The sequence below is a fragment of the Vibrio sp. NFR genome, assembly GCF_027587095.1.
GTDB lineage: Bacteria > Pseudomonadota > Gammaproteobacteria > Enterobacterales > Vibrionaceae > Vibrio > Vibrio harveyi.
In genome coordinates this window covers 1-99,302 of sequence record NZ_JAPPTN010000016.1, presented here as the reverse complement: position 1 = coordinate 99,302, position 99,302 = coordinate 1, and the positions used below count along the sequence as shown (strand labels likewise).

Annotated in this window: 86 protein-coding genes, 1 tRNA gene and 1 riboswitch; of the genes, 34 read left to right on the top strand and 53 right to left on the bottom strand. The window is 45.4% G+C overall.

Annotated elements, in window-relative coordinates:
- Window positions 1-539 precede the first annotated feature (539 nt).
- The 7 genes from OH463_RS23110 to OH463_RS23080 form a co-directional block, all read right to left on the bottom strand.
- Window positions 540-1,790 (bottom strand): HD-GYP domain-containing protein, encoded by a 1,251-nt coding sequence (locus OH463_RS23110; RefSeq protein ID WP_009698789.1) that lies wholly within the window; start codon window positions 1,788-1,790, stop codon window positions 540-542.
- Between the two features lie 145 nt (window positions 1,791-1,935).
- Complete coding sequence (locus tag OH463_RS23105; protein WP_269992756.1) at window positions 1,936-2,934, bottom strand: LacI family DNA-binding transcriptional regulator; 999 nt, start codon at window positions 2,932-2,934, stop codon at window positions 1,936-1,938.
- 102 nt (window positions 2,935-3,036) lie between these two features.
- Window positions 3,037-3,792 carry a chitin disaccharide deacetylase gene (gene chbG / locus OH463_RS23100; protein WP_269992755.1) on the bottom strand — a complete coding sequence of 252 codons (756 nt, stop codon included), beginning with the start codon at window positions 3,790-3,792 and terminating at the stop codon, window positions 3,037-3,039.
- 17 nt (window positions 3,793-3,809) lie between these two features.
- The gene (locus OH463_RS23095) at window positions 3,810-5,132 is read right to left on the bottom strand and encodes a 6-phospho-beta-glucosidase (RefSeq protein ID WP_269992754.1); all 1,323 of its coding nucleotides are present in this window, start codon (window positions 5,130-5,132) and stop codon (window positions 3,810-3,812) included.
- Window positions 5,133-5,142: 10 nt separating this feature from the next.
- Entirely contained in the window at window positions 5,143-5,454 is a 312-nt protein-coding gene (locus OH463_RS23090) for a PTS lactose/cellobiose transporter subunit IIA (RefSeq protein WP_005448800.1), read from the bottom strand.
- A gap of 47 nt (window positions 5,455-5,501) precedes the next feature.
- Window positions 5,502-6,836, bottom strand: a complete 1,335-nt coding sequence (locus tag OH463_RS23085; RefSeq protein ID WP_029790579.1) for a PTS sugar transporter subunit IIC — start codon at window positions 6,834-6,836, stop codon at window positions 5,502-5,504.
- Window positions 6,837-6,924: 88 nt separating this feature from the next.
- Window positions 6,925-7,230 (bottom strand): PTS sugar transporter subunit IIB, encoded by a 306-nt coding sequence (locus OH463_RS23080; protein WP_005448803.1) that lies wholly within the window; start codon window positions 7,228-7,230, stop codon window positions 6,925-6,927.
- A gap of 404 nt (window positions 7,231-7,634) precedes the next feature.
- Here OH463_RS23080 and OH463_RS23075 point away from each other — a divergent pair, with 404 nt between their 5' ends.
- Window positions 7,635-8,084 (top strand): type III secretion system chaperone, encoded by a 450-nt coding sequence (locus OH463_RS23075; RefSeq protein ID WP_005448805.1) that lies wholly within the window; start codon window positions 7,635-7,637, stop codon window positions 8,082-8,084.
- A gap of 30 nt (window positions 8,085-8,114) precedes the next feature.
- Window positions 8,115-9,785: a hypothetical protein gene (locus OH463_RS23070; RefSeq protein WP_269992753.1), complete on the top strand. Its 1,671-nt coding sequence runs from the start codon at window positions 8,115-8,117 to the stop codon at window positions 9,783-9,785.
- Window positions 9,786-9,966: 181 nt separating this feature from the next.
- Here the strand turns inward: OH463_RS23070 and OH463_RS23065 are convergent.
- A tRNA-Leu gene (locus OH463_RS23065) sits at window positions 9,967-10,051 on the bottom strand.
- A gap of 176 nt (window positions 10,052-10,227) precedes the next feature.
- The gene (locus tag OH463_RS23060; protein WP_005448807.1) at window positions 10,228-10,893 is read right to left on the bottom strand and encodes an SDR family NAD(P)-dependent oxidoreductase; all 666 of its coding nucleotides are present in this window, start codon (window positions 10,891-10,893) and stop codon (window positions 10,228-10,230) included.
- A gap of 245 nt (window positions 10,894-11,138) precedes the next feature.
- Here OH463_RS23060 and OH463_RS23055 point away from each other — a divergent pair, with 245 nt between their 5' ends.
- Window positions 11,139-11,618, top strand: a complete 480-nt coding sequence (locus OH463_RS23055) for an RDD family protein (RefSeq protein WP_005448808.1) — start codon at window positions 11,139-11,141, stop codon at window positions 11,616-11,618.
- A gap of 73 nt (window positions 11,619-11,691) precedes the next feature.
- Here OH463_RS23055 and lptG read toward each other — a convergent pair whose 3' ends face one another.
- Together lptG and lptF are read right to left on the bottom strand one after the other, a co-directional pair.
- The gene (gene lptG, locus OH463_RS23050) at window positions 11,692-12,762 is read right to left on the bottom strand and encodes an LPS export ABC transporter permease LptG (RefSeq protein WP_005441983.1); all 1,071 of its coding nucleotides are present in this window, start codon (window positions 12,760-12,762) and stop codon (window positions 11,692-11,694) included.
- A 3-nt stretch (window positions 12,763-12,765) separates the two neighbouring features.
- Complete coding sequence (gene lptF / locus OH463_RS23045; protein WP_005448809.1) at window positions 12,766-13,866, bottom strand: LPS export ABC transporter permease LptF; 1,101 nt, start codon at window positions 13,864-13,866, stop codon at window positions 12,766-12,768.
- Between the two features lie 200 nt (window positions 13,867-14,066).
- On the opposite strand from lptF, the gene pepA reads away from it, so the two are divergent.
- From pepA to OH463_RS23020, 5 genes are all read left to right on the top strand, one after another.
- Window positions 14,067-15,575, top strand: coding sequence for a leucyl aminopeptidase (gene pepA, locus OH463_RS23040; RefSeq protein ID WP_005432840.1), 1,509 nt, complete (start codon window positions 14,067-14,069; stop codon window positions 15,573-15,575).
- Between the two features lie 115 nt (window positions 15,576-15,690).
- Window positions 15,691-16,140, top strand: a complete 450-nt coding sequence (locus tag OH463_RS23035; RefSeq protein WP_026000077.1) for a DNA polymerase III subunit chi — start codon at window positions 15,691-15,693, stop codon at window positions 16,138-16,140.
- Between the two features lie 94 nt (window positions 16,141-16,234).
- Window positions 16,235-19,093 (top strand): valine--tRNA ligase, encoded by a 2,859-nt coding sequence (locus tag OH463_RS23030; RefSeq protein WP_005432830.1) that lies wholly within the window; start codon window positions 16,235-16,237, stop codon window positions 19,091-19,093.
- A 226-nt stretch (window positions 19,094-19,319) separates the two neighbouring features.
- A complete protein-coding gene (locus tag OH463_RS23025; RefSeq protein ID WP_005432839.1) occupies window positions 19,320-19,718 on the top strand; it encodes a DUF2061 domain-containing protein in 399 nt (132 codons plus the stop codon).
- Between the two features lie 115 nt (window positions 19,719-19,833).
- On the top strand, window positions 19,834-20,739 hold the full coding sequence (locus tag OH463_RS23020) for a bifunctional helix-turn-helix transcriptional regulator/GNAT family N-acetyltransferase (RefSeq protein WP_079324343.1): 906 nt from the start codon (window positions 19,834-19,836) through the stop codon (window positions 20,737-20,739).
- Between the two features lie 17 nt (window positions 20,740-20,756).
- On the opposite strand, the gene OH463_RS23015 is transcribed toward OH463_RS23020, so the two are convergent.
- Both OH463_RS23015 and rraB read right to left on the bottom strand, forming a co-directional pair.
- Window positions 20,757-21,557 (bottom strand): glycosyl hydrolase 2 galactose-binding domain-containing protein, encoded by an 801-nt coding sequence (locus OH463_RS23015; RefSeq protein WP_269992752.1) that lies wholly within the window; start codon window positions 21,555-21,557, stop codon window positions 20,757-20,759.
- Between the two features lie 171 nt (window positions 21,558-21,728).
- Entirely contained in the window at window positions 21,729-22,145 is a 417-nt protein-coding gene (gene rraB, locus OH463_RS23010; RefSeq protein WP_005432867.1) for a ribonuclease E inhibitor RraB, read from the bottom strand.
- A 584-nt stretch (window positions 22,146-22,729) separates the two neighbouring features.
- Between rraB and arcA the strand changes: the two genes are divergently transcribed.
- The 6 genes from arcA to OH463_RS22985 all read left to right on the top strand — a co-directional run bounded on the left by arcA (window position 22,730) and on the right by OH463_RS22985 (window position 27,361).
- Window positions 22,730-23,950, top strand: a complete 1,221-nt coding sequence (arcA, locus tag OH463_RS23005; protein WP_005432859.1) for an arginine deiminase — start codon at window positions 22,730-22,732, stop codon at window positions 23,948-23,950.
- Window positions 23,951-24,107: 157 nt separating this feature from the next.
- Complete coding sequence (locus OH463_RS23000; protein ID WP_005432863.1) at window positions 24,108-25,112, top strand: ornithine carbamoyltransferase; 1,005 nt, start codon at window positions 24,108-24,110, stop codon at window positions 25,110-25,112.
- Between the two features lie 69 nt (window positions 25,113-25,181).
- Window positions 25,182-25,307 carry a hypothetical protein gene (locus OH463_RS26285; protein WP_005432831.1) on the top strand — a complete coding sequence of 42 codons (126 nt, stop codon included), beginning with the start codon at window positions 25,182-25,184 and terminating at the stop codon, window positions 25,305-25,307.
- Window positions 25,308-25,397: 90 nt separating this feature from the next.
- Complete coding sequence (gene pyrB, locus OH463_RS22995) at window positions 25,398-26,327, top strand: aspartate carbamoyltransferase (protein ID WP_005432845.1); 930 nt, start codon at window positions 25,398-25,400, stop codon at window positions 26,325-26,327.
- A gap of 17 nt (window positions 26,328-26,344) precedes the next feature.
- Window positions 26,345-26,806, top strand: a complete 462-nt coding sequence (gene pyrI / locus OH463_RS22990; RefSeq protein ID WP_005448817.1) for an aspartate carbamoyltransferase regulatory subunit — start codon at window positions 26,345-26,347, stop codon at window positions 26,804-26,806.
- 165 nt (window positions 26,807-26,971) lie between these two features.
- Window positions 26,972-27,361 carry a RidA family protein gene (locus tag OH463_RS22985; RefSeq protein ID WP_005432832.1) on the top strand — a complete coding sequence of 130 codons (390 nt, stop codon included), beginning with the start codon at window positions 26,972-26,974 and terminating at the stop codon, window positions 27,359-27,361.
- Window positions 27,362-27,445: 84 nt separating this feature from the next.
- Here the strand turns inward: OH463_RS22985 and OH463_RS22980 are convergent, their stop codons facing one another.
- The 8 genes from OH463_RS22980 to mlaF all read right to left on the bottom strand — a co-directional run bounded on the left by OH463_RS22980 (window position 27,446) and on the right by mlaF (window position 32,898).
- Entirely contained in the window at window positions 27,446-28,171 is a 726-nt protein-coding gene (locus OH463_RS22980) for a 1-acylglycerol-3-phosphate O-acyltransferase (protein WP_005444408.1), read from the bottom strand.
- 147 nt (window positions 28,172-28,318) lie between these two features.
- Window positions 28,319-29,584 (bottom strand): UDP-N-acetylglucosamine 1-carboxyvinyltransferase, encoded by a 1,266-nt coding sequence (gene murA, locus OH463_RS22975; protein ID WP_017187890.1) that lies wholly within the window; start codon window positions 29,582-29,584, stop codon window positions 28,319-28,321.
- Between the two features lie 9 nt (window positions 29,585-29,593).
- The gene (ibaG, locus tag OH463_RS22970) at window positions 29,594-29,848 is read right to left on the bottom strand and encodes a BolA family iron metabolism protein IbaG (protein WP_005432865.1); all 255 of its coding nucleotides are present in this window, start codon (window positions 29,846-29,848) and stop codon (window positions 29,594-29,596) included.
- Window positions 29,849-29,851: 3 nt separating this feature from the next.
- Window positions 29,852-30,172: an STAS domain-containing protein gene (locus OH463_RS22965; protein ID WP_005444403.1), complete on the bottom strand. Its 321-nt coding sequence runs from the start codon at window positions 30,170-30,172 to the stop codon at window positions 29,852-29,854.
- A complete protein-coding gene (gene mlaC / locus OH463_RS22960; protein ID WP_005444401.1) occupies window positions 30,172-30,810 on the bottom strand; it encodes a phospholipid-binding protein MlaC in 639 nt (212 codons plus the stop codon). The genes OH463_RS22965 and mlaC overlap by 1 nt, the downstream gene beginning before the upstream one ends.
- 3 nt (window positions 30,811-30,813) lie before the next feature.
- Window positions 30,814-31,311 carry an outer membrane lipid asymmetry maintenance protein MlaD gene (gene mlaD, locus OH463_RS22955; protein ID WP_005436386.1) on the bottom strand — a complete coding sequence of 166 codons (498 nt, stop codon included), beginning with the start codon at window positions 31,309-31,311 and terminating at the stop codon, window positions 30,814-30,816.
- Window positions 31,312-31,313: 2 nt separating this feature from the next.
- Window positions 31,314-32,105, bottom strand: coding sequence for a lipid asymmetry maintenance ABC transporter permease subunit MlaE (mlaE, locus tag OH463_RS22950; protein WP_005444399.1), 792 nt, complete (start codon window positions 32,103-32,105; stop codon window positions 31,314-31,316).
- Entirely contained in the window at window positions 32,095-32,898 is an 804-nt protein-coding gene (gene mlaF, locus OH463_RS22945; protein ID WP_005444397.1) for a phospholipid ABC transporter ATP-binding protein MlaF, read from the bottom strand. Before mlaF ends, mlaE begins: the two co-directional genes overlap by 11 nt.
- A gap of 399 nt (window positions 32,899-33,297) precedes the next feature.
- Here mlaF and OH463_RS22940 point away from each other — a divergent pair, with 399 nt between their 5' ends.
- From OH463_RS22940 to mgtE, 11 genes are all read left to right on the top strand, one after another.
- Complete coding sequence (locus OH463_RS22940; RefSeq protein WP_005444395.1) at window positions 33,298-34,263, top strand: calcium/sodium antiporter; 966 nt, start codon at window positions 33,298-33,300, stop codon at window positions 34,261-34,263.
- Between the two features lie 35 nt (window positions 34,264-34,298).
- The gene (gene kdsD / locus OH463_RS22935) at window positions 34,299-35,270 is read left to right on the top strand and encodes an arabinose-5-phosphate isomerase KdsD (RefSeq protein ID WP_269992751.1); all 972 of its coding nucleotides are present in this window, start codon (window positions 34,299-34,301) and stop codon (window positions 35,268-35,270) included.
- 90 nt (window positions 35,271-35,360) lie between these two features.
- The gene (lptC, locus tag OH463_RS22930; RefSeq protein WP_005444391.1) at window positions 35,361-35,924 is read left to right on the top strand and encodes an LPS export ABC transporter periplasmic protein LptC; all 564 of its coding nucleotides are present in this window, start codon (window positions 35,361-35,363) and stop codon (window positions 35,922-35,924) included.
- Entirely contained in the window at window positions 35,905-36,399 is a 495-nt protein-coding gene (gene lptA, locus OH463_RS22925) for a lipopolysaccharide transport periplasmic protein LptA (protein ID WP_005444389.1), read from the top strand. The genes lptC and lptA overlap by 20 nt, the downstream gene beginning before the upstream one ends.
- A 1-nt stretch (window position 36,400) precedes the next feature.
- Window positions 36,401-37,126: an LPS export ABC transporter ATP-binding protein gene (gene lptB, locus OH463_RS22920; RefSeq protein WP_005444387.1), complete on the top strand. Its 726-nt coding sequence runs from the start codon at window positions 36,401-36,403 to the stop codon at window positions 37,124-37,126.
- Window positions 37,127-37,176: 50 nt separating this feature from the next.
- The gene (locus tag OH463_RS22915) at window positions 37,177-38,643 is read left to right on the top strand and encodes an RNA polymerase factor sigma-54 (protein WP_005444386.1); all 1,467 of its coding nucleotides are present in this window, start codon (window positions 37,177-37,179) and stop codon (window positions 38,641-38,643) included.
- Window positions 38,644-38,667: 24 nt separating this feature from the next.
- A complete protein-coding gene (gene hpf, locus OH463_RS22910) occupies window positions 38,668-38,955 on the top strand; it encodes a ribosome hibernation promoting factor (protein ID WP_005444384.1) in 288 nt (95 codons plus the stop codon).
- A 2-nt stretch (window positions 38,956-38,957) separates the two neighbouring features.
- Window positions 38,958-39,404 (top strand): PTS IIA-like nitrogen regulatory protein PtsN, encoded by a 447-nt coding sequence (gene ptsN / locus OH463_RS22905; protein WP_005444382.1) that lies wholly within the window; start codon window positions 38,958-38,960, stop codon window positions 39,402-39,404.
- A gap of 14 nt (window positions 39,405-39,418) precedes the next feature.
- Window positions 39,419-40,282, top strand: a complete 864-nt coding sequence (rapZ, locus tag OH463_RS22900; protein WP_005444380.1) for an RNase adapter RapZ — start codon at window positions 39,419-39,421, stop codon at window positions 40,280-40,282.
- Window positions 40,283-40,284: 2 nt separating this feature from the next.
- Window positions 40,285-40,560 carry an HPr family phosphocarrier protein gene (locus OH463_RS22895; RefSeq protein ID WP_005442213.1) on the top strand — a complete coding sequence of 92 codons (276 nt, stop codon included), beginning with the start codon at window positions 40,285-40,287 and terminating at the stop codon, window positions 40,558-40,560.
- A 166-nt stretch (window positions 40,561-40,726) separates the two neighbouring features.
- Window positions 40,727-42,082: a magnesium transporter gene (gene mgtE, locus OH463_RS22890; protein WP_005444378.1), complete on the top strand. Its 1,356-nt coding sequence runs from the start codon at window positions 40,727-40,729 to the stop codon at window positions 42,080-42,082.
- Between the two features lie 83 nt (window positions 42,083-42,165).
- On the opposite strand, the gene pmbA is transcribed toward mgtE, so the two are convergent.
- Complete coding sequence (gene pmbA / locus OH463_RS22885) at window positions 42,166-43,509, bottom strand: metalloprotease PmbA (protein ID WP_005444376.1); 1,344 nt, start codon at window positions 43,507-43,509, stop codon at window positions 42,166-42,168.
- A 110-nt stretch (window positions 43,510-43,619) separates the two neighbouring features.
- Between pmbA and yjgA the strand changes: the two genes are divergently transcribed.
- Complete coding sequence (gene yjgA, locus OH463_RS22880; RefSeq protein ID WP_005444375.1) at window positions 43,620-44,144, top strand: ribosome biogenesis factor YjgA; 525 nt, start codon at window positions 43,620-43,622, stop codon at window positions 44,142-44,144.
- A 65-nt stretch (window positions 44,145-44,209) separates the two neighbouring features.
- Here the strand turns inward: yjgA and OH463_RS22875 are convergent, their stop codons facing one another.
- A complete protein-coding gene (locus tag OH463_RS22875; RefSeq protein WP_269992750.1) occupies window positions 44,210-45,172 on the bottom strand; it encodes a D-2-hydroxyacid dehydrogenase in 963 nt (320 codons plus the stop codon).
- Window positions 45,173-45,204: 32 nt separating this feature from the next.
- Window positions 45,205-45,957, bottom strand: a complete 753-nt coding sequence (gene rluA / locus OH463_RS22870; RefSeq protein WP_005444373.1) for a bifunctional tRNA pseudouridine(32) synthase/23S rRNA pseudouridine(746) synthase RluA — start codon at window positions 45,955-45,957, stop codon at window positions 45,205-45,207.
- A gap of 238 nt (window positions 45,958-46,195) precedes the next feature.
- Between rluA and OH463_RS22865 the strand changes: the two genes are divergently transcribed.
- Window positions 46,196-47,461: an NRAMP family divalent metal transporter gene (locus OH463_RS22865; RefSeq protein WP_269992749.1), complete on the top strand. Its 1,266-nt coding sequence runs from the start codon at window positions 46,196-46,198 to the stop codon at window positions 47,459-47,461.
- A 100-nt stretch (window positions 47,462-47,561) separates the two neighbouring features.
- Here the strand turns inward: OH463_RS22865 and rapA are convergent, their stop codons facing one another.
- A complete protein-coding gene (rapA, locus tag OH463_RS22860; protein ID WP_050935750.1) occupies window positions 47,562-50,471 on the bottom strand; it encodes an RNA polymerase-associated protein RapA in 2,910 nt (969 codons plus the stop codon).
- 536 nt (window positions 50,472-51,007) lie between these two features.
- Between rapA and OH463_RS22855 the strand changes: the two genes are divergently transcribed.
- Entirely contained in the window at window positions 51,008-52,384 is a 1,377-nt protein-coding gene (locus tag OH463_RS22855) for a PhoH family protein (RefSeq protein ID WP_005444370.1), read from the top strand.
- Between the two features lie 167 nt (window positions 52,385-52,551).
- Here OH463_RS22855 and tldD read toward each other — a convergent pair whose 3' ends face one another.
- The 26 genes from tldD to OH463_RS22725 form a co-directional block, all read right to left on the bottom strand.
- Window positions 52,552-53,997, bottom strand: a complete 1,446-nt coding sequence (gene tldD / locus OH463_RS22850; RefSeq protein ID WP_005444369.1) for a metalloprotease TldD — start codon at window positions 53,995-53,997, stop codon at window positions 52,552-52,554.
- An 11-nt stretch (window positions 53,998-54,008) separates the two neighbouring features.
- Window positions 54,009-54,830: a carbon-nitrogen hydrolase family protein gene (locus OH463_RS22845; protein WP_017187897.1), complete on the bottom strand. Its 822-nt coding sequence runs from the start codon at window positions 54,828-54,830 to the stop codon at window positions 54,009-54,011.
- 39 nt (window positions 54,831-54,869) lie between these two features.
- Entirely contained in the window at window positions 54,870-58,748 is a 3,879-nt protein-coding gene (locus OH463_RS22840) for a YhdP family protein (RefSeq protein WP_269992748.1), read from the bottom strand.
- 11 nt (window positions 58,749-58,759) lie between these two features.
- Window positions 58,760-60,229 carry a ribonuclease G gene (gene rng / locus OH463_RS22835; RefSeq protein WP_005444363.1) on the bottom strand — a complete coding sequence of 490 codons (1,470 nt, stop codon included), beginning with the start codon at window positions 60,227-60,229 and terminating at the stop codon, window positions 58,760-58,762.
- 18 nt (window positions 60,230-60,247) lie between these two features.
- Window positions 60,248-60,817 (bottom strand): Maf family protein, encoded by a 570-nt coding sequence (locus tag OH463_RS22830; protein ID WP_009703017.1) that lies wholly within the window; start codon window positions 60,815-60,817, stop codon window positions 60,248-60,250.
- A gap of 4 nt (window positions 60,818-60,821) precedes the next feature.
- The gene (mreD, locus tag OH463_RS22825; protein WP_005444359.1) at window positions 60,822-61,310 is read right to left on the bottom strand and encodes a rod shape-determining protein MreD; all 489 of its coding nucleotides are present in this window, start codon (window positions 61,308-61,310) and stop codon (window positions 60,822-60,824) included.
- A complete protein-coding gene (gene mreC, locus OH463_RS22820; protein ID WP_005444357.1) occupies window positions 61,300-62,190 on the bottom strand; it encodes a rod shape-determining protein MreC in 891 nt (296 codons plus the stop codon). The genes mreD and mreC overlap by 11 nt, the downstream gene beginning before the upstream one ends.
- Before the next feature lie 147 nt (window positions 62,191-62,337).
- Window positions 62,338-63,381, bottom strand: coding sequence for a rod shape-determining protein (locus OH463_RS22815; protein WP_005381144.1), 1,044 nt, complete (start codon window positions 63,379-63,381; stop codon window positions 62,338-62,340).
- Between the two features lie 152 nt (window positions 63,382-63,533).
- Complete coding sequence (locus OH463_RS22810) at window positions 63,534-67,841, bottom strand: DUF6701 domain-containing protein (protein WP_269992747.1); 4,308 nt, start codon at window positions 67,839-67,841, stop codon at window positions 63,534-63,536.
- Between the two features lie 8 nt (window positions 67,842-67,849).
- A complete protein-coding gene (locus tag OH463_RS22805) occupies window positions 67,850-68,293 on the bottom strand; it encodes an MSHA biogenesis protein MshP (protein ID WP_017187900.1) in 444 nt (147 codons plus the stop codon).
- Window positions 68,283-68,996: a PilW family protein gene (locus OH463_RS22800; protein ID WP_017187901.1), complete on the bottom strand. Its 714-nt coding sequence runs from the start codon at window positions 68,994-68,996 to the stop codon at window positions 68,283-68,285. The genes OH463_RS22805 and OH463_RS22800 overlap by 11 nt, the downstream gene beginning before the upstream one ends.
- Window positions 68,996-69,577, bottom strand: coding sequence for a prepilin-type N-terminal cleavage/methylation domain-containing protein (locus OH463_RS22795; protein ID WP_101961063.1), 582 nt, complete (start codon window positions 69,575-69,577; stop codon window positions 68,996-68,998). Before OH463_RS22795 ends, OH463_RS22800 begins: the two co-directional genes overlap by 1 nt.
- Window positions 69,574-70,122, bottom strand: coding sequence for a type II secretion system protein (locus tag OH463_RS22790; RefSeq protein ID WP_101961062.1), 549 nt, complete (start codon window positions 70,120-70,122; stop codon window positions 69,574-69,576). The genes OH463_RS22795 and OH463_RS22790 overlap by 4 nt, the downstream gene beginning before the upstream one ends.
- A gap of 119 nt (window positions 70,123-70,241) precedes the next feature.
- A complete protein-coding gene (locus OH463_RS22785; protein WP_005432800.1) occupies window positions 70,242-70,472 on the bottom strand; it encodes a type II secretion system protein in 231 nt (76 codons plus the stop codon).
- A gap of 73 nt (window positions 70,473-70,545) precedes the next feature.
- A complete protein-coding gene (locus OH463_RS22780; protein WP_017817383.1) occupies window positions 70,546-71,034 on the bottom strand; it encodes a type II secretion system protein in 489 nt (162 codons plus the stop codon).
- A 290-nt stretch (window positions 71,035-71,324) separates the two neighbouring features.
- A complete protein-coding gene (locus OH463_RS22775; protein ID WP_269992746.1) occupies window positions 71,325-71,786 on the bottom strand; it encodes an MSHA biogenesis protein MshF in 462 nt (153 codons plus the stop codon).
- 4 nt (window positions 71,787-71,790) lie between these two features.
- Window positions 71,791-73,014: a type II secretion system F family protein gene (locus OH463_RS22770; RefSeq protein ID WP_005444339.1), complete on the bottom strand. Its 1,224-nt coding sequence runs from the start codon at window positions 73,012-73,014 to the stop codon at window positions 71,791-71,793.
- 8 nt (window positions 73,015-73,022) lie between these two features.
- A complete protein-coding gene (locus OH463_RS22765; protein ID WP_005444338.1) occupies window positions 73,023-74,747 on the bottom strand; it encodes a GspE/PulE family protein in 1,725 nt (574 codons plus the stop codon).
- The gene (locus tag OH463_RS22760) at window positions 74,744-75,841 is read right to left on the bottom strand and encodes a tetratricopeptide repeat protein (RefSeq protein ID WP_017187906.1); all 1,098 of its coding nucleotides are present in this window, start codon (window positions 75,839-75,841) and stop codon (window positions 74,744-74,746) included. The genes OH463_RS22765 and OH463_RS22760 overlap by 4 nt, the downstream gene beginning before the upstream one ends.
- Window positions 75,826-76,671 carry an ExeA family protein gene (locus tag OH463_RS22755; RefSeq protein WP_017187907.1) on the bottom strand — a complete coding sequence of 282 codons (846 nt, stop codon included), beginning with the start codon at window positions 76,669-76,671 and terminating at the stop codon, window positions 75,826-75,828. Before OH463_RS22755 ends, OH463_RS22760 begins: the two co-directional genes overlap by 16 nt.
- A 45-nt stretch (window positions 76,672-76,716) precedes the next feature.
- A complete protein-coding gene (gene mshL / locus OH463_RS22750; protein ID WP_029789687.1) occupies window positions 76,717-78,360 on the bottom strand; it encodes a pilus (MSHA type) biogenesis protein MshL in 1,644 nt (547 codons plus the stop codon).
- A 20-nt stretch (window positions 78,361-78,380) separates the two neighbouring features.
- On the bottom strand, window positions 78,381-78,710 hold the full coding sequence (locus tag OH463_RS22745) for a hypothetical protein (RefSeq protein WP_009698822.1): 330 nt from the start codon (window positions 78,708-78,710) through the stop codon (window positions 78,381-78,383).
- Entirely contained in the window at window positions 78,703-79,353 is a 651-nt protein-coding gene (gspM, locus tag OH463_RS22740) for a type II secretion system protein GspM (RefSeq protein WP_005444327.1), read from the bottom strand. The genes OH463_RS22745 and gspM overlap by 8 nt, the downstream gene beginning before the upstream one ends.
- Window positions 79,350-80,798 (bottom strand): MSHA biogenesis protein MshI, encoded by a 1,449-nt coding sequence (locus OH463_RS22735; protein WP_005444325.1) that lies wholly within the window; start codon window positions 80,796-80,798, stop codon window positions 79,350-79,352. The genes gspM and OH463_RS22735 overlap by 4 nt, the downstream gene beginning before the upstream one ends.
- 11 nt (window positions 80,799-80,809) lie before the next feature.
- Window positions 80,810-82,819: an RNase E specificity factor CsrD gene (gene csrD / locus OH463_RS22730; RefSeq protein ID WP_009698823.1), complete on the bottom strand. Its 2,010-nt coding sequence runs from the start codon at window positions 82,817-82,819 to the stop codon at window positions 80,810-80,812.
- A gap of 251 nt (window positions 82,820-83,070) precedes the next feature.
- Complete coding sequence (locus tag OH463_RS22725; RefSeq protein ID WP_005444320.1) at window positions 83,071-83,610, bottom strand: single-stranded DNA-binding protein; 540 nt, start codon at window positions 83,608-83,610, stop codon at window positions 83,071-83,073.
- Window positions 83,611-83,904: 294 nt separating this feature from the next.
- Between OH463_RS22725 and OH463_RS22720 the strand changes: the two genes are divergently transcribed.
- From OH463_RS22720 to OH463_RS22705, 4 genes are all read left to right on the top strand, one after another.
- Entirely contained in the window at window positions 83,905-84,549 is a 645-nt protein-coding gene (locus OH463_RS22720; RefSeq protein ID WP_009698824.1) for a LuxR C-terminal-related transcriptional regulator, read from the top strand.
- Window positions 84,550-84,710: 161 nt separating this feature from the next.
- Window positions 84,711-85,583: a UTP--glucose-1-phosphate uridylyltransferase GalU gene (gene galU, locus OH463_RS22715; RefSeq protein WP_005444317.1), complete on the top strand. Its 873-nt coding sequence runs from the start codon at window positions 84,711-84,713 to the stop codon at window positions 85,581-85,583.
- Between the two features lie 137 nt (window positions 85,584-85,720).
- Window positions 85,721-88,543 (top strand): excinuclease ABC subunit UvrA, encoded by a 2,823-nt coding sequence (gene uvrA, locus OH463_RS22710; protein WP_009698825.1) that lies wholly within the window; start codon window positions 85,721-85,723, stop codon window positions 88,541-88,543.
- Window positions 88,544-88,610: 67 nt separating this feature from the next.
- Window positions 88,611-90,395 (top strand): PglL family O-oligosaccharyltransferase, encoded by a 1,785-nt coding sequence (locus OH463_RS22705; RefSeq protein WP_269992745.1) that lies wholly within the window; start codon window positions 88,611-88,613, stop codon window positions 90,393-90,395.
- Window positions 90,396-90,451: 56 nt separating this feature from the next.
- On the opposite strand, the gene OH463_RS22700 is transcribed toward OH463_RS22705, so the two are convergent.
- On the bottom strand, window positions 90,452-91,573 hold the full coding sequence (locus OH463_RS22700) for a pyridoxal-phosphate-dependent aminotransferase family protein (RefSeq protein ID WP_061065408.1): 1,122 nt from the start codon (window positions 91,571-91,573) through the stop codon (window positions 90,452-90,454).
- 223 nt (window positions 91,574-91,796) lie between these two features.
- Window positions 91,797-91,975, top strand: a riboswitch (Lysine riboswitch).
- A gap of 123 nt (window positions 91,976-92,098) precedes the next feature.
- On the opposite strand from OH463_RS22700, the gene lysC reads away from it, so the two are divergent.
- Window positions 92,099-93,451, top strand: coding sequence for a lysine-sensitive aspartokinase 3 (lysC, locus tag OH463_RS22695; RefSeq protein ID WP_005444309.1), 1,353 nt, complete (start codon window positions 92,099-92,101; stop codon window positions 93,449-93,451).
- A 67-nt stretch (window positions 93,452-93,518) separates the two neighbouring features.
- On the opposite strand, the gene metH is transcribed toward lysC, so the two are convergent.
- Entirely contained in the window at window positions 93,519-97,199 is a 3,681-nt protein-coding gene (gene metH / locus OH463_RS22690) for a methionine synthase (protein ID WP_269992744.1), read from the bottom strand.
- Between the two features lie 189 nt (window positions 97,200-97,388).
- Between metH and OH463_RS22685 the strand changes: the two genes are divergently transcribed.
- Entirely contained in the window at window positions 97,389-98,714 is a 1,326-nt protein-coding gene (locus OH463_RS22685) for a cation:proton antiporter (RefSeq protein WP_009698830.1), read from the top strand.
- Window positions 98,715-99,302 lie beyond the last annotated feature (588 nt).

The following is a 99,302-nucleotide window of genomic DNA, read 5'->3' as shown; positions in this document are numbered from 1 at the left end:
AGCGTTCAATCTGAGCCATGATCAAACTCTTCAATTTAAGACTTTGTTCGGCTCAATGAATACTGAACATTACATAAGTAATGTTTGAATTGACTGTGCTGAATCTTTCGATTCAATGGCCACTTCGTTTCATTGAAACCTAATTTGATACCGCTTTCCGTTAAGAAAGAAATACCTAATTGGATTATCATCAACGAGTGCCCACACAGATTGATAGGTCTATATTGTTAAAGAGCTTGCTTATCGAGAAGTTTTTCTCTCAAAGCGGAGGTGCATTCTAGCGAGATAATTGAGAGTGTCAAACACTTTTTTCAACTAATTTTTCGTAGAAGCTTTTCACCTCTCCGACCCTGCTGAAGCCTTGTGGCGCCTGCCGTGTCGATGGATGCGCATTATAGGGAGAAGATTTTCTTTGGCAATACTAAAAATGCATTTTTTCTAAAAAAACATGCCAAATGGATACTTTCCATCCAACCTTAAAATTACCCAGAAATAACACTCAGGATTTCTACAATTTACCCACAAAAAGCTGTGGATAACTACTCATCACTATCGAAGAAATAAGAAATGCGTGAACGTGGATTAAGGTATTCTTTGATTTTCTCCGGCAATTTAGACGGATGAATCGCATTAACTATCTTTATGTCCTTTGATGCAAGGTCAATGATTGGCGCTTGAGTTCTTGGAACTGCTGGGTCATAGACCAGTACATTTGGAAATAGTAAGTGGGACGCATTAACAGAGATAACCAATCCCACCATATTATTGGAGAGCTGAACCACTGTTCCCGGTGGGAACACCCCCATAAACTTAATAAGGATGTTGAGGTTCTCTTCTTTATATAAGTGTTTGCAATTCTTATAGAGGTGGGAAAGCGCCGTATATGGAATTTTTTGTTCAGCAGCAATCGAGGTGTGACATAAATTATCAAAAGCATTCGCAACGATAATCACTTGAGCGAGTTCATCAATCTCATCTCCCTTCAAACCTTCAGGATAGCCAGAGCCATCACGCAATTCATGATGTTGCGCTATCACTGTTTTTGCACTGTCAGGAAAGTCTTCAATTTGATTAGCCATATCCAAGCCATACTTAGTATGTAGCTTTAGATAATTGCTTTCTGGTTCAGTGAGTGGAACTTGCTTCCTTAATATAGCGGTTGGAATTTTGATTTTGCCCATATCATGGAACAAAGCAGCAAAAGAAAGCGCTTTAAGTTGCTCCGCTGAATACCCCTTCGCACGTCCAATCATCATCGCGATTACCGCAACATTAAGGGAGTGGAAGTAGATATCTTCAAACTCGTTTTTACCGTTCATTAAGTGCAGTGTCACATTGTCATCACACATTAACTTATCAACGATGTCATCGATCAGTTGTTGTGCCTCCCCTACTGCATCGACAGGGCGGTTGCGAATTTTGGTCATCACTGAACGCATTCTCGCAAGTGAACGCTCAAACTCTTTTTCACATTGAATGACACGGCGTCGATACGCGCTTAACTTTTCTATGCGTTTTTGCTTTTCTTTCCAAAGCTTTTGCGCTTCAAGATCTAATGTATTGTCTTGCGTTACTTCGACCTGAGGTTGATTTGCAGGTAAAGGAGACGCATCGCTTTGCTCGGGATTGAAATAAACGAACTTCACACCAAGATGACGAATCATCTCAACTTGTTCTTGGTCTTTGATTTTGAAGCTATTGAGTAGGAATGGGTGATCATTCCACTTTAGCGGAAGACGGATATGTAACCCGGGCTGAATACGATCCACTGTAAGTTTAATTGCTGCCACTTTTCCACTACTGATTCGGTTTTCCTGATAAGCCTATAATAGTAGTCAATTTTGTAAATGAATTCATCAATAAGGAGGATGTATCAAGCACCTCTGTGCATGTCGTCAACAAAGTTGCACTAACCAGGTCGATAAGAAAGGGAAACTAAGTAATTATTCGGTCGGCTTTGCGCAGCTTTAATTGCGCTTCAAATTCGGGTTGAGTCATCAATGGTTGCTCTTTTATTAAGCCTATCAACGTTTGCACCGCTACTCTGGCCATATCACTGATCGGGAAATGTACCGCTGACACAGTTGGGTACAAACTTTCACACAAATCCACACTGTCGAAGCTCACCAATGAGATTTGCTTCGGTACGGAGATACGATGCTCATGAAGAAACTGCATGGCACCCACGGTCATTTCTTCACTGCATGAGAACACTGCGGTCAAATCGGGATGCCTTCTATAAAGAGCAGCCATTGCATCGTACCCACTTTGACGACCGTAGTTGCCTTCTTCACACCAACTCTCATCGATGTCTATACCCGCCGTTTTCACTGCATCAATATAACCTCGCTTTCTCAACAAACTGTTTTGGCGTTGAGAGGGACCAGCGATGCAAACTATTTTTTGATGGCCACCAGCGATTAAATGCTCAACAGCAATTCGGCTCGCGTGATGATGGTTAAAGGTCACACAGCGTTCTTCAATGCCCTCGACATACCGATCGAGCAGTACAAATGGTGTTGGTAGTTTGGCAAGTTCTCTCAAATCATCATCAGAAAGATAACGACTATGGAGCACATAACCATCACAGCGCAAATCATTAAAACGCTGAATTGCCTCTCGCTCCCCTTCCGCTGAATGATGTCCTTGTGCCGTGATGAGGAACTTCTTGTGCGTATCCAACTCAGTCTGCACTTGTTCCATCATTTCACCAAAGAACCCACCCGTGTAGTACGTCACCAAAAGGCCAACCATATTACTAGAAGAGGTCGCGAGTGAACGCGCGATTGCACTAGGGCGATAGTTGAGCTCTGCCATCGCAGCTTCGACTTTCTTTCTCGTTTCTTCTCGGAACTTCCCTTCTCCATTAATGATACGAGAAACCGTTGAGCGATTTACTCCTGCGAGTTCGGCTACATCTTTAATCCTTGCCATAATGCTGCTTAATCCAACTTCCTGTTTTGTTAATCATGACTTAGCGAAAAGTGGCTGCCAGCAAATCGTAAGGTGTATAGGGGGCGATGCTGACAGCCTTAATCATACACTGGCGACTCCACTTGAAGAAACGAGAGCAGAGTAATCCGTGATTGCCATACCATGCTGAGCAAGTTCTTGTTTAAAAACGGGAGAAGTCAGGACTTGAAGTTCCACCTCTCTTTGTTGGGCGTAGCTACTTTTCGACAATAGAGATTGGTCCGCTTCCGCCGGGTGACACATCACTTCAACTACGTCATATTGAGCTTTCAAACTCAATAAATGCTTCATAATGCCTTCCAAACTAACCCCTTGATCATAGAACTCAGCAGTAAAGTAATACTTCACACTGTTCTCTATGTGGCACAAACCGCTACCACGCAAAGGTACTTTGTATTTCTGAGCAACCTTTCCAATCACCGGAAGCAGTTGTGGATGTGTATGCGCATGGTGGTGACTATCTAAATGACTTAGTGGTAGACCCAATTTAAGAAATGCTTCCACCTGGGCCACCGCTTCTTGATAGACCACCTCTTCTTCGAAATCTTGTATCTTCCATAGCTCATCATAACTAACAAACTGAGTTCGACCACGAGTAAGATTTGGATGTCCCGTTAAAGGAATACCGGTAGTAAAACGAAGGTGCACACCAACGTTCAAATTTGGGTTCTGCTTTGCTAAATCAAGCGCGTGCCGCTCTGCATCCATTCCCACCATCATTGTTGTAGACTGAACCACCCCCTGTTGATGGGCTTTGATAATTCCCTTGTTCACACCCGGAGTTAAACCGAAATCATCTGCGTTAAAGATCACTTTCATTGGTGCGGTTCCTTACTTTACAAAGTCGTCAATTTGAATTGAGGCAGATACGCGGCGTTTACTTCTAATATCTCATCCAAAATGGACTTAGCCCGTCCGATATCAGGAACAAGCGGATTATTGGTTAACGCCATTAACGCTTTTTCGTAGCTTCCTTCAACTGCAGCTTCAATAGCGAGCTGTTCATAAGCTTTGACCTGATGAAGTAGTCCTTTGATATTGCTAGACAGCTCACCAACTGCCAGCGGCTTCGCTCCCCAACTGCCGATCACTGCACTGCATTCAATCACCGCGCTATCCGGTAAGCCATTGATAGCACCATTGTTTAGCACGTTCACTACATGAATACTGTTACGATTGTTGTAAATTGCATCCACGAGATTCAACGACGCGTCAGAATAGTAAGCGCCTCCTCGCTCTTCCAATTCCTTTGGCTTGTGGTCTAAATTAGGATCTTGGTAAAGCTTAAATAATGCGCTTTCTGTTTCCATCACCTGCTCAGCACGTGTCCCTTGCTCTCCTGCACTCTGCTTTTCTTCCGCTAGCATCGCATCTGTTTGATAGAAATAACGATGATACGGACAAGGTATGGCTCCAAGCGCTTTAAGAAACGCAGGATCCCACGGCTCTTCCCATATATTTTTCATGCTGAAGTTGGCACCATCCCCAACTTTTTCCAGAACGGTTTGCGTAACGTCTTCTCCTTTCAACCAAGCCTTGAGCACCCAAACAAGATGGTTTAAACCAGCAAACTCAAGCTGAAGCTCTTTTGGCTCGCAATCCATCATTTCGGCAATCATCATCTCCATAGATACAGGAACGTTGCACAAACCTATACTTTTTACGTTGGAGTATTTACTGACCGCTTCTGATACCAAACCTGCAGGGTTAGTAAAGTTCAACATCCACGCGTGTGGAGAAAGTTCTTCAATGTCCTTACAGATATCGAGAATAACAGGAATAGTGCGCAGCGCTTTTGCAAAACCTCCGGGACCCGTGGTTTCCTGACCGATAACGTCATACTTGATTGGAATTCGCTCATCATTCGCTCGTGCCGTTAGTCCGCCAACGCGAAATTGAGTCATTACAAAATCTGCATCTTTTATCGCTTCACGACGATCAAAGCCGGCTTTGATTTCAATGTCAGCTCCTGCTTTATCAATCATCCGTTGTGCCAAGCCTTTGATGATCTCTAATTTCTTCGCACCTGATTCAATATCAACAAAGTGCATCTGTTTTACAGGCAAGAACTCCAAACGCTTAATTACCCCCTCAACAAGCTCTGGGGTATAACTGCTTCCACCACCTATAATGGCGAGTTTGATTGCATTTCTTGGCATCGTACCGTCCTTATCTCGCTGCTAACTGCTTGTTCAACGCAACGATTTCCACTGCCATTTCTTGCGCTAAGATGGTTGTCATTAAGTGGTCTTGTGCGTGTACCATAACAAGAGTCATTGGCACTTTGCCCTCCCCCTGATCTTCTTCAATCAATTGGGTTTGAATCAGATGCGCTTTGTTAATGCACTCTTTTGCTTGAGAAAGCTTTTCCTCTGCGGCGGTAAAATCTTTCTCTCTCGATAGACGCAACGCTTCGTAGCTCAAACTCCTGGCTTCACCTGCATTACAGATAATTTCCATTACGACTAGTTCTTGTTCCATTTCTTCTCTCCGGAAATGAAGGCTGCCAAGCGACAGCCAAATCATGATTAAGCTGTCACGCCCTCGCCTGATGGCTGTTCAGCGTCTTTACTTTCTTTGCTCGTAGGTAACTCTTGTTCCATAACCTGCTTTTCAAACATCTTGAAGAACGGCAGATAAATGAAGAGATCAAGAATCAGAAGCCCAATCACCAACAGCACAGGTGAGAATGTCCAACCGCTCCCCCACGAGGCACCAATTAACGCCGGAGTCGTCCATGGCGTGGTCGCAACCCCCATACCAACAAAGCCGAGTTGTACTGCAAAGTAAGCAATGGTTGCGTTAACGATTGGTGCAAACACAAATGGAATGAATAGAATTGGGTTCATTACGACTGGGCTACCAAAAATCACAGGTTCATTAATTTGGAAAAAACCAGGTACCGCACTCATGCGACCAATACTCTTTAGGTGAGCAGAGCGGCTAAATGACATCAACATAACAAGGGCAAGCGTTGCGCCCGAACCACCAATAAAGATGTAGAAATCCCAGAATGGTTGAGTGAATACGTTTGGAATTGGTTGACCCGCGACAAACGCATCAATGTTGGCACTGATGTTAGTTAGGAAGATTGGAGACAATAAACCAACCACAATTGCGGCACCATGAATACCAGCAAACCAAAGTAGCTGACACACAAGCAATGCACCGATGATTGCTGGTAAGGTGTTGGAAGCACTGATCAATGGCTTAAACATCGCCATCACTGCATCAGGGATCAACATGTCATATTGGGTTTGAACAAAGATACTTAATGGGTACAGTGTTAGAAATACAGCCAGTACCGGAAGAAGAACTTCGAAAGAGCGAGCAATCGCAGGTGGTACTTGTTCTGGCATGCGGATAGTAATGTTGTGTTTTTTCATGAAGCGGTATAGCTCAACAGCAAAGAAGGCGCACATTACCGCTGTAAAGATCCCGGTCCCCCCCATATGTTTCATAGCAAGCGCTCCGTCTTTTGCAGGTGCAGCTACCAGCAAAAAACACATCAAAGACAATACGGCGCTGGTGATACCGTCCATCTTGTACGCTTTCGCCAAACTATAGGCGACGCCAAGCGAGACAAATATGGTCATGATGCCCATCGACATATTGAAGGGCATCATAATGGTATCGAAATGCGTGGTCGCAAAATCCAACCAAATTCGTCCTAGTGCAAACGTCGTGTCTTCAGCAAATGGTGGGAAAGCAAAAATTAAGATAAAACTACCAACAATAATAAACGGCATTGCCACAATAAATCCGTCTCTCATTGCTCTGACATGAGGCTGATTACCTACTTTCGCTGCAATTGGGGCTATATGTTTTTCGACTATTCCTATAATCGCATCATAGAGCTTCATAGAATCCATCCTTATTTTCAGACAAAAGAATCCCACACCAAATATTGATATTTAGTGGCAACTCTTATTTCTATTTAAAATTATTGAATTAGTTAATAAGTTCTAAAGCTTGCTGGAGTACTTCTTCTCCTTTCATCATCCCGTAGGCTTGTGGAGAGATTGCATCAATATTCTTACCATGTTCCTGTGCTGTTTTGCGCAACTCCTCTAACTGAAATCGCACTTGCGGACCTAACAGACAGACATCGTACTCTTTAATTGCCTCATCAAACGCATTAACTGACAGTGCATCAATCTTACACTCAAGCCCTTGCTTTTCAGCAGCTTGTTCCATTTTCTTCACTAGCATACTGGTCGACATTCCAGCACTGCAGCATAAGAGGATCTTTTTCATAGCCTTGCTCCCATTGTGTAAATTTCGAACTACAAAAACTGTAGCAAAAATAACCAACACAAAAAAGCGCAACCGGTTGCACTGAGTATGAACAAGATCTCACTTTCAATATAAAACAAAGGAGTAATTACATAAAAATAGGAATTAGACAGGAAAAGACAAAGCTAAGTATATATTTACAATTTTCATATTTATTCAATTAAAACATTAAATTAAAAACAAGAAATTTATTATCAACCTCGCTATTTAGAAGCATAAAAACCATGATAATAATCATTTGAATTTCATGTCATTAACTATTTAATCCTCTTAGTAACCTAAAACATCACAACCGTCATTGACAGATTTCTCGACACAGCTCTTATACATTGCCATCAACTAAATAAACCATTGAGACTGCTGACGTGAGCACATTAATTGAGCAATTATTTCAAGAATTAGTTACAGACCTAGGCATCGACACACTCCAGCCCAACGAAGACGGGCATTGTACTTTGATGGTTGATGAAACTCTTTTACTAGACATCGAGTTGGACCCTAAACGTGAACGGCTGATCCTGACATCGCTAGTAGGACCATTAAGTTCCCAACAAGGCATAAAACAATTATCAAGCTTAATGCAGTTCAATAAAGCCTTATATAAAGAACTCAATATGTCTCTAAGCCTTGAAACTCACACAGCGAGTATCGTTTTGACATACAGCGTGGATGCTGGTCTTTGTACTGTGTTTGACCTAGAAAGCGCACTGTCGTGTTTCATCAGTCAAACAGAGAAATGCCGTCATTTGCTAGAGAGTACCCAAGAGGACTCGCCCCCTAAAAATAGCATGCTCAATACTGCTATCTGCGTTTAATTTTCCTCAAGAATTTATAGAGATACCGATATGGCTATACAACTACAACAGTTTCTTAGTGTTGCTAAAAATAACACTGTGGTTGCCAATCAAAACAATCAAGGAGAGGTCACTTTAAAAAGTGGTCGTTTTGAAGGCAAAACGCTTTCTCCTTTTGCAAAGCACACTCAAACTCAATCCAATCTTAACCTTCAAACCATGGGGCTCTTTCTCAACTCATTACAGAAAGAGTACGGAAGTGATATCACCTCACATCTAGCTTCTAAGTTAGATATTACCTCCGGTAGTAAGCCGTTAAGCGGAAAAGTCATCCAGACCATTGTTGGTGAGGCGAATGCCATCAGCAAGGCCATGACCGCTTTCAATGCCCAAGCCGTTCATGATTTTATTGCCTCTCCAAATGGCGCTCAAAAATTACTTGCTAACAACGACCACGAGCAATGGTTGGCTCCAAATAATGCAGCAGGAAAACAATTTGAAGGCTTACTTCACGAGGCATGCGACAAACAACACCATCAATTGACTCAACGAGAAATTGCCGAGATCGCCCAAACCGTTGTTGATGACATACATCGTCTTCCACAAGGTATTCAAGAAGACTTCAACCAAGTAGCGGATGCATTCAATCAGAAAGATCATTATCAAGTACTTCACAACCTCGATAATTGTGCGCAAAAGATCATGCTACGCGCGCAATTTGACTTAGCTGATGTCGATAAGCAAAAGCTTGGCGCTGACGACAAGAGTGGTTACCAGCAACGTATCGTGTCTGAATTAACGCAAGGCTTATCTCAGACTCAAGCCAGCGATTTACTCAACTCTATTCTTAATCATCCAACCAGCAAAGAACTGGTCCAATTGCTCAACTCTCCAGGATTCAAAATGCAAGTAATGGATGACCTAGAGCAAGCCGATATTCCACATGAAGAGCAGTTGTTAACACTGACTAAACTGTGTCGAACTGAAACACTGCTTGATGCACTAATTACAGAGTTAGATAAACGCGCACATGGTAGTGACAAAACATCGCAACGTTTAAATGATTGGGTAAGTTACTATGGACAGGGTATTGGTGCTGGTGAGATTTCAGCATCAGATCCTGAGTTTGCTTCTGCCTTTTTGACGATGCAAGCCAATGACAACCACTTAAATCTTGACGATTGTGGGCTTACTCAAGAGCCTGTTGCTGCGCAAACCAAACAATATGTCACGCTGACTAACCCCACAGCCGTCACCAATGCACTCAAAGAAATAGCCGCAAAAGTGGATGAAAAACGCAGTGAGCAGTTTGAGAAAGACTTTGATCGTGCAACTTATCTAGTTGATGGTGCACAAATCAGTCGCAATGAAGATTCAACATTAGATGACATCAGTAAAATGCCGACAGGCGTAAGCTACTTTGCTAACCAAGAGTTGTTTGCAAGCGTCCTTATCTCTTTAATGAATGAACAAGGCATCACGCCAATAGGCGACCCAACATCCACGTTCAATTTGTACAATAAAGAAGATGGCACAATGGAACTTCATGCCCAATTGGACATGCAACTTAAAATGATGATTGGTTTAAACGAAGAGCCATTAGATCCGGATAAAAGCTCGCTGCATCTTGAGGTCAATCTAACGATAGCAGCGCACAATAGCCAAATTGATGCCAAGTTAAATGGACCAATTAACGTCGACTATCGAGCCGCTCCTCTTTAATCCCGCGTAATAAGATTCCAACAAATAACCAAGCCTCGATAGTGTCGAGGCTCTGTCTTGGAATATGGCACCGGTGGGCGGAGTTGATTGGACAGGCACGCCTGCCGCCACGCTGGATTTGAATTCACAAACCTCAGATACAACAAAGCCCCGACTTTCGTCGAGGCTCTGTCTTGGAATATGGTACCGGTGGGCGGACTTGAACCGCCACGCCCGAAGGCAACGGATTTTGAATCCGTCGTGTATACCAATTTCACCACACCGGCATCTCTGGGCTATCGCCCTTTGATGGTTGGCATTATACGTAAGCTTTTGACCTGCGCAAGCAGAAAAACCTTAAATAACTATCGTTTGCTGATAATTTCGCCACAAAGTGTGACAAAGAAGATCTCATCTTAGCTCAGTCTGCCGTTTTGCTTTGTTGTAATACCACCATTCAGTCCTATAAACGGTTAACGGTAATATCCGAAACGTAACCATTACCGATATTAGATAGCGCACCATGAATCATCCGCGCTGCATCACCTGCGCTCATAAAACTACTGGTGTCTAAAGACTTGCCACTCGTCTCCCAAAACTCAGTCGCCATACCTCCAGGATACACTGCGATAATTTTCATTGGTTTGCCTTTTAATTCCATACGAACGGATTCAATCAAACCTTTGACAGCCCACTTCACCGCACAGTAGGTCGATTCTTGTGCCTTAGGCTGTTGTGCCGCTGTCGACATCACCATCACAACATTTACCGGCTGATCTTGATAACGCTTTACCAACTCTCTTAAGACATGAATTGCTGAAGTGAGATTGTTTTCAATCAGCTTTTGAATCTCTTGTGGGTCTTGCTCGGCTAACAAACCAAAATAACCACTTCCCGCACAATGAATCAGAGTTGAAGGCACTTGAGGCAACTCATCAAATAACTTCTCGACTTGAGATGCGTCGATAAGATCGCAACTTCTTACCTGAGCTTTACTCGAGAGGTGTTGGGCAAGCGTATTTAACTTCTTTTCGCTGCGACCAGTTAACAGTGTTTCTTCGCCTTGAGCATCATACAACTTAGCTAACTGCGCACCTAAGCCACTGCTCGCGCCTGTAATTACGATCATCTTGTACCTCTATCACGTCATTCGTAATCTTGTGTTCTAAGCAAAGTAACCCATGTTTGATGCTTTCACAGATTGCATGATAGGAAGTTTGAACTCGGTTACTTTGTTGGATAGTTGATTAGCGATAGAGTCGTATTCAAACTTGTGATTTGCCCACAATTGAAGACTCTGTGCGTTAGCTCTCTTTTCACAAGCTAATGGAATCTATATTCTGACGCACAATTTTAAAGGTAAGTGATGGAATTATGACGACTTCTACAACTCTTCCACCAGCGGGCTTTTTCCGTCGACTCGCAGCATTGTTTTACGACACGCTGATCATCCTAGCGATTGAGATGATGGCAGCAGGCGTAGTAATGGCGATTGTTTTTGCGCTTAATGCGGCAGGCTTGCTGAGTTATGGGGAATATGTGGATGCAGCAGATATGCTAGGAAAGCATCCAGTTCTAAGCCCATTGTTCACGCTGTACCTGGCTGTGGTGTGGATCTACTTCTTTGTATTCTTCTGGACCCGCGCAGGACAAACACTGGGCATGCGAGCTTGGAAAATGCAAATTCGTAACAGTAAGGATGGTGCGCCAATTACAGTTACTCAGGCTTTAATTCGTTTAGGTACGTCGGGCTTTGGTTTGGCTAACTTGACTGTGCCAATCGACCCACAAAAACGTGGCTTCCACGACATTTGGGCAAAAACCGAAGTCGTTGTCTTGCCGAAAGCAAAATAGCGAAACCGCGCAAGCAGAATAGAAAAAGGAAGGCACAGTGCCTTCCTTTTTTATGTTTATCGCTTTTGAAAACCTACAGCTTTCTTCTTAGCAAGGATACCGCAATTGCTAGAAACACTAAGCTAGGGGCTAATGCGCCGAACACTGGCGGAATGCCATATACCAAGGTCAGAGGTCCAAAGAACTCACTGGATATGTAGAAGGTAAAACCTGCAACTACCCCTGAGAGCACCCTTGCACCCATGGTGACACTACGCAATGGACCGAAAACAAACGACAACGCCATCAGCATCATTACTGCGATAGAGAGTGGTTGAGATAGCTTGCGCCAAAATGCGAGTTCATAACGCGAAGCATCTTGTTCCGAGGCTTTCAAATAGGTCACATAGTCATATAAGCCACTTAAAGAAAGCTCTTCTGGTTTCACCGTTACCACCGCCAACTTATCTGGTGCTAATGAGGTGTGCCATTCCATCTGCTCTAAATCGCGCTTGGTAATGACGTTTTCATTTTCCATATCGGTGATTTGGACATAACGCATCAACCAGTTGTTATCTTGTTGGTAGTCGACTTCTTCTGCGAAGATAACTTTGTCTAAGTTCTTATCTTCATCGAAACGCCACATGTTCAAGCCGTAGAGTTTGTCATCCTCCACTTTACCGATAAAGATGAAGTCGTTGGCATCACGAGCCCATACCCCAGCCCGCACCGACACAATACTACCGCCAGATAGAGCAAATGCACGTAGGTCACGCGCCATCTTTTGCGCCTCTGGTGCGCCCCATTGACCGAGCGTCATAACGATAAGCATTAAGGGTACTGCGGTTTTAAGTACTGATAAGCCGATATCCAACTTAGAGAAACCCGCGGCTTGCATAACCACAAGTTCAGAACTTGAAGCAAGCATGCCCAAACCAATCAAGGCTCCCAGCAGCGCCGCCATTGGGAAGAACATTTCGATATCGCGAGGAATACTCAGCAAAACAAAGTAAAGCGCGTGCATTAGGTCGTAAGCACCACGACCAACTTTACGCAACTGTTCTACGTACTTGATGATGCCCGACAAGCCGACGAAAGTCGCCAGAACCAAGGCTGTGGTAGAGATAATCGTTCTACCGATGTAAAGGTCTAAGAGTTTGAACACAGCTTACGCGAGCCTCTTCTTGCGGAATTTGTCTTTAATTCGTCGAGCTGGAACACTGTCCATCATGTTAGCCAAGATAGCGACAATCAATAACATGGCATTAATTGGCCACATACCAATAGCAGCAGGAATAGCACCATCTTCTAGCGCGGATTTCGTTGCACTAATCGCAAGGAAGTACGCCAAGTAAATCAAGATAGCCGGCCCCATTTTAGCAAAGCGTCCCTGGCGCGGGTTCACTGCCGACAAAGGAATAACCAGCATCGTTAATAGTGGAATACACACGAACAACGAGATACGCCATTGCAGCTCAGCCTGCGCTTCAGGATCTGGGTGACCAATCAGGTCTGCCGTTGGGTACGCTTCCCAATCACGACCTTTTTGCTTCACTTCACGCTGACCAATCAAACCTTCGTACTGATCGAACTTAGTAACCATGTATTCAACACGAGTCGGCACACCTTCATAGCGCGTACCTTCATGCATAGTGATGATCTGACGCCCATCCGACAGTTCTTTTACTTCACCAGAAGAGGAAAACATCACGCTTGGTAAGATGGAATCACGCGGACGCATCTGTGCTACAAACACATTACTTAACGTGCTGTCTTTGATGTCATCAATAAAGACAACCGAAGAACCATCTGGCGTGCCTTGGAACTGACCTTTCTTCAATAAGTCGACACTGTTTTCTGCCGCGACTTGCTCATAAAGTTGCTCAACACGGTCTTGTGACCAAGGCGATAGCCATAATGCATTGAACGCTGCCACACCCGATGTGATGATCGCCAAGTACAACGCAGCTTGTACCAGGAACTTATTCCCGATACCCGTCGCATTCATCACCACGATTTCACTTTCCGCATATAAACGACCAAATGTGATCAATATGCCGATGTACAAACTTAATGGCAGCATTAATAGCCCCATTGCTGGCATGTTTAAACCAACAACTGAGAAAATTAACCCAGCAGGAATATCCCCGTCCGAAGCATCAGCAAGAACACTGATAAACTTCTGGCTCACAAACACCAAAAAAAGCACGAAGAAAATCGCAAATTGGCTCTTGAGTGTTTCGCGGATCAAATATCTAACAATAATCACGCTGAAATTACCTATACAAAACTTGTTTTTTTGGTCGAATCACTATAGTTTCCCGTTGAACCATTTATTTTTTTAAAAATTATAAACTAGATGTTAGCGCTTAAATCAGCTCTGTTGGTAAGACCTGAGCTTAAATTCAACAAGTAAGCGATCATTATCTAACATTTAGAGCAATTTGTCTTCAGGATGTAGGAGTACGCATGGAGTTCAGTGTTAAAAGTGGCAGTCCAGAGAAACAACGTAGCGCATGTATCGTTGTTGGTGTGTTTGAACCACGTCGCCTTTCTCCAGTAGCCGAGCAACTTGATAAAATCAGTGACGGTTACATCAGTTCACTACTTCGCCGTGGTGATCTAGAGGGTAAACCTGGTCAGATGCTGCTACTGCATCAAGTACCAGGTGTTTTGTCAGAGCGCGTTCTACTCGTAGGTTGTGGTAAAGAACGTGAGCTAGGCGAGCGCCAGTACAAGGAAATCATTCAAAAGACGATCAGCACACTTAACGAAACAGGTTCTATGGAAGCAGTATGTTTCCTAACTGAACTACACGTTAAGGGTCGTGATACTTACTGGAAAGTTCGCCAGGCAGTAGAAGCGACTAAAGATGGTCTTTACACATTCGATCAGTTCAAGAGCGTTAAGCCAGAAACTCGTCGTCCACTGCGTAAGCTAGTATTCAACGTACCAACGCGTCGTGAACTAAACCTAGGCGAGAAAGCAATCACTCACGGTCTAGCTATCGCATCTGGTGTGAAAGCATCAAAAGATCTTGGCAACATGCCACCAAACATCGCAAACCCAGCGTACCTTGCTTCTCAAGCACGTCGCCTTGCTGACGATTACGAAACTGTAACCACCAAGATCATTGGTGAGCAAGAGATGGAAAAACTGGGCATGACATCTTACCTAGCAGTAGGTCGTGGTTCGAAGAACGAATCAATGATGTCGATTATCGAATACAAAGGTAACCCAGAATCAGAAGCAAAACCTATCGTACTAGTCGGCAAAGGTCTGACGTTCGATTCAGGCGGTATCTCTCTAAAACCTGGTGAAGGTATGGATGAGATGAAGTACGACATGTGTGGTGCAGCATCTGTATTCGGTACGATGAAAGCGCTAGCGAAGCTAAACCTACCAATTAACGTTATTGGTGTTCTAGCAGGCTGTGAAAACATGCCAGGCAGCAACGCTTACCGTCCAGGTGATATCCTAACAACCATGTCAGGTCAAACCGTAGAAGTTCTAAACACGGATGCGGAAGGTCGTCTTGTTCTTTGTGACGCACTGACTTACGTAGAGCGTTTCGAACCAGACTGTGTAGTAGACGTTGCAACGCTAACTGGTGCTTGTGTTATCGCACTAGGTCACCATATTAGCGGCGTAATCTCTAACCACAACCCACTTTCTCATGAGCTAGTAAATGCTTCTGAGCAAGCAAGTGACCGTGCATGGCGTCTACCAATGGCAGACGAGTACCACGAGCAATTGAAGAGCCCGTTTGCTGATATGGCAAACATCGGTGGTCGTCCTGCTGGTACTATCACTGCGGGTTGCTTCTTGTCTAAGTTTGCTAAGAAGTACAACTGGGCACACGTCGATATCGCAGGTACTGCTTGGAAATCAGGCGCAGCGAAAGGCTCAACGGGCCGTCCTGTCTCAATGCTTGTCCAATTCCTTTTGAACCGCAGCGGCCAAGAGACAGAAGAGTAATTTCTGAACAACATCTAAAAGGGCCGCAAGGCCCTTTTTTATTACCTCGATTTTCTTGATTGAAAATCGGATTTAAGATGGTCTTAGGAAGAGACCAACGGCAAGTGAGAGAATGATGCAAACTGCAACCTTCTACATCATTAACGAAGAGAGCCCGCAAGCAACGGTGGCTGGCTTTGAAGAATACATTGTTTTTTTGGCTCAGCACTTTGCTCGCCAAGGCGCAAAAGTATACCTGAACTGCCAAGACAAACCGCACGCCGAGCAGCTCGCTGAAGCCTTTTGGCAAATTGATGCAGACAAGTTCATGGCACATAATCTTGTAGGCGAAGGACCGAAATACGCCACCAATATTGAGATCGGTCATAATGGGGTAAAACCCAATTGGAATCGTCAGCTGGTAATTAATTTGGCGGAAAATGAGACAACCTTTGCGAACAAGTTTGCTCAAGTGGTAGACTTCGTGCCTTGCGAAGAAAAAGCTAAACAGCTCGCAAGAGAAAGGTATAAAATTTACCGTCAGGCAGGTTATCAACTGCAAACGATCGAAATTCAATATCCTTAACGGTCAATCCTTATAGTTAAGCTCTCCACTCAGAGAGTTCACTTATAAAGATTGACTTAGATTCAACCATCAACGTATCCATTAAAAGAGCGCTATGGAAAAGACATACAACCCAACTTCAATCGAACAAGCTCTGTATCAGACTTGGGAAGAGAAAGGCTACTTTAAGCCACACGGTGACACTACTAAAGAATCATACAGCATCATGATCCCGCCACCGAACGTCACTGGTAGCCTACACATGGGCCACGCGTTCCAAGATACGATCATGGATACGCTTATCCGTTGTGAGCGCATGAAGGGTAAAAACACTCTTTGGCAAGTAGGTACGGACCACGCAGGTATCGCAACTCAGATGGTTGTTGAGCGTAAGATCGCTGCAGAAGAAGGCAAAACAAAACACGATTACGGTCGTGAAGCTTTCATCGACAAAATCTGGGAATGGAAAGGCGAATCTGGCGGCACTATCACTAAGCAGCTTCGTCGTCTTGGCGCATCTGTAGACTGGGATCGTGAGCGCTTTACGATGGACGATGGTCTATCTAACGCCGTTCAAGAAGTGTTCGTACGTCTATACGAAGACGACCTAATCTACCGCGGTAAGCGTCTAGTTAACTGGGATCCAAAGCTACACACAGCGATTTCAGATCTAGAAGTAGAGAACAAAGACACTAAAGGCAACATGTGGCACTTCCGCTACCCACTAGCAGATGGCGTTAAAACAGCGGATGGCAAAGACTACATCGTTGTTGCAACGACTCGTCCAGAGACCATGCTAGGCGATACTGGTGTTGCAGTTAACCCAGAAGATCCACGTTACAAAGATCTTATCGGTAAAGAAATCATCCTTCCTATCGTTGATCGTCGCATCCCAATCGTGGGCGATGAGCACGCAGATATGGAAAAAGGTACTGGTTGTGTGAAAATCACACCTGCGCACGACTTCAACGACTACGAAGTTGGTAAGCGCCACCAGCTACCAATGATCAATATTCTGACTTTCGACGCGAACATCCGTGACGCTTCTGAAGTCTTCAACACCAACGGCGAAGCAAGCGACGCTTACAGCACTGAACTACCAGCTAAGTACCACGGTATGGAGCGTTTTGCCGCTCGTAAAGCTATCGTTGCTGAATTCGACGAGCTAGGTCTACTTGAAGAAGTGAAAGATCACGATCTACAAGTTCCTTACGGCGACCGTGGTGGCGTGGTTATCGAACCAATGCTAACTGACCAATGGTACGTACGCACTGCACCTCTAGCAAAAACAGCAGTTGAAGCAGTAGAAAACGGCGACATCCAATTCGTTCCTAAGCAATACGAAAACATGTACTTCTCTTGGATGCGTGACGTTCAAGACTGGTGTATCTCTCGTCAGCTATGGTGGGGTCACCGCATCCCAGCTTGGTACGACAACCAAGGTAATGTTTACGTAGGTCGTGACGAAGAAGAAGTTCGTAAGAACAACAACCTAGAGTCAGTTATTGAACTGCACCAAGACGAAGACGTACTGGATACATGGTTCTCTTCTGCACTATGGACGTTCGGTACTCAAGGTTGGCCAGAGCAAACTGACGATCTGAAAGTATTCCACCCTTCAGACGTACTAGTAACTGGTTTCGACATCATCTTCTTCTGGGTTGCACGCATGATCATGATGACCATGCACTTCGTGAAAGACGAAAACGGCAAACCACAAGTACCATTTAAGACGGTTTACGTTACTGGTCTAATCCGTGACGAAAACGGCGACAAGATGTCTAAGTCGAAAGGTAACGTCCTTGACCCAATCGACATGATCGATGGTATCGACCTAGAGTCTCTAGTAGAGAAGCGTTGTGGCAACATGATGCAGCCTCAGCTAGCGAAGAAGATCGAGAAGAACACTCGTAAGACGTTTGAAAACGGTATCGAAGCATACGGTACAGACGCACTACGTTTCACTCTTGCAGCAATGGCATCAACAGGTCGCGATATCAACTGGGATATGAAGCGTCTTGAGGGTTACCGTAACTTCTGTAACAAACTATGGAACGCAAGCCGTTACGTAATGATGAACACAGAAGAGCAAGATTGTGGCTTCAACGGTGGTGAGATTGAATACTCACTAGCGGACAAGTGGATCGAGTCTCAGTTTGAACTTGCAGCGAAAGCGTTCAACAACCATATCGACAACTTCCGTCTAGATATGGCGTCTAACACGCTTTACGAATTCATCTGGAACCAATTCTGTGACTGGTACCTAGAGCTAACTAAACCAGTACTATGGAAAGGTACTGAAGCGCAACAGCGTGGTACTCGCCGCACACTAATCACGGTTCTTGAGAAGACTCTACGTCTAGCTCACCCAGTGATTCCTTACATCACTGAAACTATCTGGCAAAGCATCAAGCCACTAGTTGAAGGTGTAGAAGGCGAGACAATCATGCTGCAAGCACTGCCTCAATTCGACGAAGCAAACTTCAACCAAGAAGCGCTAGACGATATTGAATGGGTGAAAGCGTTCATTACCAGCATCCGTAACCTACGTGCTGAATACGACATCAACCCAGGTAAGCCGCTTGACGTTATGCTGAAGGCTGCAAACGCAGAAGACGCAGCGCGTCTAGAAGCAAACAAACAAGTACTGATGTCTCTAGCGAAACTAGAATCTGTACGCGTACTTGCTGCTGACGAAGAAACGCCAGCGTGTGCGACAGCATTGGTTGCGAAGTCTGAGCTGATGATCCCAATGGCGGGTCTGATCGACAAAGACGCTGAACTTGCTCGTCTGGATGGCGAAATCAAGAAAACTCACGGCGAAATCAAGCGTATCGAAGGCAAATTAGGTAACGAAGGCTTCGTAGCGAAAGCTCCTGAAGCAGTTGTTGCTAAAGAGCGTGAGAAACTTGAAGGCTACAAAGAGACGCTAGCTAAGCTAGAAGAGCAGAAGACAACGATCGCTGCACTTTAATCGCTAAAGACTAGAGTAAAAGAATCAAAGGGTTGATGTGAACGCATCAACCCTTTTTGCATTTTATCGCTAGGAAAGCTTTCAAAGATATTCGCTCTTCTCTCCTACTGTCCCTCCTATTTAATAGTTTTTACCTATCAAACTAATCTTAACTGCCCATTAGATTTAATGATAATAATTCTCAATAATAGACCTATCGAAACAACACAACGATTGAGTAATTATCATGAAAAAGACACTAACCTTTGCAGCACTCCATTTTACTATCGCGTTTAGTGTCGCTTACGTGCTTACTGGCGACATTCTAATTGGTAGTTTAATTGCCATGATTGAGCCTTCAGTGAACACCGTCGCTTTCTACTTTCATGAAAAGGCATGGGCAAAAGTCCCAGCGCTTAAAGCTCGTCAGTGGATGACCAAATTAAAAACCGCAAGCTTTGCCACTATCCACTTCAGTGTTGCGTTTAGCGTGGTTTACTTACTAACAGGTGATGCGTTTGTCGGCGGTATCATGGCGATGCTAGAGCCAAGCTTGAACACAGTGGCTTACTACTTCCACGAGAAAGTATGGATGCGTAAATCAGATAACCAAGCACCACAATTTTGTCTACACCAACACGCTTAAACATGGAGGCTCAATACGCCTCCTAACAAGCAAAATAACATTTACCATTGACAAAGTTGCGCACCGCAATTAATTTAATTGCGGTGCGCAACTTTGTTTCCAGAGGTAAGTGATTATGAATGCTCGTCAACTCCGACACTACTCCCGTCAAGCCGTCCGATTGCTTGGTATGCTCGATAAACAATGCGGCGATGTCGCTCTCACTCCAGTACAAGCGCACGCATTAGGTGAAATCCAGCTGCAGCCGTTAACCATCAATCAATTGGCACAGCAGCTTAATGTCGACAAGTCCAATGCGAGCCGAACCGTTACTGGTCTGATTAAATTAGGCTTGGTTGAGAGCATCGAAAACCCAAAAGACAAACGTAGCCAACTTGTCGCGCTTACAGAACAAGGGCAACAGGCGTTATCGCAACTAGACCAGCAGCAAAACAGCTTCTTTGAACAACTGCTTACCCAACTCGATGACAGCGAGCAAGAGCAACTCAAACTTGGTCTAGAGACTTACTTAAAAGGGCTAACGAAAGTGTGCCAGGCTGAGGAATACGTTCTTCGACCTCTTACCAAAGCAGATAACTCGCAAGTTGCGGACGTGATTCGTAAAGTCTCTGCAGAATACGGTTTAACCGCAGATAAAGGTTATGGTGTGGCAGATCCAACGCTTGATGACATGTACTCGGTTTACGATCAACAAGGCGCAGCCTACTGGGTAGTCGAGTACCAAGGCGAGATTGTGGGTGGCGGCGGCTTTGCACCTTTAGCTGGTGAGCCAAATGTGTGTGAGCTGCAAAAGATGTACTTCTTACCTCAAACGCGAGGACATGGCTTAGCCAAACGCATCGTCGCATTAAGCTTACAACTGGCGAAACAGTTTGGGTATCAGCAGTGCTATTTGGAAACGACCGAATGTCTGAGAGAGGCGGTAGGTTTGTACGAAAAGCTAGGCTTTGAGCATCTCGATGCCCCGCTAGGACAAACAGGGCATGATGCATGTGAAGTCGTGATGCTTAAAACGTTATAGCGCTTTATCCCCAAAACTTAAAGTACAAGATGGGTAACACAGAGCTCTTGGCTAAGCGCCACTGTAAATGCTTGGCGTTGCCCATCCAACTCCACCACGAGTTCGTAGAGATCTTTTGGATCGGGATCGTTAAGATCGGCATACTTTGGCGCTTCGATCTGGAATAAAGCACTCGCATGATCCGCTCGGACATCAATAGGAATATGGTAAGTCATGCCATTAAACTTAACCGATGCCGATACTAGACCCGGCGCAAAAGTTTGATAGTACAAGTCTACTTTAAACTCACAACCACCACCATGGTGCCAAATCTGCTCGGTTGCTACACGGTCTAAACGCACATTGCGAATAAACTGCAGATACGGCTCTTGCCATACCCCCAAGCGCTCATCACTCTTTTGGTATTCATGATCCGCAAGTGAGCACAACTCTGGTTTATCCTCATCCAGCAGAAGATCTTCTTCTTCCTCAAGGAACAGGATCTCAAAACGGTTACGCCCCATCTGCATGAACGGACGAATGTCTTTTTTGTACATGCTTTGTGAACCGTCACAGTCGAACAATGCTACCCCGTTTAAACGCACTTCAGCATGGTAATCCACACCACCCAACACCATTTCTACCGCTGGGAATGCCATCATGGATTCGTCCACTTCAATGTCGTGCATCAGATGCCACTCTTGCTGACGAATCACGTCTTCAGTCAGTTCAGCAGGCAATACCTGACTCAAAGGAGCAGGGAAAGTAATGTCATCCTGTGGGATAGAAAAGTCCGTCAGTGGAGAGACTTGCCATAAACCGGCGAGTGAGAGTTGCATAGTTACCTTGAGCTAGATCAATTTTCACGCATTATATACACAAGTAACTTAGGGTTACAGGCAATAAGCACACAAACTCAATGAGAATTATTTATCGTTACCTGCGGTTATCATTTTCAGGGCACAAAAAAGCCAGCGATAAACGCTGGCTTCTTAGATTGAATAAGAGGATTACTCTTCGTCTTCATCATCTTCTTCAGGGTAAAGCGCATCTTCGCCTTCGTAGTAAGTACCCCAACCGTCGTAAATGATGTCGTATTTTTCTGCAAGATGAACCAGTTTCTCAACCTGAGCATCAATTGCTTCTGCGTTTAGTGCAGATTCCATTGTTGCATCACAGCAAAGTAGTTTGTTGCCGTCTTCATCTTCTGTTTCTTCAGCTTCAAGAACTTCAAAGCCCATCTTGAACGCTTCAACAACCGCTTTTTCTAGCGTATCGAAGTCTTCAGCAAATAGGTGGTGCTCGATTTCGTATAGTGAATCTGGATCGCTGCCGTCTTCTAGCAGTGCTGCAATGATATCGCGAGTCTCTTCCTTTTGAATCTCAATTAATTCTTCTACTGATAGATATTCATCTTCGTGAGACATGTTTTGGCTCCAGATTAGTTACTTGATGGAAACACTATACTCTAAACTGAGTACGTTAATGCGGTGAAATATGGCACGGATTGCGATGAAAAGCCACAAACAAACACCAAACTGCGGTGATTCTTGATGATAATTTTTACTCACAAATCTAAACCTCGCTCACAGAAACAAAAAATTAACAAAAACGGCTAATCTTTAATATTCAGAAGATCCTAATTGAGCCTGAGACGAGTAATTTTAGGCTTGTTTGCGTGTTTATGATCTTGGAGTGAATACAGCAACAGCTCGTTAATTCTGACCTAACGAATAAAAGAAAGCCAAAAACTGCATATTTCAGAATAGTTATGCACGTTTTATGCACTTTTGATGTATGACTTCTTTCTCAAACGAAAAAGAATAAAAACGCACTTTTTAAAACTCATGAACAAACAACAAAATATAGAATTAAAATACACCAAGGAAGCATTTACAAAATATAACGCCAAAAAATTATATTTTTGCAATATATAAGCAAAGTTCTAAGACTTGCATCTTTGCACCAAGCTTGTCATAACTAACGGCTGGAATATTTGTAAGGATGCAAAATGAGTAAGCTGTACGTTGGATCAGAAGTTGGTCAACTAAGACGAGTTCTATTAAACCGCCCAGAGCGCGCCCTCACCCACCTAACGCCATCGAACTGCCATGAGCTACTGTTTGATGACGTATTAGCGGTAGAAGCGGCAGGTGAAGAACACGACGCGTTTGCGCGCACACTGCGTGAACAAGATGTCGAAGTACTACTACTTCATGATCTACTGGTTGAAACCCTTGCGGTTCCAGAAGCAAAACAATGGTTGTTGAATACTCAGATCTCTGACTTCCGTTACGGTCCGACTTTCGCTCGTGACTTACGCCAGTACTTCGCAGAGATGGACGATGAGCATCTAGCAAGCATTCTCCTTGGCGGCTTGGCTTACTCGGAACTGCCAATCAAATCTTCATCAATGTTGCCGAAGATGAAGCGCCCACTGGACTTCGTGATCGAACCTCTGCCGAACCACCTCTTTACCCGTGATACGTCATGCTGGGTATACGGCGGCGTTTCTCTTAACCCAATGATGATGCCTGCACGTCAACGCGAAACCAACCATCTGCGTGCGATTTATCGCTGGCACCCAACCTTCGCTGGTCAAGACTTCATTAACTACTTTGGTGATGAAGACCAGCACTACGACAATGCCAACGTTGAAGGTGGTGATGTACTGGTTATCGGTAAAGGTGCGGTTCTGATTGGTATGTCTGAGCGCACAACCCCACAAGGTGTAGAAAACTTAGCGGCAAGCCTGTTTAAATCTGGTCAGGCGAAAGAAGTGATTGCTATCGACCTACCAAAACACCGCTCGTGTATGCACCTTGATACGGTCATGACGCATATGGATGTGGATACTTTCTCGGTATACCCAGAAATCATGCGTAAAGACTTAGACACTTGGCGCCTAACACCTAAAGGCAACGGTGAAATGCATGTCGAGGCGTCACACAACTATCTACACGCCATTGAATCGGCACTTGGCTTAGACCAATTGAAGATCATCACGACGGGTGGTGACAGCTACGAAGCTGAGCGAGAGCAATGGAACGATGCCAACAACGTACTGACGGTGAAACCCGGTGTTGTGATTGGTTACGAACGTAACGTCTACACTAACGAGAAGTACGACAAAGCTGGCATTGAAGTCCTGACTATTCCGGGTAACGAACTTGGTCGCGGTCGTGGTGGTGCACGCTGTATGAGCTGCCCAATCGAACGTGATGATATTTGAGAAACCTCTCCCACCAAATAAAACCAATTGAGACTAAGGTTGATGTGAATGCATCAACCTTTTTTTGTTTTTAATTAAAATAATTATTCACAATAAAAGCATTTATATGTTTTAATGCTTTTATTCTTTATCAACCAAACGACCTAAGGGACGAGCTATGGCTTTCAATCTACGTAATCGCAACTTTTTGAAGCTATTGGACTTCTCAACTAAAGAGATCCAGTTTTTGCTCGAACTGTCTGCAGAGCTGAAAAAAGCTAAATATGCAGGAACAGAGCAGAAGAAACTTCAAGGTAAAAACATCGCACTAATCTTTGAGAAATCTTCTACTCGTACCCGATGTGCGTTTGAAGTCGCGGCCTTTGACCAAGGCGCTCAAGTCTCTTACATCGGTCCTTCTGGCTCACAGATCGGTCATAAAGAATCAATGAAAGATACCGCTCGTGTTCTTGGTCGTATGTACGACGGGATTGAATACCGTGGCTTTGGTCAATCCATTGTTGAAGAGCTTGGTACTTATGCTGGTGTACCTGTCTGGAATGGTTTAACGGATGAGTTCCACCCTACCCAAATCCTTGCAGACTTCCTGACCATGCAAGAGCACGGACGTGGGAAACAACTGCATGAGATGACGTTTGCTTACCTTGGTGATGCTCGCAATAACATGGGTAATTCACTCATGGTTGGCGCAGCAAAAATGGGCATGGACATCCGCCTTGTAGCGCCAAAAGCGTTCTGGCCAGAAGAAGCATTAGTGGCAACTTGCCAAGAAATTGCCCAACAAACCGGCGCGAAAATCACGCTGACTGAGAACGTTGAAGAAGGCGTTAAAGGCTGTGACTTCTTATATACTGACGTTTGGGTGTCGATGGGTGAGTCGGCTGAAGCTTGGGATGAGCGTGTTGCGCTGATGACACCTTACCAAATCAATATGGATGTAATTAAGCAAACGGGTAACCCTCATGTGAAGTTCATGCACTGCCTGCCAGCTTTCCACAACGATGAAACGACTGTGGGTAAAGAGGTCGCGGAGAAATACGGTATGAAAGGGCTTGAAGTAACCGAAGAGGTGTTTGAATCTGAATACTCTATCGTATTCGACGAAGCCGAGAACCGCATGCACACCATCAAAGCCGTGATGGTTGCGACATTAGGCAGCTAAACCAAAGCATTAAAAATGGTAACAAAAACCATGATGTAATCGCTTGCGCTCACGAAAGTTAAGCGTATAATGCTCGGCAATTTGTCTGAGGATTACGAAATGACCACGCCGATTGCTGACGTAAAAACGCGATTTGCTCTAGCTAAGCGACTACGCTTACGTGCTGTTATTTTCGTTAATTCTATTGAATTTTAAAACCTCCCCAATTGGGGAGGTTTTTTTATGCCTAAAATTCCATCGCGGTGAATTTTGGGGATAGTCACCACTGTTATAGGGAAGAAGATCATGGCGAACTCGCTTTACCAGAAGCACATCATCTCTATTCCAGAGCTTTCACGTGAAGAACTGGAACTGATTGTAGAAACTGCAGGTCAGCTAAAAAAAGAACCTCGTCCAGAACTGATTAAAAACAAGGTTGTAGCAAGCTGTTTCTTTGAGCCATCCACACGTACTCGCCTGTCATTCGAGACAGCAATTCAACGTATCGGTGGCGATGTTATTGGTTTTGATAACGGTGGTAACACCTCTCTGGCGAAAAAAGGCGAGACGCTATCTGACTCAGTTCAAGTTATCTCTTCTTACGTCGATGCATTCGTAATGCGCCACCCTCAAGAAGGCGCAGCGCGCTTAGCGTCTGAGTTCTCTAACGGCGTACCAGTTATCAATGCAGGTGACGGCGCAAACCAACACCCAACGCAAACGCTACTCGACCTATACACCATCGCGGAAACGCAAGGTCGTCTAGACAACCTAAACGTTGCGTTTGTTGGTGACCTAAAATACGGTCGCACCGTGCACTCGTTGACTCAAGCATTGGCAAAGTTCAATAACATTCGCTTCTTCTTTGTTGCACCAGAAGCACTCGCAATGCCAGATTACATCTGTGAAGAGCTAGATGAAGCAGGCATTCAATACAGCCTACACACAGACATGGAAAGCGTGATTCCTGAGCTCGACATTCTGTACATGACTCGCGTACAAAAAGAGCGCTTTGATGAATCCGAATACGCGCACATCAAATCAGCTTACATCCTAACGGCGGCACTACTAGAAGGTGCACGTGAAAACTTGAAAGTACTGCACCCACTGCCACGCGTGGATGAAATCACCACAGACGTCGACGTCACACCACACGCTTACTACTTCCAACAAGCAGAAAACGGCGTTTACGCGCGCCAAGCGTTGTTGGCACTGGTTCTTAACGAAACACTGTAATCGAGGGAGAAAAAGACATGGCTAAAGAAACTCAATTGCAGGTTGAAGCAATCAAAAACGGCACAGTAATCGACCACATCCCAGCACAAATTGGTATCAAAGTGTTGAAGCTGTTCGATATGCACAACTCTTCTCAACGTGTCACCATCGGTCTGAATCTGCCTTCATCTGCACTCGGTCATAAAGACCTACTCAAGATTGAAAACGTGTTCATCAACGAAGAGCAGGCAAGTAAGCTAGCACTGTACGCACCACACGCGACCGTTAACCAAATCGAAAACTACGAAGTAGTGAAGAAGCTAGCGCTAGAACTCCCTGAGCGAATCAACAACGTGTTTGAGTGTCCGAACAGCAACTGTATTACACACAACGAACCGGTTGCGAGCAGCTTCCAGGTGTTCGAGAAGAAGGAAGAAATCCGTCTGAAGTGTAAATACTGTGAGAAAGTTTTCGCACGTGAGATCGTAACTGAGCGTTAGTTTTCTGCTCCGATTCTTGCTAACGATAAATTGACTGATACCCCGCCAATGCGGGGTATTTTGCACTTTACGTGCTTCATGTTTAAAGGCACACTGCTTATTCTTAAGAACACTCAAGATGCTTGAGTAAACTCTTTATTCCCCTAAACAGATGGAACAATTCAAATGACGAAAGTACTTCACACTGAGTCTGCACCAGCAGCAATCGGTCCTTACGTTCAAGGCGTAGATCTAGGCAACATGGTTCTAACTTCTGGCCAAATCCCAGTAAACCCAGCGACAGGTGAAGTGTCTGCAGACATCGCAGAGCAAGCTCGTCAATCTCTAGAGAACGTAAAAGCAGTTGTGGAAGCATCAGGTCTTAAGGTTACTGATATCGTTAAAATGACAGTATTCGTGAAAGACCTAAACGACTTCGGTACTGTGAACGAAGTTTACGGCAAGTTTTTCGATGAGCACGAAGTAGCAAACTACCCTGCACGTTCTTGTGTAGAAGTAGCTCGCCTGCCTAAAGATGTCGGTATCGAGATTGAAGCAATCGCAGTTCGCAAATAATTGCCCTTGCTGACAAACATAAAAAACGGGTAGCTCAAGCTACCCGTTTTTTATTGTCTTTTTGCGATGATATCGCCGTAAAACTCAAGCTGCGTTGCGCTGTTTCACTTCTTCATCCAAGGCTTCCAGTTTCGCTTTCATCTCTTCACGACAAACATTAGCTAACTCACGTACGCCCTCTTTGCCGTAACCTTCCGTGCTTACTGGAGGTAACATTTCAATGATCACATGACCATTGTTCCAACGGTTCAGTTTAATGTGACCTGTAGAGCTGCACACGATTGGAATGATTGGCACTTCTGCACCGATAGCTGCATGGAATGCACCAGTTTTAAATGGCAGTAAACCACGACCACGTGAACGTGTACCTTCAGGGAACATCCACACTGAAACGTCGCTGTTTTTGATGCTGTCTACAACTTGGTCGATAGTACCTTTTGCTTTAGAGCGGTTTGCACGATCAATCAAGATGTTACCTGTTAGCCAGTAAAGCTGACCAAACAAAGGCATCCACGCAAGACTCTTCTTACCTACCGTTACTACCTTAGGTGTAACAGCTGAAGATACAGTGAAAAGGTCCCAGTTGTTCTGGTGGTTAGCAATGTAAACATGCTGACCGCGAGAATACGCATCTTCCGGAATACGCAATTCTAGCTTGATACCAAATACACGTGACATTTTGCCGAATAGACGACCGAACGTGAAAACGTGCTTAGGGTTTCTAGGGCTAAGTAGGCAGTAACCACAACCACCAATAAACATCACAATTGCGAAAATTGCGACAGCAAATACACGTAACAGTGCAATCATTGTTGTTCTCCAAGAACCGGCTTTGCGCCAGCTACAGCTATTATTGTCTCTTTGAACATAGTCATGAACTATGAAAGAAAACGCGATATAAAAAAGCCGAAACCTACGTTTCGGCTCTCTTCATATCTAGGTCAACTGCGATGCAGTTTAACCCGCCTCACTTACGCGCTCAATATTTGCGCCAAGTGCAGACAGTTTATTTTCGATTTTGTCGTAACCACGGTCGATGTGGTAGATACGGTCAACGATGGTTTCGCCTTTCGCGATACAACCAGCAATCACCAAACTTGCCGAAGCTCGTAAGTCAGTTGCCATCACTTGTGCACCACTTAAAGAATCGACATCACCGCAAATTACTGTGTTACCTTCGATTTCCGCTTTCGCGCCCATGCGCATCAATTCAGGCACGTGCATGAAACGGTTTTCAAAGATAGTTTCAGTGATCACGCCGCCACCTTTCGCCATCATGTTTAACAGCGTAAATTGTGCTTGCATGTCCGTTGGAAAACCTGGATGTGGTGCAGTACGAATGCTCACAGCTTTCAGCTCGCGATCTGTCATATCAACAGAGATCCAATCTTCACCAGTTTCTACCAACGCGCCCGCTTCTTCTAGCTTAGCCAGTACCGCTTCTAGCAGGTGACCATTGGTGTTGTGACATACCACTTTACCGCCAGACACGGCAGCTGCAACTAGGAATGTACCTGTTTCGATACGGTCAGCCACAACGCTATGTTTGCCGCCACCTAAGCGCTCAACACCTTCAATAGTGATGGTGTCAGTACCTGCTCCAGAGATTTTCGCGCCAAGTTTGTTTAGGAAGTCAGCCGTATCAACGATTTCAGGTTCACGCGCCGCGTTGTCTAGTGTTGTCGTACCTTCAGCAAGTGCTGCTGCACACATGATAGTGATGGTTGCACCAACACTCACTTTGTCCATCACGATGTGCGCGCCTTTAAGGCGACCATCGACTTCTGCTTTAACGTAACCATCTTCAAGAGTGATGGTCGCGCCAAGCTGTTCTAGACCAGTAATGTGTAGATCAACAGGACGAGCACCGATAGCACAACCGCCAGGTAGAGACACCTGACCTTGACCAAAGCGCGCAACAAGAGGACCAAGCGCCCAAATAGAAGCACGCATGGTTTTTACTAAATCATAAGGAGCGCAGTATTCATTAATGCTGCTTGGATCGACATGAACGGAACCATTACGACTTACTTTTGCGCCTAGACGCTTTAGTAGTTCCATGGTTGTGTCGATATCACGAAGGTGTGGCACGTTTGCCACTTCTACTGGCTCTTCCGCCAAGATAGACGCAAATAAAATCGGCAGTGCTGCGTTTTTTGCACCTGAAATGGTCACTTCACCAACCAGTGGTTTATCTGACCCAATAACTCGAAACTTTTCCATCAATAAACCTTAAAGCGACATTAGCTTCTTATCACGAGCCCACTCTTCTGGAGTGAACGCTTTGATTGATAGCGCGTGAATGTCGTTACGCTGGATGTAATCCATCAGAGGACCGTAAATTAACTGCTGCTTCTTAACGCGGCTCATTCCATCGAAACAAGCATCAACAGCAACCACTTCATAGTGGCTCCCTTCACCTTTTACATGCACTTCTTGAAGGTTTAGTGCTTCTTCTAGTAACTGTTGTACTTTTGCGCTATCCACAATTTACCCCTGATAATTCTGTATATGTTTGGCCACTAAAGATTCAACGTTGCTCAATTGAAACAAAGTGCGCAATTGCGCTGGCACGAAACTGAGCATTATATGACAGTTTTGCTTTTTTGCATGCTCTAATAAGTGGATTAACATCACCATTCCCGCAGAGTCGATGCGTTCAATCTCTTGGAGTGAGCATTCTAGCTCGGTTTGAGAAGGTCGCCATTGCTGTGCCACCGCCCACAAAGACGGCACCGAATCGCGATCCAGCGCCCCTGTAAGCTTAAGAATGTCTGCCTGTAAATGCCACTGAGAATGAGACTGTGCCATTACTTTGCTGCCTCGAAGCGAATTGGCTGTGCAGCCAGTTTCTCTAAATCTTTAGCGACCGCAAGAATACCTTCTTGGCGAATTTGTGTGTTCCACTCCGATTGTTTGCTTGATAGTAGGCTAATACCCTCAGCCACCATATCGAATGCTAACCACTCACCGGTCTTCTTATCTTTGCGCAGTTTAAATTCAAGTTTGATATTTGGACGCGGTGCGTCGATGATTTCAACCTTGACGCTAGTAATGCGCTTAGAAGGATCCAGTTTTGGCTCCGGACCAAACTCAATTTGTTGATCCGTATATTGCGTTAATACTTGCGCGTATGACGTCACCAAGTAAGCACGAAATGCTGTGATGAATTCACCCACATCTTCACGCTTCGCCCCTTTTAGGTTTGGACCAAGCAGTTTCAATGCCGCATAGCGATCGTTGACATAAGGCATAAGCTCTTCTTCAACGATGGTTTTTAGCAAGTTTGGATCTTTTTTGATTTGCGGTTGCTCCGCTTTGAGACGCTCAAACGTCACTTCTGCAACCTGCTTCATCATTTGGTATGGCTGAGTTTTATCTACTTCAGCAGCAACGGCTCCAAATGCAGTAAATGCTGCTAAGAAAGAAAGTAATAGTCTAGAAAACATGGATTATTCCTTACTCGTGTCACCAGAATCGCCTGAGCCACCAATGCTGTATAGAACCTGACCGATCAGGTCTTCTAGTACCAATGCAGATTTGGTGTCTTCGATGGTGTCACCATCAACAAGCATTTCTTCATCATCAAAAACAAAGCCCGGTACCAAGCCAATGTACTGCTCACCAATCAATCCAGATGTCAAAATTTGCACGCTAGAAGTTTCTGGGAATTGGTTATATTGGCTGTTAATCGACAAGCTCACTACAGGTAATAGGCTATCAGGGTTAAGTGTAATGTTACTTACACGACCGATAACAACGCCACCTACTTTCACAGGAGAACGTACTTTCAAGCTACCAATATTATCGAACTCGGCTTTCAGGGTGTAAGTATTGCCAGAGCCAATGCTTTTTACGTCAGCAACCTGAAAAATCATCACAAGAATCGCGCAAATTCCTGCTAATACAAAGCTGCCAACCCATAATTCTGTTTTACGTGTTTGTTGCATGATTAATTCCCAAACATCAATGCGGTCAGTACAAAGTCTAGTCCCAGTACTGCTAAAGAAGAATGCACAACAGTGCGCGTCGTTGCTCGGCTGATCCCTTCCGAAGTTGGAATAGCGTCATAGCCATTAAATAGAGCGATCCAAGTAACGGTAATCGCGAACACAATACATTTGATCATGCTGTTACCGATGTCTTGACCTAATTCCACTGAAGATTGCATCGCAGCCCAGAAGCTGCCGTGGTCTACGCCTTTCCAATCCACACCAACAAGCTGAGCGCCCCAGATACCAACTGCCATAAAGATCATAGCTAATAATGGCATTGAGATAGCCCCAGCCCAAAAACGTGGTGCGATGACACGTTTTAGTGGATCCACAGCCATCATTTCCATGCTTGAAAGCTGCTCCGTTGCCTTCATCAACCCAATTTCTGCAGTCAGTGCAGAGCCAGCGCGACCAGCAAACAATAACGCAGTTACTACTGGTCCTAACTCACGTAGTAGCGAAAGAGCGACCATTTGACCCAGGCTGCCTTCTGCTCCGTAATCCACCAGCACAACATAACCTTGCAAGCTAAGCACCATACCGATGAACAAGCCAGAAACGACAATGATCGCCAGCGATTGCACACCTACGGAGTAAAGCTGTTTAATCAACAGAGGAAAATTCTTGATTGGCTGAGGTCGAGTCACTAATGCGCCAACAAGCATCAAGGTCGCACGACCAAAGGCTTCACAGATGGCTAATGTTCGTTTACCTAATGAAGCGACAAATTGAATAAAGCTATCGACCATCAAATAAGTCCTTTTCGATACTTTGAGCAGGAAAGCGAAACGGCACGGGACCATCGGCTTCCCCTTGTAAGAATTGCTTCACACGTGGGTCGGGATTATCGATCAACTCTTGTGGCGTACCAAAAGCAATGATTTTGCCATCAGCCATCAAGTAGACCCAATCCGCGATACTCATCACTTCAGGCACATCATGAGAGACGACGATTGAAGTCAGCCCCAATGCGCGATTCAAGTTGCTAATTAGCTCAACCAAAACGCCCATAGTGATTGGGTCCTGCCCAACAAAAGGTTCATCGTACATGATGAGATCTGGGTCTAAGGCTATGGCACGAGCTAGTGCAGCTCGGCGAGCCATGCCGCCGGAAAGCTCACTTGGCATCAATTCTGCCGCACCTCGTAATCCGACCGCTTCAAGCTTTAGAAGCACCATGGTACGAATTAATTCTTCGGAAAGTTCCGTGTGTTCACGCAAAGGAAACGCCACATTGTCGAACACATTCAAGTCAGTAAACAAAGCTCCCGACTGGAACAACATGCTCATTTTTTTGCGTGCTTGATAAAGCTTTTTACGAGACAGGGATGGAATATTATCGCCATCAAACCAGATCTCCCCTTGCTCGGGATAAATCTGCCCACCAATAAGGCGCAGCAGTGTCGTTTTACCAATCCCCGACGGTCCCATAATGGCCGTCACTTTTCCTTTTGGCACATGCAGATCAATGCCATCGAAGATCTTGCGCTCTCCACGTGAAAAAGTGAGATTGTTAACGGTAACTAAATCGTTGTTCGACATACTATCTCTTCTACTAGTTGTGAGCGGTTCTCACAGAGTTGCAATCCAACTCAACCCCGATTGTTTTCAAGATATTACGTCGAGAATATCCTAAAGTGACTTCGGTACACTTATTAGGCTGCAATCATAAGCACAATGAACCTGAATTAAAAGCACTGTTCGATTAAATAAAGCCGACGAAATTCAAGCAATTCAGCATAAAATATGACGAAACCCAAGGAAGGTGTTTAAATCCCATTCCAGAATAGCCGTATTCCAACAGACAAGTGAATGAGCAACAATTAAACACAATTTCGTTACTAACCTTTAATTTATTTGTTGTTTATCTTCCATTTTTGGCCGCAAAAGGTCAAAATTAGCGGTTACTCATTTCACTTATTTTATTACTTAGGAATCATCATGCTCGAAGCCGTTGCGTTGCTTATCGTCGGTCTTGTTTTACTTGTTTGGAGTGCAGATAAACTTGTTTTTGGCTCTGCTGCTCTGGCCCGCAACGTCGGTATTTCACCTTTAGTGATCGGTATGACAATCCTAGCAATGGGTTCATCTGCGCCGGAAATGATGGTTTCGGCGACAGCAGCATGGGATGGAAAAACCGATACTGCCGTTGGTAACGTATTGGGTTCCAACATTGCCAACATTGCTTTAATCCTAGGTATTACAGCGCTTATTAAGCCCCTTTCTATCAGTTCTGCAGTTATTCGCCGTGAACTGCCTTTGATGATAGCAGTAACCGTATTGGCGGGTATTTTGCTATGGGATAGCCATTTAGGTTTTTACGAAGGCGTGCTGCTGTTCATTCTGTTTGGTGGTTTCTTGTTTGCAATGTTGCAAATTAGCCGTAAAGAGCAAAAAGCGGGTGATGCGTTTGTTGAAGATCAAGAGTCTGAAGTACCAGAAGGCGTGAGCAACTCAAAAGCGGTGATGTGGGTAGTGATCGGTCTGATACTGCTTCCTTTGGCAGCAAGTATGTTGGTTGATAACGCCGTGATCATTGCGAAGTACTTTGGCATGAGTGACCTCGTGATCGGTTTAACCATTATTGCCATTGGTACTAGTCTTCCTGAGCTGGCAGCTTCTCTTGCTGGTGTTCTAAAGGGCGAAGACGATATGGCAGTTGGTAACATCATCGGCTCAAACGTATTCAACATTCTTGCGGTAATGGGTCTACCGGGCATTATTAATCCATCAATGCTAAGCGAATATGCAATGGGGCGTGATTTCTGGGTAATGCTGGGTGTATCTCTACTACTTGTAGCGATGTGCTTGGGTAAATCTCGTAGCATCAACCGCATTGAAGGTGGCATTTTGTTTGTGTGTTTCTTGGCTTACCAAGTTTACCTATTCGCAAACATGGCTGCTTAATAACATAATAAGTAAAGACAAATTGGAGCACTGATATGTCCACTCAATTTGATTTTCGCGCTGCTGCTAAACAAGTACTCGATATCGAAGTGAAAGCACTACAACAGCTAGACCAATACTTTGATGCGCAGTTTGAGCAAGCTTGCGAATTGATTCTTTCCAACAACGGCAAGGTTGTCGTGATGGGTATGGGCAAGTCAGGTCACATTGGCAACAAGATTGCCGCTACGCTTGCAAGCACAGGTACCTCTGCATTTTTCGTTCACCCAGGTGAAGCGGCTCACGGTGATCTCGGTATGATCAGTGCTGGCGACATTGTTATCGCCATTTCAAACTCAGGTGAATCGCATGAGATTTTATCTCTGTTCCCTGTTTTGAAACGCTTGAACATTAAGATCATCAGCATGACAGGTAAGCCGGAATCTAACATGGCGAAACTGTCCGATCTCCACTTGCAAATTACTGTACCAAAAGAAGCTTGTCCGCTTGGTCTTGCTCCAACCAGCAGCACCACAGCAACGTTGGTTATGGGCGATGCACTGGCAGTTGCACTTCTCCAAGCTCGAGGGTTCTCTGCAGAAGATTTTGCGTTATCACATCCAGGTGGCGCACTGGGAAGAAAATTGCTGCTTAAGCTGTCTGATATTATGCACTTTGGTAATTCGCTACCAAAAGTGTCACCAGATGCTTTAATTCGTGACGCACTGCTTGAGATTTCGGAAAAAGGCTTAGGCATGACCGCTATCGTCGATGAGTACGATGCTATGCTTGGTATATTCACTGATGGCGATTTACGTCGTACGTTAGATAAACGCATTGATATCCATACCACAGCCATTGGTGATGTGATGACGAAAAATCCAACTACCGCCCATCCTGAGATGCTGGCAGTAGAAGGCTTAAACCTGATGCAAGACAAAAACATCAATGCTCTGATCTTGTGTGATGACAATAAAATTGTCGGCGCACTGAATATGCATGATTTATTAAAGGCTGGCGTGATGTAATATTGCGTCACCAAAAAGACTTAACGATTGATTTAACAGATTAAGGCAATGGTCAGGGAAGTACTGAGCTAAGATAAAGGCCTTTATTTTATGAGTTTTACTCGCCTTATTTATTTGCTCTTGATTTTTGTTGTTGCGTGGTGCGGTTATTACCTCATGACGCCAAAAAGCAATGAAAATATCCAAGTAGCACCAAATTTAGAACTGCCTATGTTCAGTGGTACTGGACTAGAAAACATCACTTATGGTGAAGATGGTGTCCGCAGTTACATCATCCGTTCCACTAATTTGGATCATTATGCCAAAAGTGGAGACACGATATTTAAGAGCCCAACACTCATGGTGTACCGCGAAGGTAGTGTGGTTGAGTGGAAGGTGACTGCAACCAGAGCAGTCTTAGATGAAGACCAAATTCTGACGCTGTACGACAACGTGCTAATGCAAAACCTTTTGCCTGGTGCAAGTTTCGATACCATGGCGACAGACAAATTGGTGATTAATCTAACCAATCGTGATTTTAAAGCCGATCAACAAGTGATGTTGGTTGGACCGCAATTTGAAACTACTGGGGGCGCAATGCAGGGCAACTTAAAGGCTCACACTGCGACTCTAACTGATGAAGTTCAAGGTCGATATGAAACCGTTACACCTTAGCCTATTGGCATTGGTTTTAGCAGCGCCACAAGCGTTAGCACTTAAGTCGGATACACAACAGCCGGTTTACATTAATTCAGACACTCAACAAGTGGACATGAAGAGTAATCAGGTGATCTTCAAAGGGGATGTATCGCTTAAGCAAGGTAGCATCAATATCGATGCTGATAGAATCGTGGTGACTCGCGATCCTAAAACCGAGTCTATCAAACAGATCCAAGCATTTGGCAAACCAGCTACCTTTTCTCAGTTAATGGACGATGGCAAAACGCTCAGTGGTCAGGCGACTGAGTTAGACTACCGTATTTCTACTGATGAATTGACCATGAAAGGTCAAGCGCAACTGGCTCAAGACGGAAACACCATCAAAGGTTCGTCAATTCGTTACCAAATTGGTCAACAGAAGCTAGTCGCTGACAGCTCGAAGGATGAGCGCGTAACAACCATCCTGCAACCGAACCAAGTCGAGAACTAATATGGCAGTACTAAGTGCAAAGAACCTTGCTAAAAGCTACAAAAAACGCAAGGTGGTAACTGATGTAAGCCTTGAAGTAGAGTCTGGTCAGATTGTTGGTCTATTGGGTCCTAACGGTGCGGGTAAAACCACATCGTTTTATATGATCGTTGGCTTGGTACCACGTGACGAAGGCACCATTACAATCGACAACCAAGACATCAGTATTCTGCCGATGCATAGCCGCTCTCGTATGGGTATCGGTTACCTGCCACAGGAAGCCTCCATCTTCCGTAAGCTGTCGGTTGAAGACAACATCATGGCGGTTCTGGAAACTCGTCAAGAGTTAACGCGAGAAGAGCGTCAAGATAAGCTGGAAGATTTGTTAGAAGAATTCCACATACAGCACATACGCACCAGTGCGGGTATGGCACTATCGGGTGGTGAGCGCCGCCGTGTAGAAATCGCGCGAGCACTAGCTGCTAACCCTCAGTTCATTTTGCTGGATGAACCATTTGCGGGTGTTGACCCTATTTCGGTTAACGACATCAAAAAAATCATCGAACACCTGCGCGATCGCGGTCTTGGTGTACTAATCACTGACCACAACGTTCGTGAAACCTTGGACGTATGTGAAAAAGCCTATATCGTAAGCCAAGGACATCTCATCGCATCGGGAACTCCGGATGAAGTTCTCAATAACGAGCAGGTGAAACAAGTTTATCTCGGCGAACAATTCCGTCTATGATTACATTAGGAACGGTAAGATTCTGAGCATTACAAGGTAAGTAACACTGAATGAAACCTTCATTACAACTCAAGCTAGGTCAACAGTTAGCCATGACGCCGCAGCTGCAACAAGCCATCCGTTTGTTGCAATTGTCGACGCTCGATCTTCAACAAGAAATTCAAGAAGCGCTGGATTCCAACCCGCTATTGGAAGTTGAAGAAGGTCACGATGAACCTCAAGTAAATGGTGAAGATAAGTCAGCATCCGAAGCCGCTGAAGCCAGTGCCAACGACACCTCTGAACCCGATCTTCCAGACAGTTCAGACGTAATTGAAAAATCTGAAATCAGTTCTGAACTAGAAATCGATACCACCTGGGATGACGTTTACAGCGCTAACACTGGCAGTACAGGTCTAGCGCTTGATGACGACATGCCGGTCTACCAAGGTGAAACCACTGAATCACTGCATGATTACCTCATGTGGCAATTAGATCTCACGCCTTTCAGTGAAACAGACCGCACCATCGCACTCGCGATCATCGATGCTGTCGATGATTATGGCTACCTCACTCTTTCTCCTGAAGAAATCCATGAGAGCTTCAATAATGAGGAAGTCGAGTTAGATGAAATCGAAGCAGTGCGTAAGCGTATTCAACAATTTGACCCGCTTGGTGTTGCATCCCGCAACCTACAAGAATGTTTACTGCTGCAATTAGCGACCTTCCCAGAAGATACGCCGTGGCTAGCAGAAGCGAAAATGGTATTGAGCGATCATATCGATCACCTTGGTAATCGCGACTACAAGCTAGTCATCAAAGAGACTAAGCTTAAAGAAGCTGACCTGCGTGAAGTCTTGAAGCTAATTCAACAACTTGATCCTCGCCCAGGCAGTCGCATCACACCGGATGACACTGAATACGTCATTCCAGATGTGTCCGTATTTAAAGATCATGGTAAGTGGACCGTATCCATTAACCCTGACAGCATTCCAAAACTAAAAGTAAATCAACAATATGCGCAGCTAGGCAAAGGCAACAGTGCGGATAGCCAGTACATTCGCAGCAATTTGCAAGAGGCAAAATGGCTGATTAAGAGCCTAGAAAGCAGAAACGAGACGCTTCTCAAAGTTGCAAGATGTATTGTTGAACATCAACAAGATTTCTTCGAGTATGGTGAAGAAGCCATGAAACCAATGGTACTAAACGATGTAGCATTGGCAGTGGACATGCATGAATCAACGATTTCTCGTGTGACAACGCAGAAGTTCATGCACACACCACGTGGCATTTTTGAATTGAAGTACTTCTTCTCTAGCCATGTTAGTACAGACAATGGTGGAGAATGTTCGTCCACAGCAATTCGTGCTCTCATCAAGAAACTGGTCGCAGCGGAAAATACCGCTAAACCTTTAAGTGATAGCAAGATTGCTGCTCTTCTGGCTGACCAAGGGATTCAAGTCGCAAGACGAACGATTGCGAAATATCGCGAATCCTTGGGTATCGCCCCTTCAAGTCAGCGTAAACGCCTACTTTAAGGCACCAACTGAAAAGGAAAGTCTATGCAAATCAATATTCAAGGCCATCACGTTGATCTTACCGATTCAATGCAAGACTATGTTCAATCTAAGTTTCAGAAGCTCGAAAGGTTCTTCGACCACATTAACCAAGTTCACGTGGTACTAAAAGTTGAAAAACTTGACCAAATAGCGGAAGCTACACTCCACATAAATCAAGGCGAAATCCACGCGTCATCGAACGACGAAAATATGTATGCAGCAATTGACTCGCTGGTGGATAAATTAGTTCGTCAACTTAACAAGCACAAAGAAAAACTAAACAGTCATTAATCATGCAACTGAGCGAGATACTGTCACTGGACTGCACCAAAAGTGCAGTCCATTGTACAAGTAAGAAACGTGCCCTAGAGATGATCAGTCAAATTGTTGCTGAGAACACGGGTCAAGATTCTACGGAACTGTTTGAGTGTATGCTCAGCAGAGAAAAAATGGGTAGTACTGGTATCGGTAACGGTATTGCTATCCCCCACGCAAGAATGCAATCAAGCGACAAAGCCATCGCGGTGTTACTTCAATGTGACGAGGCGATTGAGTTTGATGCTATCGACAATCGACCTGTCGACCTTCTTTTTGCTCTCCTTGTTCCAGAAGAACAGTGCAAAGAGCACCTCAAAACATTATCCTCTATGGCAGAGCGCCTAAGCGACAAGCAAGTACTTAAGAGCTTGCGTAACGCTCAGAGCGATGAAGAACTCTACGACATTATGATTCATCAGTAATCAGGACGATCACCATGCGATTAATCGTTGTTAGTGGGCACTCTGGTGCCGGGAAGAGTGTTGCTTTACGTGTGCTTGAGGACTTAGGCTACTATTGTGTAGACAACCTACCAGTTAACTTGCTTGATGCGTTTGTTCAATCGGTTTCCGATAGCAAACAGAACGTGGCAGTAAGTATCGATATTCGCAATATCCCTAAGAAACTCAAAGAACTGAACACCACACTTGAAAAGCTAAAAGCTGAACTGGATGTGACAGTACTTTTCTTAGACGCCAACAAAGAAACTCTACTCAAGCGCTACAGCGAAACTCGTCGAATTCACCCACTATCACTTGGCAGCCAGTCGCTCTCTCTTGATCAAGCTATCGAACTTGAGCACGACATCCTAATGCCGCTAAAAGCCCATGCAGACTTAGTATTGAACAGTAGTGGTCAATCTCTTCATGACCTTAGCGAAACGGTACGCATGCGAGTTGAAGGCAGGGAACGCAAAGACTTGGTGATGGTGTTTGAATCATTTGGTTTCAAGTACGGCTTACCATCAGACGCGGATTACGTGTTCGATGTACGCTTCCTACCAAACCCACACTGGGAGCCAGCACTGCGCCCTCTCACTGGTTTAGACGCTCCAATCGGTGCGTTCTTAGAGCAGCATCAGTCTGTACTTGACCTGAAATACCAAATTGAGAGCTTCATTGAGACTTGGTTACCTCTACTCGAGAAAAACAACCGCAGCTACCTTACAGTTGCGATTGGTTGTACTGGTGGCAAGCACCGCTCGGTTTATCTCACTCAAAAAATCGGTGAGTTCTTTGCTGATAAAGGACACCAAGTACAAATTCGCCACACTTCATTGGAAAAGAACGTTAAGGAATAACGGTGGAAATAAGTCGTAAAGTACTGATCCAAAACCGCTTAGGGTTGCACGCTCGTGCTGCGGTTAAACTGGTAGAGCTGGCGCAAAGCTTCGATGCGGTGATCACCATCGACAACGAAGAAGACAAAACCGCGACCGCAGACAGCGTCATGGGGTTGTTGATGCTGGAGTCCGCCCAAGGACAATACGTGACTATCCACGCAACTGGCGACCAATCCGAGCAAGCTCTTGATGCTGTTTGCCATTTGATTGAAGATAAGTTTGATGAAGGCGAGTGATTCACTCGCTTTTTTATTATCTATAGCCAGATATCCCATATAACTTTCACCTCCTGCTTAAATTCCGATAAATAATTTTGTCGACTTTCATAAGTTGTTATTAAAAGGTGCCTAGAATTAAGTTATTATTCAAAGCATTGTAAATATCAGGAATTAGGAGGAATGAATGGCAGAGCAAATAGAATTCGACCAAGCTCACCAAGCCCTCCAAGAAGTCACTGAAGCACTGGAAAACGGTCGCTTCGTCCATGTTCGTCGCCAACTGCAGGACATGGAACCTGAGGATATCGCCCACCTTTTAGAAGCTTCGCCGCGTAAAAGTCGTGAGGTTCTTTGGCAACTTACCGACCCAGAAGATTACGGTGAGATTCTTGACGAGCTGAACGAAGACGTTAAAGACAGTCTTGTGTCCAAAATGGCTCCTGAAGCGCTTGCAGAAGCGACGGAAGGCATGGACACCGATGACGTGGCTTACGTCCTACGTAGCTTGCCTGACGACGTCTCACGCGAAGTTCTGTCTCAGATGGATTCAGCGGATCGTCTACGCGTCGAAACCGCCCTATCCTACCCTGAGGATACCGCGGGTGGACTGATGAACACCGACGTAATCACCATTCGTGGTGACGTTGATGTGGATGTAGTCCTGCGTTATTTGCGTATGAAAGGCGAACTGCCTGAAGCAACTGACGCACTATACGTGATTGATGATGACAGCAAACTGATTGGTGAACTACCGATCACCACGCTGATCACCACGCAACCAGATGTCAAAGTCAGTGAGGTGATGGAAGATGCGGATGATGCGATTACTGTTGATACTAGCGACTCTGACGTAGCAAGCCTGTTTGAACGTCGTAACTGGGTATCAGCTCCGGTTGTGGATGAAAACCAGCATCTTGTCGGTCGTATCACCATCGATGACGTAGTCGACGTTATCCGTGAAGACGCTGAACACTCAATGATGAGTATGGCGGGTATGGACGACGACGAAGATACCTTCGCGCCTGTGGTAAAGTCTGCTCGTAAACGTAGTATTTGGCTTGGTGCCAACGTACTTGCTGCACTAGCCGCTGCTTCTGTCTCCAACATGTTTGAAGCGACTCTAGACCAAATGGCTGCGATTGCTGTCCTAATGACCATCGTGCCTTCAATGGGTGGTGTAGCAGGTAACCAAACCGTTGCACTTGTAATCCGTGGCTTAGCTCTCGGTCATATCGGTGACTCGAACAAACGCGAACTCTTGATGAAAGAGGCGGCTATCGGCTTGCTAAACGGCATCATGTGGGCGCTGATCATCGGTGGTATTGTGGTTGCCTGGAAAGGAAACTGGATGCTTGGTGGGATTATCTCGGCGGCCATGCTAACCAACCTGCTTGTGGCAGGTATTGCGGGCGTTACCATTCCAATCCTACTCAAGAAAATGAACATCGATCCAGCTCTCGCTGGTGGTATGGCTCTGACCACAGTAACGGACGTAATTGGTCTATCAGTCTTCCTCGGTCTCGCAACCTTAATGATTTAAGCTGTGTAGCGAACCGCCAATAACGAGCAATAAAAAAGCCTGATGAACACATCAGGCTTTTTCGTATCTAGCGATTAGCAAGCTTATTCACCAGCAACCTTCATGGTATCCAACAAGATAGAACCAGTTTGGATTTGCGAGCGTGTTTCTACGTCGCTGCCCACAGCAACAATCTGGTTGAACATGTCTTTCAAGTTACCCGCAATGGTAATTTCAGACACTGGGTATTGGATTTCACCGTTCTCAACCCAGAAACCAGCTGCACCGCGAGAGTAATCGCCAGTTACAACGTTTACGCCTTGACCCATAGTTTCTGTTACCAGTAAACCTGTGCCCAGCTCTTTTAGCATTTGCTCGAAATTTTGACCTGTCGACTTCACATACCAGTTATGGATACCACCAGCGTGACCCGTTGGGTCCATCTTCATCTTGCGAGCGGCATAGCTAGTTAGCAAGTAGGTAGCTAAAACACCATCGGTGATGATTTCACGATCTTGCGTGTAGACACCTTCGCTATCGAATGGGCTTGAAGCTAACCCACGTAGTACGTGCGGACGCTCAGAAATGTTGAACCACTCCGGCAATACTTGCTTACCAAGGTGATCCAATAGGAAAGAAGATTTGCGGTACAGGTTACCACCGCTGATTGCCATCACTAGGTGACCAATCAAGCCTGTCGCTACGTCCGCAGCAAACATCACCGGGTATTTGCCCGTCTTAAGCTTTTGCGCGTCAAGGCGACTGATGGTTTTCTCTGCCGCTTTGCGGCCAACCATTTCTGGTGACCAAAGATCGTCACGATGGCGCGCAACGGTATAGCTGTAATCGCGTTCCATCTCGCCGTTTTGACCCACGCCAATCACACAACAGCTAGTGCTATGGCGGCTTGATGCGTAACTTGCTAACAAGCCATGGCTGTTACCGTAAACCTTAACGCCGTAGTGACTATCGTAGCTCGCACCATCGCTTTGCTTAATAGCGTCGCTGTAGTTCAGCGCTTCTTTTTCAGCTGCGATAGCGACCTGCGCTGCGTAGTCTGGATCAGGAGCATCTGGGTGGAAAAGGTCTAAGTCTGGCACCTCTTTCACCATGTATTCTTTTGGAGCAGGACCTGCGAACGGGTCTTCTGATGTGTATTGAGCGATGTCTAGTGCTGCTAGAACGGTTTGCTCAATAGCAGCTTCGCTCAAGTCAGATGTGGAAGCACTGCCTTTACGTTGACCACGGTAGACAGTAATGCCTAGTGCGCCATCGCTGTTGAATTCAACGTTTTCCACGTCACCCATGCGAGTGGAGACACTCAAACCCGTACTCTTGGTGATTGCGACTTCAGCGGCATCAGACTTCGCCGCAGCGATTTCTAGTGCACGTGAAACGGCTTGTTCTAGCTCGGTACGTTGCTCAGCAACCTGCTGTTTAATATCCATTGTCTTTCACATCATGTATTCGATGCACAATAGAATAACAAGAATTTCGCTTTCTCCCCACGATTCTTGTTAAAATAGTCATAATATTAATCAAAACACAGGCAACTGAAATGGCACGTAAGAATCAAAAAGCGCCATGGGAACCAGAAGAAGAGATCATCTGGGTTAGTAAATCCGAGATGAAGCGAGACATGGAAGAGCTGCAAAAGCTTGGTGAAGAGCTAGTTGGTCTTAAGCCGGCGGTTCTAGAAAAGTTTCCATTGAGCGAAGAACTGCGCGAAGCGGTTGCTGATGCACAACGCTTTAAAAACGAAGCACGTCGTCGTCAGCTACAACGCATTGGTAAGCTAATGCGCTACGAAGATCCAGAACCAATTCAAGCGGCACTGGATAAAATCCGCAACAAGCACTCACAAGCGACAGCTGCTCTGCACAAGCTAGAAGCACTGCGTGACCGCGTTGTAGAAGAAGGCGATAAAGCGATTGATGACGTAATGGAATTGTACCCAGAAGCGGATCGTCAACGTCTACGCCAACTTGCTCGCCAAGCAGCAAAAGAGAAGAAAGCCGGTAAACCAGCAAAATCTTACCGTGAAATCTTCCAAATTCTGAAAGCATTTGAAGAAGAAATGTAATTCAACGCTTAAGAAAGTAAAAAGCAGACCTATGAGTCTGCTTTTTTCATGCCTATTTTCAGATATTACGCCAAGCGATTGAGGCTTTCACCACGCGCAAAGGCGTTAATATTCTCAATCAAGATCTCAGCCAAACGCTGAATCGATGAGTCACTGCCCCAAGCGACGTGTGGCGTTAACAATAGATTGGGTAAGTGCATATTGGCAATCAACGGATTACTCTCATCGGCGGGCTCTTGGGTAAAGACATCAAACCCTGCACCAGCAATCTCACCTTGTTTTAAGCTATCCACTAAGGCTTGCTCATCTACCAAGCCACCACGTCCAGTATTAATCAAAATTGATGTTGGCTTCATCTGCTTAAGTTCCACTTCGCCAATCAAATTACGTGTTTCATCATTCAATGGACAATGCAGAGTGATGGCGTCCGCTTGATTTAGCATTTCAGTAAAAGAGACATAGCCTTCTCGGCACTCGGTTACGCCTTTGCGCTCCGCAAACACCACGTTCATACCTAACGCTTTCGCTAATTGTGCCGTCGCCAGACCTAATGCGCCGCTGCCAACCACCCCCAAAGTGCTACCTGCAACGTCCCCAATTGGATGCGTAAAGAAACAAAACTGTTTATTACGTTGCCACTCGCCTGCGGCAATGTCTTGATGATAACCAAACAAGTTGCGGCGCAAGGCAAAAAGCATCGCAATGACATGTTCAGGCACCGAGCGAGTCGCATAGCCACGCACGTTGGCGACCGCAACATTGTGCTCAGCGCAATAATCAACATCGACATTATTAAAACCCGTAGCCGCGACAGCAATCATCTTGAGGTTGGGAAGTTGAGAGAGAACGGTTTGGTCGAGCATCACTTTGTTGCTGATCACGATATCTGCATCAGAAAGGCGTTCAACAACTTGCTCAGAAGAAGTTAGATCGTATTCCACCCAATCATGGGCAAAGCTTGGACGAGGAACTTGAATTTGAACGGGAATAGTCGCGCGGTCGAGGAAGACCACTTTAGGCAGTGACATAACAACTCCTTGTTCACTGCCTAAAGATGAATTTATGGACGTGGCAGTGTTTTGTAATCTGGTAATTTACGCGCTGGGTCGAAATAGTCAAAGATCATCGCTTCCGCTTCCGGGTAAAAATCACAAGGAACAAAAATGCTGCGCAGCCAATGGCATTTCGGATGGTAAAAGCTCAATTCAGCGGCGTGCAGTTCTAGGCGCTCAGAGAAAGCTTTTGCTTCTTCAGTTGCGTAAAATTCATCCCCCACAATCGGGTGACCTAATGCTTGCATGTGGACACGCAATTGGTGTGAGCGACCAGTGATAGGCAGTAAACGTACAATCGTCGTCTTCGCTCCATCAGGGTGCTCTTCTCGCTTCGCCACTTGGAATAGCGTCTTAGAAGGTTTGCCATCTTCAAAACACACTTTCTGCAGTGGACGGTTAGGCCAATCGCAAATCAGCGGCAGGTCAATATCACCTTCTTCTTGCTCTACGTGCCCCCAAACTCGTGCATAGTAGATCTTATGCGTCAATCGATATTGAAACTGCTTCTTTAAAGCACTTTCTGCATGTTTGTTCTTCGCCAGAACCATCAAACCGGAAGTCGACATATCCAAACGGTGTACCACTTGAATGTCTGGATACTGCTCAGTGAGGCGACTCCACATACTGTCATAGTGCTCAGCGAGACGGCCCGGCACAGAGAGCAGACCGGATGGCTTATTCACAGCCAATATTTGCTCATCTTCAAAAACGACATCAATCCAAGGATCGGTTGGTGGATTGTACTCAAGCATTGCCATGGGCAGGATCTCTACAGAATAAAAACGCGCTGATTATACCCAAGAGCCCTCAAGATGCATGCACAAAACGCGTTTAATTTTATCGCGAACCTGAGTCGATATAACTTTTTGAAATAACAAAAATCAACAAGTCAAACCACTAATAAAAATAAATTCAAACCAAGTTGTAAATTTAAATTGACAACCATACTGGGCATGTTACTTATAGTTTATCGTTGATGAACAAGGACAATAACAAATGGAATCGGCAGTACCAGATCAACCCCAATCCAAAATCTCCCAATTTATACGCTCGTTGGGTCCCGGCATTCTCATGGCTTCTGCGGCGGTGGGTGGCTCTCACCTCGTTGCTTCAACAAAAGCTGGTGCCATTTATGGCTGGCAACTCGCCGTGCTTATCCTGCTAGTAAACCTTTTTAAATACCCATTTTTTCGAGCAGGCGTGCAATACACCATGGGCACAGGTAAAACCTTGGTTGAAGGCTACGCTAAGCTTGGTCGCCCCTACCTTTGGTTGTTCTTGTTTCTCAGTTCCGTTTCTGCGGTGATCAATACAGCAGCGCTTCTGATGTTCAGTGCGAGCTTGTTGGGCTACTTCATTCCATTTTCATTGTCGATGGTATCACTCAGTATCATTGTATTGGTCACGTGCTTGGTGATCCTATTTGCTGGTCATTACAAAGCGCTGGATACGCTCTCGAAAGTCATCATGACAGTACTGACCATTGCGACATTACTAGCAGTGGCGATTGCATTTGGTAATCCGGTAGAGCCCGTTGCGAACTTTGAATCCCCCTCTCCTTGGTCAATTGCAGCTATCGGCTTTATCGTTGTAACCATGGGCTGGATGCCAGCACCAATCGAGATCTCTTGTTTGACGTCTGCGTGGCTCAAACGCCAAACTAGCCAACAAGAAGTCACCGCAAAATCTGCGTTGTTTGATTTCAATGTCGGCTATATTGGTACTGCGGTATTGGCTTTGGTGTTTGTATCGCTAGGTGCGTTGATGCTACACGGCTCAGGCATTGAACTTAAGAGCTCTGGCGTAGGCTTCTCCCACCAGCTTGTTGGCTTGTACGCTTCGACCATTGGTGAGTGGTCACGTTACCTAATTGCAGTGATTGCGTTTTTCTGTATCTTCGGTAGTACGATTACGGTAATTGATGGCTACTCACGTGTGATTTCAGACTCTCAACGTCTACTGCGCTCGCAACCAGAAACTAACCCAAAAGCCACGTCAGCGATCATGCTTACGGTATCGGTCTTGGCATTAGGTATTGTGGTGTTCTGGGCGTCAGCACTACTACCAATGCTGAACTTTGCCATGGTACTGGCGTTTATGACGACACCGTTCTTCGCGCTACTGAACTACATTTTAGTGAGCAAAACCGACTTACCCAAGCCATTAGCGCTGGGTCGTAAATTGAAGTGGTTGTCGATTGCTGGCTTGATTTACTTATTCGGCTTCTTAGCGCTGTTTATTTGGTGGAAGTGGCTAATGTAATTGGCTACGAGCGATTAACCGAACCGCTGAGGTAAACCAAACTCAGATAAAGAAAAAGGTCTTCAATTGAAGACCTTTTTTTCGTGTGTTTGAACGCTGATTAGTTGTGGCTGACCACAATCAGACGTAGCGAATCTAGCTGAACCTGAGCTTGGTTGATGTAACCTGTTAGCTCTTTGATTTGCTCTTCAATCGCTTCAATTTCTTCATCACGGATGTTCGGGTTAACCGCTTTCAGTGCTTGTAGACGCTCAAGCTCGGCATTCAAGCTTTGTTGCATGTCTTGATGCGCTTGTTTGCGAACGTCTTCCACTTTCTGCTCAACCAATGCGTCACCCGCTTCGATTAGGCTGTGAATGTCTTTCTGTACCGATGTCACTAGCTTGCTGCCTAGGTGACGGTTTACAGGGCTAAGCTGACGGTTGAAGCCTTCAAACTCAACCTGAGAAGACAGATCGTTACCACGAGCATCCATCATCATGCGAATTGGCGTCTTCGGTAAGAAACGAGTAATACCGCTGCGTTTTGGTGCTTGTGCATCCACCGCGTATACCAATTCAAGTAGGATAGTGCCCACTGGTAGCGCTTTGTTCTTCAGCAGAGAAACCGCAGAGGTACCCACACCTTCGCTCATCAGCAGATCAATACCACCTTGAATCATTGGGTGTTCCCAACTGATAAAGTGCATGTCTTCGCGAGATAGCGCTGTATCACGATCAAATGTGATAGTCGCACCTTCGTATGGCAAACCTGGGTAGCTTGGCACCATCATGTGCTCAGATGGCGTTACCACAAGTGCATTTTCGCCTTTGTCGTCTTGGTTCAAGCCAATGGTGTCAAACAGAGACAGTGCGAACGTCACTAGGTTTGTGTCACCATCTGTCGATGAGATTTTCTCAACGATCTGCTGCGCTTTCTCGCCGCCGTTTGAATGCATCTCTAGCAGACGGTCACGACCTTGCTCAAGTTGTGATTTCAGCTCTTTGTTCATCTTCGCTGATTCTTCAATCACTTCATCAAGGTTTGAAACATCACCAGACGCCAGCATTTCAATCAGCGCATCAGAGTACTTATCGTAAACCGCGCGACCTGTTGGACAGGTTTCAGCAAACGCGTTCAGACCTTCATCGAACCAACGAGCAAGAATCGCTTGTGACGTGTCTTTTAGGTAAGGCACGTGGATATCGATATCACGCTTCTGACCGATACGGTCCAGACGACCAATACGCTGCTCTAGCAAGTCTGGGTTGAACGGTAAATCGAACATCACAAGCTGGTTAGCAAACTGGAAGTTACGACCTTCTGAGCCGATTTCGCTACAGATAAGAACCTGCGCGCCGCCCTCTTCTTGCGCAAAGTAAGCAGCCGCTTTGTCACGCTCAAGAATCGACATGCCTTCGTGGAATACAGTTGCACGAATACCTTCACGCTCACGCAGTGCCTGCTCAAGTTGCAGCGCAGTACTTGCACGAGAGGCAATAACCAATACTTTGTCGCTGCGTTTCTCTTTTACTTTCTCAAGTAACCAGTTCACACGTGAGTCGAACTGCCACCAGCTTGAATCTTCACCTTCAAATTCTTGGAAGATTTCTTCTGGATAAAGGTTCTTCACCGCGCGCGCTTCTGGTGTCATCTTGCCGCCGATCATGCCTGATACACGCATTGACGTGGTGTACTGCTGCGGAATGTCCATTGGCATTAGATGCACGTTACGCTTCGGGAAGCCTTTGATCGCTGCACGCGTGTTACGGAACAGAACGCGACCTGTACCGTGACGGTCCATCAGGTTGTCGATCAGCTCTTGGCGCGCTGACGCTTTCGCTTCTTCATCACTGTCGCTTTCGATAATGCGGAATAGCGGCTCAACGTCTTGTTCAGAAAGCAGTTCTGTAATTTGGTTTTTCGCTTCGTCAGGCAGTTTCTCACCAGAGAACAGCGAAGTAATAGCATCCGCAACAGGTGCGTATTGCTCTTCTTCTTCAACGAATGCGTCGTAATCGTAGAAGCGATCTGGGTCTAGCAGACGTAAACGAGCGAAGTGACTCTCACGACCTAGCTGCTCTGGTGTTGCCGTTAGCAGTAGCACACCCGCAGTGCGTTCTGCCAAGCCTTCTACCACTTGGTATTCGCGGCTTGGTTTGTCTTGGCTCCATTCTAAGTGGTGCGCTTCATCGACAACCAATAGATCCCACTCGCCTTCTAGCGCTTGCTCGAAACGCTTGCGGCTCTTACGTAGGAAATCCAGTGAACACAGCACGTATTGCTGCGTATCAAATGGGTTTTCCGCTTCTGCGAACGCTTCAATACAACGCTCTTCATCGAAGATAGAGAAGTGCAGGTTGAAACGACGCATCATCTCAACGAGCCACTGGTGTTGCAGTGTCTCTGGCACCACGATAAGGATACGTTCAGCACGACCGGACAGCACTTGCTGGTGGATGATCATACCCGCTTCGATGGTTTTACCCAGACCAACTTCATCCGCTAGCAATACGCGAGGCGCGTGACGACGACCGACTTCGTGCGCGATGTAAAGCTGGTGAGGGATCAAGCCTGCACGCATGCCACACAGACCACGCATTGGGCTCTTGTGTTGCTCAAATTGGTTTTGTAGCGCACGGTAGCGAAGTACAAAGTTGTCCATGCGATCGATTTGACCTGCGTACAACTTGTCTTGCGGCTTGTTAAAACGAATGTGGTTGCTTAGGAAGATTTCACGCAACACAATCGCCGTTTCTTGCGTGTCTTCACGAGTACCGAAATAGGTGTATAGACCTTCATCTTCCAGTACTTCTTCAACTTTTAATGACCAACCTTCTTGGCAATCGATGACATCACCGACGTTGAACGTTACTCGGGTAACTGGTGCATCGTTACGTGCGTAAACTCGGTTTTCCTCTGATGCTGCAAACATCAATGTCACAGTACGAGCATCCATTGCTACTACGGTACCTAAACCTAAATCGCTTTCCGTATCGCTAATCCAGCGCTGCCCCAAAGCAAATGTCATGAATTGACTACCTCGTTGTTGTTTCTTGTTGGTCTCTACCCATCCCGATGGGCATGGATAATAGTTTAGATCTGATTCTGGCTTCTGCTATGCCAATCGTGCTTGTCATGCCACTTTGTGCTGTGCATTTTTAAGCCAGCTGAACATGATAAATCGGGCGTAGCCTATACGCAGAAAAAGGTCGCTAATCTTACTTGAAGCTGTGATTTAGGTCACGCCGAAACCGCCCAGAGGGGCAACTTTTTTTCCTGAATTAGGAATGCAATCAAATTGTAAAAAACTCATGACAATTATTAAGTTGTAAGAAGTAAATTTTACGTATACTTCTAATGAGGGGCGCTTAGAGTCATCAAGCATGATTTGAGCGCATTAAGTACACGATTAGGATCAACACGGGTTTGCAGTAAGTTGTCTTGCTACTCGGTTGCGCACTAACCGACATTGCCCGACAACCTCTATTGCAAGCAATCAGAGTTAGGAAGACTGTTCCTTCTTAGCTACTAGCCAGCAAAGCCGCGCTGCGGCAAGGAGACGCTATGGGCGATACCGATCGGAAACTGTTTGTACTCGATACCAACATTCTTCTTCATGAACCCTTCGCCATCTTCTCTTTCCAAGAACACGATGTCGTCATCCCAATGACCGTGTTGGAAGAACTCGACCGAATCAAAGACAGTAAACGTGATGTAGCAAGGGATGCACGCGTTGCGATTCGCGCTTTGGAAGATCTGTTTAAAGACGCAACACCCGATGAAATCTCAGAAGGTATTCCAGTTTCTAAAGACAACCCAAGCCAAGGCACCATCTCTATTTTGGCGGACTTCGAATTGCAGGAAACCGTCAAAGCCTTCGCCGACAAAGCCGGTGACAACCGCATACTCAATGCGGTGCTTTATCTGCAAAACAAACGCGCACCACGTGAAGTCGTGCTCGTAACCAAAGACATCAACATGCGTTTGCGAGCCAAAGGCGCTGGCGTACGTTTCGTTGAAGACTATCGTACGGATCAACTGATTGATGATATCCAATATCTCACCAAAGGCTTCCAACAACGTGAAGGTGATTTTTGGAGTGATGTGGATGAAGTTGAGAGTTACGCGCTGGGTGGAAAAACGTTCCATAAACTCAACCGCGAACCGTTCGAGCCGACCTTTATCAACCAATACGTGATTGATGAAGAGAGTGATTTTGTAGGTCGAGTAGAAACCATTAATGAGGATAAGGTTACGCTGCTCGACCTGAGTCGTGAGCGCATGATGCATCGTCGCGCTTGGGACATTACACCGAAAAATATCTATCAAGGCATGGCGATGGATGCCTTGCTTGATCCTGATATTGATTTGGTGATTCTGACCGGCGCTGCCGGTAGTGGTAAAACGCTCCTTGCAATGGCAGCAGCACTAGAACAAACCATTGAAAAAGGCATGTTCGATAAGATTATCGTAACGCGGAACACGCCAGATATTGGTGAGTCGATTGGTTTCTTACCGGGCTCGGAAGAAGAGAAAATGATGCCTTGGTTAGCCGCGGTGACCGACACCTTGGAAGCGCTGCACAAGAACGACCATTGCACCGAAGGTTCGATGAAGTACATCTGCGATAAAGCCAACATTCAGTTTAAATCGATTAACTTTATGCGTGGTCGCTCTATCCAGAATGCGTTTGTCTTGCTCGATGAGTGTCAGAACTTAACCGCTTCACAAATCAAAACCATCATCACCCGTTGTGGTGAAGGCACTAAGATTGTGTGCTCGGGTAACTTGGCACAGATTGACTCCCACTACCTAACCCCAGTGACGTCTGGTTTGACGTATATGGTTGAACGCTTCAAGAACTTTGAAGGCAGCGCCAATATTCACCTCAATGGTGTGGTGCGCAGTCGCTTGGCAGAGTTTGCGGAAGAGAATCTGTAGCGAATCATCTCCCCCTAAAACAAAAGAGCGCTCAATGGGCGCTCTTTTATTCTTTAATAGCTTAACGTTTGATGCTCGAGGCTAAAAGTCGAGATTCCCTATCATCGCTCCTTCGTCACGGTAGGGAATGACGATCTTTAACGTCATAGCTAATTGGTAGTTAATGCTTACTCAGTACCACCCACGGTGATTGAATCGAGCTTCAATGTTGGTTGACCAACGCCAACCGGTACGCTTTGACCAGCCTTACCACACACGCCAACGCCTCTGTCGATGCTTAGGTCGTTACCCACCATAGAAACTTGCTGCATTGCTTCGATACCTGAGCCAATCAACGTTGCGCCTTTCACTGGGCGAGTGATTTTGCCATCTTCAATCAAGTACGCTTCCGATGCAGAGAACACGAACTTACCAGAAGTGATGTCCACCTGACCGCCCCCGAAGTTTGGTGCGTACAGACCTTTCTTCACTGTAGAGATGATCTCTTCTGGCGTGTGCTCACCCGGCAGCATGTAAGTGTTGGTCATACGTGGCATTGGTAGATGCGCGTAAGACTCACGACGACCGTTACCTGTAGGATTCACACCCATTAGGCGTGCGTTCAACTTATCTTGCATGTAGCCCTTAAGCACACCATTTTCGATAAGTGTGTTGTATTGACCGTTCACACCTTCATCATCCACGTTCAATGAACCGCGCAGATCTTTTAGCGTGCCATCATCCACGATCGTACAAAGCGGAGATGTCACTTGCTCACCCATCTTGCCCGAGAACACTGACGACTCTTTGCGGTTGAAATCACCTTCTAAACCGTGACCTACCGCTTCGTGCAGTAATACGCCCGGCCAGCCAGAACCAAGTACCACAGGCATCATGCCTGCAGGTGCTGCTTCTGCTTCTAAGTTCACTAGCGCCATACGAATCGCTTCATCTGCGAATTGGAAGGCTTGTTTCACGCCGTTCGTTTCAGATAGGAAGAAGTCGTAACCGAAACGACCACCACCACCAGCGCTACCGCGTTCACGGCGATCGCCTTTTTCAGCAAGAACACTGATTGATAGACGAACCAGCGGACGAATATCGCCAGCGTAAGTACCGTCGGTTGCTGCAACTAGCATTTGCTCGTGCACACCGCTGATGCTTATCGACACTTCTTTGATGAGTGGCTCTTTGGTACGAATGTACGCATCCAGAGACAATAACAGTTCAGTTTTTTGTTGCTTTTCCCAGCTTGCTAGTGGGTTTACCGCATCGTAGTAAGCTTGGTTATCAGAACGCTTGAATGCGTGCACTTTGCCGTTTTGACCTTGCTGCGCAATACCACGCGCTGCAATCGCACTTTGCTTCAAACCTTCTAGTTGAATTTGGTCTGAGTAGGCGAAACCGGTTTTCTCGCCTGTGACTGCACGTACACCGACACCACAGTCAATATTGAAAGAGCCATCTTTAATGATACTGTCTTCTAGAACCAGAGACTCATGCCAGCTGGACTGAAAGTAAATGTCCGCATAATCGATCTGGCGCGTCGCAATGCTCGCTAGTGTGTCAGCGATGTCTTGCTCTGTCAGACCGTTTGGGGCAAGGAGTGCCTGTTCTATTTGGTTTATGCTCATAGTTAGCTCTTTTATTTCCGTTTCAATTCATTTTGAAAGCGACTGTGTTGAGTCAGCGGCATATTCTGCCTTACTTGCTGGTTGTGTGACAAATCTATCTCTGCCACCAGCAGTCCTACTTGGTCATTCAATTGTTGGTGAACGCGCCCCCAAGGGTCAATCACCATGGAGTGCCCCCAGGTTTGACGACCACAAGGATGCGTCCCCGTTTGCCCGCAGGCAAGAATCCAGCACTGGGTTTCAATCGCACGCGCTCTTAGCAGTACTTCCCAATGCGCCTCTCCCGTGACGGCGGTAAACGCAGCGGGCACAACGATAACTTGTGCTCCTGCTAAGCGTAGTGCTTTAAACAGTTCAGGAAAGCGTACGTCGTAGCAAATACTTAAGCCTACCGTACCAATATTGGTCTCTGCCGTCACGATGCGATTACCTGCACTAAAGGTATCCGACTCACGATAGCTGCCATACCCATCGGCGACATCCACGTCAAACATGTGCAGCTTATCGTAATGAGCAATACGCTCGCCTTGCGGTGAGAAAACCAATGTCGTGGTAGTCACGCCTTGTTCAGTGCGAATCGGCATGCTTCCGACTATTAGCGTTAATTGATTGCGTTGTGCGATCTCAGATAAACACTGCTGAATAGGACCGTTACCCAAAGTTTCTGCGTTCTGGTGATACGCCTCTCGATTGGCAAACTGCGTAGCGTTTTCTGGTGTCACAACCAGCTTCACACTTTGCTCAGCAGCCAATGCGCATTGCTTGGCAATGAGGTCCAGATTCTCCTCGATATCTGGACCTGATGTCATTTGGATGATGCCAACACGTTCCATGTATTCAATTCCTTGTTCGTCGGAAGACTAACCGCGCAATTACTTCGCTTGCTCACGCAGTTTTTCTGGCAATTTGTATTCACCTTTGCTTCGTGAAATCTCTTTTACGGTAGGTGAATCCAGAGGGCCTTTCACTTCGTAGTTTACTTGCGTGAAGACTTCCACTACTGGAGAGATAACCGTCGAAATCGCCAGTACGTACAACGCCGTTTGAGGCGCTACAGCAAAGGCAGTCAGCATAGGTAAACCTGAAGTAATGTCCGGAGTAAAATTCACTTCCGCATCCACCAAGCGGGTGTTCATATCGGCGATGCCACGAATCTTCATTTCACCGGCCAGTGCATCCATCACAATATCGTTGGTGATAAATACACCATCTTGGATTTTGCCTGTACCCGTGATTGAGTTGAATGCCATCCCTTTGTCGAACACGTCGGTAAAGTCGAGCTGCATCTTACGAATGATCGAATCAAGACTAAACAGACCAAGCAATCGCGCCGCGCCACTCACTTCGGTGATCACGCCTTTACCAAATTCGGTAGAGACGTCACCTTGCAAACTTTGAGTCTTCATCGACCACGGCGCGCCATCCCAGTCTAGGTTGGCATTGATTTCAAACGGCGCTTGTTGGATGCCAGAGGTTATCCCAAAGCGCTCCATCAAATCACTGTTGTTATCACCCTTAACTTTCATGGATAGGTTTGAATGACTTCGCTCTTTGGTTAGCTCCCACCAACCGCTCATATCAATACGGTTTTGACCACTACTGAAAGTTACGTTCTTCCATTCAAGTCGATTATTGCCACGCTCGACATCCACGTTTACCTTGCCGACCTTGTAACCTTGCAACCAGAAATCATCAATGTTCAAAGTTAAGTTTGGCATTTCTGCATGGAACTTGCGGTCAAAGTTTGAGATTAGTGGTGCGCTCTGATCTTCACTAGCGAACAGAGAACTGCGCTCTTTCGTCATCTCATCAAAACCTGGAATATACAGGTGTAAATGCTCCAATGAGACGGACAAATCATACGGTTTGAGGTAATTGGCTTTGCCTTTCACTTCTTGACTATCAACATCGAGCTGCCAGCTTAGATTCTTCTTACGTGCATTCAAATCCACATCGTGAAACTCGATACCACCAAGCTCCAAATTCTTCACATCCATGCTAATACGCGTTGGAAGTGGAACAATCGGTGTTTTCATGCTCGACAAAACAGACTGTGTGGTACTTTGTGGAACGTGCATTAAATCCGCCCACTTATCGAGGCTCAAATCATCCAAACGAATTGAGGCGTCGTGTCCTACCACAGGGCTGATTTTGAAACCGCCGTTCCCCACAACGAGATTTGTTGCGGTCAATACTGGGACATCGCCTGAAATGTCGATTTCCGTTTGGTACTTCGCATTTGGGATCTGCAAACGAGCCGAAACACTTTCTTGGTTTCCAGAAGCTTGGAGCTTCGCTTGCCCTTTTTCGCCCCGTTTTTTCCCAAGCGGGTACGGATATTCACTTGCTAACTGACTAAGCTGAGCAAGCACATCCACTTGATAGGTAAAACCCACATCGTTGAGTTGTAGATCGATGTCCATTTGCCATGGTGCATGACCTGAAACAAGGCTTAACCAACGCTCGCCAAGGTAAGGTTTGAGTGGGTCTACCTCCCAATCACCAAGGGTATTGATGGTCACATTGTAGCCTTGCTCGGCGTTCTCACCACGAAAGTCCAGTGAGATTGGCTGCTTCAATAATTCAGCAGATAGACCAGAAGTAGTCACTACATCGTTATCGAACTTGATACGGCCAGTCGCGTTCTCTAACGTCATCGGCGGCGCATCAATATCTACGCGGTTGTTCTTAAGATCCGCATAACCCCATGCGCGAGCATCTTTCTCGGTATCAAATGGGATATTGAGTTGGAATTCTGAATAAACAGGACCACTAACTTGCAGTGCGGTCAACGCAGCCCCCACAGAGTCAACCAGTGGCGTTGCCATCATGTAGTCACGAACTTCATTACCCGGTGCGCTTGCTTTCGCTTCGATCTCGATATGGCCACCTTCTGCAAGCTCGGGAATACGACCTGTGATTCGCTTCGCTTTCACGCCATTTAACGTGGCAGACTTCGAATCCAAGTACATGGCATCATTTTCAAACAACAAATCGAGTTGTAAATCTGTAATGGTTGGCCAAGCAGTATCAAAGCTGAACTTCGCATTCTTCAATCCAACCCATGCTTGGAACATGCCGTTATGCTCTTTATACGGGAAGTCACCTAGCTCGCCATACCAAAGCAGCTTCGCAGTATTGACCTTACCACCCTGAATCGCAGTAGATAGGTAGTCTGTCAAATCTTGCCCAAGTGCTAGAGTTGGAAGGTAACGCCACGTTTCACCAGCGTTGTAGAGATCAGCTTCTGCATAAAACGACAGAAATGGGCTTTGCTCTTTCGGGAAATCGAGACGGAACGCACCCAGCACTTGCAGATCGGGTGTCGCCGCAGTCACTTTATCAGACCACAAACGCCAACCATCTTCATCTTGCTGCCAAACGATGTCGACTTCACCCTGCTTGATGTTTAAAGGCGCTTGGAATACGTCCCCATATGGGAAGACATCATCGATAACCGTCACTTTCGCTTTTGCTTGCTCTAGGTTACCCGAGACTTTGCCTTGCACATGACTAAAGCCAGGCAGCAGCTCCCACTGCGTTAAACCCAATTCATCCAGTTCGGCTGAGTAACGTAGCGTATCTAAACCACCATTCATCGACAGGCGAATGTCTTCCACTCGTCCTTTCGGCGCTAGTTTATCTAACAAATCCGTAGTGGATTCTGATTTAGGTGCTAACTTAACGAGCGGGGTTAACGCTTCAATGTCTAATTGGGATAAGTTGAGTAGCCAGCCATCTGGTTGCCAATCAAAGGCAACATCCAGCTCAGGCCATGGTCGGTCATCGGTGCGGATTTGCAGTGAGTGACCATTTACTTTCCAGCCTTCTTTATCTGGTGAAAGCTTGAAAATACCAGACTCCAGCAGCAGTTCATGACGCCCTTTCTCATTCCACACTAACTCAGAGGGTTGCAGATCGACATAAGCGTAGCTTGGTTGGCTGTGTTGCAACGTCAACCAAGTGTTGAGACTCACTTTGCCTGACTCAACGCCAGACTCATCTTGCATGTAAGTGGTTAGCCAAGGCGTCACGGACACATCTTTTGCACTTACGTAAAATTCACCTGAGATATCACGCAGCGAACCATAATCTTTGAAGTTAGCACGCACTAACAATGAGTTGAGACTTGCGTCCGCAATGCTCACTGTGCCTTCCGCTAAGTGATGCTTACCTTGGTTGCTCCAACGTAATTGCTCGATGTCCAAGCGGCGTGTTTCACCAGACACTGACTTGTACCAAATACGTGAGTCGGTAATCGTGAAATCTTCAAACTGACGCAGTAACAAGGAGTCCAACTGATCAATCAGCTTTGATTCACTTTGGCTGACATTCGCTGCTGGGTCGTTATTTTCTGATTTAGACAACAAATCAACGGTACGAATGTCTAAAGCCAAGTCATCAATGGTGAGATCTGCGACCACAGGCCTAAACTTTAGGAGAGATTGAATCAAGTCGAATTCAATATGAATTTCATCCACGGCAAAGCGCGCGTCTTGGTTATTCGGCAGATTCGCTTCTAGGCCTTGCAGTGCGATAGAGGGATGGCTATTACGCCAAGAGCCAGCAACGCTGGCAATAGAAAAGTCAAAACCTGTGCCTTGCTTGACCCAGGTTTTGATCTCATCTTGGAAGTGGTTAAGTTGTGGCAATGCTACGCGTAGTGTGGTTACTAAGATGGCTAAAAGCACCAATAACGTCACTAAAGTCCACGCGCAGAAACGCCCGAAACGGTTAAAACCAGAATTCACAAATTTTCCAATTACATCATGACGACGTCAAACTGCTCCTGAATGTACAGGGGCTCAGCTTGAATACGAACTTGCTTACCAATAAATACTTCGAGTTCAGCCAGTGCGTGAGATTCATCACCCAATAGTGTTTCCGCTACGTATGGTGACGCGTATACGACAAAGTTGTCTGCATCATAAGCACGGTTCACTCGGGTAATTTCACGTAGGATCTCGTAACACACGGTCTCTACTGTCTTCACGCTACCGCGACCTTCACAAGTAGGACAGCTAGAACATAAGATATGTTCAATACTTTCGCGCGTACGCTTACGAGTCATCTCAACTAAGCCTAGCTGAGTAAAGCCATTAATGTTGGTCTTCACTCGATCTTTTGAGAGCGCCGTTTCCAACGAAGTTAGTACACGCTTACGATGTTCTTCTGACGCCATATCGATAAAGTCGATAATGATAATGCCGCCTAAGTTGCGTAGACGCAGCTGACGAGCGATCGCTTGAGTCGCTTCAACATTAGTGTTGAAGATGGTTTCTTCAAGATTACGACGACCGACAAACGCGCCAGTATTGATGTCGACCGTTGTCATTGCTTCAGTTTGATCAATGATTAGGTAGCCACCTGACTTAAGCTCAACTTTACGTTCCAGAGAGCGTTGGATTTCGTTCTCTGTGTCGTACATATCGAAGATTGGCTTATCGCCTTCGTACAACTCAAGCTTATCAGTCAGCTCAGGAACATACTCAGACGTAAACTCTTTAAGGTTCTCGTATTCAAGACGAGAGTCAACCATAACCTTGTCTAGCTCAGTGCCAACAAAATCACGCAGGATGCGTTGTGCCAAGCCTAACTCACCGTACAAGGTCGAACGGGTTTTGTACTTCGAGCGACGCTCCATGACTTTCTGCCATAAGCGCTTCAAAAATGCCGCATCTTGAGAGAGCTCTTTTTCGTCTGCACCTTCTGCCGCAGTACGAATAATAAAACCGCCGTGCTCGTCGCAGTAGTGGTTAACCACTTTCTTTAGACGCTCACGTTCACTTTCACTTTCGATACGCTGAGAAACGCCAACATGGCTAGCCCCAGGCATAAAGACAAGATAACGTGATGGGAGGGTAATATCAGTCGTCAGGCGAGCGCCCTTGGTACCTAGTGGGTCTTTAACCACCTGCACAACAATATCCTGACCTTGGCGAACCAACTCAGAAATATCACGAACTTGAAATTGTTGCTTTTCGTTTTCCGCCACACACTCAGTATGCGGAACAATATCTGACGCGTGCAAGAATGCCGCTTTATCTAAACCAATATCGACAAACGCCGCTTGCATGCCCGGCAATACTCGGCTCACTTTGCCTTTATAAATATTGCCAACAATGCCACGGCGCGATTCTCGTTCTATATGAACTTCTTGTAGTACTCCACCTTCAATCATGGCCACACGAGTTTCACTCGGGGTCACGTTAAGCAGCAATTCTGCACTCATGTGCACACCTCAAAACAATTATAAAAATTCTTGAATTAGCTGATCGGTTTCGAACAAAGGTAAGCCTACTACGGCGTGATAACTGCCTTCGATTCGGGTGACGAAACGCCCACCGAGTCCTTGAATACCATAACTTCCAGCTTTATCGCATGGTTCGCCTGACTGCCAGTATCGTTCTATTTCTTCTTCAGTCAGAGTTTTGAACCACACGTCAGTGATAACGACCACTGAGTGTTGTTGTTCTTTTGATACGACGCTCACCGCAGTCATCACTTGATGCTGACGACCCGATAAATCGCTGAGCATGCGTTTTGAATCTTCGAAATTTTTTGGTTTTTCTAATACGTGGTTATCGCACACCACCACGGTATCGGAGCCCAATACAACGGAATCAGGCTTAGCCATCGCTAAGCCTGCTTGAGCTTTTTCCAGAGAGAGACGCAAAACATAGTCTTTTGCTTGCTCGTGATCTTGTTTGGCTTCCTCTATATCAGGAAGCACAATATCAAAGTCATAACCTAGTTGAGCAAGCAACTCTTTTCTTCTCGGAGAACCCGATGCGAGAACGAGGGATAAGCCCTTTTTCACAACGCTACCTTACGTGCCATGCGCGACGGACACGTCGCATTAATAAAAACATCCATGGCCAAAGTATACAGTTTATTGCCGCAGTCCACAGAGATAATGGATTAAATACTACGTCCTGGTTCAAATATTCCCCACAGAATATAAGAAGTTCCAGTAGCACGGTAAAAAAGGCAATCAAAATCGATTGTTGCCACAATGCCATGTTACGAATCACCAAGAAGTTCAACGCAACCAAGTAGATAACGATCGACATCATCATCCCTCGGATCCCGAGCGTCGAGCCAATCAAAATATCCCAAAGCAAACCTAAAACCAGAGCGGTACCGACGTTGACACGATGCGGCAGTGCCAGCACCCAATAACAGGTAACGAGGAACAGCCATGATGGACGTAGTAAATCCAAAACGCCTGGCCATGGAATAGTTTGCAGGACTAGCGCGACGAAGAAGCTGACGCCGATGACCATTCGGCTTCTAAATACACTATTGGCCATCGGTTACCTCTTGTTCTGAACCTTCTTCTACATTGGACTGCAGTACTTTGTGTTGACGGTCTTCATTCGGCCAAATCAATAGCAAGTAGCGCAGACGATCAAACTCAACCACAGGTTCCGCTTTGATTGATGCGAATTCTTGGCGAGTATCGTGATCCACATTCGTAACAGTTGCGACTGGGTAGCCTTCTGGATAAATACCCCCAAGACCCGATGTCACCAGCAAATCGCCGACTTGGATATCGGTACTGGTTGGGATGTGCTCTAGTTGGATTTCATCCACTTCACCATTACCGGAAGCGATAACACGAATATCGTTACGAATCACTTGGACTGGAATTGCGTTTTTCGCATCTGTTAACAACAAGACACGTGCGTTGTGCGCGGCCACAAACGTTACCTGACCAACGATACCTTTCTCGTTGATAACAGGTTGACCAACGTAAACGCCATCAATACGACCTTTATCGATCACCACTTGGTGGCGGTACGGTGACGTGTCCACAGCCATCACTTCTGTGACGACTTTCTTCTCGTCACGGACGAATGAAGAGCCGAGCAGTTTCCGCAGGCGCTGGTTTTCTTCTTTATATTGGTCGAGCAAGATCAGCTCGCTCTTCAGGCGAAGCACTTCGCGCTTCAAATTGCGATTGCCTTCAATCAGTGCCTGACGAGTATTTAAACTCTCGAACATTCCATCGAACATGCTACGAGGCAAATTAGCTGCGTATTGGATTGGCGCAACCATACTGTTCAATAGGTATCGGACGTTGGAAAACGTATCTAGACGGTTATCAGCCAGCATCAAGCTCGCCGACACGATGACAGCAAAAAACAGACGCAATTGCAGAGATGGACCTCTGCCAAAAATCGGTTTCATCTTGTTTTTAACCTGATTGCTACCATGATTATTGAGCCTTACTTGGCAACCTGAGAATCTGACATGAAGAGATTCTAGGTATGGAGCAGATTGAAATTACAGAGAGCAGAAATGAAGGTGAAGCCCATATGGACTCCACCCTGCACTTTATTCTTCAGAGAATAGATCGCCACCGTGCATGTCGATCATTTCTAGTGCTTTACCGCCGCCACGAGCCACACAGGTTAGTGGATCTTCAGCGATAACCACTGGAATACCAGTTTCTTCCATTAGTAGACGGTCTAGGTCTTTCAGTAGTGCACCACCACCTGTTAACACCATACCGTTTTCAGAGATATCAGACGCAAGCTCTGGTGGACACTGCTCTAGTGCAACCATCACTGCCGATACGATGCCTGACAGTGGCTCTTGTAATGCTTCTAGGATTTCGTTTGAGTTCAGGCTAAAGCTGCGTGGCACACCTTCTGCAAGGTTACGACCGCGAACTTCGATCTCTTGAACTTCATCACCAGGGTAAGCAGAACCGATTTCGTGTTTGATCTTTTCAGCCGTTGCTTCACCGATCAAGCTGCCGTAGTTACGACGTACGTAGTTGATCACAGCTTCATCAAAGCGGTCACCACCAATACGTACAGAAGAAGAGTAAACCACACCGTTTAGTGAGATAACCGCAACTTCAGTTGTACCACCACCGATATCAACCACCATTGAACCTGTTGGCTCAGAGACACGCAGACCTGCACCGATTGCTGCCGCCATTGGCTCATCAATTAGGTAAACTTCGCGCGCACCAGCACCTAGTGCAGATTCACGAATCGCACGACGCTCAACTTGAGTAGAACCACAAGGAACACAAACCAGTACACGTGGGCTTGGTTTAAGGATGCTGTTGTCATGCACTTGCTTAATGAAGTGCTGAAGCATTTTTTCTGTTACGTAGAAGTCAGCGATAACGCCATCTTTCATTGGACGGATAGCTGAGATGTTACCTGGCGTACGACCAAGCATCTGTTTTGCCGCATGGCCTACAGCAGCAACGCTTTTTGCAGAACCTACACGATCTTGACGAATAGCAACTACAGAAGGTTCATCAAGGACAATACCCTGTCCCTTTACGTAAATTAGAGTGTTGGCAGTACCTAAATCGATAGATAGGTCGTTTGAAAACATGCCACGAAGTTTTTTAAACATATTCTTCGCTCATCCTGCAAAAATTTAGAAGACAAAAATTGTCCTAAATGTACCAATGCCTCGCTGTCACAGCAAGGCATTGGTACACAAACATGAGCAGAAAGCCTCAATTTCTTGCAGTTTCCTTACTTAACGCAAGAAACCGAAGTTTGTTATTGTCCGGTTAAGCCCGGTTCACCACGATAAATCACTCGGTCATTGCCTCGATGAATACCAAACGTGACTACCGATGATGGGTTTTCTTCGGAGCCATCTTTATCCCAGTCGTATTTGAGCCAAGGGAGCGAATTGCCACCACCTTCAAGATTAAGCCATACGCGAGTTTGCTGGCGATACGGCTCTGCTTCTTTTGCTGTTACAGAACGAGAATGACCAGAAGCGACCTCTCCACCAGCCCCTAACGTGACATCCTTAGGTTTCGCATTATCACCTTTAGGCCAAATATGCTCTTGTTTAGCCTTCACACCAGTAACATCGGTTTGGCTGTCATTTGGGTTAGCAATAAAGCGGCTACCATTCCAGTATTCAACTCGTAATGGCACTCTCAGCGTCGAGCCTTGGTTGCCACCGACATCATCTAGGTCTACACGGCCAAAGCGGATGTCAGGTTGGGTAGGCAATAACCCCTCACTACCATCGATAGATACTGGGTCCTTATTATCATCCGCGGATTTGATTGATATCGCCGTATCTTTCGCGTTCTCGTTAAAGTTGAGCGGACCATCTGGGTAACTTGAGCCAGAACCTTTTAATAGCTCTAACCCATCCGTCGTTGAACCAGTAAACTTACCTAGACTTCTTGAAGTGACATAAGCAGCACCATTATTCACCCAAGTCCCCGTATAGGTTTTGTTCAAAATAAAACGAGGCTGATAAGAGCTAGTATCTTTCAAACCAAATTTTGCTTGTAAGCCACTAGAGAAGAAGGCGTAGTTTGTTAAAGCGCCTTTATCCGCATTTAATGCCTCAACATAAAACTCCTCGACGCCAAAGCTTTGTCCCATATAAGCAAAGTTTTCTTTATGTGGGTAAGCCCATTGATTTCCTTTCGCTTCATCAACTCGGAAATACTTAGGGTAGAAACGACCAATATTTTCTTCTGCTGGCGTAATGGTGAAAGCTTTACTGCCGAGATACGTTTCAGGTGGTGTAATCGTAAAATCAAAAGCACCAACTTCAGACACAGTTTGCGTCACTGACCCCGTACCATTAGTTAGATTGATATGATCGTATGTGGTCGTCCCTAAAGTGCCAGGAATCGCACTATCAAACTGCGGGTAAGATACTTTATGACTAATTGTTAAACCTGATTGTTGATAGTTTTGTGCTGGCTTCTTATCATCACCAAATTGATAGGCCGTCACTTTCATTGTGAACTCTTCTCCAGCAGCAACCAGTTTCTGGCTACAAGAGCCTGAACCACACAGACCACCATCAACCGTCAATTTGAGATATGCTGGAAAACTCACAAAGCTATTCTGTCCTAACGAATCCTTTTCATCTTTTATTTTCGCCTTCAGCGCGACTTTGCCTGCCTCTGGATACTTTAAGTTGAAGTAAGCTTTGCCTTGCTTATTAAAGTAGACATCAGCAACCTCAACAGTATTTGTCCCAACGGTAACCTCGTTACTGAAAGAACCATCTCTCTTTTTGAAAGAGACATAAACGGGGACTGATACTGCATTGCTTGTCGGTTCGATTCTTTCAATGGATAACTGAACATCTCGATTTTCGCCGTCACCTCCTTGTTGGCTTGGTGAACTACAAAACTCCAAATAAGGCGAACTTTGATTGCTATATTGTGCCTGTCCTTTGGTATTGAAGAATGGCTTACCAGCGACCTTATCTGGAACCGTTACACCCAACGCCGCAGAGTTAAATACGATATTACAGTTTTGCTCAGATAGCGGACCACCAGCGATACGACACTTCGCTCCGTCAAAACCAAACTGTGGAACCGAGCTACTTGCAATTCCAAGTTTTGCTGAACCTGATTGGAACGCTTGTAGCTTCAACGAAACAGAGTCAGAAAACGTAACATGATCTCCCCCTTCCCATGCGACAAGAGAATCCGATTGCGGCAATAAGGACACCGTCACAGGATCAACCGTTGCTCCCGGGTTCGAGCTCAATACTGAAGATGGGTACGTTTTCGAACAAGAAGCATCCATACATGCTCGTAGTGTTACCTCGGACGCCTGACAAATACTGCCAGTACCAGCGTAATCAAATTCGAAGTGGTGAATGCCTTCCGTTATTTTCTGGTATTTATCGGCACAAACTTGGAAGTTATCCATTTCATGTACGTTGGTAATGTCACCAGTCGAGGCGGTAATCGACACGCGGAAATTTTCTGGAGGCGTGGTTTGCCCAAAACCTCTCATAACATCAAATTTGGAGATCAATGTTGTCCAAGAGTTCGCACTACCGATCTTACGCTGAATCGTAATGTAGACTTTACCTTGTTGTTTAGAATCAATGATAACTTTGTATCTATGATTAGGATCGCGGCGTCTATCTAAGTCACCAACATTGTGGTTACCTTTAATATAGCGATAACCTCCCATCCATTGCCCAGACCCGTTCTTAATCCCAGAACCACGAATTGCGACTGTATTTGGCTTAAACCCTGGTCGGTAATGACTATCCTCAAAGCTACCTTCTCTTGAGTAGTTGCCGTATTCATCGATACCAAACCCAAGCCAACCGCCAGCAAAACCTTGTATGTTAGGTTTCACGCCATAGCCAAGTGGACCACCAAATGCCCCAGTTTGTGGCGGCACATTAGCATCAGATAAAACCAATGCCACACCATCAGCCCCAGAGCCGGAGTGCGCATAGTGGTCAAACTCCACTTCAAGGTAGTTATCTTTCGAAGGGAATAGATAGTTGTATGCCGATGCTGTTGCTTGATTTCTTTGAGACGAGTTTAAAACGAATCGACCACCAGATGGCGTAGGTTTGATGCTTTGCCCAAAGCCAATAACAGACCAGTTGCTAATATCATTAGCATTGAAGTCTTCCATTGGAAGTAAGTTACATTGTTGTACTGGGGGCTCAACCGGACAAGAGTAATCAGGTTTCTGAATCACAACTCTCTTTTTCATCGTAAGATGACGTGCAGTAACGGAGCCATAAACTGTTATCGGGTTATTGAAATTAACAGTATCAGCTAGAATAAACCCATAAAATTTTTCAGATCTGGTTTGGAAGTTCACCGTAGCATTTGGTGCATAAATCGTTGCATAGTAGCTTGTTGTCACATCAATAGGGTTAGAGAAAACAACTGAGCTACCACTCACATTAATCCTTGAGTTGTTATAAAAAGAGTACTTTGTGTGACCAACGTGCTCCCAACTACCAAAAGTCACTGTCGAATTTTGAGGAATAACAATTTGTAAATCATCACGTGAGCCAGACTCAGCCTTAAAACTACGAATATTAGTTCCATCAGGTAAAATTACTTTTACCTGCTCTGAAGGAGAACTATATTGGCTAACCCATAAGCTATCAAGATTACTTTTTATTCGAACTTCAATGCCACTTTTACCATCGATATTGTAACGAGTTGTGCTACACAAGCCTGTTCGACTGCATTGATACTCAATATCATTCCCTCGTAGAGTTAACGAACTATATCCAAAATTTGTAGAAACGCCGAGAGGTTCAGAAGCTTTTCTTGCTTCTATATGCCCATCCTTATTACCAACATCACATCCAGTATTACTCCCACAAACTGGAGAACGATATAATCTATCTCGAGCATCATTTATATTCGCCTTATCAAAACCCGCCAGAATATATTGAGCTTTATTTGGTTGTTGAGCATTTGACGAGTAATAAAATAGGTCTTCTTTATTTGTGACCGTATAGAAGCTTTTGTAGTCTTCCGACCAACCTAATGCACGCGCACTCTTGTTTGGCACATTAAGTGTGTTTGCTGAATAACCTTTCATCCCCTGAATTGGCTCAGGGAAATATTGACAAATATTGCTAGGTAATTCAGGTTCTATTGGAGCAGGTAGACCGCCATCGCAATCAAGTTCACTTGGGCTTCCTTGTTCATAAAGACTTAACTTACCATTTTTCAAGTTAACATTATTCATTGTACTAATTAGTTGCCAGTCACTTTCCCCAGCAAACTTACGGTAGTATTTTAATGTCCCTGAGCGTCCATTTGCTTGGTGCTCAAGACGAATATTGTAAACCTGATCTTTTAATAAGTTTGGCTCATAAAAATAAAAACGAGCCCCCCAATATTTATAACCGTTATACCAAAGCACTTCGCGAGGATGGCGTCCACTGTGCTCTAAATACACATAGCTATTTGATGCAGGACCAACCACATTAAAGGTTACAGTAAAATCTTTATTTCCCCACACATCACAAGTACCAGCTTGAGCAGGAAAATTAAGCAGGCAAGCAAGCATTGTAATTATGATTAATATTATTTTTTTCATTATTTTATTTACTCCCTAACCCAAATCTCTTGTTGCCGCTCTACTTGTGCAACCCCGGAACCACAAATTGCTGTGGCTTGCACTCTGAAAAGAGATTCAGCTTCAGAGGTACCTGCGTTAAAGGTACCGATATTTGAACATGTCATAGTATTGATTCGGCAACCCGAGCCTTGTGTAATCTGTGTAGGAGGAGATGTACTACCGCTTTCAATCTTAGAGCAAACATCAGCGATGACGGAGCCATCTGTGTTTAATGGATAAAGCTGAGTTAGTGCCCACTCATTGGCAGATTGAGCAATAAACCAAGCTTTGGTGCCTAAGAATTCTCTCGTTAATGTACTTTGGTTTGACCAACTTACTCTCATCAAAGAAGCAGCTAAGTACCCCATCACAATGATGACAAACAACACGACGATCAGAACACTACCTTGTTGGACATTTCTACGGAACATTGAGCACCTGCACGTCTTGTTGGTAAACACTACGCTCCCCGTTTTGAGTGAACTCTAAATTGATGTGTACAAGACCACCACGCTGCAGCGTTGGCTCTAGATAGTACATATCACTTACAGAAGTATCGACACTATCCGCGACTGTAATTCCATTGCGCGTTATTTGATTATTTTCGAAGCAGTAACGTACTTCAGACTTATCTTGATAGACGTAATGACGGCTCGAAATAGAAGAGCCCCCAATCGTACTGGCAGCCCCACTAATAACAAAGACATCACCAGTTTTGGCTAGACCACCAACATCTAAACTTTGTGAAGAAGAAGGTTGCAGATCTTCATAACGGCTCGGATTAATAACCATCCAAGCGTTAGCGGGCATTGGGTTTAACGTGGCGTCATTGCCCAATAAGAACTCCAAGTCGTTATTTGTCAGTGTGTAGAACCCTGAATACTCGATAGGTACAAACTCTAAACACTTCGTCGTGTCATCAGGCTCATGAAAACTATTCGGTACCGCATGGCGAATTTCTCGAGACATTTTCTCCAACACAAACTGGGCTTGAGTTTGCATACGTTGTCGGTCAATTGTATCCGCATAACCTTTCATACCAAGCTGAACATAACCCGCAATACCCAGCATGATAAAACTCCCGATCACAATGGTGACGATCATTTCCATTAAGGTAAAACCACGAGCTTTCATCAGTAGTTCCCTCTTATGGCAGTGAGTGTTAATGGCTGAGTGTTGCTTGCAAAAATAGTAATAGTGATTTTTTTATAGTTAGTGATGCCTGTCGTTTTTGCCGTAGATAAGTTGTCGTACGCAACTCCGACCTCAACACGGAAATTGCGATATTTATCTTCACCGCTCTTCCCTAATACATCAGCAATACTCCCACGCCTCGCACCTTGGCACTGACCTACCGTTGTAGACGTGCTCCAACACCCGATATAGTCATCTACATCATTAAAATCATTAGGCGTTGCCTCCAAAGAACCGTCGAATTTTCTATCAGCACCTAATTTACTCACCTCAGTGCAATTCACACCGCTCTCACCACATCGAACATTACCACCATCGAAGTCACTGTTTTCATCAAAGCCGCGCGCCAATATTTGCGACATAAATCCCTGCCCTAAGGCAGCCGCACGCATTTGATAATGAGGCATTGCTGAATCACGAATTTGAGGAACTAAAAAAGACGTAAACGCTATCATCGCAATCCCCATAAGAACGATGGCAATGATCATCTCAATAAGCGTCATACCAATGTGCTTCCTCATGAGCATGCTCCCTCCGAAACATAGCCCTGAGGGTTGATCAATACTCGGCACTGGCTTTGACCGTTTTTATCTTGAATAAGAATAGAAATACCAGCAGAGGAAACATTGAGAGGATTACCCAATAGATCAAATTCAATGGGACTAGAGGCACCATTAATAATAGAAAACTGTGCTGAGTTATCGACAACAACATCGCTTCGAGCATCTCGTTCCTTACTAGCCAGATTGCACGCTGCACTAGCTCCTATACAAGTACTCGTAATCGATAGACAAAAGTTAGTGTAGCCAGAGTCCTCTCCAACTTTGTAGCTACTGGGTAGACACCTTTCAGGATAAGACTTGTTTGGGATATTGATATTCGACTGCATGCGATTCACTTGAACTTGGCGAATCACAGAAATGGCTTGTTCTTGAAGTGCAAATGCCGACACACTGCCTTTACCCATAAAACGGCTGGCAGCAAAAATGGAGAGAATAGATAAGAGAACGATCACTAAGATCAATTCCATCAAGGTAAACCCTAATGTAGAGCTGCGAATTTTCATAACCCAACCTTAGGCTTAAGACAAGCGAAGTAAGTATACGATGAAATTATGAGAATAATGATAGGTTTATAAGTTTTAAATTCGAAGTGTGAGCAAGTGTACAAATAACCATCAACAAGTTATTTCTCTCCTTTCGAGCGCTCCAGTTCTTCTTCAATTCGATCGTAGGTTTCTTTATTGCTTAGCGTTTCAGAAACGTGCTCAGCGGTTTGCTTAGTTTGCTCCCACTTAGCCTCGTAAGTTTCTGGTTCAAAGCTGATAAATCTTGGTAATACCACATAACCGATCACACCTAAGATAATCAGCACAACCACAAATTCGATTGCACTAAGACCCGATGATTTACGCATATGAACTATTCCGAGATTAATCAAAATAAGGAGATAAAGGCCAGACTAGCTGGCCTTCATGAGAAGATAGTTACTATTTCTCACATTCCTTGTTTGCCGTTGTGTTTTCAATAACCTTAACAACAGCTGGAGTATCCTTGTCTTTTGCGCCAGTGTACTCTACACATTTATCTTCATAGTTCTTAAAACCATATGTGATCTTGCCTGGGTTGCCGCCTGCTGCTGCTGTTACTTTTTTAGCTTCCCAGTCATCTGTCGTTAAACCATCAACAACTAGTGCTAATGCTGTCGCTGTAGGCTCTGGATACCCGAAGTCTAAATTAAGTGTCGATGAACCAACACTAATTGCGCCGTCAGCAGTCGATTCTTGTCCATTAACCGCCGCCTTACCATAAGTAATACCAGCCGCACCAGCCATTGCGCCTTTTAGACCATCAAGCGCTGAATCACGAGCATCGTCCTGTAGGTTAAGGAAACGTGGTGCTGCAGTTACCGCTAGAATACCTAGGATTACAATTACCACTACCAATTCGATAAGGGTGAAACCACCTTGTCTTTTCATTGTTTACTCTCTCTATGTAAGCATGCAGAGTGACTGCAAAGTTTATCGGTCACACGACCATTTTGGATATTGTCAAAACGGTTTTGCGTCTCAACACACTAAGCGAAATTAGTTAGGTGAGTACTTTCTCTACCGCTTGAGCAGAATGACGATTCGCCATTGTTAAGTAAAAGCTGCGCTAAAAAGTGAATAACCAAATGGTTTACTTTCAATTACAACCTTTTTCTTATGGTAATGTTTGCATTATACCGACTTTCATTCCTATTTATAGTACTTAAGTGTCAAAAAATTCACTCCGCCGACATTTCGACGTCTATTTTCAGGTAATTAGCGTCAGATATAACGACAACTCTCTGTCCATTTTCATAAGTATAGTGACATGTATAACTATTACTTTTAATTGCTCCACGAATTTCTAACAACTCGCTCGCCATAATTTTACGTTGCGGGTAATGCACCGCCAACCAAAAGCCACAATCCAGAACCCCGTCTTGACGAAATGGCGACACTAGACCTGCTTCTGTCATATCGAGTTCAAACCCATCCATCGACATATGTTTGGGCTCACCATGAACTATCCACGCCTGATGATAACGTTGCACACTATCTTGCATCCAAATCTTGGCAAGCTTGGCTCCGGTGACTTGCGCTTGCTGTTCTACTGGCTTGAGGCTGTGCACAAACGCCACCAGCAAAATTAACCCAATAACGCCTGCAAGGATAAGCGTTGCGCGACTCTGATTTTCAACCACTGGTTTAGCCACCTTTGATGATGTCCAGCATCCCCCACATTGGAAGGAAAATACCCAGTGCGAGCACCATAACCATGCCTGCCACAATGACCAAAAGTAGTGGTTCAATTCGAGCTGTCAGTGTCTTCAAGTCGTAATCCACTTCTCGATCGTAGAAGTCCGACACTTCTAAGAGAAGCTCATCGATACGACCAGTCTCTTCACCCACCGCTATCATTTGAATAACCAAAGGCGTAAAAATTTTACTGTTGATTGCCGTGACAGAAATGGTACTGCCCGCTTCAATAGCAGACTTCATTTCTAGAATTCGGTTTTCCAAGAACTTGTTGCCAAGCGCCTCACCGGCCAGAGCTAAAGACTGGTTTAGAGGTACACCCGATTTCAGCATCAACGAAAAGGTTCTTGAGAAACGAGATAGCTGCGCTCGGTTTACGATATCGCCCACGATTGGCAATCGTAGACGGAACTTATCGAACTTCTCTCGACCATCTGCGGTTGCAACCCAAGCTCTAAATAAAAAGAATGCCCCAACGATTGCCGCAATGAGCAGCCCCCAAAAATTCACAAAGAAGTTAGAGGTCGCAATCAGGATTCTGGTTGGCAAAGGAAGCTCCACCCCAAAACGGGTAAACATCGATGCAAACTCTGGGATCACCAGAATGTTCAAAATAAACATCGCTATAGTGATGAACACAATAACGAATGTTGGGTAACGCATTGCAGCTTTAATTCGCTTACGAGTTTCCAGTTCTTGCTCGTAGTAATTCGCCAATTGCAATAAAGCTTGGTCTAGTCGACCTGTGTTTTCACCAACGTTGATCATAGAGACAAACAACGGGCTGAATACCTTGGAATGTGGCTGCATTGCCGAGGACAAGCCACGACCATTGCTCAGCTCCGCTACCACATCTTCAAGCGCTTCTTTGAGCTGTTTGTTTTCGCAGTTTTGCAGCAGCCCACGCATAGAACGCAGCAGTGGTACACCAGCCTTAGTCAAACTAAATAGCTGGCGAGAAAACAGGATAATCACTTCAAGCGGAATCGCCGGTACGAACAATTTAGACAGGCTAACTTTGCTCTTTACCGCTTCTTTTTCCAAACGCAGGTTAAGAGGAATGATCCCCTTATTCATCAATGCTTCCGCTGCAGCTTCAGAATTCACAGCATCGACTTTGCCACTGGTGGATGAGCCGTCTAAAGTGCGACCTTGATAACGAAAAGTTGGCATTCACTTACCTACATGAAAATTGGGTCGGTTTTACCAGAAGCATCCCCTTCACCTAGGGTCATCACTTCATCCAAACTAACAATACCTTGCAGTGCCAGTTCCATCGCTGAAGCAAGTAGTGGCTTGTAATTCTCGGAACGTCTCGCTGCTTGAGCGAACCCTACCGCGTCATTCGCACGCAGCTTGTCCATCATTTCATTCTCTAGCTCAAGCATTTCGAACACACCGATTCGACCTCGATAGCCCGTCAAGTTACAGTTTTGACAACCCGCACCTTTGTGGAAAGTGGTGCCGACTTGATTCGGAAAGCGACCAGCCAACCATTGCTGGCGCGATTCATCCAATACATCCGTGGTTTTACAGTCGGGACAAACACGACGAACCAGACGCTGAGCAACCACAGCACGGACCGCACTCGCAACTAGATAACCAGGCGCACCCATATCAATCATACGTAGCGCACTGTCTACTGCGTCGTTGGTGTGTAACGTACTTAACACTAAGTGACCAGTCAGTGCGGCGCGTAAACCAATCTCTACTGTTTCTTGGTCACGCATCTCACCAACGAGGATGATGTCCGGGTCCTGACGCAGGAAGGTACGTAGCACGCGAGAAAATGTTAGGTCGATCTTACTGTTGATCTGAACCTGAGTAATACGTGGTAGGCGATATTCCACCGGGTCTTCTGCAGTGATGATCTTCTTGCCCGGTTCATTCAACTCACTCAGTGCGCCATAAAGCGTGGTGGTTTTACCAGAGCCTGTCGGTCCCGTAACCAAAATCATACCGTGAGGACGAGAAAGCTGGCGACGTAAGCGAGCAAGCAGCTCTGGAGGTAGACCAGAGTCTTCAAGTTTGCGCAAACCAGAAGATTGGTTGAGCAAACGCATCACCACCGACTCACCGTATTGCGTTGGTAGTGTCGACATACGAATATCGATCGATTGACCACGAACTTTGATATTAAAGCGACCATCTTGTGGCAAACGCTTTTCAGAAATATCTAAGTGCGCCATCAGCTTGAGGCGCAGAACCAGCGCAGAGGCAATGTTAACTTCATTTAGAAGCGTCTCGTGCAATACACCATCAACACGTTGACGTAAGCGAAGCACTTTGTCATCAGGCTCGATGTGAATATCTGACGCGCCGACTTGCACCGCATCTTCAAACATCGAGTTAACCAGTTTTACGACGGTAACTTCTTCGCTATCACCTTCATCAATACCATAGTCAAAGCCTTCAACGTCCTGGTGCTCAGCCTGAAGCTGCTCAGCAAACGAGGCGATTTCTTTTGTACGACGGTAGTAACGGTCAAAGCTTTCGACTAACTGACGTTCTGGCGCAATGATGAACTCTAGGTCATATTCACCAAGCAAGTTCATCAGGGATTCTTGAGTAAACAAGTCCGCAGGGTCACTCATTGCAACACGTAGCGTGTCACCGTTTCGAGCAACGACCATGGCACGCAAGCGTCGCGCGTGCACTTCAGGCAAAACTTGTACAGCATCGGCATCAATCGGGGCTCGGCTCAAATCAATCAATGGCAAACCGAGCTGCTGAGATAAGAACTCCAGCATCTGCTTTTCGCTGATAAAACCAAGGTCAATCAACGCATCACCCAGTTTTTGTCCTGTGCTGTGCTGAGCACTCAATGCTTGCTGAATTTGTTCTTCAGAGACAATCCCCTCTTCAACAAGTAGATCACCCAAGCGCTTTCTCAACTGAATTTTCATTGCGCGTTCTCCAGTTGTTTTAAGATGTTCAAACGGTCACGAATAAATGCCTGAGACTGATTCGAAATACCCACTTTACCCAATGCTTGTTGATAAGCGGCAATAGCAGCAGAAAAATCCAATGCTCGCTCTTGCTGAATACCTAAACCAAGCCACCAGCGCGCGTTGTCAGGTTCGCGCTGCGTCAGCAGTTGGTAGCTTTCTAGAGCAATTTGGTTTTGTTTTTGCTTTTGTGCCAAAGCGGCACGCATCGCTAGATAATCACGGCTTGGTGCAGGAGGCAGATGCACTAGAGGGCTCAGCGCCGCTTCTGGTTGATCTGCTTTCACCAATAACTTTGATAACGCTAAGCGAAGTGACTGGTTATTCGTATCTAGCGAGATACCAGCTTGTAGGATTTCGTAGGCTTTGCGTGTGTCACCTTTGCCAAAATATAATGCGGCTAGCTTTTGACGAGCTTCAAGGTTCGTTGGTTGGTAACGAAGTGCTTCATTAAAAGATGACAATGCGGTTTTCATGTCATTCGCATCCATCGCTTTATCCGCACGTGCCAACGCTTTTTCAGCTAACTCTTGATGGGTCAGTTCTACTTGCTCAATTCGCATCGAATGCTCTTGCTCAACATTCGATGAATTCGTCACATTATTGCTCAAACTCGCCAACAACACTGGCTGCTCGACCGTGCTGCTCACCTCATTACGAGGAACATAATCATCCACCTCTGGCGTTGATTTCGCAGCAGATAATGCGACTTTTACCTTCGGTTTTTCAATTCGTTGCGTGTACACCACATCATTTAATTGTGGCGTTGTCTTATTAGTTGGAGATTGGCTTACTTCAACTACAGGCAAAGGTGGAACATTTTCCATATTAGTTGTTGAAGACGAAACTGTTGCAATCTCTTCAATAGGAGCGGGACCTTGAGATACCGCCCAACCACCGACAGCTAAGCTCAACGAAAAGCCCCCCACAAGCCATAGCCATGGTTTGCTTCGAGAAATACTCGGGATCTCTGCCTTGGTTAGTTCCGAAGGCGATTCTTTTTCAGCAAGTTCTGATAATGCTTTATTGATGGCACTCAAGGCTGACTCCATCCCCAAAATACGGGAGATTTAAACTTAGGTTTACGTGCGTCAAAAGTGTCATGCATGGCAACGTAAACATGATGATTTTTCAAAAGCGTACAACGGTCATTGAACGCAGTAAGTAAAGCTTTATGGCTGATCTGATTAATCAATCTCGGGATGCCCATCGCCGAGCGCCAAATGGCTTTCTTTTGTTCAATAGAGAAGATATGCGCCCCATTACCCGCTTTATCTAGACGATTGTTGATGTAGGCAACGCCCTCTTCGATCGAGAGAGGACGCAGTTGGCAACTGAACGTAATGCGTTGACGAAATTGGCGCAATTCGTGAGTCTCTAATCGCTCATCTAATTCGGGCTGACCAAACAAGACCAATTGAATCAGCTTATCTTGTTCCGTTTCCAAATTGCCAAACAAGCGCAAGGTTTCTAACGCTTCAGAAGACAGAGCTTGTGCTTCATCAACAATCAGTACCGTTTTTTTCCCTGACACGTGGACTTGGATCAGCCGCTCTTGGATCAGTGAAACGACTTTAAGTGGGTCAGTATCTTCAATCCCAAGCTCTCTGGCCACTGCAAACTGCAATTGCTCACCACTTAGAACCGGATTTGGCAAATAAACTAATTCGACTTGTGATTCAATTTGCTCAATCAGTTTTCGGCACACCATGGTTTTACCCGTGCCCACTTCACCTGTTATTTTGATGACCCCTTCCCCCATTTTGACGGCTGCCATAATGGTCTGAATCGCCTCATAATGAGGTACCAGCCCCAGAAACATTTCTGTATTTGGGGTTAGTGAGAAAGGTTGAACTCGAAATCCAAAATGTGACAGGTACATACTTGAATCACAACACCACGTTAAACAGAGACTTCCTAACGCCAATTACTCAGCGTCAGGGAACCACTCTTGCAGTAAATCACGTGAGCGCTCTAGCTCTTTCTGCCATGTATTTACGCCCACAACTGTTGGTTTCAAAAGAATGACGAGTTCTGTTTTCTGCGATACGTTATTGATAGTTCGGAACAAGTTACCAAGAGCAGGCACATCACCTAGGAACGGTACTTTTGACACTTGCTCGATATTTTGCTGTTTCATCAAGCCGCCAATAACCACCACATCGCCATCTTTTGCGCGAATCACTGAGTCAGATTCTCGAATCGAGCTTTTTGCCAGCGGGAGTTGAACATTGTTGAAGTCACCACCAAGGTTTAGCTTCTTAATCTCTTCTTCCACTTCAATTACGGCAGGGTGAACATGCAGGAATACGTTACCTTTGTTGTCGATCTGTGGCGTAACATCTAGAGAGATCCCTGAGAAGAAAGGCGTCAACTCAACTTCAGGAACCGCATTAGAGTTTTCACCATTACCCGCATTACTAGAAAGTTCGGTTACAAAGTACTCGTCGGTACCGACTTTAATAACTGATTTCTGGTTATTTGCTGCGGTAATACGTGGGCTAGAAAGCACGTTCAAGTCGCCCTGCGTCGCCATAAAGTTCATCACGGCTGAGAAGTTACCATCACTGATGGTGATATTAGTTTGCCCACCTAAAAGTGAACCAATCGCATCCAATGGAGGTAGACCACCTGTAGGACCTGGACGGTTGATAACTACGCTACCTGAATTACCAATAGAAGCAGTCATATTCGACCAGTTGATACCTTGCTGGTAACCATCACTTAGCGTCACCTCTAAAATCTTCGCTTCTAGGATAACTTGGCGCTGCATACGCTCCTGAGAAACGCCCAAGAACTCACGAACTTCACGAATTTCATCAGGGAAAGCACGTAAGGTGATCACACCCGCTTGTGGCGTAACAACAACACTTTGGCCTTGACCTGAGCCAATTAGGTTTGCAACGGCTTGTTGCAGCATCGGCCAAAAATCACTTTCGGTGATGGTTTCAATGCGTGTACCGCCAGTCGATGTGGTTGAGCTATCACCGTTGTTGTTATTTGAATCAGAAGAATCTGAATCGTCAGAACTGCCACCAGAGCTAGAAGTGCCCGCAGATGTCACAGACCCTGTCACGATACTGGTCAGTGAGCGGCCAGAACGTTTGAACTGAAGATAATCAACAGGAATGGTCACTGTGCGCATACCAGCAGGATAAACCTGAATCACTTTGCCTGATTTCACAACATCGTAGCCATACATGTCTTGTACAACGTTGAGCACTTCATCTAGGGTGACGTCGGAAAGGTTAACGGTGATGTTGCCTTGCACTGCTGGGTGGATAGCCACACTGTATTCAGTTCCTTTCACCAAAGAGGCAAAGAAGCTACGAGCCTCTACTGCGTTCGCTTGGATTCTAAAACGCTTTAAAGTGCCTTGCTCTGAAGACACGCTAGTGTCTAAGTTCGGCATAAGATCGGCTTCTACAGAAGAAGGGATCTCTTCTAGTGCACGGCTATTTGCTTCATTGATAGACTCATTAAGTGCTTGCTTCACTTCCACTGGATCTCGATGACCCATAGAACAACCCATTAAGGAAGCAACCACGATTCCTACAACTAATTTGCGCATATCTGATCAGGCTCTGGTTATTATTTTTTTACGTTTAAACCAAAAAGCTCTAGTTTCCACTGACGGTCACCACGCTTTAAAGTTACAAATTCACTGTTGATACTGGCTACACGGTAGCCATTGAGTTTCGCTCCCGGCTCAACAATACGGTTATTCAAAATCGCCACGCATTGAGTATTTGGTTTACATACAATACTGTTCAGTGTTGGCAAGCGATATTGTTTTGCTTTCGGCTTTGTTTGCTCTGTGACTGGCTTTTGCCAGCCTAATGGTGCTGTTGGGTCTTGGCTTGCCCAGCTATGACCAGCAACAACTGTCAGCATTAGGGAGATTATGATTTGCTTAACCACCAATAAACTCCTCTCGTGAACCTAAGGTGTAAACTTCCAGTACAAGTTTTGCTTTTGGATATTCTTCCACGTTGTAGCTAAAGCTTCGCCAGTAGTAACTCGCTGGTAAACCTTCTAATTTCGTCAGATAGTTAGCAATTGAAAAGTAATCGCCAGTCAGCTCCATGCGCACAGGGTGTACGTAATAACCCGAGTATTGCGACGCTTCTTTGTCTTCTGTAATTGGTTCAGCAGGTAAAGTTTGTAGAGATACCAAATGAATACCACTTTGCTGCTCTAAGACACTCTCTAACAAACTTGCCATTTGCGAAGGAGTAATCAAATGTTCGATGATCTCTGAAAGTTGCATTGAAAGGTGTTGGCTTTCCATAAGCAATTGAGAGATAGCTTGATCAATTTCCGCGTTCGGATCTTTTTTCAACTGCGCTTGAATACGTAAGATCTCGATTTCTGTCTGTTGATTCGTCTGTTTTAAGTTACGTAGCTGCTTATCGTTACTCGTAACCTCATTCAGTTTTGGCTCCAAGACCAAAGTGAAAAGCAACATCACTACCGTCACTAAACCACACAGTGCGATGAGTACTTTTTCACGCCCGCTCATTTCATCGAAGCGCTCTTCTAACGAGGACCAAAACTCATTCATTTCTCTTTGTCTCCGCGCGTCTTCAATTCAAAGGTCACGATGTTGTCTTCATTACGTCCGATTTTTACGTCATCAAACGTGCGCCCTACAAGGCTAATTTCATTTTTAAACTGGCTTACCCAATTCGGAACTGCGCTTGGCGATCTCGCCAAACCTTGGAGATCTAAAGTCGATGCATCAATACGAATTGCAGACAAAGAAATATTGTTGCTGCCCAACTTGGCTAAAGCCTGCATTACGCCAGAGTAGCCTGTACGTTGTGAATCATCGTACTTACCAACGGCTTTTAATGAGTCACGCTTCGCTTTTACTTCACGCTCTAAACGCGCTTTGGCCGCGATCTTATTGGTGTCTGGCTGATGCTTACGTAATTTGGCTTGTTGGTGTTGAAGTTCTGACTTCATGATATCGCCCTTGCTTTTCACAATCGCAATTTCATCTTCTACACCTTGGCTTTGCCAAGTCACATAACCGTAAGAAACAAAGATCAACGCAGCCGCAACACCCCAAGAAATAGCAACGTTTTTGAGGGTTAATAAATTCTTCTTCGGTTTAAGGAAGTCTGGATAAAGATTGACACGTCGCTCACTGGACGTAGCTAACGCCGTATCTGCCAATACATGACCAGATAGTTCGTGTTCTTCAGTAAGCAGCGGAGAGACTTTGGTGCTTAAGCGGTAGTTAAGCGATTCCACCAGTTCTTGTTCATCTTCATCGTCACAACACACCTTCAGTTGGTGCAACTGAACATGACGCAGTTGAGAAGAGAGGTAATCGATTGAACGCTGTAGCTCTAGCGACAAGCTATCCATTTGCAAGTCACTCGAAGGTACGCCCGTTAGTGGTGGCGTTACACTGCGAATAGAACGGTGGAAAGCGATAGTATGATCAACGAATGCGCTGATACGGAAGTGTCCGCGTGCGCTGCGTTGTAGCAATAAGAAATTACCAAGTTCACCTGAGGTATCACCCCAGATGTCATCTTCAGGAATAATCGCTTCAAGGCTCAGTTGAACTCGACTCGCAAGCAGTACAATCTTATCGAGAATTTTGCGAGAAAGAACATAAGCTTGGACTTTATTCGAGTTTGGTAGCTCTACTGCATCGGCAATAATGTCAATAGCACGCTCTGATATCAGCTCTTTTAACAAAAACGGCAACGCCGATGGCCACTCATTGCGAGGCATAGCAGGCTTGTCGATTTGGTACATCTGATAGTAGTTGTGAGCTAACACAACCGTTAACGAATCATAAGAGCTTGCAGCTACACTTAATGCCTGCTCACAGGCACGTTCCCAATTTGATTCTGAGATCTCAAATTTAGATGGTCGGCTGCTTTTCGTCGGTGATGATAAATAAACTGCGTCTGGCTGAATAACCAAAAAGCAAGTGCGACCACCGACCGATGATCGCTTGAGCTTGTCGAGTACTGCTTTAAAATCCATGATTATTATCTTTATTTTTTTCGCCAGCGATTTCTTCGTCCCAGTTTAACTTGGGATTCAGATTGAGAAGTCGGCGCCGGTGTAGAACGAGGAAGGTACTGCTCTTCAGAAGAGAAGTAACGCCCTTGCCCACCGTGAACACCCAACTCATTAAGCGTGTTCAACTCGTGCTTATTCTCAATACCCACTGCTATTATTTTTGTTTTGCTGTTTGCGGCCGCACCCAACATACTGCGAACAAACAACTGGTTTTCATGTCTCTGATCGATCTTTGTTACCAAGCTGCGATGAAGCTTGAGATAACGAATGTCTACTTCTTTTAAGTAATGCGTGCTGACAATGGTACGTCCGGCCTGCCCAATCATTACGTAGCATTCTAAACCGGACAGCATTTTAGCGACTGGTCGCATAAAGTCTAAGTGTCTTACAAATTGTGCTTCCACAAACTCAAAAATGAGACACTTTCTTTGCTCCCGTGACAATTGTAAGAGTTCATCACGGAACCACTTGAAATATTCCCGCTGCCCAAAAGGCACAACATGAAGATTAAGCACATATTGCTTAGAGCTATCAAAGTTGTGTTTAAAGTCTTTTAAGAATGTACCAATAACGGCGCGATCCATTTGCGCTTCATAGCCGACTTGACGAACGGCAGAAATAAAACGAGAAGCTTTAACAATGCCATTTTCCGGATCGCGAATCCGACATGTTAACTCTTCGTGCAATGGTTTTTTATGCGCCACATCACTTATTGAATAGGCTGATTGTGCGTAGAGTATCACATTTTCAGACGTGAGTGCTGTGTCAAATAGCGTACGCCATCTCACACTGCCTCGTGCTTCTTCATCATGATTCCACTTTTTAAAACGGCTCCAATTATTGTTGTTCTGCAATTGGGCACTACGCAATGCAGTTTCTGCTTCATCAATGATTTGGCTATGACGCTCTCCTTCTTTGTACATGGTGATTCCGATATGACACCAGTTATCAGAATCCAATGGATAAGGAGGATGGAGTTTTTCTAATTGACGAATACATTGAGACGCCAAGTTTGCGACATCTTTCGCTGCTTGGTGAGGTAAGAAAAGCGCAAAGTCAGCATCGTAGTAACGAGAAAATACGACATCGGGATAACGTTGAACTAAATTGGACAGCAAACTACCAATCTCAACGATAAATTCATCGCAAGTTTGTTTGTCCTGTTCTTCTTCTACAGATTTCCAATCTTGAACTCGTATCAGCATCACTGCACCACGAGCCCCACTTTCTAACAGCGCCGATTCAAGCTTACTATCAAACAAAACTCGGTTTGCTGTACCAGTTAACTTATCGAGGAAAGTTTGAGTGCGAATAAAGGTATCAAAGCGACTGCGCTCTTGGCGGGCATCTTGCAGCTCTTCAATTAATACATCCAATGCTTCGCTTGCCGTGTATGGCCATTCTCGCTCATCACCTTTCGCGTATTGCTCAACCCGCCCAGCTAAGATCATACGACCGCGCTCTTCGAGCATTTCAGAGCCAGCAAGTTGTTCTTTGAGCCATGCAACACCACGCATCAAGCAGAAGATGATCAAGATGACCGCGAGCGTAATCGACCACAAAGCTTGCATTGAATAGCCGTAGCCTAAATAAGGAGGAATAGCCTTAAAGTAGATGACATAGTCTTGGTTGTGAGTGAGCTGAAACTCATGCTCAAACAACATGGAACTGTCTATCTTGTGGGAGGTGTCTTTGAAGCGGTATACGACGGCGTTATTCGTCGAGAGCGTCATCTCAACAATGTTACTTGCCTGTAGCATCTTTGGCATCCAACGCTGCATGGAATATGCTGCGTCAGGGTCTTCCATCTCTTTATCAACCACTTCAACGATCCCTTCCAAATAATGGTTGAGATACTCTTGCCCTAGTCGCTTAAAAGAGAGGGTGCCGCCGACAAACAAGATAAACATTGCGCAAATGACGATCATGGTGACAAAAGCCACCAGCCGCGTGCTTAGCTTAAGAGTTGGGGTATACCTCATGAATACCAAATTCCTTTTCTATTCATCATATACCTTGTTGAAATGTTTATACTTGATAAGCGTTCAGTAAACAATCGCATTCGTATGAATGTGAGAAGCTGAGGCGGAAAGAAACAAGGCATCATTCGATATTTGAGAGTTGCTGCCTTTTTGTGGCGATACGGAAATAATGTGAACCACAATGACAGAACATAACGGGAATAAAAAAGCCGCGAAATTCGCGGCCTTTTAAATTCAATATCAATTAGATTTTAGAACGGGATATCGTCGTCAAAATCCATTGGCGGCTCGTTATATTGCGGCTGTTGTTGCTGCGGAGCCTGTTGTTGCTGTTGCTGAGGAGCGTTGTATTGCTGCTGTTGAGCCGGTTGTTGAGGTTGACCCCAGCCGCCTTGTTGCTGCTGTTGTTGACCGCCACCCATTGGAGCGCCACCTTGAGCACGACCGCCAAGCATTTGCATTACGCCATTGAAGCCTTGAACAACCACTTCTGTTGAGTAGCGATCTTGACCACTTTGGTCTTGCCATTTACGAGTTTGAAGTTGACCTTCAACGTAAACTTGAGAACCTTTACGTAGGTACTCACCCGCTACTTCAGCAAGCTTGCCGAATAACACAACACGGTGCCATTCTGTTTTTTCGCGCTGTTCGCCAGTCGCTTTATCACGCCATGACTCAGAAGTTGCAATCGTGATGTTTGCTACTGCACCGCCATTAGGCATGTAACGAATTTCAGGGTCGTTACCTAGATTCCCCACCAAAATAACTTTGTTAATTCCACGGCTGGCCATGATGTGCTCCGTTTCACTCTGGATCTATATATAAAATTTTAGCGCATAAGAATACACGCTTTGGTGTTTTGATTAAAGCCTAATCCCATTGTGTTCTGAGATTAGAAATTGTGGAATCAAAATCTCACTCCAACCTCTAGGCGTAGCATTTTTGATTCGTTTTGCAGATATCGTTTCGCGAACCTTTGAATCTCAACGCATTTCCTCTCTAACGCTATGGCTCCAAATTGTGATTGATGACACCGTATTTGCGTTTTTGACCTCATGGAACTTCACTCAAGGAGATTAGGGCGCGTGAAAAAATCAGCTTATGCGAGAAAATTGTTTTTGATCAGTATGGAAGACGACGCAGAGAAAAAAGTCGAAGCACTCGTGAAATACACTGATATTGATATCCCTGTCATCTCCACACAAGCACTGATGGAAGCCAATCCAAAGCATCGCAATAAAATCCTGTTGATTGACTTTAGTGAACATAAAACACTCGTACAATCGATCAAAAACTTGCCTTTAATTTGGAAGAATTTTGAAACGGTCATATTCAATGTTCCTAAACGCTTAACCACCGATGAGTTGTTGTCTTTTGGGCAACTAAAAGGCGTATTTTATCAGGAAGACTCTCTAGAGCAGGTAGGTGAAGGCTTGAGAGAAATCGTGAATGGTCAGAACTGGTTGCCAAGAAATGTCACTAGTCAATTGCTTCACTATTATCGCAATGTCCTCAGCACGCACACCGCCCCAGCAACCGTGGACTTAACCATCCGTGAGTTGCAAGTTTTACGTTGTCTTCAAGCAGGAGCATCTAACAATCAAATGGCAGAAGAATTGTTCGTCAGTGAATTCACCATTAAATCTCACCTTTATCAGATATTCAAAAAGCTCTCCGTAAAGAATCGCGTTCAAGCTATCGCTTGGGCAGACCAAAACCTGTTGTCATAAATCAGATGAACAACACAATTTCGCTCATACAGTGATGGCTCATGCTTATTTAGGCTCAAATTGACGTACTTTTTCCTACTTAATTCATGATTCATATGCATCTCTCGTGTTAAAGTGATGCCCAGATTCTTGATTAAAAAATGAGAAAGGATATTCCCCCAATGATTAAAAAATGTCTGTTCCCTGCAGCTGGCTATGGTACGCGCTTCCTCCCAGCGACTAAGTCTATGCCTAAAGAAATGATGCCTGTAGTGAACAAGCCACTGATTGAGTACGGTGTAGAAGAAGCCATCCAAGCTGGCATGAATGGCATGTGCATCGTAACAGGTCGTGGTAAGCACTCAATCATGGACCACTTCGATAAAAACTACGAACTGGAACACCAAATCAGCGGAACAAACAAAGAAGAACTATTGGTTGATATCCGTGAAATCATTGACTCTGCAAACTTCACTTACATCCGCCAGCGTGAGATGAAAGGTCTAGGTCACGCAATCCTTACCGGTCGCGAATTGGTCGGTGATGAACCATTTGCAGTAGTACTTGCCGATGACCTTTGTGTGAACGAGCAGGAAGGCGTGTTGGCTCAAATGGTGGCGCTATTCAAACAGTTTCGTTGTTCAATCGTTGCTGTTCAGGAAGTACCAGAAGAAGAAACTCATAAATACGGCGTAATCTCTGGTGAGATGATTAAAGATGACATCTACCGCGTAGACGACATGGTTGAGAAACCAGAACAAGGTACTGCGCCAAGTAATCTAGCGATCATCGGTCGTTACATCCTAACTCCAGACATTTTCGAACTGATCGAAAACACGGAACCGGGTAAAGGCGGCGAAATCCAAATTACTGACGCACTGCTTAAGCAAGCAAAAGCAGGTTGTGTATTGGCGTACAAATTTAAAGGTCAACGTTTCGACTGTGGTAGCGTAGAAGGTTACATCGAAGCCACAAACTACTGCTTCGAAAACCTATACCTAAAAGACGAAAAAAAGTCTGAGCTAGGTAAACACGCAACGAAGAAAGAAGTGTAAATAACTCAAACTTACTGATTCTAAAGCCCAGCTTAATGCTGGGCTTTCTTTTACTGTTTTTTTGTCCAGTATTTTCTTTGCACATTTCTCACACTATGTAATACTTGCGTCACTTGGTTATACATAGAGCAAAAACGATGGATAAAATAGAAGTTCGTGGTGCCCGCACCCATAACCTCAAAGACATCAACCTCACTATCCCCCGCGATAAACTGATTGTCATTACTGGTTTGAGTGGTTCTGGTAAATCCTCTCTCGCATTCGATACTTTGTATGCTGAAGGTCAAAGACGTTACGTCGAATCCTTATCAGCTTACGCACGCCAGTTTTTGTCTCTTATGGAAAAACCAGATGTTGACCACATAGAAGGTTTGTCTCCTGCAATCTCGATTGAGCAGAAATCAACATCACATAACCCACGCTCTACTGTTGGTACTATTACTGAGGTGTACGACTACCTGCGTCTACTTTACGCACGCGTTGGTGAACCTCGTTGTCCAACACACCATACGCCCCTAGCAGCACAAACCATCAGCCAAATGGTCGATAAAGTCTTAGAGTTGCCAGAAGGCAGCAAAATGATGCTACTTGCTCCTATCGTGAAAGAGCGTAAAGGTGAGCACGTTAAGACACTGGAGAACCTAGCAGCTCAAGGTTTCATCCGCGCACGTATCGATGGTGAAACTTGCGATCTTTCTGATCCACCGCCGCTAGAACTACACAAGAAACACACTATTGAAGTAGTTGTGGACCGCTTTAAAGTTCGCCCAGATTTGCAGCAACGTTTAGCTGAATCCTTCGAAACCACGCTAGAGCTTTCTGGTGGTATTGCGGTTGTGGCACCAATGGACGGCGAAGGCGAAGAAGTGATCTTCTCAGCCAACTTTGCTTGTCCAATTTGTGGCTACAGCATGCAAGAACTTGAGCCTCGCTTGTTCTCGTTCAACAACCCTGCAGGCGCGTGTGGCACTTGTGATGGTTTAGGCGTGCAGCAATACTTTGATCCAAGCCGAGTCATTCAAGATGAAACGCTGAGTTTGGCACAAGGTGCGATTCGAGGTTGGGATCAAAAGAACTACTATTACTTCCAGATGTTGACAGCGCTGGCGGATCACTACGGTTTCGATCTTCACGCACCATTTAACTCTCTACCAAAGAAAACCCAAGACATCATTCTTAAAGGATCGGGGCGTACTGAAGTCGAGTTTAAGTACATTAACGATCGTGGTGACATTCGTGTTAAGCGTCATCCTTTTGAAGGGATTCTGAATACACTTGAACGCCGTTACCGCGATACTGAATCTAACTCAGTACGTGAAGAGCTCGCAAAATACATCTCGACCAAGTCTTGCTCAAGCTGTGGCGGTACACGTCTGCGCCTAGAAGCTCGTAACGTTTTTATTGCTGATACGACACTACCAGAGATCGTTGAGCTCAGCATCGCCGACGCATTGGAATTCTTCCACTCATTGCAACTAGAAGGTCAACGCGCCCAAATCGCTGAAAAAGTGATGAAGGAAATCAACGACCGCTTGCAGTTCTTAGTTAACGTGGGTTTGAACTACCTCAACTTATCGCGCAGCGCGGAAACCCTATCGGGTGGTGAAGCTCAACGTATTCGTTTAGCAAGCCAAATTGGTGCTGGTTTAGTGGGCGTCATGTATGTTCTAGATGAGCCATCGATTGGTCTCCACCAGCGTGATAACGAACGCCTATTGAAAACCCTAACCCACTTAAGAGATTTGGGTAACACAGTATTAGTGGTTGAGCACGATGAAGATGCGATTCGTTGCGCTGATCACGTGATCGATATCGGTCCAGGCGCAGGTGTACACGGTGGTAACGTGGTCGCTGAAGGTACGATGGACGAGATTATCGCCAATCCGAACTCACTGACTGGTCAGTACCTCAGTGGCGCGAAAGAGATTGCGGTACCAAAAGAGCGTACGCCACGCGATCCAAAGAAAACCGTTGAACTACTTGGCGCGACAGGTAACAACTTAAAGAATGTCGATCTTTCCGTTCCTGTTGGCTTGTTCAGTTGTATCACCGGTGTATCCGGTTCAGGTAAGTCGACTCTGATCAACGATACCTTCTTTAAGATTGCCCATACTCAATTAAACGGTGCAACAACGGCGCACCCTTCACCATACAAAGCGATCAAAGGTTTAGAGCACTTCGATAAAGTTATCGACATTGACCAAAGTCCTATCGGTCGTACACCACGTTCAAACCCGGCCACTTACACTGGAATCTTTACTCCGATTCGTGAACTGTTTGCAGGCACGCAAGAGTCGCGCTCTCGCGGTTACAAACCGGGGCGCTTTAGCTTTAACGTTCGCGGTGGTCGCTGTGAAGCCTGTCAGGGCGACGGCGTAATCAAAGTGGAAATGCACTTCTTACCTGACGTTTACGTTCCTTGCGATGTGTGTAAAGGTAAACGCTACAACCGCGAAACACTTGAAGTACGTTACAAAGGCAAAACCATTGATGAAGTACTGGAAATGACGGTAGAAGATGCGCGTACTTTCTTCGATCCAGTTCCAGCAATTGCTCGCAAGCTGCAAACTCTGATGGATGTAGGCTTGTCTTACATTCGCTTAGGTCAAGCAGCAACTACGCTGTCAGGTGGCGAAGCTCAGCGTGTAAAACTGGCTAGAGAGCTGTCTAAGCGTGATACAGGCAAAACCTTATACATTTTGGATGAGCCGACAACCGGTCTGCACTTCCACGATATCCAGCAGCTACTAACTGTACTGCACCGTCTGCGCGACCACGGAAATACCGTTGTCGTCATTGAGCACAACCTCGATGTAATTAAGACGGCAGACTGGATTATTGACTTAGGTCCTGAAGGTGGACAAGGCGGCGGTGAGATCATCGCACAAGGAACGCCTGAAGATGTGTCTCAGATCGAAGGTTCGCACACAGCTCGCTTCCTTAAGCCTATGTTGAAGTAGAAAAAACAGGTAAAGTACAAAGACCAGCCAATGCTGGTCTTTTTTCATTCAAAACAACACAATAACTATGGCAACTATACACGTCAGTGGAACTAAGCTTTCTCCAGGGAAAGTCCAAGTTCCTCTTAACCGCAAGTTTCTCATCGCGTTAGCAGCACTCTTTCTGCTGGCGATGCACTTCTTCATGCCTAATCCGGGTGGCTCTGGACTAGCACTGTCTTTTAATGCGACCACGTGGATTGCGTTCAGCTTTGCACTTGGTATTGGCTGCTACCAACTTGCGACCAATCGTGTATTACGCTACTCCAAATTAACAATTGGTCTGCTGATCAGCTGTATCATCATGACGCTGCCAATCTTCTACCCCAATGCGGATAGTGCGCTTGCAGCAAATAAGCTGATTGGTCTGTGGTGCGGCATGTTGTTCTTCGTTGTACTGCAGCAGTTCCACTTCAGTAACAAGCATCGCCAGCGCTTGTTGTGGTTTATTGTCCTTGCCGTTGTTATCGAAGCGATTTTCGGTTTAACGCAATATCTTTACCTTAAACCAGGAAACGTATTTGGATACGACACGATAGCTAACCGCCCTTATGGCATCTTCCAGCAACCAAATGTCATGGCGAGCTTCCTTGCAACTGGTTTAGTGATTGCCAGCTATCTACTCGCCAGACAGCCTTACAAATATTCTCGTAAACTCAGCGATATTTACCTGTTGTACGCCGTACCTGTACTGACACTGCCTCTTATCGTTGCCCTTGCCTCTCGAACTGGTTGGCTAGCATCCATCATTGCTATTTTGCTGGTGATTCCATACATGTATCGCTTTGCAACGCGTGCACGTTTTGTTCGATGGGTGATGGCGATGGCAACAGGTCTCGCGCTGTCGATTGTGGTGATGAATATTGCCTTCCCAGATGGAAACGGTCTTGCCAGTGAAAAGGTGAATATGGAGTCACCACGTGCTTACACCTTCCCACAAACATTGGACATGGTGATTGAGAAGCCATTCACTGGGTACGGTTACGGCAAGTTTGAGTCAGAATACATGCTATACACAGCGCGTCAGCATGCACTCAATGAAAGCTATCCTGCGGGCTTGCCATCGATGGACCACCCGCACAATGAATTGTTGTACTGGGCAGTAGAAGGCGGATTGTTGCCAATTCTGGGGATCTTTTTGGCAATGGCGTTAGTGCTATATCGCATCTACCAAGCCAAACGCGGTACTCGCTTAGCACTGCTGGCACTGTTTATTCCAATCGTGCTGCACTCGCAATTAGAATATCCCTTCTATCATTCATTGGTGCATTGGCTGATCTTTGTGATTCTGCTTTATTGGGTCGACCAACGAGTTTCTCGTTACCGCCAAGCACCGTTTAGCAAAGTAACCAAAAGTTTATTGCGAGTATGTAGCCTCGTCATTCCAGCAGTATTTACTTTCTATATGGTTAGCGCATTGCACACCAACTATGTCTTAACCAAGTTTGAAACAACGCGCCCGACCAACCCGGACACCTTGAATCAGGTGACAAATCCTGTGGTTTGGAAAGATCGTTTCGATTGGGATGTATACAGTACTTTCTTAAACATCGGCTTATATAAACAAGATCCAACCTTGATTCAGCCTTACATTGATTGGTCTCTGGAAATCATTAAAGACAAACCACGCCCAGCGTTTTACAACAACTTGATACTGGCATATCAAGGGTTGGATGACACAAGCAAGGCAGAACAAATTCGTGCAGAGGCACAGTTCTTGTTCCCTAAAATTGATTTCAGTGGCGTCAACTATCAGCCACCTTCTCAAGCTATCTCAGCCTCACCAACACCAACGTCCAGCGCTGAGCAATAAATACAAAAAAGCGAAGGAATAACCTTCGCTTTTCTTTACCTCATTACCGAGGCGATTTATTCAGTCAGTGACTCTTCTAAAGCTCGCAAACACAAAGCAACATTTTCAGGTCGAGCACCATAGCCCATCAGTCCAATTCGCCATGCTTTACCAGCAAGTGCACCAAGACCTGCACCAATCTCTAGGTTGTAGGTTTCAAGTAAGTGATTGCGCACTTTTGCTTCATCAATTCCTTCAGGGACATAAATCGCATTCAATTGCGGTAGTCGATATTCTTCTTCTACCACGAATTCAAAACCTAGTTTTTGCAGACCCGCTTTAAGCTTCTCATGCATTAACTGGTGACGCGCCCATGCATTTTCTAAGCCTTCATTTTTAAGGATAAGTAGAGCTTCATGTAGCGCATACAAACTGTTCACCGGTGCAGTGTGGTGATAGCTGCGTTTGCCTTCTCCACTCCAGTAACCTAATACTAAGCTTTGATCCAAGAACCAGCTTTGAACCGGTGTCGTCCTGGATTGAATCTTCTCAATAGCAGCCGGAGAAAGAGTCACTGGCGATAAGCCGGGAACACAAGACAAACATTTTTGGCTGCCAGAATACACAGCATCTAACTGCCATTCATCGACTTTGAGAGGTACACCACCAAGCGAAGTCACGGCATCGACAATCGATAGCAGACCGTATTGCTTCGCAAGCTTACCCAAGACTTGAGCGTCACTCACCGCGCCCGTCGACGTTTCTGCATGAACAAAAGCAAGAATCTTCGCATCAGGGTGCAGCTTTAATGCTTCTTCAACTTTATCGACCGATACAGGCGTTCCCCACTCATCATCGACGACAACCGCTTCACCACCAGCACGAACCACGTTTTCACGCATACGCTCACCGAAAACACCATTGCGGCAGACGATGACTTTGTCGCCCTTTTCAATCAGGTTAACAAAGCACGTTTCCATGCCAGCACTGCCTGGCGCAGAGACGGCGATGGTAAATTCATTTTCTGTTTGGAAAGCGTATTTAAGCAGTTGTTTTAGTTCATCCATCATAGCAATGAAAAGTGGGTCTAGGTGACCAACTGTTGGACGGCTAAGCGCTTGTAAAACCTGAGGTGAAATATCAGATGGACCAGGTCCCATTAAAATACGATGTGGGGGAATAAAGCTTTGGATCGGCATGTCAGCTCCTTGATTGCAGTCATTCATCCTGAGCGTTATAAAAGTTCTATTCAAAAGGTTGGCTCAGGTATCAAAGTTTTCACCCTAATAGATTTTTCCTCTATCGGCAATTAGCCCTAAGTCTAGAGGTCAAACCACTGTCACAAATTCGTTAATAAAAACTTTCATAATGGTTGAGATATTGGTTGACAATGTGACAGCAAAACCGTTCAATGTTTAAGCTTTATGCAGAAGAGGAGCACTGCCCAGGCAGGTGATTTGTGGAGCCGCAATTCCAATACCAATCACTCAGGGGGAGCAGTGCCGAGGTAAGTCAAAGTTGCAGGATTTGACTTGTCGGTTGACTTGGGTTGAGTCCCATCAACTGTCATCAGCGCCGTATGATGAAGAGCTTCTGAGGGTAAATCTTCAAATTACATTCTAACTACCTCTCTATTTGCTCTGTTCCTTTCCTCACCAAACATTGGATGTATTGGGCAACCAATTAATTGTTGTTATTTTTTCAGGAAGTCGTGGGAGAACGCAGTGAGCGCATTTAACGTAGCAAAATTCGGTGGAACCAGTGTTGCCAACTTTGAGGCAATGAGTCGTTGCTCCACTATCATAGAAAACAACCCAAATACTCGTCTTGTCGTCAGCAGCGCTTGCTCAGGTGTCACTAACTTATTGGTTGAGCTGGCAAATGGTGTTCAAGACCAAGAACATCGAGCAGAAGTACTTCAGAAACTAGCAGGCATCCACGAATCGATTCTGTCGCAGCTAGAAAACGCAACCGAAGCAGCAGCTGAGGTTTATTCGATTCTTGATACCGTCACGAGCTTGGCAGAGGCTGCTTCAATCCAAGCAAGCACCAAACTGACAGACCATTTAGTCGCTTGTGGTGAATTAATGTCGACTCATATCCTTGCACAACTAATGCGTGAGCGTGGTGTGAACGCAGTTCGTTTTGATATTCGCGACGTGTTAAAAACCGATGGAAACTTTGGTCGAGCTGAACCTAATGTCGAGACCATTTCACAACTAGCACAAGAAAAGTTAGTCCCACTTTGCCAAGAATACGTGGTGATCACCCAAGGTTTTATTGGCTCAGATGAAGAAGGCAACACAACCACTCTTGGCCGTGGCGGCAGTGACTACAGTGCAGCACTCATTGCAGAAGGTGTGAAAGCAGCAGGTCTAGAGATTTGGACCGACGTACCGGGTATCTATACCACAGACCCACGTATCGCCTCAAAAGCAGCGCCAATCCCAGAGATCAGCTTTAGCGAAGCATCAGAGATGGCAAACTTCGGCGCAAAAATTCTACACCCTTCAACGCTAGTTCCGGCACTTCGTCACGACATCCCTGTATTCGTAGGCTCGTCTAAAGAACCGGAAAAAGGTGGTACATGGATCCGCCACCAAGTAGAGAGCTCACCTTTATTCCGAGCACTTGCTCTGCGCTGCAACCAAACCATGGTGACATTACGCAGTGCTAACATGTTCCACGCATACGGCTTCTTAGCCAAAGTATTTGAGATCCTAGCGAAGCACAAAATCTCTGTAGATCTGATCACCACATCTGAAATCAGTGTGTCACTCACTCTTGACCAAACAGACACGTCTGGCGGTGCTCCTCAGTTACCACAAGCCGCGCGTGAAGAGCTTGAAGAGCTATGTAAAGTAGAAGTAGAACACGACCTATGTCTCGTCGCTCTGATTGGTAACAACATGAGTGAAAGCAAAGGCTACGCGAAGCAAGTATTTGGCACGCTAGAAGACTTCAACCTACGTATGATCTGTTACGGAGCAAGTCCACATAACCTGTGCTTCCTTGTTCACGAGTCGGTATCTCGCCAAGCGATTCAAAAACTGCATACTGAATTGTTCGAGCAATAAAAACTCTTTCATCCACTAATAAGAAAGGGCTGCACATGCCAGCCCTTTTAGTTTCTATATGGTTTGGTTAACCGTTAATGTTCGGACCTAACCATTTCTCCGCTTCGATCCTATCCCAGCCTTTGCGATCAGCATAGCTTTGCAACTGATCCTCTTGGATCTGAGCGATCGCAAAGTAACGAGAGTCAGGGTGCGAGAAGTACCAACCCGAAACGGATGCACCTGGGTACATCGCATAGCTCGATGTCAGTGACATTCCAATGTTTTCTTCAACATTCATAAGCTCCCAAAGCGGTCCTTTCTCAGTATGCTCTGGACATGCTGGGTAGCCAGGAGCAGGACGAATACCTTGGTATTTCTCACGAATCAGGTCTTCATTCGACAGAGCTTCATCCGCAGCGTAACCCCAAATCTCTTTACGCACACGCTCATGTAGATACTCAGCAAATGCTTCCGCCAGACGGTCCGCTACCGCTTGAATCATGATAGCATTGTAATCATCACCCTGCGCTTTGTATTCGTCGGCAAGTTCACGCTCACCGATACCCCCAGTTACTGCAAAAGCACCAACCCAATCGCGCTTACCAGACTCTTTCGGTGCAACATAATCAGACAGACAGTAGTTGAAGCCTTTTGGTTTCTCCGTCTGCTGGCGTAAGTTATGCAGCACTTTCGCCACTTCAGTACGCGATTCATCGGTGTAGACTTCGATATCATCACCCACGCTTGCAGCAGGGAACAGCCCACACATACCGCGCGCTTTGAGTAACCCTTCACGCTCAACACGATCTAATAGTTCGTTAGCATCTTTGTACAGGCGCTGCGCCTCTTCGCCCACTTCTTCATGGTCAAAGATTGTTGGGTACTTACCGACTAATGACCAAGTCATAAAGAAAGGCGTCCAGTCGATATACTTACGCAAAGTAGACACGTCAAAGTCATCAAAGATATGGATGCCCGGTTTCACAGGAGCAGGAGGCGTGTACTTATCCCAATCAATCGCGACTTTGTTCGCTCTCGCTTCTTCTAAAGTAACAGGCTTGGTGCGCGGCTTCTTACGGTTATGCTGATCACGTACGCGTTCATAATCCACGTCAAGTTTCTCAACAAAGCCAGGACGAAGTTCGTCTGAAAGTAATGATGTACATACACCAACCGCACGAGAAGCGTTATTGACGTAAACCACTGGATGTTTGTAGTTTTGCTCAATCTTTACCGCCGTATGCGCTTTGGATGTTGTCGCACCACCAATCAGAAGCGGAAGATCAAAGTCAAGACGCTCCATTTCTTTGGCTACATGCACCATTTCATCGAGGGACGGAGTAATCAAACCAGAAAGACCAATGATGTCGACGTTTTCTTCTTTGGCTACCTTGAGGATCTTCTCACATGGCACCATTACGCCAAGATCGATGATCTCGTAGTTGTTACATTGCAGAACCACGCCAACAATGTTTTTACCGATATCGTGCACGTCACCTTTTACCGTAGCCAGTAAGATCTTACCGTTGGAAGAGCCCGCTTGCTTCTCTTTATTGATGAAAGGTTCTAAGTGCGCTACTGCCTGCTTCATAACACGCGCTGATTTCACTACCTGAGGAAGGAACATCTTACCTTCACCAAATAAGTCACCCACCACGTTCATGCCATCCATCAATGGACCTTCAATGACTTCAAGTGGCTTAGAGGCATTGAGGCGAGCTTCTTCGGTATCTTCGATGATAAACTCAGTAATACCTTTAACCAGCGCATGCTCTAGACGTTTTTCTACCGCCCAGGTACGCCACTCTAGTGCAGAAGCATCTTCTTCTTTGCCGACCCCCTTGCCGGCGTATTCTGCCGCGATATCAAGTAGTCGCTCGGTCGAATCATCACGGCGGTTAAGAACCACATCTTCTACTGCTTCACGTAACTTATCAGGAACGTTATCGTAAATTTCTAACTGACCCGCGTTCACGATGCCCATGTCCATACCGTTTTTAAAACAGTGGTATAGGAACACCGCATGAATCGCTTCACGAACGTAGTTATTACCGCGGAATGAGAAGGAAACGTTAGACACACCACCAGAGATCATCGCGTGAGGTAAGTCGCGCTTGATGTCTGCAACCGCTTCGATGAAATCCACGGCGTAGTTGTTGTGCTCTTCGATACCCGTCGCAACTGCAAAGATGTTCGGGTCAAAGATGATGTCTTCTGGTGGGAAGCCGACTTCATCAACCAAGATACGGTAAGCGTTAGTACAGATTTCTAGCTTACGTTCACGTGTTTCTGCCTGACCAACTTCGTCAAACGCCATAACGATAACTGCGGCACCGTATCGACGAATCAGTTTTGCTTGCTCAACAAACTTCTCTTTACCTTCTTTCAAAGAGATGGAGTTTACGATGCCCTTGCCCTGAATACACTTCAGACCCGCCTCGATAACCTCCCATTTAGAAGAGTCGACCATGATAGGCACTTTGGAGATCTCAGGCTCAGATGCGCATAGGTTTAGGAAGCGAACCATACAGGCTTCTGCATCCAACATGCCTTCATCCATGTTGATGTCGATGATCTGAGCGCCGTTCTCAACTTGTTGTCGGGCGACCTCTAACGCTTCATCATAGAGTTCTTCTTTGATCAGACGTTTAAATCGAGCAGAACCAGTTACGTTAGTACGTTCACCCACGTTGATAAACAGCGTCTCTTTTTCAATAGTAAGAGGCTCAAGACCGGATAAACGACACGCAACCGTAAGCTCAGGCAAATCACGAGGTTTCACACCTTCAACTGCCATTGCCATATGGCGAATATGCTCTGGCGTGGTACCACAACAACCACCAATTAGGTTGAGGAAACCGCTCTCCGCCCACTCTTTAACGTGTTCCGCCATATCTTCTGGCGAAAGGTCATACTCACCAAAAGCATTCGGTAGACCCGCGTTTGGGTGAGTAGAAACAGAAGATTCAGAAATACGAGAAAGCTCTTCTACGTACGGGCGCAGTTCGTCAGGACCAAGCGCACAGTTCAAACCAAATGAAATAGGGTTAACATGACGAAGAGAGTTATAGAAGGCTTCCGTTGTTTGGCCAGAAAGCGTACGTCCAGAAGCATCGGTAATGGTACCGGAGATCATAACTGGCAACTCGATGCCTAGTTCTTCGAAGACGCTATCAACCGCGAAGGCACAAGCTTTCGCGTTAAGTGTATCGAAGATAGTCTCGATCAGAATAAGGTCAGAGCCACCTTTGATCAGCGCTCGAGTTGATTCTGAATAAGCTTCAACAAGCTCATCGAAGCTGACGTTACGATAGCCCGGATCGTTTACATCAGGGGAGATAGAACAAGTACGGTTTGTTGGACCAAGCACACCCGCGACATAACGTGGGCGCTCTGGTGTTTTTGCCGTCCACTCATCAGCGGCTTCACGCGCAAGCTTTGCAGCGGCAAAGTTGATTTCCTCACTCAGGCTTTCCATCTCATAGTCAGCCATCGCAATCGTCGTCGCGTTAAAGGTGTTGGTTTCAAGAATATCAGCGCCTGCTTCTAAGTAAGCGCTGTGAATTTCCTTAATCAATTGAGGCTGAGTAAGCACCAACAAATCGTTGTTGCCTTTTAGATCACAATGCCAATCCGCAAAGCGCTCTCCTCGATAGTCTTGCTCTTCAAGTTTATATCCCTGAATCATGGTGCCCATACCACCATCGATCAGCAAGATACGTTGCTTTAATTGAGCTTCAATCTGTTGTCTTACATTACTTCCCACAGTACAGCCTCATTCCTTTAGTTATCTCTCCATCCTATCACACAAATTAAAGGAGTCTAGACGTCTAAAATACGAATTACTGATTATTTTGTCTCCGTCGAGTTACAAAATAATCTCGAAAAAATGTTTGCTATTTAGTCAACATCGTCCGAGAATTCCATTCATAAAATGTTACAAATAGAGAGCTCTATGTCGGTCTATCATACTTTATGTTTTCTATCTGCAGCGGCAATGGTTATTGCCTTTGTAAACAGTAAGATAGGAAAGATGCAAACCACCATCGCAATCACTGCCGGTTCGATGATTCTTTCACTCCTCATTCTAATCGCAGGTCAAAATGATTGGTTTCATCTCACCGAGATAGCGACCGAAACGGTTACCAGCATTAACTTCGAGGACTTTCTTCTTAAAGGTATCCTCGGATTCCTACTTTTTGCCGGTGGTTTGGGTATAAAACTCCCTAACCTCAAAGACCAAAAATGGGAAATCACCGTACTCGCTTTAGGTGCAACACTCTTCTCAACCTTCTTTATTGGTTTTGTACTTTACGGCTTCTGCCAAGCTATCGGCATTCAATTCGACCTCGTCTACTGCCTGCTATTCGGTGCGCTTATCTCCCCAACCGACCCGATTGCAGTACTCGCCATTGTTAAAAAGCTTAATGCACCAAAACGAATCTCTACACAGATCGAAGGTGAATCTCTGTTTAACGACGGCTTTGGTCTGGTTATTTTCGTAACACTATTCACCATCGCCTTCGGTACTGAAGCTCCAACGGTAGGTAGTGTGACAATGCTATTCATTCAAGAAGCGATTGGTGGCATCGTTTACGGCTTCGTACTAGGTTTAATTTTCCATTACCTAATCAGCGCAACTGATGACCACTCAATGGAACTACTACTTACTATAGGTGTACCAACCGCTGGTTACGCATTTGCAGAATACCTTCACGTATCTGGACCACTTGCGATGGTGGTATCGGGCATCATGATCGGTAACTGGACGCGCTTCATTGGCTTCTCTAAAGAGAGTGAAGATCATCTAGACCACTTTTGGGAATTGGTCGATGAGTTCCTAAATGGGGTGCTATTCCTTCTTATTGGTATGTCGATGCTGTTGTTCGAATTCCACAAAGAAGACTGGATCATGATGGCAATTTCAGTACCACTAGTACTGGCTGCTCGCTATCTAAGCGTGTTCATTTCTTACATCGGATTTAAGCGCTATAGAAAATATAATCCTTGGTCTATTAAGATCTTAACTTGGGGTGGCTTGCGCGGCGGCCTCGCTCTAGCTATGGCACTATCAATCCCATCGGGTATCTTAGTTATTCCAGAGAAATTGATTGATGTAAAAGAGATCATCATGGTGATGACCTACTCGGTGGTTGTGTTCTCAATCCTGATTCAAGGCTCAACCATTACACCAATGATTGAGAAAGCGAAACAAGCAGAGAAAAACATGGAAGCAGAAGTTTCATCGGAACCACAAGAAGCAAAAGCATCTCAAGAATAAGTACCGCGATAATTATTAGAATTAGGCAGCCAACTGGCTGCCTTTTTTATACTTTGTTCGCGACTAGACCTCTAGACAATACTCTATTCCCTAGCCCAGCACCTTTTATAGTTCGATCAACCAAATACAGCCAAAGTGGTAATGAATAGCTTCTACTTGAGAAAAATCTACAGGAATGCATAAAGATGGCTAGCAAAATCTATCAGATTCACTTTTGCAAACCTCAAGATCTTTACTAGCGAGGACAAGACGTTCTATGTGAGTGTGACTAAGTCCAAACATTAATGCTCAAGCAAATTTACGAACCACTGAGCTCTAGTTGAAAAGTCAATGAGTATCTAAATACAGAAGTTGTTCTGTCGAACCACATCGTTGTGTGGTGTTTTTCTGAATAAGAGTAATTAAGGTAGGGACATCGGAAGAAATTGCAGGTTATCTGAAACTTTTGCGGGCTCGTTTTCTAGAAAGAGGGAATCGTACTCTAGAAATGACAAAACCCAGTCCGGAGGCTGGGTTTCTAAATAAGTGGCGGAGCGGTTGGACTTGCACTCAATTGGACTGCACACGAGCGGGACTCGTTGGTCGTAA

What these genes read in the sequence shown, in the direction of transcription:
- OH463_RS23105 (WP_269992756.1), bottom strand. Translation starts at nt 2,934, where the DNA reads ATGGCAAGGATTAAAGATGTAGCCGAACTCGCAGGAGTAAATCGCTCA.
- chbG (WP_269992755.1), bottom strand. Translation starts at nt 3,792, where the DNA reads ATGAAAGTGATCTTTAACGCAGATGATTTCGGTTTAACTCCGGGTGTG.
- OH463_RS23095 (WP_269992754.1), bottom strand. Translation starts at nt 5,132, where the DNA reads ATGCCAAGAAATGCAATCAAACTCGCCATTATAGGTGGTGGAAGCAGT.
- OH463_RS23090 (WP_005448800.1), bottom strand. Translation starts at nt 5,454, where the DNA reads ATGGAACAAGAACTAGTCGTAATGGAAATTATCTGTAATGCAGGTGAA.
- OH463_RS23085 (WP_029790579.1), bottom strand. Translation starts at nt 6,836, where the DNA reads ATGAAGCTCTATGATGCGATTATAGGAATAGTCGAAAAACATATAGCC.
- OH463_RS23080 (WP_005448803.1), bottom strand. Translation starts at nt 7,230, where the DNA reads ATGAAAAAGATCCTCTTATGCTGCAGTGCTGGAATGTCGACCAGTATG.
- OH463_RS23070 (WP_269992753.1), top strand. Translation starts at nt 8,115, where the DNA reads ATGGCTATACAACTACAACAGTTTCTTAGTGTTGCTAAAAATAACACT.
- OH463_RS23060 (WP_005448807.1), bottom strand. Translation starts at nt 10,893, where the DNA reads ATGATCGTAATTACAGGCGCGAGCAGTGGCTTAGGTGCGCAGTTAGCT.
- OH463_RS23055 (WP_005448808.1), top strand. Translation starts at nt 11,139, where the DNA reads ATGACGACTTCTACAACTCTTCCACCAGCGGGCTTTTTCCGTCGACTC.
- pepA (WP_005432840.1), top strand. Translation starts at nt 14,067, where the DNA reads ATGGAGTTCAGTGTTAAAAGTGGCAGTCCAGAGAAACAACGTAGCGCA.
- OH463_RS23035 (WP_026000077.1), top strand. Translation starts at nt 15,691, where the DNA reads ATGCAAACTGCAACCTTCTACATCATTAACGAAGAGAGCCCGCAAGCA.
- OH463_RS23030 (WP_005432830.1), top strand. Translation starts at nt 16,235, where the DNA reads ATGGAAAAGACATACAACCCAACTTCAATCGAACAAGCTCTGTATCAG.
- OH463_RS23025 (WP_005432839.1), top strand. Translation starts at nt 19,320, where the DNA reads ATGAAAAAGACACTAACCTTTGCAGCACTCCATTTTACTATCGCGTTT.
- OH463_RS23020 (WP_079324343.1), top strand. Translation starts at nt 19,834, where the DNA reads ATGAATGCTCGTCAACTCCGACACTACTCCCGTCAAGCCGTCCGATTG.
- OH463_RS23015 (WP_269992752.1), bottom strand. Translation starts at nt 21,557, where the DNA reads ATGCAACTCTCACTCGCCGGTTTATGGCAAGTCTCTCCACTGACGGAC.
- rraB (WP_005432867.1), bottom strand. Translation starts at nt 22,145, where the DNA reads ATGTCTCACGAAGATGAATATCTATCAGTAGAAGAATTAATTGAGATT.
- arcA (WP_005432859.1), top strand. Translation starts at nt 22,730, where the DNA reads ATGAGTAAGCTGTACGTTGGATCAGAAGTTGGTCAACTAAGACGAGTT.
- OH463_RS23000 (WP_005432863.1), top strand. Translation starts at nt 24,108, where the DNA reads ATGGCTTTCAATCTACGTAATCGCAACTTTTTGAAGCTATTGGACTTC.
- OH463_RS26285 (WP_005432831.1), top strand. Translation starts at nt 25,182, where the DNA reads ATGCTCGGCAATTTGTCTGAGGATTACGAAATGACCACGCCGATTGCT.
- pyrB (WP_005432845.1), top strand. Translation starts at nt 25,398, where the DNA reads ATGGCGAACTCGCTTTACCAGAAGCACATCATCTCTATTCCAGAGCTT.
- pyrI (WP_005448817.1), top strand. Translation starts at nt 26,345, where the DNA reads ATGGCTAAAGAAACTCAATTGCAGGTTGAAGCAATCAAAAACGGCACA.
- OH463_RS22985 (WP_005432832.1), top strand. Translation starts at nt 26,972, where the DNA reads ATGACGAAAGTACTTCACACTGAGTCTGCACCAGCAGCAATCGGTCCT.
- OH463_RS22980 (WP_005444408.1), bottom strand. Translation starts at nt 28,171, where the DNA reads ATGATTGCACTGTTACGTGTATTTGCTGTCGCAATTTTCGCAATTGTG.
- murA (WP_017187890.1), bottom strand. Translation starts at nt 29,584, where the DNA reads ATGGAAAAGTTTCGAGTTATTGGGTCAGATAAACCACTGGTTGGTGAA.
- OH463_RS22965 (WP_005444403.1), bottom strand. Translation starts at nt 30,172, where the DNA reads ATGGCACAGTCTCATTCTCAGTGGCATTTACAGGCAGACATTCTTAAG.
- mlaC (WP_005444401.1), bottom strand. Translation starts at nt 30,810, where the DNA reads ATGTTTTCTAGACTATTACTTTCTTTCTTAGCAGCATTTACTGCATTT.
- mlaD (WP_005436386.1), bottom strand. Translation starts at nt 31,311, where the DNA reads ATGCAACAAACACGTAAAACAGAATTATGGGTTGGCAGCTTTGTATTA.
- mlaE (WP_005444399.1), bottom strand. Translation starts at nt 32,105, where the DNA reads ATGGTCGATAGCTTTATTCAATTTGTCGCTTCATTAGGTAAACGAACA.
- mlaF (WP_005444397.1), bottom strand. Translation starts at nt 32,898, where the DNA reads ATGTCGAACAACGATTTAGTTACCGTTAACAATCTCACTTTTTCACGT.
- OH463_RS22940 (WP_005444395.1), top strand. Translation starts at nt 33,298, where the DNA reads ATGCTCGAAGCCGTTGCGTTGCTTATCGTCGGTCTTGTTTTACTTGTT.
- kdsD (WP_269992751.1), top strand. Translation starts at nt 34,299, where the DNA reads ATGTCCACTCAATTTGATTTTCGCGCTGCTGCTAAACAAGTACTCGAT.
- lptC (WP_005444391.1), top strand. Translation starts at nt 35,361, where the DNA reads ATGAGTTTTACTCGCCTTATTTATTTGCTCTTGATTTTTGTTGTTGCG.
- lptA (WP_005444389.1), top strand. Translation starts at nt 35,905, where the DNA reads ATGAAACCGTTACACCTTAGCCTATTGGCATTGGTTTTAGCAGCGCCA.
- lptB (WP_005444387.1), top strand. Translation starts at nt 36,401, where the DNA reads ATGGCAGTACTAAGTGCAAAGAACCTTGCTAAAAGCTACAAAAAACGC.
- OH463_RS22915 (WP_005444386.1), top strand. Translation starts at nt 37,177, where the DNA reads ATGAAACCTTCATTACAACTCAAGCTAGGTCAACAGTTAGCCATGACG.
- hpf (WP_005444384.1), top strand. Translation starts at nt 38,668, where the DNA reads ATGCAAATCAATATTCAAGGCCATCACGTTGATCTTACCGATTCAATG.
- ptsN (WP_005444382.1), top strand. Translation starts at nt 38,958, where the DNA reads ATGCAACTGAGCGAGATACTGTCACTGGACTGCACCAAAAGTGCAGTC.
- rapZ (WP_005444380.1), top strand. Translation starts at nt 39,419, where the DNA reads ATGCGATTAATCGTTGTTAGTGGGCACTCTGGTGCCGGGAAGAGTGTT.
- mgtE (WP_005444378.1), top strand. Translation starts at nt 40,727, where the DNA reads ATGGCAGAGCAAATAGAATTCGACCAAGCTCACCAAGCCCTCCAAGAA.
- pmbA (WP_005444376.1), bottom strand. Translation starts at nt 43,509, where the DNA reads ATGGATATTAAACAGCAGGTTGCTGAGCAACGTACCGAGCTAGAACAA.
- yjgA (WP_005444375.1), top strand. Translation starts at nt 43,620, where the DNA reads ATGGCACGTAAGAATCAAAAAGCGCCATGGGAACCAGAAGAAGAGATC.
- OH463_RS22875 (WP_269992750.1), bottom strand. Translation starts at nt 45,172, where the DNA reads ATGTCACTGCCTAAAGTGGTCTTCCTCGACCGCGCGACTATTCCCGTT.
- rluA (WP_005444373.1), bottom strand. Translation starts at nt 45,957, where the DNA reads ATGGCAATGCTTGAGTACAATCCACCAACCGATCCTTGGATTGATGTC.
- OH463_RS22865 (WP_269992749.1), top strand. Translation starts at nt 46,196, where the DNA reads ATGGAATCGGCAGTACCAGATCAACCCCAATCCAAAATCTCCCAATTT.
- rapA (WP_050935750.1), bottom strand. Translation starts at nt 50,471, where the DNA reads ATGACATTTGCTTTGGGGCAGCGCTGGATTAGCGATACGGAAAGCGAT.
- OH463_RS22855 (WP_005444370.1), top strand. Translation starts at nt 51,008, where the DNA reads ATGGGCGATACCGATCGGAAACTGTTTGTACTCGATACCAACATTCTT.
- tldD (WP_005444369.1), bottom strand. Translation starts at nt 53,997, where the DNA reads ATGAGCATAAACCAAATAGAACAGGCACTCCTTGCCCCAAACGGTCTG.
- OH463_RS22845 (WP_017187897.1), bottom strand. Translation starts at nt 54,830, where the DNA reads ATGGAACGTGTTGGCATCATCCAAATGACATCAGGTCCAGATATCGAG.
- rng (WP_005444363.1), bottom strand. Translation starts at nt 60,229, where the DNA reads ATGAGTGCAGAATTGCTGCTTAACGTGACCCCGAGTGAAACTCGTGTG.
- mreD (WP_005444359.1), bottom strand. Translation starts at nt 61,310, where the DNA reads ATGGCCAATAGTGTATTTAGAAGCCGAATGGTCATCGGCGTCAGCTTC.
- mreC (WP_005444357.1), bottom strand. Translation starts at nt 62,190, where the DNA reads ATGAAACCGATTTTTGGCAGAGGTCCATCTCTGCAATTGCGTCTGTTT.
- OH463_RS22815 (WP_005381144.1), bottom strand. Translation starts at nt 63,381, where the DNA reads ATGTTTAAAAAACTTCGTGGCATGTTTTCAAACGACCTATCTATCGAT.
- OH463_RS22810 (WP_269992747.1), bottom strand. Translation starts at nt 67,841, where the DNA reads ATGAAAAAAATAATATTAATCATAATTACAATGCTTGCTTGCCTGCTT.
- OH463_RS22805 (WP_017187900.1), bottom strand. Translation starts at nt 68,293, where the DNA reads ATGTTCCGTAGAAATGTCCAACAAGGTAGTGTTCTGATCGTCGTGTTG.
- OH463_RS22800 (WP_017187901.1), bottom strand. Translation starts at nt 68,996, where the DNA reads ATGAAAGCTCGTGGTTTTACCTTAATGGAAATGATCGTCACCATTGTG.
- OH463_RS22795 (WP_101961063.1), bottom strand. Translation starts at nt 69,577, where the DNA reads ATGAGGAAGCACATTGGTATGACGCTTATTGAGATGATCATTGCCATC.
- OH463_RS22790 (WP_101961062.1), bottom strand. Translation starts at nt 70,122, where the DNA reads ATGAAAATTCGCAGCTCTACATTAGGGTTTACCTTGATGGAATTGATC.
- OH463_RS22785 (WP_005432800.1), bottom strand. Translation starts at nt 70,472, where the DNA reads ATGCGTAAATCATCGGGTCTTAGTGCAATCGAATTTGTGGTTGTGCTG.
- OH463_RS22780 (WP_017817383.1), bottom strand. Translation starts at nt 71,034, where the DNA reads ATGAAAAGACAAGGTGGTTTCACCCTTATCGAATTGGTAGTGGTAATT.
- OH463_RS22770 (WP_005444339.1), bottom strand. Translation starts at nt 73,014, where the DNA reads ATGCCAACTTTTCGTTATCAAGGTCGCACTTTAGACGGCTCATCCACC.
- OH463_RS22765 (WP_005444338.1), bottom strand. Translation starts at nt 74,747, where the DNA reads ATGAAAATTCAGTTGAGAAAGCGCTTGGGTGATCTACTTGTTGAAGAG.
- OH463_RS22760 (WP_017187906.1), bottom strand. Translation starts at nt 75,841, where the DNA reads ATGGAGTCAGCCTTGAGTGCCATCAATAAAGCATTATCAGAACTTGCT.
- OH463_RS22755 (WP_017187907.1), bottom strand. Translation starts at nt 76,671, where the DNA reads ATGTACCTGTCACATTTTGGATTTCGAGTTCAACCTTTCTCACTAACC.
- mshL (WP_029789687.1), bottom strand. Translation starts at nt 78,360, where the DNA reads ATGCGCAAATTAGTTGTAGGAATCGTGGTTGCTTCCTTAATGGGTTGT.
- gspM (WP_005444327.1), bottom strand. Translation starts at nt 79,353, where the DNA reads ATGAATGAGTTTTGGTCCTCGTTAGAAGAGCGCTTCGATGAAATGAGC.
- OH463_RS22735 (WP_005444325.1), bottom strand. Translation starts at nt 80,798, where the DNA reads ATGGATTTTAAAGCAGTACTCGACAAGCTCAAGCGATCATCGGTCGGT.
- csrD (WP_009698823.1), bottom strand. Translation starts at nt 82,819, where the DNA reads ATGAGGTATACCCCAACTCTTAAGCTAAGCACGCGGCTGGTGGCTTTT.
- OH463_RS22725 (WP_005444320.1), bottom strand. Translation starts at nt 83,610, where the DNA reads ATGGCCAGCCGTGGAATTAACAAAGTTATTTTGGTGGGGAATCTAGGT.
- galU (WP_005444317.1), top strand. Translation starts at nt 84,711, where the DNA reads ATGATTAAAAAATGTCTGTTCCCTGCAGCTGGCTATGGTACGCGCTTC.
- uvrA (WP_009698825.1), top strand. Translation starts at nt 85,721, where the DNA reads ATGGATAAAATAGAAGTTCGTGGTGCCCGCACCCATAACCTCAAAGAC.
- OH463_RS22705 (WP_269992745.1), top strand. Translation starts at nt 88,611, where the DNA reads ATGGCAACTATACACGTCAGTGGAACTAAGCTTTCTCCAGGGAAAGTC.
- OH463_RS22700 (WP_061065408.1), bottom strand. Translation starts at nt 91,573, where the DNA reads ATGCCGATCCAAAGCTTTATTCCCCCACATCGTATTTTAATGGGACCT.
- OH463_RS22685 (WP_009698830.1), top strand. Translation starts at nt 97,389, where the DNA reads ATGTCGGTCTATCATACTTTATGTTTTCTATCTGCAGCGGCAATGGTT.